This is a genomic window from Prosthecobacter algae, from assembly GCF_039542385.1.
GTDB lineage: Bacteria > Verrucomicrobiota > Verrucomicrobiia > Verrucomicrobiales > Verrucomicrobiaceae > Prosthecobacter > Prosthecobacter algae.
The window spans coordinates 1-115,343 of the sequence record NZ_BAABIA010000006.1 but is presented as its reverse complement, the minus strand read 5'-3'; the positions used below and the strand labels follow the sequence as shown (position 1 = coordinate 115,343).

Sequence of the window (115,343 nt, the reverse complement as noted above, 5' to 3'; positions counted from 1 at the left end):
AATTCGAAGCCGCTGAAGCCAGCTTTGAACTCCTCATCCGCAAGCAGCTCGGCCAGCAGACCCGCTGCTTTGATCTCATCGAGTATCACACCACCCATCGTTACCATTCCGGTTCCTCCACCGAGACCACCGAGGCCACGGTGAAGATCCACGTGAACGGCAACGACGAATACACCGTGGATGAAGGCGACGGCCCCGTGAACGCGCTGGACAAAGCCCTGCGCAAGGCCCTGCTGCCGCACTTCCCCGCCATCGCTCAGGTGCGTTTGGAGGACTACAAGGTCCGCATCATCGATAGCGGCAGCGGCACCGCCGCCAAGACCCGCGTCCTCGTCGTCAGCAGTGACGGCACCCGCACCTGGGGCACCGTCGGTGTCTCCACGAACGTCATTGACGCCTCCTGGCAGGCCCTGGTGGACAGCCTGGAACACTACCTCTTCAAGCAGCCCTAAAATCGGTTCGCTCGGAGAAAAGGCAGAGGTATCCCCTCTGCCTTTTTTGTGCCTGCGCGGACTCATTTTGACAGATCGGCTTCCACCCCAGGTCTCATTTGGATGCCCGCTGCCACGCCTCCGCTGCCTCATTCCACTTCTCGAAAAGACCTGCTTAAGGCCGTCGTTGTAGGCCTCGGTTTCCAGCTCTTCCTTCTTCTCCTCAGCTTAGTCATGCTGAATGGTGGCTACTTTACTCAGTGTGTCATCCTGTCCATGGCGGCCTGGTGGGCCATGCTCCTTATCATGGGGCTAGCCCGGCGCAAGGCCACTCTCGGAGACCTCATGGCCATCAGCTTCGGCTTTCTAGTTATCCTCACCCTAATCTTGGTTGGCCGCTTGCTTCTGGGAAAGCTCCTGTCATAGCCCCGCCAGCGTCGCCCGTCCGCGGCGCTTGGTTTCAGGATCATCCTTCTCCCGGTTCGGCATGGCCAGGCCTTTGTTGATGGCCGCCTTGGCCTCCTCCGTCTTGCCCATCTGGGCATACGTACGGCCTAACTCAATGTGGTGCAAAAGACGGTCCGGCTTCAGGGCGATGGCCTTTTTGAAATACGTCACCGCCTCCTCGTTCGTCGCCGCAGGCAGCTCCCCATACACCAGTTGGGCAATGCCCCGTGTCAGGCTGCCCATGCCCGCCAGGGCCTGATGCCAGCGCCCCAGCAGATGCCAGGCGTAGTCATCCTTCGGGTTCAGTTTCGCCGCTTTCTCCGCAGATTCTTTGATCTTCTTGGAGGCCTCTATCTTTCCCCGGTTCCCCAGCAGCGGCGTCATCTTGCCATGCACGATGGCGATGGAAAGGTGCGCATCACTACTCCTGGGGTCGGCCAGCACCGCCCGTTCTGCATAGGCCAGCGCCGTCTGGGCCTCCGCCAACTTTTCGGCATTCGTCTTCAGCCCGTCCATGCGGAAGACATGCTGCCGGGCGATTTTCACCAGCAGCGCCGCATCGTTTGGGTTTTGCTTTTCCGCAGGCAGGTAATATTTCAACGCCTCGTCCGGCTTGAACTCCTGGTCATAGAGGTCGCCTTGGCGGATGAGGTCGTTCGCCTGTCCGTGCACGGCCAGCATCAAAACAGCAAGACTCAGAATGAGGGGGCGTTTCATAAAGTGGGTTAGTTGGGTTTGATGAACCGATAATGGGAGACAATCCACTCCTCGCCGTCGCGGTATCCCCACAGCTCCGCGCAGGCCATGTAAAAGATGCGCCAGTAGGCCCACCATTTCACCGCTTGGTCCTTGCCGTAGGTGTCTGCAAAAAGCGGCATGATCTCCGCCTTGTTCGCGTCCATCTTGGATAGCCAAGCTTCTGAAGTCTTGCTGTAGTGCATGCCGCTCACACACCAGTGATCCTCGATTTTGAGATCATCCTGAAAGTACAGCAGCAGGTCGTCCGACGGCATCTGGCCACCCGTGAAAAAGTATTTCGCCATCCAGTCCTCATCGCTCGTCACCTCATAGTGATACGCGTATTCGCGATGGGTGAAGATGTGAACAAAAAGCTTGCCGCCCGGTTTCAGCCAGGTCGAAACCCGCCGCAGCAGTTCCTGGTAGTTCTTCATGTGCTCGAACATTTCCACCGAGACGCAGCGGTCAAAGACACCCTCGCCCACGCCTTCAAAATGGATCATGTTCGCCGTGATGATGGTCAGGTTGTCCAGCCCTCGCTTTCTCGCCTCAGCATCGATGAATTCCTTCTGCGTGCGTGAGTTGGACACGCTCGTGATCTGCGCCTTCGGGTAGTGTTCCGCCATCCACAGCGAGAGCGAACCCCACCCGCAGCCCAGTTCCAGGATGCGCTGTCCGTCCTTCAGTTCGGCCCGCTCGCAGGTCATCTTCAGCATGATCGCCTCGGACTCGTCAAAGGTCGTGCTAGGCTCCGGCCAGTAGCCGCTGCTGTACTTCAGGTGCTTGCCTAGGCAGAGCTGGTAAAACCGCGTCGGCACCTCGTAGTGCTGCTCATTGGCCTCATCCGTGGCGATGGCCACCGGGCTCTTCTTCAGGCCTTCGATGTGCTTCAGCAGTGCGGCCTTCTGCGCTTCAATCGTGGGCTGCTTCTGCTTGCGCAGCGTGTTGGCCAGCCGTTGGCGGATGCCAAATCGGATAGCCGCATCGGGCAGGATGTCTTTGGCCAGGAGGTCGTTGAGGTTCAGCATGACTTGGAGGGGGTATCGGAAATGCGTTTGTCAGGGGGCATCTGGATTCACTTCTTCGGAAACCAGGGCACAAAGGCGGAGGTGCGCCGCTGATAGTCACGGTACGCATCACCGCGCTTCTCCACCGACAGCTTCTCCGTCAGCGGGATGCCCGTGACGTTTAACAAAAAGTGTAGCATCGCCAGCGGGGCCACGATCGCCGTCCAGCCCCACGCGGCAGGCAGCGCCATGAGAAACAGCCCCCACCACAGCAGCGATTGAAAAAAATAGTTCGGATGCCGGCTGTAATGCCACAGACCCACCTCGCAGATGCCTTTCGAGTCTGTTTGGGTTCTCTTGAAATGCGCCAGTTGTGCATCGGAGATCCCTTCGCCGATCAGGGCCACAAACCAGATCCCCAGCCCCACATACTCCAGTATATGAAAGGGCTCCATGGCCTGCTGGCAGATCAGGTGCACGGGCAGCATCAGCAGCCAAACGAGCACCGCCTGCGCGAGGAAGAACCAAAAGAAAGCTTTCGGTGGATTTGCTTTCCACTTTTCCCTCAGCACCGCATAGCGTACATCCTCCTTCGGATGATGGCTGGCCACCCGTCGCCACAGGTGAATGCCCAGCCGCAGGCTCCACGCTCCCACCAGCACGGCAATGGCCGCCCGGCGCGGCATCCAGCCCTCACCGCTCACCGCATACCAGGCCGCCACAGGCGCAAAGGCCAGCGCCCAGGTGACATCCACAAAGGAGTAGTTGTTCAGTTTTACGCTCAGTGCCCAGGTCAGCACAAAGAGCATCAGGAGAATCAGGGCGGCGATCAACATGGCAGGTTCAGGTGGTGGCCGTCGCCGCTTGGCTGCGCGACTGCCTGAGTTTGTCCAGCCGCTCGATCAGCGGTTTCGTGGTTAAATAGATCGCCGCCAGGATCGCCGGGGCCACCAGGCACCACACCGCGATGCCATACAGCGCCGTCATCCCGTAATCGCGGAAAAACGGCCCGGGCTCCGCGAAGAAACGTTCCATCATCGTCGGGATGTGAATGCTCACATGCGGCGCATGGAACAGCCACTCCCCAGCCCGGTAAAATCCCAGCAGCATCGCCCACTGCAGGGGATAGGCCAGAGTTTTGAATACATGCAGCACCGGTTGGTTCAGCTTCAGCGGGATGCCCACCAGCAAGGCCAGCAGGGTGTTCGATCCAATGATGGGAAACACCCCCACGACCACTCCCCAGCCGATGGCCTGGGCGATCTTGCCGGGGCTCGTGCCTTGCGTCAGTTGCTGCACGATCGGGTTCACCACCCGTCGCCGCCAAAAGGAGGGCCGGGCTTCCGTCATGCCCGTTTCCTCCTCAGCAGCACCGTTTCGATGGACCCGTTTGCAGGCACCCGGAAAAGCTGGATCAGCGCATACACCGCCATCGCAATGTTCCCCAGAAGCAGGATCGCCACCAGCCACAATGCACGCGCTAGCACGGAGGTCTCCTTGTAAACGACCCAGCAGTAAAACGTCAGGAACCCCCAATACGCATCAAACAGGGTCGCGATCCACCACGGGTGGGTCCACGTCTCATACGGGATCTTCCACAGCGGCACCTGCTTGCTCGCCCAGGTCGTGACCGCCAGCATGGAGATCAGGACGACGATGAAAAAGACACGGAGAAAGACGATCATGGGTGGGAAGGGGGATCAGATTGGGACAGCACTCACCATGTCCGGTGCAGGCTGCCATTGTTAGGCCGGGTATACACCGCCTGCACCACACTGATGTTACGTGTGGCAAAGGCCGCCTCGCAGTATTGCAGGTAGAAATTCCACTTCCTCACAAAGGTCTCGTCAAAGCCCAGCGCCTTCACCTCATCCAGCCGCGCATTGAATCGTTCAAACCACAGCCGCAGCGTCTTGGCATACCCGGCCCCCAGATCCTCTAGCCCGTGCAAAAATAGGTCCCCCGTTTTATTGATGGCCCCATTCACCCGCGCCATGCTCAGCAGCAGAGAACCCGGGAAGATGTGTTTCTGGATCCAGTCCACCCCCTGCACCAGATTCTTGTAGCGGCAGTCCGGCACCGTGATCACCTGGAAAGCCAGCAGACCTTCCGGCTTCAGCACTTCATGGCACTTGGCAAAGTAGCCTTCCACATAAGCATCGCCCACTGCCTCCAGCATTTCAATTGAGGCGATCTTGTCAAACTGGCCCGTCACCAGCCGGTAATCCTGCAGGCGGATCTCGATGAGATGGTCCAGCCCCTCCCGCTTCACCCTTTCCGTCGCATACTTGTGTTGCTCCTGCGAGATCGTCACCGCCGTCACCCGGCAGCCATGTTCACGGGCTGCATGCGTACAAAAGCCGCCCCACCCGCAGCCGATCTCCAGCACATGATCCGTGGGCTTCAGCTCCAGCTTCTGGCACAGCGCCTCATACTTGCTGTACTGGGCCTCCTCCAGCGGCTGTCCTTCATGCTCAAACCGGGCCGCCGAATACGTCATCGTTCGGTCCAGCCACAGCGAGTAAAAGTCATTCCCCAGGTCATAATGTTCCGCGATGTTTCGGCGGCTTGTCTTCAGGCTGTTCGGGCGCAGTCGGTGCAGCAGCCGGTTGTAGGTCTTCAGCAGGTTCATCCCCTTTAGCTTGGTCGAGGATGCCCGGCTGCCCTGCGTCTGATGGATGTTTTGGATGAACCAGGCGATCACTCCCGCCACATCCTCCGCATCCCAGTCTCCATGCACATAGGATTCTCCAAAACCGATGTTCCCATACAGCGCACAGTGACGGAAGAACTCCAGATTGTGGATTTTCATCTCCAGCACCTGCGAGGCGTCCCGCTGGCCCAGGCGATGCTCACGCCCGTCAGGTAGCGTCATGGTCAGCGCTCCGGCCGGGAACTGCTTCAGCGTGCTCATCACTAGCCGTTCATAAAAGCCCGCTCCTTGCCAGGTGGTACGTGCGGGTGAGACGACTTCGTCTTCTTCGAGGCTCAGCGTGGTCGAGTTCATGGCTTGATGGGAGAAATGGAGCGGTGGGGGCGGTACACACCGCGTTGCAGTTCGGCTTGGTCCGCTTTCCGGTGAACACGTAGACCCTTAAGCCAAAGGCGGAAAGCATGCCAGTGAATCAGAAAAATCACTCTCAGGGTCAGCAGCGGGTATTTGAAGGCGCAGGCCAGCAGGGCCGCATCGCTCAGGTCCCGGCGTTTGCCGGTCAGGCTCGTCAGCATAACCCGTTCATCCCCGTCCCGGTCATCCACATGGATCTCCAGCCGCTCGGTGGGCAGCCGCAGCTTGAAGTCAAAATTCAGCTCCAGCCCAAAGAACGGCGAGACATAAAAATGCTTCGGCGTGATCAGCCGAAACCGATCCCCCTCCTGCTGCGTCATCACATACGGCTTCTGCTCGTGATACGTGTTGGTCACCTCCGCCACCGCGCAGACCGGCTGTTCATCCGCATCAAAGCAGTAGTAAAAGCACACCGGATTGAAGATGTATCCCAGCACCCTTGGGAAGGTCAGCAGCCGCACCTTGGCGATTGCCGAAGTATCCACCCCGGCTTCACGGGCCACCTGCAGCACATTTTCCCGTGCTCCGGCCTGCCCTTTCACAATGTGGTCCGCATCAAAGAACGAGAAGAGTGCCCAACGGTTCCGTTTGAACAAACGCAAGCCATCCGAAAGCGCATCCAGCTCGTCCAGGTCTAACCAAAGATAAAACAGATTGTAGCTGAAGCGGTGCTCCTTCGGGCTTAGCCGATGGTGCATCACCTCGCATTCATAGATGGCGGATTTTGCGGTCACCACGGCTCCTCCCCCAGAAGGTCACGGCACAGGTTCACCGCAGACATGAAGCCATCCTCGTGAAAACCATAGCGGAACCACGCCCCGCAGTAATACGTCGTCTGGTCTCGCGAGATCCGGTTCAGTTCCGGTAGCCGCTTTTGCGCAGCCGTCGCCTTCACGTCAAACAAAGGATGCTCATAGGCAATGCGGCGGATCACCTTCGCCGGATCAATCGCATCCTCTCCATTGATGCTGACAAAGTAATTCGTCTTTTCAGACACCCCTTGCAGCAGGTTCATCCAGTAGTGCGTGCTCGGCTGGATGGCTCCGCTCTTGTCGAATTCGATGTGGTAGTTCCAGGCCGCCCAGCATTTGCGCGTCGTCGGCAGAAAGCGATCATCTGTGTGCAGCGTCGCCATGTTGGCCTGGTACTTAAAATGCGGCAGCAGCTCCTGCTCCAGCGCCGTCGGCTCGGCCAGCATCCTCAGCGAGGTGGGCGCATGCGTCGCCAGGATCACCTTGTCATAAGTCTCGGGCGCGTGGCCCTTGGCATGGATGATCACCTTGCCCCCCTGCCGCTCGATCTTTTCCACCGGCGTGTTCAGGCGGATGCGGTCCCAGAATGGCGGCACCAGCTTCCGCACATACTGGCGGGATCCGTCCACCACCGTCCACCAGGGGTGCCGTGTCTCCATGCCCAGAAAGCCATGGTTGAACCAAAAGTGCATCAGCGTCCGCGCTGGAAACTCCATCATCAGCTCTGGTGGGGTGGACCACACCGCACTGCCCATGGGGATGACATACAGGTCCAGAAAATCCTGCCCATAGTTCCGCGCCTTCGCATACTCCCGCAGCGTCATGTGCTCGAACTGTGGATCATTCATCGCCGCCACCGTCTCTTCGTTGAAGCGTTTGATCTTCAGCAGAAATTTCCAAAACCTCGGGCTCAGCAGGTTGCTTCGCTGGCCAAAGATCGTGTCCAGGTTCTTGCCATTGTATTCATAGCCCGTCGGCACATGCCGCAGGCTGAAGGACATGTCCGTCCGTTTCGTCTCCACCCCCAGCTCTTTGAACAGACGGCAGAGCAGGGGATAAGTCTGGTGATTGAAGACCATGAACCCCGTATCAATCGGCAGCTCCTGGCCATCCTCGGTCACCGTCACCGTGTTTGTATGCCCTCCGATGTAGTCGGCCGCCTCGTACATCGTCAGGTCATAGAGCTTGTGCAAAAAGTGAGCACAGCCCAGTCCGGAAATACCGGTTCCGATGATGGCGAGGCGGGGAAGTGACATTTGTCGAAGATGGCTGTCTAAATTCCTCAGTTCTTCGACTGGCGAGGCGCGGCGGATTCATCTGGTTTTCATCACCCGCGATAAAAGTACCTGTTCCTGTGATGCGCCGAGCACAGACCATGCTCGCTGCACCGTTGGTTTCAGGGTATTTCCTCTCATGAAGCCGTTCCTCCTTCTCACCCTCGGATTCTCCGGATTCGCCTTGGCAGTCCCGCCGCCTGCCAATGGCATCAAGTCCAGGACCACCCATGCGGAGGCCTACGGTCCCACCCAAAATGCCGTCCAGGTGGATCCCGCTAAAGACCTGCCCCGCTATCCCGCCGTGGAGCCCAAGGACGCCCGCACCACCTGGCAGGTGAAAAAAGGCTTCGATCTGGAACTGGCCACCCATGAACCTCTCGTCCGCGACCCCATCGCCGTCTGCTTTGATGAACGCGGCCGCATGTTCGTCTGCGAAATGATTGATTACTCCGAGATGCGTGACGTCACCCCCCATCTGGGACGCGTCTCCATGCTGGAGGACAAGGACGGCGACGGTTTCTTTGAAACCAGCCATGTTTTTGCCGATAACCTTCCCTGGCCCACCGGACTCATCTGGGCCAATGGCGGCCTCTACGTGGGTGCCACGCCCGATATCTGGCGCTTCGAGGACAAGGATGGTGATGGCAAGGCCGAGGTCCGCGAAAAGGCCTTCAGCGGTTTTGGCACCGGCCTGAAGATCCTCAATGTCCAGGGCCTGATGAACAGCTTTCAGTGGGGCCAGGACAACCGCGTCCACATCCTCGCCGGTGGTGGGAACCGGGGCATCGTCACCTGCCTCAAACGTCCCGACCTGCCCGGCATCGAGATCGGTGGCAAGGACTTCTGGTTTGATCCGCTCACCCATGAGTTCGGTCTTGAGGGCGGCGGTGCCCAGTATGGCATGAGCTTTGACAACTACGGTCGCAAGTTCGGCTGCTCAAATTCAGACCACCTCCAGTACTGGGTCTATGACGGCCGTTATGCCTCCCGGAATCCGCTCTACTCCATGCCCGCCGCACGCAAAAGCATCGCGGTAGATGGCGGCGCGGCCGAGGTCTTCCGCCTCAGCCCGGATGAACCTTGGCGCATCATCCGCACCCGCTGGCGCATCGCCGGGGTCGTCAAAGGTTCGGTCGAGGGCGGGGGCCGCGTTAGCGGTTACTTCACCGGCGCCACCGGCACCACCATCTACCGTGGCGATGCATACGGCCCGGACTTCGTGAACAACAGCTTCAGCGGCGATGCCGGCGGCCAGCTCATCCATCGCAAACAGATCCGTTATGCCGACAACGGCATTGACCTCCTGGGCGAACGTCCCGCCGATGAACATGGTTACGAATTCGCCGCCAGCAAGGACACCTGGGTGCGCGTGGTCAATTTTGCCAATGCCCCCGATGGCCACCTCTACATCTGCGACATGTATCGCGAAGTCATCGAGCACCCCTGGAGCGTGCCCGATGAGATCAAGAAACACCTCGACCTCAACAGTGGCAATGATCGTGGCCGCATCTGGAGAATAACCAAAAGTGGCGAAACAAAGGCTGCCCCCTACCGCACCCGTCCTGCCTTGGACAAAGCCAGTCTGGAAGAGTTGGTGGCCGCCCTCGCCCATCCCAATGGCTGGCACCGCGATACTGCCGCCCGGCTCCTCTATGAGCGTCAGGACAAGGCCGCCGTGGCCCTTCTAGAAAAAGACCTCGCAGAGCTCAAGGAACCTCTCGCCGTCATCCATCGGCTCAATGCCCTTCAGGGTCTCAAGTCCCTCCGCCCGGATACCCTCATGATCGCTTTGAACAACGACGACGCTCATGTCCGCGAGCACGCCATCTTCCTGGCCGAGCCCCTTCTTCAGGCTGCATCATCCCCAGAGGCCCTTTGGCAGAAGCTGCTTACCTTGACGGCAGATCCGAGTGCTCGTGTCCGCTTCCAGCTCGCCCTCACCCTCGGCCAAGTTTCCCATTCAGGGCAAGCTCAGGCCCTCGCCTCCATCGCTCCTCGCGAGGACTGGCTCCGTCATGCCCTCCTTTCCGCCCCGCCGGAACAGGCCTTCGCGGTCTATCAGACCCGCTCCTCCGGCAAGACGGAAACTGACGAAGCCCTGTCCCTGGGCCTCATTGAAACCATCGCCGCCCGCAACAATACAAAGGAAGTGACGGCCCTCATCCAGTCTCTCGGGGCCTCGCCATCCCCCAAAGCCATTCGTGCCCTGGCCGAAGGTCTTCGCCGCTCCGGCACCACCCTTGAGGCCGTGGATAAAGAGAAAAAACTCACCCCCGCCTTTGCCGCCGCCACCGAGACCGTGGCCAATCTGAAAGCTTCCGACAAAGACCGCCTCGCCGCCATGGAACTGGTGGCCCTTTCCCGCCCCGCCTCCGCCATCCCCAGCTTGCAGGTCTGCTTGGCCGCAGGCCAGTCGGAAGCCCTGCAGGCTGCTGCCATCCGCTATCTCGCCACCTTCAGCCAGCCAGAGGTCACGCAGGCTCTCATCACCTCCTGGCCTCACCTCGCCTCCCAGGCCCGCACCGCTGCCCTGGCAGCCCTCGTTTCCCGCGATGATCGCGCCACGGCTCTGCTGACGGCCCTGGGTAAAACCGAAGGCGCTCCCACAGCGGCAGATCTCTCCGCCTCCCAGGTCCAGGATCTCGCCAAGCATAAAAATGGCAAAGTGGCCGCTCTCGCCCGCACCGCCCTGGCCACCGTCATTCCTCCATCGCGTGAGGAAGTGGTGAAGAAATTCCAGGCGGCCCTCTCCCTCAAAGGCGACGCCACCGCAGGCGGTGCCGTTTTCATGTCCCGCTGTCTCGCCTGCCACGTGGCCAACGGGCAGGGGATTGAGGTCGGTCCCAATGTCACCACCGTGAAAACCCGTGGCAAAGACGGCCTCCTCACCGCCATTGTCGAGCCGCATAAGGAAGTCGCCTCCCAATACATCGCCTACACCGTCAATACCAAAGACGGCCAGACCCTCAGCGGCATCATCGCCAAGGACGACGCCAGCAGCATGACGCTCAAAATGATGGGCGGGGCCGAAATCACCGTCCAGCGTTCCAACATCCTCGGCAGCAGTTCCTCCGGCCAAAGCCTCATGCCAGAAGGCCTGGAGCAGGGGATGACCGAGCAGGACATGGCCGATCTCATCAGCTTCATCGAGGCCGTTGAATAGCCATCCGCCTCCAGGAGGCTTCGTTCAGAACATCGCGCCTCAATTTGACCTCCCCGCTGCGCTGCCCATCTTGGAAGGATGAATCTTTCCATCCGCCCGCGCCGCAACCGCCAGTCTCCCGCCATCCGGGACATGGTGCGCGAAACCGTGCTCACCCCCGGAAACCTGATCTACCCGCTCTTCCTTCAGGAAGGCGATGAAAACACCCCCATCAGCGCCATGCCCGGCTGCCAGCGCTGGTGCCTGGCAGATCTCGTCCAGGAGGCGGGTGAAGCCCACGCCCTCGGCATTCCCGGTGTCGTTCTGTTTCCCCGCATCCCCGATGAGCTGAAAACTCCCGGTGCCGAGGAATGCTACAATGATGATGGCCTCGTCCCTCGCGCCATCCGTGCGCTCAAGGCCGCCCACCCCACGCTCATGGTCATCACCGATGTGGCCCTGGATCCCTACAACAGCGACGGCCACGATGGCCTCGTCGCTGCCGATGGCCGCATCCTCAATGACGAAACCGTCGCAGTCCTCTGCCAGCAGGCCCTCTGCCATGCCCGCGCCGGGGCAGACATCGTGGCTCCCAGCGACATGATGGATGGCCGTGTTGCTGCCCTCCGTGCAGCCCTGGACCATGCCGACTTCACCCAGGTCTCCATCATGAGCTACACCGCCAAGTACGCCAGCGCCTACTATGGCCCCTTCCGTGGTGCGCTTGATTCCGCCCCCAAGGCGGGCGACAAAAAGACCTATCAGATGGACCCCGCCAACACCATCGAGGCCCTTCGTGAAGCCGCCCTCGATGAATCCGAAGGGGCCGACATCCTCATGGTCAAGCCCGCAGGACCTTACCTCGACATCATCGCCCGTATCCGTGATGCCAGCACCCTTCCCATCGCCGCCTATCAGGTCAGTGGCGAGTATCTCATGATCAAGGCTGGAGCCGCCGCAGGCTGGCTTGATGAGGACAAAGTGGCCATGGAATCCCTCCTCGGCATCCGCCGTGCCGGGGCCAACATGATCCTAACCTACTTTGCCAAAAAGATCGCCGCCGTCCTGTAATCATGTCCACCTCTTCCCGACTCATCCAGGCTGCGCGTGATCTCAGCAGCAGCCTCGCCTCCCTCACCTTCGCCCCGCCCACGGCCTACGTTTACAATCCCCTCGAATACGCCCGCGTTCCTCATGAACTCTACCTCAGCCGTTACGGCGAAGGCAAAAAACGCGTCGTCCTCGTCGGCATGAACCCTGGCCCCTTCGGCATGACCCAGACTGGTGTTCCCTTTGGCGAAATCGCCGCCGTCCGCGACTGGATGAAGATCGAAACGGAAGTAGGACATCCCGAGCACGAGCACCCCAAACGCCGCGTCACCGGGTTTGCCTGCAAAAACTCCGAAGTCAGTGGTCGCCGCCTCTGGGGACTCTTCGCCCAGCGTTTTGGCGCGGCTGAAAACTTCTTCAAGGAGCATTTTGTGGCCAATTACTGCCCCCTCGTCTTCATGGAGGAAGGTGGCCGCAACCGCACCCCGGACAAGCTCCCCGCCAGTGAATCCGAGGCCATGGAAAAGCTCTGCGACGCCCACCTCTGCCAAGTCATCGCCACCCTCGATCCCGAATGGGTCATCGGCGTCGGTGCCTTTGCCGAGGCCCGCGCCCAGCGTGCCAAAGACAACCTCGGCACCCCCTTCAAAGTCGGTCGTGTCCTCCACCCCAGTCCCGCCAGCCCGCTCGCCAACCGCGACTGGCCCGGCGAAGCCACCAAGCAACTCATCAGGCAGGGTGTCTGGGAGGCCTAACCGAAAGTATCTAAACACCCGTCGCTACCGCCAGCGCATCACGCACCCGCAGGATGTCCTCGTCCTTCATCGCAGGGAACATCGGCAGCGTGATCGCTTCCTGGTAATACTGCTCCGCCTCTGGGAACATCCCCGCATGAAAGCCCAGCCTCACATAGTCAGGCTGCAAATGCACCGGGATGTAATGCACATTCACCCCGATGCCTTGCGCGCGCAGGCTTTCAAAGACCTGCCTGCGTGTCTGCGAGATCTCGGCCAGGTTCAGCCGGATCATGTAAAGGTGCCAGCCGCTGATGCCCTTCGGGTCCCTTGCCAGCGGTCGCAGCGGCAACCCGCCTAACGCCTGATCGTACAAGGCCGCAATCTCCCGCCGCCTCGCGGCAAAGGCATCCAGCTTCGTCATCTGGCTCGCCCCCAGCGCGGCCTGGATGTCCGTCATGCGGAAGTTGTAGCCCAGCTCCAGTTGCTGATAATACCACGGCCCTTCGGATTCGCCCACCATCCGGTCGGCATCGCGCGTGATGCCGTGCGTGCGCAGCATGCCGATCTTCCAGGCCAGTTCGTCGTCGTTGGTCGTGATCATCCCGCCCTCGCCGCTCGTCACGATCTTCACCGGGTGAAAGCTGTGCGATACCGCATCCGACCACCGGCAGTTGCCGATCCGTTCATCCTCATAGCTGCCGCCCAGCGCATGGGCACCATCTTCCAGGATCTTAAAGCCATACTTCTGCCCCAGCGCATGGATGCGGTCCATCGCACAGGGCTGCCCGGCGAAGTGCACCGGCACCACGATCTTCGGCAGCTTCCCGTCTTTTTCAGCCTGCTGCAGTTTCGCTTCCAGCCGCTCCGGGCACAGGTTCACCGTTCCCGGATCCACATCCACAAAGTCCACATTCGCCCCGCAGTACCGCCCCGCATTGGCCGAGGCCACAAACGTGATCGGGCTCGTCCACAGCCAGTCGCCATGTTTCAGCCCCATCGCCTTCGCCGCCAGATGCAGCGTCGCCGTGCCGTTGGACATCGCAATGCCATGCTTTGCCCCGCACCAGTCCGTCACTGCCTTTTCAAAACGGCCGATGGCAGGGCCCTGGGTCAGAAAGTCGGACTTCAGCACATCCATCACCGCCTGCAGGTCTTCTGCGTCCAAAGACTGGCGGCCATAGGGTAAAAAGGAACTCATGAATCAGTGGGAAAAGTCTCGGCCAATTTGCTCGCCACGATGCTCTGGCTGCTTCTCAGGCAGGGGATGCCGTTGAGAATTGGATAGGCCCGCATGGATTCCTTGCTGTACCAGCAGTCCCGCATCGGGGTCAGCTCGGTCTTGTACACCGGGCAGCAGCGGCGCGGCGTCACCGGGGTAGCGTTTTCATCCTTCGCCAAAATCAGCACCGCCGTCGGGTTCCGCGGATTGCGGTTGCCCGCAAAGATCTCATGTCGGTGCACTCGAAAGCCCAGCTCCTTGGCCGTTCCTGCCAGGTTGCGACAGTAGCCATGCTCATCCATGCGCTTCCTCGCCTCATCGCTGCCCAGTTCATAGGCAGGCTCCAGCATCACCACATAGCGGCGGCACACCCGGTGCAGCTCGGAAAGGATCGCCGCCTCGCGTCCGTGGTTCGGCTCGATGGAATGGTTCGTCCACACCACATCCACGCTGTTGTCCATGTACGGGATCTCCGTCAGGCTGCCCGTGCTGATCTGGATCTCAAAGCACGGCTCCTGCTTCTCCAGCCACTCGCGGGCCACCGCCATGCGCGACCAGCACAGGTCAAAGCCATGCACCTGCAGCGGCGGGTTCACCATTTGGGAAAGCGTCAGCCACAGCATGTTGCCCTCGCCCATCCCCGCATCCAGCAGGCTGCTCACTGGCCCCAGGCTTTCCAGCAGCGCCGCCACATGCCGGCAATATTCACGCTTGTGTGCCAGCAGCACCGGGTCCGCCAGCGCCCCCACGTACGATCCCGATTGCAGGTCGTACGACAGCTCGATCATCTTCTCGTCATTGCCGGTGGCACCTGCCTCCTGACGAAGAATCTTCATCAGATTTTGCCCCTCCTGATAAGCTCTTTTTAGATCCCAGGGAGTAATGGCGGAACTCATGTCAGCAAGTCGGATAAAAGGGAATTAGACAGTGAAGGTCGGGTCCACGTGGGACTGGATCAGTTTCCGGATTTCTTCCACGGTCATCCATTCCGTGTTGGTGCCGGAGTTGTAGGCCAGCCCGGAGGATACCGGCGTCGCGCCGTGGTGATCACAGAAAGCCTTGATCGTCACCTCCAGCGGCTGCCGGTGCTTGTTCGGCACGATGATGTAGTGCTTGTCCGTCGAAATCGTCTGCAGCGCATCCGTGGAGGTCACCATCTCTTCGTGGATCTTCTCGCCCGGGCGGATGCCCACCACCGGCTTCTCACATTCCGGCCCGATGGCTTCCGCCACATCCGTGATCCGGTAGCTCGGGATCTTCGGCACAAAGATCTCCCCGCCGATCGCATGCTTCAGCGCGTGCATCACCAGCTCCACACCCTCTTCGAGCGTGATGTTAAAGCGCGTCATCTCAGGGTCCGTGATCGGCAGCACCCCAGTCTTGCGCTTATCCAGGAAAAAGGGAATCACCGATCCGCGTGATCCCATCACATTGCCGTAACGCACCACGCTGAATTTGATCTTCCGGTCCCCGCGCACGTTGTTTGCCGCGATGAAAAGCTTGTCCGAGCACAGCTTCGTCGCGCCATAAAGATTGATCGGCGCCGCCGCCTTGTCGGTGGAAAGGGCCACCACGTTCTGCACATCGTTGTCCAGGCAGGCTTCGATGAGGTTTTCCGCCCCCAGGACGTTCGTTTTGATGAACTCCATCGGGTTGTACTCCGCCGCAGGCACCTGCTTCAGCGCCGCTGCGTGGATCACGGTGTCCACCCCTTCCAGCGCACGCTGCAGGCGGTCCTTGTCACGCACGTCGCCGATGAAATAACGCAGCCTTGGGTCCGTGAATTTCTGCCCCATTTCGAACTGCTTCAACTCATCGCGGGAGTAAATCACGATGCGTTTCACCTCCGGATCCGTAAGCAGGGTGGCGATGCATTTTTGACCGAACGAACCGGTGCCTCCGGTGACGAGAATCGAGCGAGCTGATGACACGATGATAGAAAATTCCTGGGTTGTAAAAGGGCGATGGCCCGACGGCTGACACTTGTACGCAGGCAACAGCCTCGCAAGGTCTAAATGTCAGTTGGGCGGGCTTACTGGCAGTTGCGTGGTTTTTTCACCGCCGTGACCTTCCAGATCCGCCAGGGTGAATCTTTTCACCTCCCCCGCCTGGTTCGCCTGGGTGAATTCACCGCTTTGAATGTCCAGGCACGTCAGCCAGCCTTCGCCATAGGCCCACGTGTCCAGGCACATCGCTTTCGTCCGCAGGGCAGGCATCCCGCTCTTCTGTGCCGTGTGGCCGCACACCATCGTCTTGCCGGAAACATGCGGGTAGCTATCGTCAAACCGCGTCCAGAAAAGCCAGTCATCGCTCTGATCCGCCAGGGGAAAGACCGCATTCGCATTCGCATGCACAAAGAGGTGATACTCCGTCTCCCAGTGGCGCAGGCAGCGCTCTTTTAAAAATTCCACATGCGCCTGCGGGATGTTGTTCCACGACAGGGTGCTGTGGTCTGGCGCGTAGGAAAGCAGCGTTTCCCTCCCGCCCACCCTCAGCCAGGCCTCCACATCCAGTTGCTCCGCCATCGCATCCATAAATAGGATCTCATGGTTGCCCATCAGCGGCTTCAACTGCGTCGTTTCTTCCAGTCCTAGCAGGATATCGATCACCCCCTTCGAGTCCGGTCCTCGGTCCACGTAATCACCCAGGGTGATCAAGACATCATCGCTCCCAGGCTTCACCGCATCCAGCAGTGCCCGCAGAGCGATGGAACAGCCGTGGATGTCTCCGATAGCCAGGATTCGCATCGGCCCACCTTTGCGCGTCCAGGCTCAGGCGTAAACATTATTTTGCAGGCAGTCGTGACTTGCTGCCCTGTGGCTTCGCCTCCTGCATCCGTGCAAATTCTTCCGGCATCAGCATTTCCACCTCGGCGCCCAGACTGTTTGGCCCCAGAAATTGCGCTTCCGTCAGCTCCGCAGATTCCGCCAGCCACGCATAGGACTGATGGTACAAGTTTAAAAAACGATCCACAAACGGCGCGATCACCTCACCCGCATCCGCCGCCATCTTGGCCGACAGCGCCTTGATGTCCACCGCCGACCCTGGATTCATCGAGATGTTGATCGGCTCCGGCAGCTTGCCTTGCAGCAGGTGCTCGTTCAGTCTCACCGCCCTTTTGTTTGGGGCAAAGGGGTACATTGCCCCGTCCATCGTCGAAAGGATCTGCTTTACCAGGTTTGTCATCTTCGGCACCACCGATTGCAGCGCGGTGAAAAAGCTGCCTCGGTCTTCCAGGTTCGCATGCCGCGCCCCCAGCGTCTGAAAGGCAAAAAACGTCGTCAGTAGTTCGCGAAAACACGGCAGCGCCCCTGCCATCGCTTCATAGATGGAAACCCACGCCGCAAGGTCTTTCCGCCGCTCTGCCAGCCGGTCGTCCATCATCTCCTTTGGGCTCCACCACAGCAGCCCCAGTGCCGCGGCAAAGCGGCTCTCCATCTTCATTTCATAGGCCACCAGCGCAGATTCCATGTGCTCCATCAGCATCCGCTGCCGCGCCGCCTCGCTTCGCAGGGACTGCGGCGTCGTGTCATCCGTTCCAAACTGGATGCGCGAGACCGTGAATCCCGCCTGGCTCAGCACCGCCGCCGCCTCCAGGTCGCGCCGCCGCTGCCACGCCAGGTTCCATTCTTGCAGCGCCAGCTTCAGCCGGCAGCCCCATTCACGGGTCTCCCGCCGCACCCGTAGGATCTCTTCCTTGAGCTGCTCCAGCCCTGGCGAAACCGGGTGCGTTGCCCCCAGCCCGCACATCGCCCGTTCCGGGTGGGCCAGCCCGCTGAAGTAGCGCCGGATGATCACCAGCGATTCATCTTCCCGCCGGTTTTGGTGGATCACCTCCTCATCCGCCACCAGCCGGTTCTCATGCAGGCCTATCCCCAGCTCATGCTGGTAGTAAAAGCACGTCACCTGCCGCGCCAGATCCACAAACCCCCGCACCAGCGAGGCCGCTGGCACATCATTGGGCAGCTCTTGAAAAAGTCTCTTCGCGTCCTCGGGCACCGGCGGCGCATCCTGCTCGGCAGACTCCTTTGTCCGCGCCGCGCCCGCCACATGTCGCGCCAGCAGCAGGGCCAGATTGTCGGGCAGCCTTTGCTGGCCCAGCCCCCGCTGGATCTCCTTGCGCGTCGCCTCCCAGGCTCCCTGCAGCAGTTCCATCTTCGCCTGCAGCCGCTTCCATGCTCCCTTGCCCAGCACCTTCGCTCCAGCCCGGTCCGCGCCCGCTCCCAGACTCAGCAGCGCCACCGCACTGATCATCCGCGCCGCCATCACGAACAGACCAAAGGGCAGCTTCGCCACCGTCATCCACAGCCACGCCGTCAGCCTCACTCCTCGTTGCAGGGGGCCTTCTTTCTCCCGCCGTGCCCGCAGTGCAGGCTCCCATGGGTCCCGCTCATGCAGCGCACGATAAAACCACGCGTTCAATTCTCTCACCAGATGCGAAAAAGTCGTTCCCATCCCCCCCGCGTTCATCGCCAGCTCCCTCACCAGCATCGCCGCAAACTCCCTCGCACTCATCACCGAGACGATCGGCAGCCCGATGTGCAAAATCAGCTCCCCACCGACCACTCCCCGCACCCCGCCGCGCACCGATGAGCGGATGCCGATGGACGTGTCCAGCCAGATTTCCTGCGGCGCATCCAGCTTCAGGTGCCAGCAGATCTCATCCACCAGTTCAAACACACGCGGCTGGTTGGAGGGCGTGATTTGCAGCGCCACCGTCACAGATCGGGGCCTGCCCCTCAGCGGCCTCAGCATGAAAATCCATGTCACCGCCCCCGCCAAAAGCCAGGCCAGCGGCAGCACATCCTGCCATCGCCAGCTTTCCGCCAGCGCCAGGGCCGTCACCCACTCAAAGCCCCGCCATCCCAGGTAAAGGCCACCCGCCATCACCAGCACCGCATAAGCCAGCGGCAGCAGCAGCGTCAGACTGCTCGTCACCAGCAACAGCACAAAATGAAACGGCCCGCGCCAGGGAGTCAGGCGCACGCGCTTCATCGGCTGGGGGGCTGGTGATTCGGGCATGGAGGTGTAAAACCAATGAAAATATCTTAAAATTATGGAAATTAAAGTAAACTCATCAAGAAAATGAAGTTTTGGCCAAATTCAGGCTCCAGGTTGCGAATCCCTGGATTCGTTCCTTCATTGCCTCCCCCTCGTCTCATGGCCCCCCTCTCAAAATCCGCCGTCCTCACTGCCATCCAGAAAACCCTGGATGACGAACTGGCCGCCCTCACCCGGGGAGCCCGGGCCTCCTTCGCTGCCGCCACCGATCCCGACAGCCGCGCCGAGAATAAATACGACACCCGCACCCTCGAGGCGTCCTACGTCGCCCGTGGCCAGGCCCAGCGCGTGCAGGAACTCCAGGCAGCCGTCCATCTGTTCCAGGCACTCGCCCAGGACCTCACCGCCAGCCCCACCGTCCGCCTTGGCTCGTTCATCCTCCTGGATGAGGATCAATATTACTTCATGGGCCCTGGTGCTGGCGGCACCGAGGTCATCTTGGAGGGAAAAGAAATTCTCGTCATCACCCCCGCTTCCCCCTTGGGCCAGCGCCTCATGGGCAAAGGGGCAGGGGAGACCCTCCAACTCCCCGCCGGCCCCACCTTCCGCATCACCTCAGTTCTCTGAGCACATTCGGGGGCTCAAAGTGCCCTTTCCGCACCTTGCATACCCTGTCGCAGGCCGGATATTCTAGAGTGTCCAGGTATTCCGTTGCTCTCTCCCCATCCCGGATTCACTCCCGGCAGGCTTCTTTTTCCACCCCGCTTTTTCGGGAGAGTGCTGTGGGGAAATTTTCCCCATGGGGAGCCTTTGGGGATCTTCTTCCCCATCAAATCCCCATCGCAAGCGCCTCATCCTCAAGGCATTGGAGCCAAAAATCCCCAAATGGGGAAAATTTGCAATCTCTCCCCATCCCCCAGCTCTGAAGTCCCTGGCCTCTTCCGCCGATAGAAGCCCCCATCCCCTCCCGTTAACTGCGCCCTCATTCACCATGCGTTTTTCGTTTCTCCTGGCCCTCGGTTTGACCAGCAGCCTTCACGCTGCCGATATCAAGAAAGAACAGCCCATGACCCCGGGGGGCGTCTATCGTGCGCATGACATGCAGCGGCCTCGCCCGCAGGTCATCACCCCGCCCGGTTTCAGCACCCAGGAAAAAGCGGGTGCCGCCCCCTCCGATGCCACCATCCTTTTCGATGGCAAGGACCTCTCCAAATGGAAGCGCGAGCCTCGCAAAGATTCCCCTCCCGGCGATGACAAACCCCTCTGGAAAGTCGAAAACGGCTACTTCGAAATTGTCGGCCGAAGCGGCAGCATCCGCACCCGTGAATCCTTCAAGGGCGATGGCCACCTCCACCTGGAATGGGCCACCCCGGCCACCGTCGTTGGCAATGGCCAGGGCCGTGGCAACAGCGGCGTCTTCATCGGCGGCTTTCCCGAAATCCAGGTCCTCGACTCCTACCAGAACGACACCTACCCCGATGGCCAGGCTTCCGGCCTCTACAGCAGCTACCCGCCCATGGTCAATGCCAGCCGCAAACCCGGCGAGTGGCAGACCTACGACATCCTCTTCGAGCGCGCCAAACCCGGCAGCAAGGCCAAGCTCACCGTCATCCACAACGGCATCGTCGTACACTTCCATCGCGAGTTCGACAGTGCCGCCCAGGAGGGCGACCTCATGCTTCAGGACCACCTGAACCCCGTCCGCTTTCGCAACATTTGGTTACGCCCGCTTCGCGTAGATTCCGACAAAGCTGGCACTCCGGCTCCTGCCAAAAACGCCGCTGCCAAACCGGCTGCCCAGGCCGCTCCGTCCCCAGCAGCTCTCAAGGCCATCCGCATCAAGACGATGACCGCGCAGATGAAGTACGACCAGGCCGAGTTCGTCGTCCGCCCCGGCCAGCCCGTGAAGGTCATCTTTGAAAACGGCGATGACCTCCCGCACAACATCGTCTTCTGCCAGCCCGGCACCGATACCGCCGCCATGGCCCTAAAGCAGATGGAAAACGTCGAGGCCGCCCTCAAGCGCAACTGGGTGCCGGATGACAAGCGCGTCTGGCTGCATTCCAAAATGCTCAATCCTCACGAGGAGGAGACCCTCACCTTCACCGCCCCTGAAAAGCCCGGCGACTATCCCTTCGTCTGCACCTTCCCAGGCCATGCCCTCACCATGAACGGCAAGATGAAAGTTCTGCCCCTTGGTGAAGGCCTCAAAGACCTCAAGTTCGCCCTTTATCAGGGAGCCTGGAAAAGCCTTCCCGACTTCTCTAAATTGAAACCTCACCGTGAAGGCGTAGTGGCAGACAACCTCATCCAGATCAAGCTCGACGACTATAAGAACGAGTTCGGCGTCGTTTTCACCGGCCAGCTTCACGCCCCCCGCAAAGGCAGCTACCGTTTTTACATCACCGGGGATGATGGCGTTCGCCTCTTGGTGGATGGCAAAACAGTCGTCGAGTATGACGGCATCCATCCCGCAGGCGACATCAAGGAAGGCTCCACTCAGTTGGAGCAGGGGCCCCATGAGTTCCGCCTGGAATACTTCCAGGACGGCGGCGACATCGCCGTCTTTGCCGCCTGGAAGGGCAGCAACTTCGACATCACCCCGCTCTCCACCTGGACCCCCAAAGGCTGGGAAAAAGGTGCCAAGCCCAAGCAGAAGAAGGACTTCGATCCCATCCCCCTCGTGGTCAAAAACGAGCCAGTCATCTACCGCAACTTCATCGCCGGTGCTGGCAATCGCGGCATCGCTGTCGGTTATCCTGGCGGCATCAGCCTCGCCTGGAGTGCCGAGCAGATGAACCTCGCCCTCATCTGGCGCGGAGCCTTCATGGATGCTTCCAAACACTGGAACAGCCGTGGCGGCGGTCATGAGCCCCCCTTGGGCTACGATGTCCTCAGCCCTGCCCAAGGCCAGCCCTTCGCCATCCTCGCCACACCGGAGACCGCCTGGCCTGAAAAGCAGGAACGCGCTCCAGGTTACGCCTGGAAAGGTTATCGGCTTGATGCCTCCCGCCATCCCACCTTTCTCTATGAATGGAATGGCTTGAAAGTGGCCGATCGCAGCACCGCCGCGCCTAACCAATTGAAGCGTACGCTGAAGCTCGATGGCAAGGTCCCCTCGAACACCTGGCTGCGCCTCGCTTCCGGCAAGATCGAGTCCAAAGATGGCGGCTTCCTCATTGACGCAGGCAAGCTCAATTTCGAAGGCCGCGCTTTTGAAAACAAACTCCGCATCACCGCCGCAGGCGCTCGCATCGTGGGTGAAAACCTCCTCCTCCCCGTCACCGGCCCAGAGGTCACCATCACCTATTCCTGGCCTCAGTGATCCGCCCTCGGTCCCACGTCTTCTCTTTCGTTCTCATGAACCGTTTTGTCTTGCTCTCCCTCCTGGCCTCTCTCGGCAGCACGCTTTCCGCCGCCGATCCCGTCGAAGCCGATTTTTACAAGATCACCACTTACACCACCCCGGCTGAAACCGCGCTGGAAGTGGGTTCCATCGAGCTTTTGCCTGAAGGCAAACTCGCCCTCGGCACCCGCCGAGGTGAGATCTGGATCGTCTCCAACGCCCAGCAGTCCGATCCCTCAAAAGTCAGCTACAAGCTGTTTGCCTCCGGTCTTCATGAAGTCCTCGGCCTCGGTTACAAGGACGGTGCTCTTTACGCCACCACCCGTTATGAAATCACCCGCCTCAGGGATGAAGATGGCGATGGCCGGGCCGATGTGTTTGAAAACGTCAATGACCAGTGGGGTGTCTCCGGCGACTACCATGAATATGCCTTAGGCAGCCGCTTTGACAAACAGGGCGACCTCTGGGTCACCCTCTGCCTCACCGGTTCATTCGACAGCAAGGTGCCCTTCCGTGGCTGGGCCCTTCGCATCAAGCCAGATGGCACCCTCGTCCCCACTTGCAGCGGCATCCGCAGCCCAGGTGGTGTCGGCTTCGATGCCGATGGCGAAGTCTATTACGTGGACAACCAGGGCCCCTGGCACGGTTCTTCCACCCTCCAGCACCTCGTCCCCGGCAGCTTCCAGGGCCACCCCGCTGGCAACATCTGGTACTCCCTCGCCCCCAACATGGGCCCCCGTCCGCTCGATCCCATCCCTGAAGCTTTCAAGGGCAATCGCAAGCGCGGCGAGGCCAATCCGAATGGCGATCCCGACCGCATCGTCGCCGAGCGCAAACGCATCAAGGAGCTGCTTCCTCCCGCCGTGTATCTCGTCCACGGCAAGATCGGCAACTCCCCCACTTTCATCCTCTGCGATGAATCCGGCGGCAAGTTTGGCCCCTTCCAGAAGCAGCTCTTCATTGCCGACCAGAGCCACAGCAACGTCAGCCGCGTCTTTCTCGAAACCGTCAACGGTATCAAACAGGGCGCCGTCATTCCCTTCCGCACCGGCTTCGCCAGCGGCCTCATCGGCGGGCGTATGGATGCCGAAGGTCACCTTTACACCGGCGGCAGTGACCGTGGCTGGGGTGCCCGTGGTGGCAAGCCCTTCTGCTTTGAGAAACTCGAATGGACCGGCAAGCTGCCTTTTGAAATCCATGAGATGCGCGCCACGCCCGATGGTTTTGAGCTGACCTTCACCGAGCCTGTGGATGCCAAATCCGCCAGCGACGTGGCCAGCTACTCGATGCGCGAGTTCACCTATGCCTACCGCGAAGACTACGGCGGTCCCGAGGTGGATGAGATCCTTCCCAAAATCACTTCCGCCAAAGTCAGTGCCGATGGCAAAAGCGTGCGCCTCACCCTCACTCCCCTCACCCAGGGGCACGTGCATGAACTCCACCTCGATGGGGTAAAGAACGCCAAAAGCCAGCCTTTGCTCCATTCCGTGGCCTACTACACGCTCAACGAAATTCCCAAACGATAGAGCGGCAGCAGGCCTGCGTTATCAGGCCCGCCTATGAAGCATTTCCTTCTCCTCTTTGTCTTCGCCGTCCACACCTGGGCTGCGGACACCCGGCCGAATGTCCTGCTCATGGTGTCGGACGATCTCGCCGCCACGCTTGGCAGCTACGGCCATCCTCAGGCGCAGACTCCGCATCTGGATGCCTTGGCCAGGGAAGGGGTGCTCTTCAGCCGGGCCTACTGCCAGTTCCCTCACTGCAATCCCTCCCGCTCCTCTTTCCTTAGCGGCCTGCGGCCTAACCAGACACGTGTCACGGACAATGCCGACAGCCTTTACGTCAACATCCCAGACGTCCTCACCCTGCCGCATCACTTCCGCCAGCAAGGCTACGCCACCGCCCGCTGTGGCAAGCTCTTCCACCTCGGCATTCCCACGGGCCTGGAAAGCATGGACGATCCTCAGGCCTGGGACTTCGGCACGCCCTTCAAGGATGAGCGCCCCTATCCGCCCAAACGTAGCTCTGCCGTCACCGTCCAGACCGGCAAGAAGCAGGGTCTCGTCTGGCAGGAAATCCCGGGGGATGACGACCAGCTCTGCGACGGTGCCTTTGCCACCACCGCCATCGGCTGGCTGAAGAAGCGCGATGCCGACAAGCCCTTCTTCCTCGCCGTCGGCTTTCACCGTCCGCATCTGCCCCTCGTTGCTCCGGCCAAGTACTTTGACCTCTATCCTCTGGATAAGATCACTCTGCCTGACGCTCCCGCCAATGATGTCGAGGACATCCCCGCCCCGGCTCGCAATGGTTCCGTGCCCGGTTATGCCATGACCTCCACGCCCGAACAGCGCCGCGCCTCCATCCGCGCTTACCTCGCCTGTGTCAGTTATGTGGATACGCAGGCTGGTCGTCTGCTGGCCTCGCTGAAGGAACAGGGCCTGTTGGAGAATACCATCGTCATCTTCACCAGTGACCACGGCTGGCATCTCGGTGAGCATGGCCTCTGGCACAAACGCAGCCTCTTTGAGGAAAGCGCCCGCGTTCCGCTCATCGTCTCCGCGCCCGGCATGAAGGGCAATGGCCGCACCGCCCTGGGCCTCGCGGAGCTTACCGATCTCTATCCCACGCTCTGCGACCTCTGCGGCATTCCGGCCCCTTCTCACTTGCAGGGCAAAAGCCTCCGCCCTGTGCTGAACGACCCTGCCTCATCTGTCCATGAGGCCGCCTTCACTCAGGCCCGCCGTGGCAAAGACGCGCAGCATTGGGGCCGCAGCGTGCGCACCGCCCGCTGGCGCTGTACGGAGTGGGACGAGGGCCGCAACGGCATCGAACTCTACGATCACGAGGCCGATCCGCATGAATACACCAATCTCGCCCAGGCCCCGGAGCATGCCTCCATTTTGAAAGAACTGCGTGCCTTGCTCGCCCAACAACTTCCGCCGATGGCGCTTCCTGAGCAACGCTGATCGGCGTCGCTCAGAAAGCTTCATCATTCGTTTAAGCTTCCAGCTTCCAGGGACCGCGATACTCGCGGGTCAGCAGCTTGCTGGCTTCCGGATCGTCCAGGATGATCTCCTTCACCGGATCCCACTTGATCGGACGATTCACCAGGAATGCGATCAGGGCCAAGTGACCCGGTGTGGCGCTGCGGTGGGCCGTCTCCACAGGGGTCACCGTTGGCTTGCGGTTCTTCACACAGTCCAGGAAGTTGCGATGATGGCCTGGGGTTTCATAGAGACGGGTCCTGATGACATCATCTCCCAGTTTCGGGGCCGTGGCCGCTTCCACCACCTTGTCTCCCTCACGCTTCTTGATGACCTTCTTCAGCTCAGGCTTGGAGGCATCGTAGGAGCCCCGGTTCACATGCACCCAGCCATCCGTGCCGATCCACTTGGTGCCCATCTTGATGTCCTCATGACCGCCAGCGATGGTCATCACGATGTCACCTGCATAGCTCGCTTCGGCGCGGTACTTGGTCGCCGTGTTCCAGATGTCCGTGCGCGGTGGCATGTCCACCTGCAAAGGCTTGATGAGGGAAGGGCCGCTGCTGTCCATGTCCATGCCCCAGTGGGCGATGTCGCAGTGGTGGCCGATCCAATCAAGAAGCTGGCCCCCGCCGATGTTGTAGTCCCAGCGCCAGTTCTTGTGCACGCGGCACTCGATGTAGTCCTGCATCGCCGCAGGCCCGATCCACATCTCATAGTCCAGCTCCGCCGGTGGCGGGGTGACGCTGCGCTTGTCGCCGGTTTTGGCAAAGTCGTTGTGCCCTGCGGGCAGGCCCACTTCCACATGGGTAAGCTTGCCGATGAGTCCGTTGCGCACGACCTCCGCGCCGATGCGGAAATTGTTCTCGCTGCGCTGCCAGGAGCCCGTCTGCCAGATGCGGCCATAACGTTTGACGGCATTCACGATAGCCTGCTGCTCGGCAATGGTACGGGCCAGGGGCTTTTCACCATAGATGTCCTTGCCGTTCTTGGCGGCTTCGATGGAGGTCAGCGCATGCCAGTTGTCCGGCAGGGCCAGCATGACGGTGTCAATGTCCTTGCGGGCCATCACCTCGCGGTAGTCGTGATAGCCTTTGCAGTCGGTGTTTTTGTAGGCGGCATTGACGGTGCCCACGGCCTTTTCCAGGTTGCGCTTGTCAATATCACAGGCGGCCACGATCTGGCAGTCGGCCTCAGCCAGGAACTTGTTGGTGTTGCTGGGGCCCATCATACCCCATCCCAGCACGGCCATGGTGATCTTATTGGAGGGGGCGTTTTGTCCCAGCACACTGGCCGGGATGATGGCCGGAAATCCGAGCACACCGGCCGACTTGGCCAGGAACTGACGGCGAGAAGAAAGGGGAACACGTTTCATTGGGGACTTGGTTTTAGCCAAAGTTGCCCCGGCCTGTCGAGAATCATTTCGGGTCATTCCACCGAGTTTTCTCGCCACGCCTGCGGTTTGCCACTAAGGCTGTTGATTCTCGGCGTAAAATCCGTTTGCAAATCCGGCGGAGGCAACCATAAAGCGCCCCGCGTGTTTTTGAACGCGGCAGAGTGTCTGTGTGTCACACAGCTCTCCCTGTTAAGACAACCCCAAACAACCATGATAGTGACAGTATGATCCAAGTGCAAAACCTCCGAAAAGTGTTCGGCAGCAAGGTGGCGGTGGACGACGTCTCCTTCTCTGTCGAAAAGGGTCAGGTCCTCGGCTTCCTCGGGCCCAACGGCGCTGGCAAATCCACCTCCATGCGCATGGTCACCGGCTACTTCCGCCCGACCTCCGGCAACATCAGCATTGGTGGCGTCAACATGCTGGAAGAGCCGGAACTGGCCAAGCGGTCCATCGGCTACCTGCCAGAAAACGCCCCCCTGTATTCCGACATGACCGTGGCGAGCTTCCTCGGCTTCTGTGCTGAGATTCGCGGCGTCACCGGCGCTGCCAAGAGCAAGGCCATCGACCGCGTCCTGGAACTCTGCTTCCTGGAAAGCGTGCGCAATCAGAGCGTGGACACCCTTTCCAAGGGCTACCGCCACCGCACCTGCTTTGCCCAAAGCATCATTCACGATCCGGAAGTGCTCATTCTCGACGAGCCGACCGACGGTCTGGACCCCAACCAGAAGCATGAAGTGCGCGGCCTCATCAAGCGCATGGGCGAAACCAAGGCTATCATCTTCTCCACCCACATTCTGGAAGAAGTGGAGGCCGCCTGCTCCCGCGCCATCATCATTGACCGTGGCAAAGTCGTCGCGGACGGCACACCGGACCAGCTCAAGAAGCTCGTCCCCGGCGTCAACTCGCTGGATGAAGTGTTCCGCGCTATCACCCGTCCCGATACGGTGAAGTAACAGCCTCGTTCCAACCCTCTTCCGACCCCTTCTAACAACCTCATGAAAAGCAGAGACCTGGAAAACACTCTGGCGATCTTTAAGCGGGAGTTCCTCTCCTACTTCAATTCGCCGGTGCTTTACGTCATTGTCGTGATCTACCTCCTGGCCACGATGGCTTTCACCTTCTTCTTCGGCCAGATGCTGCTGGAGACGAACAATGCCTCGCTGACCGAAACCTTCTTTGCCTGGCATCCCTGGATCTACATCGTGCTGGCCCCTGCCGTGGGCATGCGCCTGTGGTCTGAGGAGCACCGCCTGGGCACCTTCGAACTGTTGATGACCATGCCCCTGTCTCCCTGGCAGGCCATCATTGGCAAGTTCTTTGCCGCAGCGATGGTCTGGCTCATCGGTCTGGCCCTAACCTTCCCGGTGGTGATCACCGTCTGCTGGTTGGGCAATCCGGATCCGGGCCCGATGATCACTGGTTATGCCGCGAGCTACCTGTATGCCCTCGGTTGTCTCGCCGTCACCAGCGCCGCCAGTGCTTACACCCGCAGTCAGGTGGTCTGCTTCATCGTCTCCGTGGCCCTCTGCATCACGCTGACGCTGATCGGCCACCCCGGGATCTTGAACACCGTGCTCAGCACCGTTCCTGCCGCCCTCGAGCCTGTGGTCCGTTTCATCAGCTACCTCAGCTTCATGGATCACTTCTTTGAAATGACCCGCGGCATCTTCGTCCTGCGTGACGTGCTGTACTTCGTTTCCGTGATCGCCGTCGCCCTCATCATCACCCACATGGGCCTGCGCTCCAAGCGCGCCTGAGACCTGACGTTACCCTTATCCCTTTCAGAATCCTCTTATGAATTTGAACAGCAAAGAAGGCACCGCGGGCATCACGGCCCTGCTGGTTATCGCCATCGTTTTTGCCGTGAACTTCCTGGTTGGCGGCCTCGGCCTGGGCAATGCCCGCGTGGACCTCACCCAGAACAAGCTCTACACGCTGACCGAAGGCACGCGTAACATCCTGGACCGGCTGAACCCAGACAAGCCGGTGACCATCCGCTACTACGAAACGACGGATGACCGCATCATGCCGCCCCAGCTCAAGATGCGCGCCACGGTGGTGCGCGATCTCCTGCTGGAGTTCCAGACGGCGGCCAAGGGCAAGCTCATCCTGGAAAGGCTGAACCCCAATCCGAACACCGAAGATGAAGACCGCGCCCGCGAGGACGACATCCAAGGTCTGCCTGTGAACCAGGATGGCGACATGCTTTACTTTGGCATGGCCATTCAGTCGGCCGCCAACAAGGAAGTGCTGCCCTTCCTGAGCCCGGAACAGGAAACCTCGCTGGAATACAACATCACCCGCGCCATCCAGAAGGTCTCCCAGACCTCCAAGACCGTCATTGGTGTGATGACCTCCATGCCGATCATGGGCTCCCCGATGTTCCCCTTTCAACAGCAGCAGCGCAGCCAGCAGCCGTGGATCCTCATTCAGCGCCTGCGCATGGACTATGAAGTGCGTGACGTGCCGATGAGCTCCGACAAGATTGATTCGGACATCAACACGCTGGTGGTCATCCACCCGGCGGACATCACGGAGACTGCCGAGTACGCGATTGACCAATACCTGCTCAAGGGTGGCAAGGTGATCGCCCTGGTGGATCCGCAGAGCATTGTGGCCAAGCGTGTGTACAGCAACCAGCCGAACCCGATGACCGGCCAGCCCGGCGGTGTCATCAATCCGGCGTCTGACCTGGCCAACCTGTTCAAGGCCTGGGGCGTCTCCTTCACCAAGAACCAGGTCGTGGCCGATGTGAACTATCGCAGTCCACAGGGTGGCCAGAATCCCCTCGACCTGGAGCTTCCGGCTGAGGCGCTGGACCAGACCGACCGCATGACCTCCAACCTGCAGCCCTTGCGCATGCTGGTGAGCGGAGCCTTCACCATTGATCCCCGTGATGGCATCCAGTCCACCATCCTGGCCAGCAGCTCTAAGGCCAATGAACTGTTGGACGTTTCTGAAGCCGAGTCTCTGACCCCGGAACGCATGAACACCTTCAGCGCCACGGGCCGCCCACAGATCCTCGCGGTGCGTCTGAGCGGCAAGTTCAAGACCGCCTTCCCAGGTGGTCGCCCGAAAGGCCCTGCAGCCAGCCCTGAATCCGGCGGCGCACAGGAAGATGCCACGGCACCTAAACCTGCCGATGCGCCCACAGCCGCTCCAGCACCGGCCCCTGCGCCAGCACCAACTGCCGCCGCTGCTCCTGCGGCCCCCGCACCTACGGCTCCTGTCACGGCACCCGCAACGCCCGTTGTTTCGGCCCCGGCTGCGCCGAAGGCTGAAGCTCCTGCTGCCCCCAATGCTCCAGCGAAGAAGGAAGAGTTCAACATCAGCGACGGCACCATCAAGGAATCCGTCAGCAATGAAGGCGTGGTCGTCCTCTTCGGCGACGCTGACATGATGTATGACGAGCTCTGCGTGGGCCGTGACCGCGTCACGGGTGAGATGGTGGCTGCGAATGCCAACCTGCCTCTGATGCTCAACGCCATCGAAGTCCTCAGCGGCGGTGGTGACCTCCTGCAGGTGCGTGGCCGTGCTGCCACCCAGCGCCCCTTCCTGAAAATGGCTGAACTGCGTGAGAAGGTGGACCAGAAGTACCGCCCACAGCGCCAGGCCCTCCAGGCGAAACTGGACGAAACCGCCCAGAAGATGGGCCCCCTGCGCGTGAAGGACGGCCAGTTGGCCGACCCACGTCAGATCAAGGAACTGAACGAGCTGATGAAGACCCAGTCTGACATCAACCGCCAGATTCGCGAAGTGAAGCGGGAACAGAACAAGGAGATCGAGTTCACGAAGTCCATGATCGTCCTTCTCAACTTCTTGGCCGTGCCGTTGCTCGTCATCAGTCTTGGCCTGCTGCTGGCCATGCGTCGTCGTGCGGTTACCGCTGCCGTCTGATTTGTTCCTTCAAACTCTTCGATTCCATATTCATCCATGAAGAAGATTCTCATTCTCCTCATCATCCTCGGCGGGCTGGTCGGAGCCGGCATTGTCTACCAGAAACAGCAGAACTCCGTGCTCAACACCGCCGCCAATACGGGTGTGAAAGTGCGCGAGCAACTGCTGCCCGACCTCGACATCCTGGCGGTGAAAAAGATCCGTGTGAAAGACGCGAAATCGGAAGCCACCGTCAGCCTTGCTGAGGATGGCAAAAGCGCCAGCATCGAGCAGCGCGGCGGTTATCCAGCCAGCATGGACCGCATCAGCACGGTGATCCAGGAGCTGTATGAGCAGCGCATCGCCAACAAGCAGCAGGTCCGCAAGGGCGCCTGGGCCGAAATCCAGGTGCAGCCTCCCGGAGAAGGCAGTGAAGGCGTGGGCACGCAAGTGGAGCTGATCGGTGAAGGGGGCAAGATCATCAAGTCCCTGATCCTCGGCAAGACCATTGACACGGCAGGCGGCCGTGCCAGCAACCAGTTCGGTGGCAGCGGCCAGCGCTTCGTGCGCATCCCAGATGATGGAGACACCATCTGGGTCGTCAGCAATCCGTTCACGGACCTGGAGCCCAAGCCGGAAACCTGGCTGGACAAGGCCTTCATTGACATTCAGCGCATCAAGGAAATCACCCTGGTGCCGCCGCAGGCCGACGAAGGCTGGAAAGTGGACCGCCCGAATGATGCGGCCATGGAGTTCGCGCTCATGGATGCCAAGCCCGGCGAAGCCCTGGATGCTGCCAAGCTGCCCGTGGGCAACCTGCTTTCCACCCCGGTCTTCAACGACGTGGTGACAAAGGAAGAAAGTGCCAAGGTGCTGAAGGGTGCCTCGAAAGTGAACATCGTCACCTTTGACGGTTTTGTTTACGATCTTGAGGTGGTCAAGCAGCCTTCCGCTGATGGTGTGGGGCGCTTTTACCTGAGCGTGAATGTGAAGGGCAACTTCCCCAAATCACGCCCGCCTGTGAAGGACGAGAAGGAAGAGGACAAGAAGAAGGCCGATGAAGCCTTTGCCGCGAAGACCAAGGAACTGGAAGCCAAGCTGGCCAGAGAGCAGAAGTTCGCCGGATGGGCCTTTGAAGTCTCCGAATACACGGTGAACAACCTCTTCAAGAAGCGCAGTGAAATCGTGAAAGTGGCCGCCAAGGCAACTCCTGCCCCTGCGGCACCTGGAGCCCCGGCACCTGCTGGCGCATCGCTGCCTTTCCCGACCGCTCCGTCTGCCCCCGCACCAGCCCCGGCTGCTGCACCAGCACCGGCTTCGGCAGCGACACCGCCTGTCGCTGCTCCAGCGGCACCTCAGCCAGCGGCTGCCCCAGCCCCTGCGAAGGAATAAGAAGGCGGGTCTGCGGATCTGTTTTGGAACCTCTCAACGGCAACCTGCTTTCCGCAGGTTGCCGTTTTTGCTTGGAATCGGCGACAGGGTGTGGTGAGAACTGCCGTATCGTTTGCTTCCCATTCACGCCATGTCCTCCCGCCGTACCTTTTTCCGTCAAACTCTCGGGGCTGCCGCTCTCAGCCTCGTCCCGAATGTGTCCAACGCCGCTGCTGCCCCACGCAAGCTGCGCAAGGCCATCATGGGCGGGACCCTGGGCATCAAAGGCACGCTGATGGAGAAGTATGCGGCTGCGAAGGCGGTTGGTTATGAAGGGGTGGAACCGTCTGGCGGGATGAACCAGCAGGAAGTGCTGGACGCCCTCGGGGCCAGCGGTCTGGAGGCTGCCAGCGTCTGCTGCCACACACACTGGAAGCAGACCCTCACCCACAATGATGCGGCGGAACGTGAGGCGGGCTTGCAAGGCGTGCTGACGACGCTGCGCGATGCCAAGACCTATGGGGCGGGCTCCATCCTTGTCGTTCCCGGCGTCTGCAATGAAGAGGTGCCTTATGATGTGGCCTGGGAACGTTCCATCACGGAACTGAAAAAAGCCGTGCCCCTGGCCAAGGAACTGGACGTGAAGATCTCCATCGAGAACGTCTGGAACAATTTCATTCTCAGCCCGCTGGAGGCCGTGCGCTTTCTGGAAGAGATCGGCGATCCTATCGTGGGCTGGCATTTCGACATCGGCAATGTGCTGCGCTATGGCTGGCCGGAGCAGTGGATCAAGGTGCTGGGCAAGCGCATCAACCGCATCCACGTGAAGGAATACAGCACGAAGAAGATGAAGGAAGAAGGGGTGTGGAAGGGCTTTGACTGTGACCTGACGGAAGGGGACAACAACTGGCCCGCCATCATGAAGGCCCTCGACGATGTTGGCTACACAGGCTGGGCGATCAGCGAGCAGCGCGGCGGCCTGAACCCGAACGGCCTGAAGATGCTGACGGAGCGCATGGACCGCATCTTTGCGATGTGAATGTGATGTGGCGGTCGGGGAGAGCAGGTGCCCAGCGTGACGCGACGGCTCCACCACAGACCTCGTTGGAGAAACGTGTCCAGGCTCTCCAGTCTCCACCTCGAAAAGCATTCGACCGACCCTCACCCCAGCCCTTTCGCTTCGCGGCTTCGCAACCCTACAAGCGGGCGAGGGGGGACGCCGTTTGGTCTTCGAGTAATGAAGACCACACGTACCCTTTCCAAATTCTCGTTCGCTCACAATTCTAGATCTGCCAACGTGCGTTCCCTCTCCCCTGGGAGAGGCCAAGGTGAGGGGGGCGCAGCACGCCAGACCTCGTTTGGGAAACGTGTCCAGGCTCCACCTCGAAAAGCTTTCGACGGCCCCTCACCCCCAACCCGCTTCCGCAAGCGGGGCGAGGGAGGACGTTTTTTTGGCTTGGCCTAACCAATACCATTGCGCGATTTTTGAAGCATTCGTTGCTCTTAAATTCAGAGCTTCCCAAGGACGACTTGTGCAAAGCTAATCGCGGAGCGGGTTCATTCTTGTGGCGGGTAGAATTGGGCGATTCTGAGAAAAGGGGAAGTCTTTGAAATCGCCTAAAGGCTATACACCAACAGAACGGGCGAGGTGTACTGGAGGTGCGCAGGCGGACCTTTGTTTGATGATTTGTTATTGAGCCCGGCGTTTCAGGGTAGCGAGCATGTCTTCCAGCTTTTCGGTGACTTTGGTGGAGGCGGGGACTTCCAGGTAGCTGCTGCGGGCACGCCAGGTTTCATAACCGCCCATGGCATGGTCTTCCTCCGTGGGGAGGTAGCCGTTGTAGCCATTGGCGAGGGAGATGGTGAAGTGGCGGAGGAAGGGGGTGGTCTGCTTCAGCCGGAGGCCGATCTGCACAAAGACTTCGCAGGGGATGGAGGCGACGCTGAGGGTGCCGATGCGGTGGGCCTGGAGCTTCACGGGGACGGTGTCCGGGTAGTCGGCCAGCAGCAGGGTTTCGCGGGCGTAAATGGCTTTTTTGTCGGCCCACTGGCCGTCCTTGTCTTTGGGGATGGTGGCCAGCCATTCTTTGGCCTGGGCGAGGTCCTGCGCGTTGCCTTTGCGAACGCCTAACTGGAGATCGGTCTCTTCGGAATCGAGGGTGATTTTGGACTCCCACTTGATGGTGTCATAGGCCCCCTGAGTGGCATCGGCGACGCTGCGGGCGACGATGTTGATCTGCTCTCCGGGGTTGCGCTTGTAGCGGATGGAGGAGCCGAAGTTGATGTTGTTGATGTTGCCGCTGGTGCCGTTGGACAGGATGCCGACAAAGGCGGGCTTGCCAGTGTAGCGGGGATCTCCAGCGCCCAGGCGGCTGCCGATTTCACGGGCAAAAGCGCCGAAGTAGTCGGCACTGATGGCGGTGTTGCCGCCGACGTAGTGGAGGCTGTAGTTGGCCAACAGGCCGATGGGACGTTTGTCGGCAAGGGCGCGGACGGCGATGACGGCGACGTCCTGATCCACGGCGGAAGTGGGAACGGAGACGCTAGTGCTGACGTTACCGGGGTTCATCTTGGCGCGGTCGGTCGTGATGCCGAAAGGATTTTCGTAGTACTGGCCTTCCTTCATGTGCCAGCGGCGGTTGAAGACGTGGGCGGGATCGCTGCCAAAGGCCCAGCCGAACTCGGCGGGCTCCAGATTTTTCACGGCCTGGGCGATACCGGCGGCGATGCGCGGGGCCACGGTTTTGACATACTCGGGATCGGGGTCGCTCTGAAATACGCCGGCGAGGGTGGCGGCAGAGTGGGTGTGGGTGGCGGAGATGAGGATGTGCGCGGCGGGGATGCCGGTTTCCTTGGCGGCGAGGGCCTTGGCGTCTTCGCAGATCTCGCGCGGGATCATGCAGGCATCCACCACGACATAAACCAGGGCGCGCTGGCCATCATGCAGGGCCAAGCAGCGGGCGTGCATGGGATCGGTGATTCCCTGGGCAAAGTTGCCCTTCATGCTGCCATTGACGGGGGTGGGGAATTGGGTGGGCGAGATGTCCTGGGCAAAGGCTCCGGCCTTAAATTCAGCCTGGGCCGAAAACGCGGGCAGGAGCAGGGCAAGAAGACAACCGGAGAAGAGGCGGCGGCGCATAGTCAGAGACCTACGGTGGTAAAGCCTGGTTTCTGCGTTGGTAAATCAGAGGAGCGTTAAAAAGTGAGCGGGGAAGCGACTGACCTCGGGTGGACGAAGGGCTGTTTCGTGAGCTTTCAGCCGGAGAGAGGGCCTAACCAAACTGGCTATTCAAAAAGGCGTTTTGCATGAAATTATAGTGGATCGAAAAACGCCGATCCAAGTGAATCATTTTTGAGAATAAATGGTTAAGCCTCAACAGCTAAGGACGGGCTACGGGTCCTTTTGAGTATTTTGATATGGAATCGAAAAATGTCTTTACTCGCGACTCACTTTTCTCGGAAACTCAGGTGTTTTTATTAGGCCCTGCCTGAGCCCAACCCCCAACCCCGGTCTCTTCAGCAAAGCACTTCCAGGATGTCCTAGAGTTGCCATGTCTGGTTAGGCCACTCTCAGGCGGAGCCTTTTGGTACCAACCCCAACTTCTATGATCCATACCCTTCGTCGTCATCGCCGACACGTGAGTCTTGCCCTGGTAGCTTTGCTGAGCAGTTGGCAGATCAGTCAGCCTTTGCAGGCCGTCACACTGTATTGGGATGGCAGCACTTCGGGCGCCTGGAATGTCACGACGAATTGGAACTTGGCAGCGAACGGAACGGGTGCGGCGCCTGCAAACACCACGACGGCCACAGATGACTTGTTCTTTTTTGCTACCGGGGCGTTGAACACCACCACACAGACGCTGGGAGCCAGCCGTACGGCGCGCAGTCTAACTTTTGGTTCGGGAATCACTTCGGCATTGGCGATCAGTGGAAACACGCTGACGCTTACTCCGACGGGGACGGGGCAGACGGCGACGGGTGTGGCTATCGACATGACGGGTGCTGGGGCCGATGTGAGCATCACTTCAGCGGTCACCCTGGGGGCTGACCAAACCTGGCTGCTGGGGACGGGGCGGACATTGACGATTGGTTCCTTCACTGCGGATGGAACGGACGACCTTATCGTGGACGGTGCAGGGACCCTGAGCCTGGGCAACACGACGGACAACTCGTATGGGATCGGCATCATCACGCTGCAAAACGGGGCGACACTGCTGAACACTCAGGACAATGCTTTTGGTGATACGACGACGATCATCAACATGACCAGCGGCACGACCTGGGACAAAGGCGGCTTTGGCGATGCCTTTCGTGGCCTCACGGGAACAGGGTCGGTGATCAATGCAGGTAACCTGGATTTCCGCACGCTCACGGGTGAGACGCTGACCTTTTCTGGGTCTGTGACAGGCCCAACTACGGGAGATTTGGCGAAGCAGGGGCAGGCAAACCTGGGCACGCAGGTGATCGCCGGAGATGTGAATTTTCAAGACCAGTTGCTGGTGTATTCCGGCACGCTGTCGCTGGCGAATGCGAATGGTGCGGCGAACCAGATCGTGGGCATGATTTTGCTCGGTCGATCCGATACTTCCACGGTGAAAGATGTGGCGGTGCCCTATTCCACGCTTCGCCTGGACAGCTCCGTGGCTAACCATGTGGCGCAGAACCGTCTGCATGATGACGAAGAGCTGCAGTTCCGCTCCACGGCACATTTGCACATGATCGGCAATGCACTGGCGGCGACGACGGAGGTGACTGGGCCGCTGAACATCGCGGAAATGAACGGGGTAGATTCGAATGCCGTCATCACGCTGGAAGATGGCGGTGCCGGGCTTACCTTGACTGCGGACAGTCTCATTCGTTCGGCAGGTTCCACGCTTTTGCTTCGTGGCAGCAATCTGGGGACCGGACCTGCGGGAGCTGGGGTGGCCCGGCTGCTTTTTGATGTGACGGCACCGACCATCACGGGGACGCTGGGGACGCCGACGGCGGGCATTGTGCCGGGAATATTGGGGGATCATTCCCTGACGGGACAGGGGACAGGATTTGTGACCTACGATGTCAACGGGCTCCGCCTGCTGCAGGCTTCGGAAATGGTGTCCTCCTTTGCCGGGCTGGGGCAGAACGTGAAGCTGGAAGCCAACCAGACGCTGGCGGCTAATACGAATGATCTCACGGCGAATCTGGCGGGTGCGGGAGTGACGCTGGACCTGGGTGGAAATGTGCTGTCGCTGGCCGGGGCCAGCATCCTGAGCAGCGGCACGGCACCGGCAACGATCGCCAATGGAACCATCAACTTTGGCGCGGCGACGGAAGGCTTCATCTACACGGTGAATGATCTAACGTTGAATGCCACCATCACGGGTGATACGGGCTTGGCCAAGACGGGACCCGGCACGCTGACCATCAACCAGCCGCAGACCTACACGGGGCCCACCTCCATCAATGGCGGTACGGTGACGGTTGGTGGTTCCTTCATCCTGCCTGCCAGCCGGCTGAATGTGAATGGTGTGCTGAACTTCAGTGGCTCAGGCAACTACAACCGGGTGCAGCACCTGAGTGGCAGCAACCTGGCGACGGTGAACCTGAATGGCAACACGCTGGAAATGGCCGGTGGTGCGAGCGTGGATTATTATGGCCAGTTGACGGGCACGGCAGATTCGAAGCTGATCAAGTCGGGCACAAACACTTACGGACACCGCTCGCTGAACACGGCCTTTTTGGGGGAGGTGATTATCCGTGGCGGCACCTTCCGCATTTTGGGAGACACGAACAGTGCCACCAGCCTGCTGGCCGGGACGCTGACTGGAGCCAAGTCCTTCCTGGTGGAGACCGGGGGGACGCTGACGCTGGACAACCAAAATGGTGCGGACAGCCGCGCAATCAGCAACCGCATCGGCGACACGGCGCCGATCACTCTGAACCGGGGTAGCTTCCTCATTACTGGATCTAACAGCGCTCGCCCCGCTGAAGTGGTGGGTGACATCACGATGTCTGGTGGCTTCAACACCATCACGCTGGATGCGGACTTTGGCTCCAACACTGACGCGAACAACACCCATGGCGATGTGGTGCTGACGGCCTCGCGCCTGCTGCGCACGAACTTTGCTACGGGGTTGGTGCGCGGGGACAACCTGGGCTTTGCCATCAACGGTCTGGCAGATGATGCAACGGCTGCGAATACGACGGGTGGCAATGCGGGCGACCCGGGCGGTGCGGAAGCGAACTTCATCGTGACGAACGGCATCACGCTGAGCTCCGCAGGCACGGGCAGTGCGATTGGCATCGTGCCGTATCTGACGGGCGGCGTCTCCTCAAGCAGCACGGGCTCCAGCCTTGTGACGTATGCCGCAGGCAATGGCTTCCGCCTGCTGGATTTCAGCCCGACGACGACGGACTATTTCTTCCAGGCCTTTGCGGCGAATGCGGCCCTTAGCTCGGCGAGCATCACCGGGCAGAATGTTTATTTGGACATCACGGCGAACAATTCCGATCCACTCCTGGACGGGCCTGCCATCATTGGCGGTCTGGTGATTGACAATACCGGTGGCACGGGCGCGGACCTTTTCCTGCAAGGAAATCTGCTGACCGTCAGCGGCGGCATCATCCTTTCCACAGGCACCCAGACGAACACCATCTCTGCCGGGGGGGCTGGTGGGTCTATCACCTTTGGCAACAATGCCGTTACGGGATATGAGGGACGCATCCATGGCGCGCGCCGGATCGAGATCAATGCTCCGATTGTGGACAATGGTCCCAACGCTGTCTCCATCACCGCTGATGGCGAAGTTTACTACACGGTGCCGCAGCTTTACACGGGCAACACGGTCATCAACTCGGGCCGCATTGAAATCTCCGGCGGTGATAACTACATGCCCATCGGCGGGGTGTTGACGGCCAATGGCAACGGGGCCCTGCGCCTGTTTGGCGGTAGCCAGGAAGTGGGCGGCCTGCAGGGGACGGGTTTCATCGAAAGCTTCAGCGCGACCTTGGTGCGCACACTGACGATCAACACGGATGGAGCGGGAGATGAATTCACCTTCAACGGTATCCTCCGCGATGGTGCAGCGATGTCTCTCGCTCTTGTGAAAAAGGGACCTGGCACGCAGATTTTTTCCGGTGCGGCCGGAGTGAGCACGGCGACGGGGACCGTTGCGGTGCAACAGGGCCGGATGGTGCTGGATGGTGGCATCACGAATACCAGCGGGCAGACTTTCCAGGACAACCGCTTTGCCGCCAACGTGCCGGTGATCCTGGGGCAGGGGGCATTCTCCGGCCAGTTGCAGATTGGTGGTCCTTCCGGGGCGCTGAACCAGACGGTGGCGGAGCTTTCCTCCTCCGGTACCGGCACGGCGAATGCGATCCTAGGCGGCAATGGCACCCGGTCCACCTTCACGGTGAATCAGGCCACGACAACGACCTTCAATGGTGGTCTGGGCGGTGCGGGCACTTTCCAGAATAACCTGAATTTTGTCAAAAATGGTGCAGGCAGCCTCACGGTCGCAGGCAGCAATTCTCTGAACGGCACAGTGGCGGTGAATGCAGGTGAATTGATCGTCAGCGGCGCGGGCCTGCTGGGCAGCAATGTGCAGCGCGCCACGGTGGCCGATGGTGCCAAGCTGTTCTTCCAGCATGGCAACAGCACGCAGACCTTTGCCGGCACCGGCAATGTGCTGACGCTGGGCAACACGACCGGAGCCATCCTGGGTTTTGGCATCAATGGGGCGACCAATGACCAGATCAATCTCACGGCGGGGCAGACCCTGACGCGGAACGGGACGACGAGCGCGGACATCTATGTGGTGGGTACACCGACGTTGACTTCTTACACACTGATCAACAGCGCTGCCGATGGAAGCTTCCTGGGCTCCGGTAGCTTTGTCGCCGGGACAATCTTCAATCCCGGTAACTTCATTTATAACGTCACCCGTGAGAGCCCAGACCTGGGCAATAACGACCGCCTTATCCTGACGCTGACCGCGCAGGCGGCACCGCCGGATGTTTGGTGGAAGGGCGATCTGAGCGGTACTGGTACCGGGGTGTGGAGTGGCTCCGGAATCGGTGGCAACACCAACTGGGATTCCTCCCAAGCGGGTGGTGTGGATGCCTCCGTCCCGCCAGACAGCAATTCGCACGTGCACTTCAGTGCCAATGGCTCGGCTAATTTCACCACCAGCCTGGGGGCTGACCTGACGGTGAAGCAGGTGACGTTTGAAGCCGGTTCAGTAACCAACGGAGTCACCGTCGGCGGCACTGACAAACTGACGCTCACAGGTGCCTCGGGCATCGGTTTCACGCTTGCCAGCGGCAATGCAGGGACAGTCACCGTGAGTGCGCCCGTGGGCATTGGGGCTACGCAGGCCTGGAATGTGGAAGATGCGGCGGGGACACTGGCCGTGCTGGGCGGGGTGAGCGGCACGGGATCGCTGGATCTCAATGCCAGCCCGACGGCGACAGGGACAGTCATTTTGGGTGGTACCTCCACCTACACAGGCAGCACTAGCATCCGCGCAGGGCGGCTGGGGCTGACCGGCACGGATTCGCTGCCGAATGGTTCCGCATTGACCCTGGGGTCGGCCACTAGCGGTGCTATTTTGCAACTGGGCACGGCACAAGGTGCGGCGAATGTGACGCTTGGCAGTCTGGTGCTGGGCAGCTTTGGCAGCCATGGCATCGTGGGCGGGGCGGCGGCGCTTTCCACCCTGACTCTGAATCAGGCGACACCGCTGACGCTGGGCTTTGGCATCGGCGGTGCAGGCACGAATGAAAACAATGTGAGCCTGGTGAAGAAGGGGGCGGGCACGCTGATCCTCGACGGTGCCAACACTTATGTCGGCACGACGACCATCAACCAGGGCACAGTGCAACTGGGTGCGAGTGGCAGCAGCACGGGCAGCACGGGATTGTTTATCAATGCCGATGCTGGCCAGGCAGCCGTGATGGAAATCAATGGCCGCACGATGACCCTTACCGGGGCCATCACCCTCGGCGGTGCCAGCAGCACCTCCCAGGCCAATCTTCTGGATACGGCCACGGGCGGCAGCCTGACTCTGGGCGGCAACATCACTTATGACGCAGTGAATAATCCGCTGGGCTCCACGGTGAGCGTGAACCTGGTGGGCACGGGAACGAGCCGCACGATCATCGGCAATGATTCCACCTCGGCAACGACGGACCTGACGGTCTCGGGCGACTACCTCATTGCCTCCAACCATGCGCTGACCCTCGATGGCACCGGCAACAACGTGTTTTCTGGCGACGTCACCTCCGACGGAGTGGCAACCCTGGAAACGGGGCGCGACCTCAACAAAGCGGGCACGGGAACGTGGACGCTGACGGGCGCGATCAACATTGGGGATACCCTGGCGATCAACAATGGCACCCTCAACCTGGACGGTACCTCGGTGCAGAACGATGTCATTGTGACAGGAGCCACGAGCGTGCTGAACATCAGCGGCACCATTGATGGGTCCCTCATTGCAGACACAACCAGCAACGGCCTCTATGTGAGAACGGGCGGCACCATCAACCTCCTGGCCCACAACATCCTCGGCAGCGCGATGGAGTTTGTGCTGGTGAATGAAAACGCCGCCGGCACCTCCACGCTGAATTTGAATAGCTTCTCCTTCACCACACCGAGGCTGGATGTGGGCGGTGCGAGCAATACGGCAGACCGCATCGGCAATGTCATCGGGACAGGCACGGTGAACATTGGGACCGTCCTGAATGGTTACGCGGGCAGCGTCAGCGCGAATCTGGCGAGCACGGTGACTGGGGCCAACAGCATCAACAAAGACAGTGTGGGAACGGTGGTGCTCTCTGGCAACAACGCCTTTGGCACGGGCAACACGCTGGTGCGTGAAGGAGAGCTGGCGCTCGACTTTGGCACCCAGTCCGGCACCGACAATAAGATCGGCACTGGGATCCTTACACTGGGGGGCACCGTCGCGGAGGCCAACCCTCGGCTGTCGCTCAATGGTCATGGCACGGTGCCAGCCTCGCAGGCAGTCGCCAGTTTGGCGGTGGCTCGCGGGGCGGGGGAGATCGCCCTCGTCAACAATGGCGCGGCTGTGACGCTCGATATCATCGGCACCCTCACTCGCACGAACAACTCCACCCTGAACTTTGAGATCGGCTCCGGCACGGAGGTGAAGATCGGTACCACCACGCTCACGGATGGCATCATCGGCGGCTGGGCGACGGTGAACAGTTCGGCTTTTGCCACGGTCAGTGGTGGTAAGATCACCTCCCTAGTCAGCACTCCAGGAAATGATGTGGATGCCTGGACGGCAGGCCAGCATGTGATCAATACAGCGGTCTTAACCAATGTGGTGGACCAGTGTGTGCCTAACATTGCCTCACTGACCTTCAATGCCAATGCGGCGAGCACGCTGGCGATTAACAATTTCCGCTCCCTGGCCATCAGCAGCGGTGGCATTCTGCTGACCTCCAATGTAGGCGCGAACAATACCGCCATCACCGGTGGTCGCCTCATCGGTCCGCTGGTGGTTCACCAGAACAACACGGGCGGCACTTTTGAAATCAGCTCGGACCGCGACGGTACTTTGACCAAGAGCGGTGAAGGCACCCTGATCCTCTCTGGCCGCGCGCTTTCCAACACGGCGGCGGTGACGCTGAACGAAGGCCGTCTGGTGCTGACCGGAGGCAACGCCATCGGCGATCTCTCTCCCGTGAACATCATTGGTGCCCTGGGCTCCGGGGCAACCGTGCTGGAACTTCCCGCAGGCCAGACTGAAACCATCGGCCTGCTGCAAGGCGGGGAAAATGCGAATGGCACGGTGCTGCTGAATGCAGGCTCCCAGCTCACGCTGAATCAGAGCGATGGCGATGGCACGGCCAACGAAAACTTCATCTTTGGCGGTGCCTTCTCCGGCAGCGGCACCCTGGTGAAAACCAACATTGACTACCTGACCATCACCGGCCTGAGCGCCGACTTCACAGGTGCTGTGGTGGCGGATCTGGGACGCATCGATCTTCAGGGAGGGGCCGGTCGCCTGAGTTCGGCCACTTCCTACACGGTGAATGCCGGAGCTGAACTCATCTTCCGTCAGGATCAGACAAGCACCATCAACCGTCTCAGTGATTCTGCACCGATCACGCTGAACAATACGGCTGGAACCGTCACCGTGTCTCCGCGCAACGGTCTTTGGAGCTACAACCAGAACCAGAATGCTACTCGCACGGAAAACGTCGGCCCCATCAATTTAGGCTACGGGCATAACCTCATCCTCTCGCAGGGGAACAACGGGACAGGCACGGGGACCTCCACCATCGCCGACTTGGTGGCGGACACCCTGACACGCGGCACACAGCGTTCGACACTTTTGGTTCGCGGACCGGCGCTGGGCACCACCACGGCCACCCAGCGCGGCCTCATCCGCTTTGATACGGGGGCCACGGCGACACTGGAAGGTTATGAAGTGGGCGGCGGCGGCCTCATCACATCGTCCAACATTTCCATCATCCCCTGGATCATCGGCCATTCGGATGCCTCCGGCGCTGGCAATACTTTGGTGACTCATGAGTCTGCCGCGCTGGGCCTCCGCCCGCTGGCCTCGACGGAGTACATCAATGACTCCGCGGCCATCACGGGCACGCTGAATAACAACATCCGCTACACGGCCTCCTCCACCCTTGTGGCGACGCCGACGGCCATCAATGCGCTGGTGTTTGATTCTGCCACGGCCATTGCGCTCAGTGGCACATCCTCCTCGATGGAAGTCACCAGCGGCACCTTGTTGTTTGCAGGCAATGGCAACCACAGCATCAGCGGCATCTCCGGCCTCACCGCAGGTGGTGGCCGCGATTACTCCATCTTCACCACCGGGACTGGCACAGTGACGCTGGATCCGGCGCTGACTTCGGCTGTGCCGTTGGTGAAATCGGGTGCAGGCACTCTCCGCCTCACCAACGTGCTGAACGCTTTCACCAGCGTTTACCTGAACCAGGGGAACCTTGAGATTTCCAACATCGCCGCTCTCGGCACAGGAGCGATCAATTTTGCTGGTGGCCAGCTCAATCTGGGCGCGGGTTACACAGGGGATCTGGGCAGCCGTATGTGGAATGTGGGGACGGGTGGTGGCACCATCAACTTGAATGCCATCAACGCCACGGCCACCAATCTCATGCTCACAGGCAATGCGGAATTGCGCAAGCTCGGCACCGGAACGCTGACTCTGACAGGTACCACCGCCAGCACGCACACCGGGCTGTTCACCGTTACCGCAGGCGCTCTAGAACTGAATGTTACGGGCGGCAATGCCATCGGCACCGGCGGCCTGCTCATCAGCGGGGCCACTCCAATCGTCCGACTGTTGGCCAGCGACCAGATCGCCGACACGGCCAAGGTGGAAATCCGCCATGGAACGGGGACCTCCCAGCGCTTTGACCTGAATAACTTCAGCGAGACCATCGGCGGGCTGATTCTCCTAACCACCTCCTCCGGGGGCACCATTGTGGCCACTGGAGCGACTGGCGTGCTGACGGTGATGGGCGACATCATCCTGAACAACAACCGCGTGACTGATGGCGGCACGACGGAGTTCCAGCTCCTGATCACTGGGACAGGCACGGCGAGTGCCGGCACCCGCAGTGTCACCGGCACCCTTGATCTGGGGGGGGCGGATCGTCGTATCGTGGTGGAGACAAGCCAAACGGATCCAAACTTCCGCAACGACGCCGTGATCGAGACGGTTGTCCGCAACGGGGGCATTATCAAGGAAGGCTCGCGCACTCTTTATCTCCGCGCTGACAACACGTATGCCGGAGCGACCACGATCAACCAGGGCCGCATCAGCATCGCCAGTGCAACGAATCTGGGCGATGGCTCGGTGACGAACACCCTCGCGCTCAACAATGGCGGCGTGCTGCGCAGCACCGGGGCCACGGTGGACCTGGGTGTGAACCGCAGCATTTCCCTGGGAGGCTCGGGCGGCAGCCTGGAGGTGGTTTCTCCGAACCAGCTCACGGCCTCCGGCATCATCTCTGGAACCGATTGCGCGGTGCTGACCAAAACGGGCACAGGCACCTTGTTCCTCACCAACGCCAACACTTACGTAGGCGGCAGCATGGTCAGCGCAGGCACGCTGGTGGTGAACAACCTCACGGGTTCCGGCACTGGTACCGGCACGGTGACTGTCGGCATTGGCAGCACCCTGGCTGGCACGGGCCGCATCTCTGGCCTGGTGGCCAACAGTGGCATCATCGCCCCTGGCTCCGTGAACAGCAGCGGTGTCAGCACTCTCGGCCAGTTGAACATTGGCAGCCTCAGTTCCACTTCGGAATCCATCCTGCTGTTCCAGCTTGGCGGGGCGACGACACTCGATCTGGCCAATGTGCTGGCATATCAGGCTAATCCTTCCGGCTTCAGTGTCCCGGCCTCCTGGACGAACTATGAACCGGGAACGACCCAGCATGACCAGCTCAACATCAATGATCCGAGCGCCCCGAGCCTGCTGACGACGATTCAGGTATCCAACATCTTCCTGAACGGCTTTGTGCCGGACTACGGGCATGTCTTCCAGATCCTGGACTGGACCAGCCTGGGCACGGCTGCAGCCACGGGTACGCCAACTTTCAACCTGCCAACGCTCACTGGCAGTCTGAGCTGGGATACGGGGCTGTTTAACAGCCACGGCCTGATCGTGGTCGTGCCAGAACCCAGCCGCCTGCTGCTGCTCTTCATCGGACTTCTGGGACTGCACTTCCGCCGCCGTCGTTGATCCGGGCCGGGGGTTTGTGGATGCGAGTGGAGGGACCCGTGCAAACGGGTTCCCTTCGGGTTGAATTTCTGACCCGATGCAAAAATAGTTAGGCCATCACCGCCGCAGCCACTTGGGCGGCTGTGGCTTCATCGTAGAGGCGGGTGATCAGACTGAGGCCGAAAGGAAGGGCGGTGCCTGCGCCGCGTGAGGTGATGATCTGGCCATCCTCGATCACGGCCTGGGCAGGCTCCGCCCGTGTCAGCTCAGCATAGGTAGAGTCGTGGGCGGTGTAGCGGCGTCCTTCCAGGAGGCCAGCATCGTGCAAGACCAGCGGGGCGGCACAGATGGCGGCCACGGTTTTCCCGGCGGTGAGGAAATGCCGGGCTAGCGCTGCCGGACGACCGTCTGCGCGCAGGCTTTTCACGGCAGGACCACCGGGGATGAAAAGAAGATCAAAGGAGTCTGCCTCCAGGTTGGCCAGAAGGGCATCCGCATGGATCACGATGCCGCTGCGACCTGTGACGTGCATGCTCTCGCCCAGGGCCGCCATGACGACCTCCGCCCCGGCGCGGCGCAGGAGGTCCACAGGAGTGATGGTTTCGATTTCTTCAAAACCGTCGGCCAACAGGCAGAGGACGCGCTTGGACATGAGGCAGTGGTAAGGGAGGATTGAGAAAGCTACGACAGGGGGCAGGGGCCGGGCTTCACTTGCGGTATTTGGCGATGGCCTCGCGGATGCGTTCCACGCGGTTTTCCGGGGCCGGGTGGGTACTCATGAATTCAGGTTGGCTGCTGCCTTTGGACGACTTGGCCAGGATCTCCATCACGCCGATCATGGCCTCTGGATTGTACCCGGCTTCGATGAGAAAACGCACGCCAAGGGAGTCGGACTCCAGTTCATCATCACGGCCGTATTTCATGACACGCATGTTGGCGACCATGCCTGCGATCTGCGCCCCCGTGTTGCCTTGCCCATCGGAAAGCAGTACGCCAGCTCCCTGGGCCAGTCCCTGCCAGAGTTTGCTGGTGGCCATCTGCTCATTGGAATGGCGGCCCACAACATGGCCGATCTCATGGCCCAGGACTCCGGCGAGCTGGTCCTCATTTTTAAACAAGCGGAACAAGGCTTCCGTGATGAAGATTTGGCCACCGGGGAGGGCAAAGGCATTGACGGTTTCACGGTCCGCGAGGAGGTGAAATTCAAAGCGGTATGGGGTCTGTCTTGCGAGCGTGCTCTGCACCAGCTTGGCCCCCACGCGGTCCACCAGGGCCTGGGCCTGCATGTCGCGTGACTGGCCGCCCATCTGCCGGATCATCAGCGGGGCGGATTGCAGTCCCAGGGCGATTTCTTCTTCGGCTGTGGCAAAGGCTAGGCGCTGGGTACGGCCAGTGAATTCGTTTTCGTATTCGGTGGTGCCCAGGTAGTGATAAGCCAGGGTACCGCCCATGATGAGAAGGGCGAGGATGATGCGTGGATGGCAGCCGATGCCACGCCGCCCATCACCATCAAACGAAGGGGCCATGTTGCGAAAAAAGCGGGTAAAAAAACGTCCCATGAACCGGATCATAGACGTTTACTTAGCCACTGTCACGGGAGGAGTATCTGTCGACCGCAGGTCTTCACTGGCAGATGGCGCGAGTATGAAGTCACTGTGACATCTGGCTCTTTAGTAAGACTAAAGGTAACTCCCCGTTGCAAAAGGAGTTACTACGATATAGCAGACCTCAATTTGCATTGCCTATGAACCTAATCCGTGCATTTAGCACTATTTCTTGCCTCGGGTTTTCTCTTCTTACGACGGCCATGGCCGCGCCGGCAGATTTGGACCCTGTTTTCCTGAATGGAGTCGGTCTGGGCATCACAGGGCCTACCTATCCCGATCAAGGGCCGACAGGGGCAGTGCAGGCGTTGGGAATACAGCCCAGCGGTGCCATCCTGGTGGGAGGTGGGGGAGGCATGGGCAGGCACAACAATCTAGGAGAGCTGACGGCCCTGAAGCGGCTCCTGCCAGACGGTAGCCTGGATCCATCTTTTGCGCCGAATGGGGCCTTTACCCAGGGACCGCACACGACGGTGATGGGCCAGGTTTCGGAAGTGAATGCCATCCTGGTGAATGCGGACGGCTCCTTTTTCATCGGCGGTGTATTTGAAAATTATGGCCCGGCTAGCACCGTACGGGCCTTGGTGGCGAAGGTGAATGCCGATGGCACGCTGGACCCAACGTTTGTGCCGCCCACGCTGGCATCGAATGGGGCTGGCCGTTATGTGCAGAGCCTGGCTTTGGACAAGAATGGTGGCCTACTTATCGGAGGGGCTTTTGCCGCCGGAGGCCGGGCCAACCTCATTCGGGTGGATGCCCAGACGGGCGTGCAGGACCTGACCTTTGACTCCAGCGCCATGGCGGGGAGCTCCCGAGTGGTGGACTGCATCAGCCTCGCCCAGGATGGCCGGATTTATGTGTCCGGTAGCGCGGGCAATTTTGGCGGTTACCCATATGTTTTTCGGCTCCTACCAGGAGGGCAGGAGGATACCTCCTTTTATGTGCCTTTTGCAAACGAGTATGGCCGGGTAAACCGGGTGCTGGCACTGCCTAGTGGCCAGGTGATCATCGGTGGAAGCCACACTCTTGTGGGTCAGCCGGATGGGGACTTCCTCACGGGACTGACTGCCAGCGGTGCGCCGGATGCAGCCTTCAATGCCAACCTGGGCAAGGGCACCAATGGTTGGGTGGGCGGCCTGCTGCAATTGCTGCCGGATGGTCGCATCCTGGCCGGGGGCATCTTCAATGTCTTCAATGAGACATCGGTGGCCTCTCTGGTCATCCTGAATCCGGATGGCACCCGCGACACCACTTTCACTCCGGCTCCTTACTCGACTGATCGCAACAGCTACCTCACGCACATTTACAGCGCGGTGCCCTTGAATGATGGCCGCATCGTCGCGGGCGGGTGGTTTTCCCGCGTGACGGACCCTGAACTGGAAATCAACAATCTGGTGGCCTTCGAGGGCGATGGCACAACAGGAGCGGGCACACTGAAATTCAGCAGCCCTGTTTACTCCGCCTTGGAAGACGGCGGCAGTGTGACGGTACAGGTGGCCCGCACGGCAGGCATCGCCGGGGCTGTGAGTGTGAACTACGCCACGGGCGGTGGCAATGCGGTGGCCGGAACCCACTACACCAGCAGCAGCGGCAGCCTGAACTGGGCCGATGGTGAAGGCGGCGCCAAGAGCATCACCATTCCTTTGACGGACAATGTGCCGGCCAATGCGACGAGGACTTTTCAGGTCACCCTTACAGGGCCGACCGGAGGAGCCACCCTGGGCAGTGTGGCGGTGACGCAGGTCTCCATTTTGGATGATGATTCACCGCCTGAAATCGTCACACCCCCAGCCAGCGTGACCTTGAACCAGGGGGCGAATCTGAACCTGAGCGTCACGGTCAACAGCACCGTGCCTGTGACTTTCCAATGGCAATACAACAGCGGCAGCGGCTTTGCGAACATCCCGGGGGCGACGTTCCGAAACTTGCAGATCAGCCAAGTGAATCCGCAGAACCATGCCGGGCAGTATCGGGTGGTGGTCACCAGTGCAAACGGGTCCGTGCCTTCAGCAGCGGCGACGGTGAATGTGCTCACGCCTGCGGGTTCGGTCGTTACCACCTTCACCCCTAGCTTGGGCAACAATCGAGCGATTTCAGCGGCTGCCCCAGATCTCCAGGGCCGTTGGATCGTGGTTACCACCCAGAATGGGGCACCATCCGTGCGGACGCTCCAGCGTTTATTAGCCAATGGCACAGTGGATACCTCCTTTACCGAGTCCACCTTCGACAATGGGGTCTCTGCGCTGCATGTGCTGCAAGACGGCAGCATTTTGGCGGGCGGTTTCTTTGACACTGTCACCAGCCCTGCTGGAGGTTCGGCGGTGAGTCGTCCCGACTTGGCGCGATTCCAAGCCAATGGTGCTTTGGACACGACTTACACGCCCTCGCTGCCTGCGGGAAATAACCTGTATGTGGAGACAATTGCCCCGGGGGCCGATGGCACGTTTTATGTCGGTTTTGGTTCCGGCGGCGGGCTTCGCCGCTACTTGGCCAATGGCACGCTGGATAGCAGTTTCACCGCCCCAGTGACTCTGGGCAGCGACCTCCAGGGCAAGGTAGATGCCGTGGTGGAGCAGGGGATTTCCGGCAAGATCCTGGTGGCCCACATGATTGGGCGAAATGGCCAGGGCTTCACCTACAACCTCTCCCGCCTGAATGCCAATGGCACGGTAGATTCCAGCTTTTCGCCAGTCTCCGCCATCGGTGGAGAAATCGAGACCATCGGTCTGTATGCCTTCGGCCAGAAGATCGCGATTGGTGGGCGTTTCTCTGGACTCAATGGTGCCCACAATCCAGGCCCGCGCATGGCGGTGCTGGATGCAGCGGGTACTGCGGACAGCTCTTTCGTCAGTCCATTCAATAACACAGAAGGCAAGGTTTCAGGAATCCTTGACCAGGATGGCAAGCTGGTAATCGCCGGAGAGTTTTTGACCATCGGTGGCAGCAATCTTCGGGGCGTGGCCCGCTTGAAACTGGATGGCAGCATTGATTCCTCCTTTGTTGTGGGCGGGGGCACGAATGGCAGCGTGAACAGCCTGCATTTCACGCCTTCACGCGATGTGTTCATTGCGGGTAATTTTACTTTGGTGAACGGTGTGACGAAAAATTATGCCGCTGTGCTTTTGGGGAATTCTCAGGTGGGAACCGTGGGCTTTGAGCCCGCGCGTGTGACCTACACGGAGGCTGCACGAACGATTACGCTGTTGGTTAGGCGGTATGGCTCCGTCCTGAACCCGCTTTCTGTGCAATGGACCACGGCAGATGCGCTCACTGGCACGACAGCGACGGCGGGCACGGATTACACAGCAGCGACAGGTACCCTGAGCTGGGCACCTGGAGATTCCGAAAGCAAGTTCATCACGCTCACGCTGTTGGCGGATGGCACGCAGGAGTCCACCGAAAGCTTCCGTGTGCTCCTCAGCGATCCGCAGGGGCCGGTGACCACCGGTGCGGATGCTATCGTGACGCTGCTGGATTCTGACACTCCGGTGACCTTCACCGTCCAGCCTGCGGCCAATACAGCGCGGCTGGTCGGTGAAGCCCTGACCCTGACGGCTGCAGCGACGAGCCCGACGCCGATCAGCTATCAATGGTATCTTAATGGCGCGCCTGTGACAGGTGCGACGGGGACGAATCTGAACATCGCGGCCCTCACCCAGGCCCAGGCCGGGCTGTATGTGCTGGTGGCCACGAATGCAGCGGGCAGCTTCAGCAGCGCGGCCGCGCAAGTCATCGTGACAGCGCGGTCGGGCGGCATCTTCGCTGGGCAGGCCACTGCGGGGCGGCCTTCCTTCACCAGTGGCGCTCCCCAGGCCATCGTGGCCACGGACGATGGCGGCGTGCTCATCGGCGGCGGCTTCAGTGCGAATGTGGGGACCAATATCAACAAACCCTACCTCATCCGCATTCGTCCTGATGGCTCGACGGACACAGCATTTCCTCTGACTCTGAACAACAGTGTCCTTGCGCTGCTGAGGCAGCCGGACGGGAAGATCCTGGTGGGAGGCAGTTTTACCAGTCCAGCCACGCGCTTGATGCGGCTGAATGCCGACCTGACTCTGGACACGAATTTTAACACGAATGTGGGCAGCAACCTCAGTGCAGGCCAGGTGAATGACATCGCCCTGGACTCCGCCGGACGTGTGTATGTGGGGATGTTTACGAGTCCTACTGGGCAGATTTCCCGCTTCAGTTCAGCCGGGGTGCTGGATGCCGCTTTTGCACCGGCAGTGAACCAGCAGGTGACCAACATTGCCGTGCAGAATGATGATAAGCTTTTGGTTAGTGGGTTGTTTAGCCAGCTTGCGGGTTCTACGGTCAGCCGTTTTGGGCGGCTTAACACGAATGGAACACTGGACACCACCTTTACCCTTTCCGGGGCCTCCGGTAGCTCCACTTACAATGATCTGCTGGTGCTGAAAGATGGCCGAATCTTCGCGGCGGGTTCCTTGGGAAGCCTGGTGTTTGCTGAGATCAGTAACACGGGCGCTGTGGTGTCCAACCTCGGTTCTGGTAACCAGGTTTATGAACTCTCTCAGGCACCGAATGGCAAGGTGATGGTGATTCGAGCCAGCATCGGTGGCAGCGGCTCGGTTTACCGGATCAAGGCCAGCAATCCGCTGCCTTCGCCGGGGTCCAATGATGGCGATGCCTCCTTCACTGTAGGCACGGGGCCGAATGCAGATGTGAGGGTGGTGACACATGGCCCAGATGGCTCCATCTGGATCGCCGGAGAATTCACGGCTTTCAATGGCGTGACGACGGGCGGTGTGGTGCGACTGGAGGGAGATCCTACAGATCCTGCTATTGTCAATCAACCCGCCAAGGTGGGTGTCAACGGCGGCACCACGGCCCAGATGAGTGTGGGTGCGATAGGGACCAGTCTCACCTACCAGTGGTTGAAGAACGGAGTGCCGCTGGCGGATGGTGGACGCATCTCGGGCGTTACGACGGCCATCCTCACCATCACCAACGCCGGTGTGGCAGATGATGACTTTTACACCGTGGAGGTGACTGGCGGGACACCGACGAACACCGTCACTAGCACTCCCGCAAAGCTGAATGTGCTTTATGCTCCTGTGGTGGTCAGCAGCCCCGCCAATGCAACGCCAGAACGAGGGGCAACGCTGACGTTGTCCGCTGAGGTTTTGGCAGCGACTCCGGCTTCCTATGAATGGCGGCGCGATGGCGTCTTGATCCAGAATGGCGGACGTTATTCGGGAGCCAATACGGCCACCCTGGTGATCGCTGGGGTGAACAATGCCGACGATGGCCTTTACACACTTACCGTGACAAATAGCCAAGGCACGGCCAGCACCACCCCCACCTCTGTGGCGGTGAACCAGGTGGCAGCCGACCGCGATCCTGCACTGGTGGCACTGGGCACGACGAGTACAAACTCGAGCAATTATGTGAATGCCTTTCTGCATCTTCCCGATGGGCGCACGCTCATCGGTGCCCGAGGTAGCATCGCCGGGAATCCTCTCAATGGCGGCCCCACAAATGTTGGGAATCAATTGGTCGTGATTGATGCGGAGGGTCGTGCCACAGGACCTGCTGCAGGCAATTTCAGCGGCAGCAATTCCAGCGTGAACGGATTCTTCCGCCAGCCCGATGGCAAGATTCTGGTGTTTGGCAATTTCACCAGTGTCGCCACCGTCGAGGGCGCTGGGCGCACGCGCCTGTCCCGTCTAAATGCAGATCTCTCTCTGGATACCTCTTTCTTGCCGGTTGGACCTTCCAGCGCGCCTGTGGCGGTGATTGCCGATGGCCTGGGTCGTATCTATGTGGCGGGTAGTTTCGGGGGGTACGGCGGCAACTTCGGCTACAACTACCTCGTCCGCCTGAATCCGGACGGCAGTCTGGACACCACGTTCAAACTCGAATTGAGCGACGATGTGAATGCGATGCAGTTGCTGCCGAATGGGAAGATTCTGGTGGCGGGCAACTTCAACAGCTACGGTCCATCCGGTGCGACCACGACGATCCCGAGCCTCATTCGTCTGAATGCTGATGGCACGCTTGACAATACCTTTGCTCCGGCCTTGCCAGCTGGCCCGATCGCTACCACGGCGGTGGATGCTTTGGGCCGCATTCTTGTTGCTCGCAATGCATCTCCTTTCGGGCTGCTGCGTCTGCTGCCCGATGGTGCGGCTGATGCCTCGTTCAGCTTCACGGAAACGTTGACCAATGCGCCTTCGGTGATGACGGCCTTGCCAGACGGCAAGGTGCTAGTGGGTGGCGGCTTCACGAGCCCGAGGAACCGTTTGTTCCGTCTGAATCAAGACGGCAGCTTGGATGACGGCTTCAATGTTGGCACAGGTTTCAACAACGGCAGTATCACCGCCATTGAGGTGGACTTTCAGGGTCGCCTCTGGATCTCAGGTTTTAGCTTCACCACCTACAAGGGGGTGGCGGCGAACCGCATGGTCATTCTCCAGGGAGATGGGCCGGTGCTCCGTTTCATCACGCATCCAGCCAGCCAAGTGGTGGATGTGGGCACGGCTTCTCTCCAGTTCAGCGCCAGCGCGACAGGCAACAATGGCTTTGCCTACCGGTGGAAGAGAAACGGCATGCCGCTGAATGATGGTGGTCGTGTCTCGGGGGTGACAACGCCGACTCTGACAATCTCCAATATCATCATCGGTGATGCAGCCAATTATACTGTGACCGTCACCAGCCCGGATGATGAAGTGACGAGCAACAGCGCCTTGCTGACGGTGCTTTCTGCACCTGAAATTCTCAGCTCTCCGGTGAGCCGGATCGTGGATACAGGCACCACGGTGACCTTTAATGGCACAGCTCGTGGGGCTGGGACACTCAGCTACCAGTGGCTCTTGGGAGATGTCGCACTGAGCAATGGCAACGGAGTCAGCGGAGCCACCACGCCCACCCTCACGCTCACGGGCGTGGACTTTGCCGATGCAGGCAACTATCGCCTACGCGTCACAAATACCATTTCCACGGCGACCTCGGGAACGGCCAACCTGACAGTGCAGCGCAGGCCGGATGCGCTTGCGGGTGACCGCCCTCAGCCGACTTTCAACAACGAAGTCTTGGCCATTCATTTGTATGATGATGGTTCGTACTTGGTGGGAGGTGCTTTCACCAGCGTATCGGTGAACGGAGCCACCTCCGTCAACCGTGGGCGCTTGGCGAGGTTCCTCTCGGATGGCACGCTGGATCCCAACTTTTCCCCGAGCTTCAACAACACCATCCGTGCGATTGCCGTGGATTCGGAAGGGCGCATCTTTGTGGGCGGTGACTTTACCAGCGTGAATATTGGGGGCACCGTGACGAACGTCACCCGCGTGGCTCGTTTCACCTCAGCCCGCGCACTGGATACGGCCTTTGATACAGTGACGGCTGGCCCTAATCAGGGGGTGTATGCCCTAGCCGCAGTGGGAGATGGCTCGGTTTACATCGGTGGGAAATTCACGCAGATCGGCACGAATAATTCGGCCGCTGTGAACCGGATGGCACGCCTGGGCGCGAATGGGGCCGTTATGGCCAGTTTCACTTCCGGTGCGGTCAATGACGTCAACTGCATTCATCGGCTGGCGAATGGCACGCTGTATGTCGGAGGTATTAGCAACACCTGGGGAAGCAATGCCATGGCGCGGCTAGTCAAGCTTTCCGCCACCGGAGCGCGTGATGGCAACTTTGTCTCACCTGATATTTTCACGATTGTGCATGACGTTTTGCAACTGCCCAACGGCTCTTTGTTCGTCGGTGGCAATGTTGCTGGCCAGCCATATCTGAAAAGGCTGAACGCGGCGACCGGGGCTGATCTGGGATTCTCCATCACAAGCCACAGCAGCGTGGTGAACACGGTGGCGCGGCAGCCTGATGGCAAGCTGCTCTCGGGGGCTAATGCAACCTTCATTCGCATGGACGAAAGCTTCGTCCGTGACACAGGAATGTCAGTGTCCTTGGATAGCCGGGTGAACGACATCGCTGTGGACGCCCAGGGGCGTATTTATGTGGGAGGCAGTTTCACCTCTCTCAATCAGGTGACACAAAATCGTTTCGCCATTCTGAATGGCGGCGAGTTTGATTCCCGCAACGGCCTGCTGCCGCCTCAGACGATCACCTTTGTGCAGCCTGCGAATCGAACCTTCAATCCGGCGGCGAACAGCCTCCAGGTGAGCGCCACATCCAGCTCCAGCCTGCCAGTCTCCATCGAGGTGACCAGCGGTCCAGCCACGCTCAATGGCAGCACCCTGACCATCACTGGGGCAGGGGAGGTGACGCTGACGGCCACCCAGGCGGGCAATGAAAACTTCTCCGCCGCCACACCGGTGGTGCGCACCTTCACGGTGGCCAAGGCGACGCAGACGATCAACTTCGCAGCCCTGTCGGATCGTTCGATGTTTAGCGTTCCTTTCACCCTCAGCGCCACCGCCAGTTCCGGGCTTCCGGTGAGTTTTGAGCGGGTGTCTGGCCCGGCCACTGTGAGCGGTGCCACGGTGACCCTGGATGGAACCGAAGGTGTAGTGACTGTGCGCGCCACCCAGGCTGGAAATGCAAACTACGAAGCCGCCCAGGCGGTGGAGCACAGCTTTATCTCCCTGGACACGCCGCCCTCGCCTGAACCGCAGACGATCACCTTTGCCCCGTTGGCAGACCGTCTCGCCACAGCAGGTCCATTCACACTCAATGCCACGGCCTCATCGGGGCTTACGGTGGCTTTTGAGCTCGTCTCCGGCCCTGCCATGTTGGTCGGCAATACCGTCACTCCTACAGGGCCCAGTGGGACCGTCACCATCCGCGCCACCCAGCCGGGCAATGGGACTTGGCTGGAAGCTCCAGCAGTTTCGCGCAGCTTCTTCATCACTGGAAACACCCCGGTGGTGCCAGTGGCACAGACGATCACCTTCACTCTGCCGCCGACGCGTTATCTCAGCGAGGGCACCGTGGCCCTGAGTGCCTACTCAAGTTCCGGATTGGCAGTGAGCTTTGAGGTGGTCTCCGGCCCTGCGGATCTTTCCGCACCTGGGATGCTGACCTTGACCGGAGTGGGCACCGTCAGTGTCCGCGCGGTGCAGGCTGGCAGTGCCGCCGTCAAGGCCGCTGCGCCGGTGATCCGTAGCTTCAAGGTGCTGGCCGATCCCACAGGTCTGACGCTGACCAATTTGACGCAGACCTATACAGGATCGCCCATCGAAGTCGGCTATGTCGGGGTGGATGAATCGGTGGAGGTCACCATCACCTATGCGGGCAGCGAAACGCCGCCGACCCAAGCTGGTAAATATGCAGTGGTGGCCACTGCGGGGGCTGTGAAGAAAACTGGCAGCCTCGTCATCAACAAAGCGCCGCTGACGGTGACGGCAGACAACCAGCGCAAACTGGTGGGCCAGCCAAATCCACCCCTGACCTTAAGCTACTCGGGCTTCCTGGCAGGTGACAGTGAACTGACCATTTTTGATGATCCGACGGCCAAGCCGGCCGTGAAGCCACCGGTGCTGACCACCACAGCCAAAGAGACCAGCGCGGGTGGGCTCTACCCGATCAAGCCTGCCGGAGCGGTGGCGGTCAACTATCTCTTCATCTATGTGAATGGCACGCTCACGGTGGATACCTTTGCCGGCCAGTATGAGGCCCTGCTAGCCAGCACCGGAGGCAATGCACTCCCGGCGGCGAAGGCGGAGATCACGGTGGCAGCCACGGGCAAAACCTTCACAGGCAAGCTGACCACAGCGGGTGAACTGGCGGCACTGCCGTTTAAGGGCAACCTAACCACGGATGTGGAAGAAGAAACCGTCACGGGTCAGGCCACCTTCAGCAAAGGCACCAACAGTTATGTGCTGGATTTTGTCCTGCCCTTGCAGGGTGAGTTTGAAACCACACTGAAGCTCAATGATACCGTGGTTGCCGCCACCCTGGACGGGCAAAAGCTGCTGGTGCTGGCGAAAGGGCAGACGCTGACTCACGTGGGTGCCCACACGCTTCTGCTGGGCTCCGGGCTGGTGATCGACACTTCCGTTATGCCAGTGCCAGAGGGCGTGGGTTATGCCACGGCCACGGTGGATGCCAAGGGCACCCTGAAGCTGGCTGGCAAACTGGGCGATGGCACGCTTCTCACGGCTTCCTTGGCGGCAGACTCTGAGGCTGGTTATCGTCTCTTCCTCCTCCCTTACAAGAGGTTGAACAGCTACATCGCGGGCAACATCCCGCTGCAAAATCACCCGAACCTGGCTGGCCGCAAGTATGTGGGCTTCGACGCTGAAGCGGACCTCGTTTGGCAGAAAGCGCCCGAGACCAAGGACAAGTCCTACCGTGCAGGATTTGGCCCTCTGGCCTGCCGGATCATGCTGGATCCCTGGCTGCCGCCCACGAAGGCCACCAAGACCGTGGCCGCCATCACCTTGGCGAATCGCCTGGGGCTGAACCCGACCGGGCAGCTCACCGTGGCTCACGGGGCCTTCACCAGCGACTCGTATGACGATTTACCCGTATCGGTCACGGTGGATGCCGCAGGCAAGGTCGCCGTGGCGTCGCCTGTGACAGTGCCGGTCAATGCGACCAAGTGGAAAGTCACGTTCACGGCTACGACGGGCCTGTTCAGTGGCAGCTTTGTCCTGTCGGACATAGTGGCAGGCAGAGCTGTGCCACGCACGGTCCCATTTGTGGGCATTCTGCGCCAGCCTGTGAATGAAACGGAAGGCATCCTCGGTGGCGGGCATCTGCTCCTGCCAGCCTTGTCCACGGCCCCGACCAATGAGCAGGTATCGTGGCCGATTGAATTCCAGAAGCCTTGATCTGGGTACCAGCCTGGATGAATCACATTCTTGGCACCACGTCATCTACGGATGGCGCGGTGCTTTAGTCGGCACCTGATGCGGTTTAGCCTTTTTCGGAAAGTCAGTTCAAGGCACTTCTACCAGACTGCGGGCGCGGGTGATCTTCCCGATGCGGCGGATGGAGATGTGGGCAGTGGCCGCATGTTCGCTCTCGATGGAGTCACGAATGCGACCACAGTAGTCGTCCCACGATTCATCGGGTTCGATGTGAGATTCGACCTCCATGACAGTTCTCACGAGGGTTGCATAATCAACCCCTGGGAATTCATTGTGCAGATTTTGCAGCAAAAAGCGCAGCCTCGTCGGGTCAAGTGATGTGCTCATACGGCAGACTATCGCACATGAATGTTAATTTGTGTGTATTATTTTAAAAAATTAACTTTTCACAGCCGAATTGGTTTCAAATTTGAATTTAACGACCTCTGATTCGGCTTTGAATGTACAAAAAAGTGGCCTGTTGCTGTCTTGCTAAAAGATGAAAGCCACCTTTCACGGCCACGCAATTCCATGGCCAATCTGAAGGCCATTTGTGGAAGCCGTGACAAACCCGCTCAGGCGGATTTTTCTACCGGAGCAGCCTTCTTTGGCGTGCCCTTGAACAGCTCTTTAACAATGCCGATGCCCAGCAGCTTCATGGTGTCGAAGTAGCTGCGTGCGATGTCTGCCGTGAGGAAGGCGAGGTAAACATCGTTGGAGGGCAGGGTGCTGTTGGAGGCATAGTACACGGGCTTCTCAAAACCTCGGTACTTGGACTTGTGAAAGGCCAGCCCTTTGAAGTTGTAGATCTCGCCGCCGAACCGCTGGCTGACCTGGAAAAACCAGCGTGTCATCAGGTCGTCCGAATAGATGCCGCGCTCCAGGTTCGTGAACGGGCATAACAAAAGGTTTAGTACTTCCACGCCCTCAGTTTTAAAGGTTTCCATGGCCACCATGTGGACGGCGGTGGCCAGACGTCCATAGCGGGCTTCATCACAGCGGACGGTGTTTGCTGAGTAGCCAAAGACCTTGCCGTCGCGGTACATGGGATCGTAGAACACGTAGCCGATGGCGATGCCTTCCTTGTCATAGGCGACAAATTTGCGGACGTCGTGCTCCTGCTGGTAGACTGGGCGGCGGGCATAAATCCAGATCTCACGGTCATTGACCTTTTTGCCTTGAAGCCATTTGGAGGAAAGGGCGTTCAATTGCTCTAGCGGCACCTTGGCGATGTCAACTTCCTCAATCCGGATGCCTTCGCGCTTCGCTTCGTTGCGGGCGCGTTTGATCATGTCGAGTTCCTTCCAGTTGCCCTGGGTATTGTAGGTCTGCACGGGAAGTTCAGGCTCATACCCCACGCAGTTCACCTTGAAGCCCATCTGGCGGAGGACTGTGGCGCATCGTTCTGAAACGACGCCAAAGACGGCTGCAGGGAACTCTTTGAGAAAGGCAGCGATGAGGGGCTGCAGATCTTCAGGGGCGCAGACGGGATCTGTCAGGGCGATGCGTTTGGGCTTGCGGGCAAAGACAGGGTGAGTGGCCGTGATAAAGGCGATGTAGCCAAGCTCATGGACAAAGTATTCCATGCCATGCTGGAGCGTCGCATATGAAAGCGCCTCACAACCATGCTTTTTGATATGGCCTGATAGTAAAGACCATTTCTCCTCATGATTGAAATTTTCAGACTCTTTACCTAAGATTGAGCGCATGATGGGGGAAGGCTGATAGGTGTACACCTTTTCTGCGAAGACGCTAGGCCAGATGTTCGAGAAGCCAATCTCCTGTGAGATCAAAAACGCGCTGTCTGTTGCGGTCTAGGTGCCCAGCGTGACCATTGCCAGCGACGACTTCGACTTGCTTGACGCAAGTGAGGGCATCGTGAAGTCGGTAGGCGGTGCTGACGGGGTCTAGATTATCTTGCTCTCCCCAGATGACGAGTGTGGCAGCTTTGATTTTGGAAACCCGCTTGATGGTGTTCACAAAGAAGGCGTGACCCGCGCCAGGCAGGGGGAAATTGGCAAAGGCGCGCCGTTTGCCTGGGTCCACCTTCAGGCGTTCATTGATCTCGGGATCTGCGGCGAGTTGGACCTCTTCGAGAAGTTTCACGATGGAGATGCGCAGGTCTTTGCCCGTCAGCAGGCGTTTGAGGTAACCGACACCACAGAGGGTGCCCATTGTCAGCGTGATGGACCAGGGAAGGGTGTTCATCACGGTGGCATCCAAAGCCACCAGTGCGCGGAGGCGGGGATCAATGGCGGCGACTTCCAGGATGGCGGTACCGCCTGAGGAAAGGCCAAAGGCACCGATTTTTTTCGGGTCCACATCGGGCCGGGTCTCCAGATAATCCAGCGCTGCTAGCAGATCTGCCACCCATTCGCGGATGGAAACGTGGTAGGCATGCCCGCCGCTGGCACCATGGCCGTGCATGTCCAGGAGCAGGCAGGAAATGCCCTGGCGGGAGAGGCTGCGCGCCATCTCAAAGTAGTTTTCCTTAAACTCGCCTGCGCCGTGAGAGACGATCAGGGTGGGGCCGGAACGGGCAGTTTCACTGGGGACAAAGCAGCCGTGAATGTCCACCCCCAGAGATTTGAAGGTCACCAGTTCCCATCGCTCATCCACAGACTTGTCGGGTCTGTGGGTGTAAGATGGTGCAGGTTGGTTCATTATTTGTTAATCGCACTAATACCATCTTAATTATTTTTCATCAAAGCTAGAATTCTTCCGATTGTCCTACGGAATGCACGGTTTTGTGTGGGATTTCCTACAAAAAGTCTACAAAACCACTGAAAATAAGCCAAAATGTCCCAAATTTCTTCCATAGAGAGCCTCGATGGAGGTTAGTGACTTTGGAAGATTAGAGGAAAATCATGAATGCCATAAAAACTGCCACGGCACAGGCAATCAGCACGGCACCCGCGGCCATGTCTTTGACCTGACGGATCTGCTCATCCCGCTCCAGGGTGATCCGGTCGCACAGTTTCTCCAGGGCCGTATTCAGAAGCTCGGCCACCCAAACGAGGCCGATGCAGAGACCCAGGCAGCCCCATTTCCAGGTGGGCAAATTTTGAATTAGCCCGAGGGTCGTCACCGCCAGGGTGGCTGCGAGGTGGATCTGAAGATTCGGCTGGCTGCGCAGAGCGGTGCCGATGCCTGTCAAAGCTGGCCCAAAACTGCGCAGGACTCTGGCCAGCCAGGTGACCATGCCCTAAGAGCCTGCGGTGGGTTCCAGGTTGGCGCTCTTTTGCTCAGGGGCAGATTGGTTCACCATCTGCCGCATGGTTTTGACCCACATCGGGGCGTCGGGATGGCTTGGGTTTTCCTTGATCACCTTCAGCATGTCAGCCAGGGCATTGATGGTGGAGGGGCCTTTTTCATAGAGAAAGAGGGCGCGCTGCCAGCGAAGGGCGGGCAGTTCATTTTTGGTCCAGAGCTCAAATTCTGGGGCAAACATCTGCTCCTTGCGGAAGATGCCCTCGGCATTGATGCGGGCATCCCATAGGGCAGGGAGGCTGTCTTTGCTATCCACCGCTGCCAGTGGCAGCAGAGTCTGCATGTACATGCTGCCGACGTCTGCCGCGCGGGGGCTCCATTCTTTGCGGTTCAGGTAGCGGTTGAGATTGAATGCCTCGACGATCGGGTTGTTGTTATTCAGGGCATTGTTGAGCCTATTATAGGCCACCCCTTTGAGCTTGGGCGCGGCGGCGACGACGGAGTTGATGTATTCCTGCAGCTTGGGCACCATCTTTTTAAATTCATCGTCTTTGGCCTCATGAGCCTCAAGGGTGAGAATGAGGTACTGAATGCCCAGACGTATGGCGAAAGCGGCATCGCCGTTGTCATCGTTGTTACCGCCCTTGGCATTGCGCTGCATGCTGTCCATGCGCTTGCGGGCATCGGATTTGTCCACTTCCTTGCGCTCGCTGTTCACGATGTTGTCGCAGTCCAGGTAAAGGCTCATGGCGGCCTGGTCGCTGGCGGTGCCTTCACGAAGTTTGGCCAGGATGCCGGAGAGGTTGCTGCCGCGCATTTGCAGGATCTGGGTTTCCAGTTCCTTGAGCTGCGTCATCACGGAGTTCACCTGGGCCTCCGTCAGGGTCGTGCCTGGCTGGGGCACTGTCGGGGTGGCCGGTGCCTGGGCGTGGGCGGCAGGGGCGAGACCGACGGCCAAAAGTGCGGAGGTGAGGAGCAGGGACTTCATGGTGGGTGGCTGGGAGTGGGAGAAGAGCGCTAGATGCCGGGTGGTGGCATTTAACGGCCTGTGCTTGCAACAACGTGCACGATGAGAAGTTTCATTGAACGAATTTTACACTGGTCACATTTCTTTATCTGCAATGGGGTCTTGCGCCGGGAGGCAAGCCTGCGCATTAGCATCTTTCCATGAACTGGAATCAGCCATTGCGCTTTCTGCCCATTTACCAAACCCGCGTTTGGGGAGGCCGAAATCTGGAGTCTCAGTTTGGCCGCTCTTTGCCGGATCCCCGGCTGCCGTATGGGGAGTCCTGGGAGATCTGTGACCGGGCCGAAGCGGTGAATGAGGTGCGCGGGGAGGAGGCTGCGGGAATGACGCTGCATGAGCTGTGGACTCAGCATCGAGTGGCGGTTTTCGGCGAGGCTTTGGCCAGTCATCCTTCGGCGCGGTATCCGCTGCTGATGAAGATCCTGGATGCGTGCGACGATCTTTCCATCCAGGTGCATCCGCCTGCGGCCGTGGCGGAGGAACTGGGGGGGGAGCCGAAGACGGAGATGTGGTATGTGGCCCAGGCCCAGCCGGGTGCGTGTTTTTATGCCGGGCTGCGGGCCGGGGTCACTCGGACTCAGTTTGAAGCAGCGCTTCAGGATGGCAGTGTGGCCGATCTGATGCACGCCATCCGGCCTGCGGCGGGCGACAGCTTGTTTCTGCCGAGTGGCCGCCTGCATGCCATCGGTGCGGGGCTGGTGATTTTTGAGGTTCAGCAAAACAGCGATACCACCTACCGGGTATTTGACTGGAACCGCGTCGGCCTGGATGGCCAGCCGCGGGAGCTGCACATCGGCCCCTCGCTGCGCAGCATGAATTTCGACGACCACGAGCCGGCCATGCAACTGGCGCAAGCAGATGGCACCTTGGCCACCTGTCCGTTTTTTGAGGTTCGCCAGGGCGACCCTGCTTCCAGTCTGCTGGGCCGGGAAGGGGAGCACCTGACGGTGGCCGTGGTGGATGGGGGGCTGAGTGTCAATGGCTGCCCCCTGGGGAAGGGGGATTTTGCCCTCATTCCGGCACAGATGACGGCGGCAGAGCGGCAAATCACGGGCCTGAGTGCCGATGCTTGCTGGCTGGAAGTGCGAATTCCAGTTTCCACCAGCGGCGGAGTGTGAGAATGAAACCCGCCGTTCCGGCAGCTTGACGTTCCCTTTACACGCCTTTAGTATCTTGTTCCGATGAGAGAACCTGTTCTTCCCAGACTGTCCGCTTGCGCCCTTGCGGCAGCATCATTGTTTCTTCTGCCCACCAGTTCCCCAGCTTTCCTGGGACTGTTCGAAAAGAAGGGCAAACAAGCCCCCGGTGCCGATGAGCGCCAGGCCCAGGAAGCCCAGGCGACTGCCCTGCTGATGTCTGCCCGCGAAGCGCAGAATGCAGGCAAGACCGGCCGCGCCCAGAGCCAGTATAACGCCATCGTGAAGCAGTATCCGTTCACGATTGCCGCCTCGGAAGCTGCTTACGCCAGCGCCCTGATCACCCGCGCCAATAGCGACGTGACGAACTCTTTCGATGCCTTTCAGAAGTTCATTGACGATCACCGCTCCAGCGCCCGTTTCAATGATGCCCTCCAGCAGCAGTATGAACTGGCGGAAGAAGCCCGTGGGGGCCGCCGCCAGCGCGCCATGCTCATCCTTCCGGTGAAGATGGGCGGCGAAGAAGTGATCAAGCTTTATCAGCAGATCATCAAGAACGCGCCCTTCGGCAAACTGGCACCTTTGGCCCAGTTCAGCATCGCAGAAATCTATCAGGATCTGGGTGAGAAAGATAAGTCCGTGCTTGCCTACCAGAACGTGGTGGAAAATTACCCGAACACCAAGCAGGCCAGCGAAGCCCAGTTCCGAATCGGCTCCATCAGCAGCGTGGCCGCCAGCCGCAGTGAGGACAAGTCGAACCTCGTGGCCACCCGCGATGCGCTGACCACCTACATGTCCACCAACCCTAAGGGGGACCGCGCCAATGAAGCTGAGATGATCCTCCAGCAGGTGAATGCCGCTGAAGCCACGCAGTCCCTGGCCGTCGGTAAATTCTACCAACGCATGGGCAAGACCAAGGCTGCTGCCATCTACTTCAACGAAGCCCTGAAATACGGTTCTCCTGAAGCCTCGAATGAAGCCCGTGAACTTTTGGCCGAACTGGCCGCTGCGGACCCTGAAGCGGTGGCAGATGCCAAAAAAGGCCAGCCCGACCAGGACTACACCATCCCAGGTGCTCGCAACCTGAAGACGCGTGATGACTACATCGGCCCGCTTTCCCCGGAACTGACCCGCCTGGGCCAGAAGCCGAAGATGCGTGCTGGCGACGACAACTTCCTCCCAATCCCGATTCAGGAGCCCACCCTGCCATTGACCCCCGGCATGGCTCCTGTCGGTGGCAGCCTGCTGCCTCCTGTGACGGAAGAGAAACCCGCCCTGTTGCCAGTGCCTGCCGCGCCTGTGGCCCCCGGCATCCCGCCACAGCCGCCTACGAGCCTGCCTGTGCCGCCGAAGCCTGCTGCCCCGGCCAACTGATCTGCCGTTTCTCTTTCCAGCCTGATCTTCTTTCTCTCCCGGATGAAAATTTCTCTCCTCGCCTGTGCCTTTGGTTTGGTGGTGTCTCTCACGGGCTGCGCGGGCTACCAGCTCGGCGGTCAGAAGCCTGCCCACCTCACGAACGTGACGAAGCTGGCCATCCCGACGTTTGAAAACCAGACGCTGGAACCCCGCCTGGGCTCGCTGGTGACCAATGCCATCATCAAACAGATCCAGAACAGCGGCGGTTATGAAATCGTCTCCATGGAAGATGCGGAAGCGGTGCTGGATGGTAAGGTCATCAATGTGGACCGCTCTCAGTTCCGTTCAGACCGTCGCAACGTGCTCCGCACTTCGCAGCTCCTCATGACGCTGCGCACGGAATACGTCATCAAGGATGCCGGCAGTGGCAGCACCATCCATCGCGGCCGCAGCTCGGCCGATTCCTACACGATCCTGGATTCCAACGTTCAGAACTCCGAAGCGCAGGCGCTTGAAGACGCGGCCCAGCGTCTTGCCGCCAACGTCGCGGCTGACATCACCGAAGGCTGGTGATGAACGAAAACGACCAGTCCCCGAGTCCGGCGCCGGAAAGTCCCATTGAGGATCCCTGGCGCACGGATGAAGACTCCACGCGGGTGGCGGAAGACCACCTGCCTGCCGAAGGGACGGCGGAGGAAGATGAGGCCTTGGCTGATTTTCTGCCCAGCAGTCTGCAGCCTGCCCTTTATTTGGTGGGCACGCCCATTGGCAATTTGGCAGACATCACGCTGCGCGGATTGCATATTCTCAAGTCCGTCAGCGCCATTGCGTGTGAAGACACGCGCCATTCGGGCCGCCTGCTTTCGCATCATGGCATTCGTTCACGACTCATCAGCCTGAATGAGCACAATGAAGCGCGGCGCATTCCGGAAATTGTCGCCCAGCTTCAGCAGGGCAGCAGCGTGGCGCTCATTTCAGATGCAGGTATGCCCACGGTTTCAGATCCGGGGCAGCGGCTTGTGCAGAGTGTCGTGGCTGCGGGGTTGAGAGTGGAGGGAATTCCTGGCCCGAGTGCCGTGCTGACAGCCCTTGCCGCCTCTGGCCTGCCGACCACTCCGTTTTATTTTGGCGGCTTTTTGCCACACAAAAAAGGCCAGCGAAACACTGAGCTGACAGCCGCCGTGGGCCGAGACTGCACCAGTGTGTATTTCGAGAGCCCCTACCGCATTGTGGATACCTTGGCGATGATTGCGGAGCAGGCTCCGGAGCATCGGGTGGTGGTCGCACGGGAGTTGACGAAGAAGTTTGAGGAATTCCAGCGCGGTCCGGCCCGGAACGTGCTTTCTCATTACCAATCCAAGACACCCAAAGGCGAAATCACCCTGGTCATTGCCCCGCGTGAACTTCCGAAATGGGTGACCTGGTGACCTCCAACCTGGTTCCCATGACGAATGACGAAATCCGAACGCCCCGGCCTAGCCGAATGATGTGCGGTGCTTTGCCTGCCATCTTTTTTGCTCAGCCTCTTGGCGTTTTGACATCGGCCCTTTCGTGATGATCAGAACTGCTTTTCTACGCCACCCCTTCCTCTTATGATACCCGCCCCCTGCGACCTCGGCAATTCCAAGGACAGTCTCAAAAACTCCATCATCAATCATCTGCGCTTTACCCTGGGCGCCTATGTGGAATCCGCCAGCAAGAACGATTGGTGGGTGGCCACCTGCCTGGCCATCCGGGACCGGGTGATGGATCACGCGACGAAGTCCCGCACCCTGCATCGCCAGTCCGGCGTGCGTCGTGTGCACTATCTTTCCCTGGAGTATCTCATGGGGCGGCTGCTGGAAAACAATCTGCGCAACTCAGGTCTCTATGAGTCCACCAAGGCCGCTCTCGGCGAGATGGGCAAGGACCTGGATGCCCTGCTGGATTGTGAGCCTGACATGGGCCTGGGCAACGGTGGTCTGGGCCGCCTCGCCGCCTGTTTCATGGACAGCCTCAGCACCGTGAATCTGCCGGCCATCGGTTACGGCATTCATTATGAGTTCGGCCTGTTCCGCCAGGAGTTTGTGAATGGTAAGCAGGTGGAACATCCGGATGCCTGGATGCGCGATGGCAGCCCCTGGAAAATCGCCCGCCCCAGCTACCGTCAGACGGTGCAGCTTTATGGCCGCGTGGTGCAGAAGTTTGATGACTGCGGGCACCCGCGCTCGGAGTGGGTGGAGACTAAAGCCCTGCTGGGCCTGCCATGGGACATCCCTATCGTCGGTTATGACAGCCACACGGTGAACGTGCTGCGCCTCTGGCAGGCCCAGGCGGATGAAGACTTTAACTTCCAGGTCTTCAATGAAGGCAGCTATGTCGAGGCCCTGCGCGACAAGGCCATCGCCGAGACGGTCTCCAAAGTACTTTACCCGAATGACTCGACCGAAAGCGGCAAGGAGCTCCGCCTGGTGCAGCAGTACTTCTTTGTCGCCTGCTCCCTGGCAGACATTGTTCGTCGTTTTAAAGTTGGTTATACCCTGCCATGGAGCGAGTTCCCCTCCAAGGCCGCCATCCAGCTCAATGACACTCATCCTGCCGTTGCCATCCCCGAGCTGATGCGCATCCTGGTGGACCTGGAAGGGCTGCCATGGAACGATGCGTGGAAGATCTGCCAAGAAACCTTCGCCTACACAAACCATACCCTTCTGCCTGAGGCCCTGGAAATGTGGTCCGTCGGTCTGTTTGAGCGTGTGCTTCCACGTCATCTCCAGATCATCTACCAGATCAACCAGCTCTTCCTGGAAGGTGATGTCGAGACGAAGTGGCCCGGCGACAGCGAGAAAAAGCGCAGCCTTTCCCTCATCGAGGAGCGCGGTGGCAAGTACGTTCGCATGGCCAATCTTTCCGTGCTGGGCAGTCACGCCACCAATGGTGTGGCCGCGCTGCACACACGCCTGCTTTGCGAGCGCCTGTTTGCGGATTTCTACGCGCTGTATCCTGACCGTTTCCTGAACCTGACCAACGGCATCACCTTCCGCCGCTGGCTGGATGTCTGCAATCCGCAGCTCTCCGCGCTCATCACCGAGACCATCGGCGAAAGCTGGAAGAAAAACGCCGACCTCCTGCGCAATCTGGATCCGTATGCAGATGATCCGATCTTCCGGGCGCGCTATGCCAAAATCAAACGCGACCACAAGGTGGTGCTGGCCAAGATCATCCTGGATGAATGCGGCGTGACCGTCAGTCCGGATGCGCTTTTTGATGTGCAAATCAAGCGTCTCCACGAATACAAACGCCAGCACCTGAACCTGCTGAACATCGTCACGCTGTATCGCGAGATACTGGACAATCCGAACGCGGATTTCCATCCCCGTGTCTTCATCTTTGGTGCCAAGGCGGCCCCAGGTTACTTCCTGGCCAAGAACATCATCCATGCCATCAACGCCGTAGCTGCGAAGGTGAACAATGACCCTCGTGTGGGTGACAAGCTGAAGGTCGTCTTCATGCCGAACTACCGGGTTTCCCTGGCAGAGAAGATCATCCCTGCTTCGGACCTTTCGGAGCAGATTTCCACTGCAGGCAAAGAAGCCTCCGGCACGGGCAATATGAAGCTGGCCCTGAATGGCTCCCTCACCATCGGCACCCTGGACGGAGCCAATGTGGAGATCGAGGAAGAAGTCGGTTCGGAAAACATCTTCATCTTTGGTCTCACCGTGGAAGAGGTGACGGAGCTGCGCGCCAAGGGCTACAATCCCTGGGACTACTACTGGGCTAACGAGAAGTTGCGCAACACGATCGACTGGATCAGCAGCGACTACTTCACGGGCAATGCCGAGGAATTCCAGCCGCTGCGCCGCAGTCTCCTGGACCATGGTGATCCCTACCTTTGCCTGGCGGACTACCAGTCCTATGTGGATGCGCAGGCCCAAGTGGACGCCACCTACAAGGATCAGGACAAGTGGGTGAAGATGGCCATTCTGAACACTGCCCGCGTGGGCAAATTCAGCAGTGACCGCACCATCCTGCAATACGCGGAGAAAGTCTGGAACCTGCCCCAGGTGCCCATCGGCGAGTAATCCGCGTTAACAGCCAAGCTCTACCAGCCGCCTGTGTTCACTCACAGGCGGCTTCTTTGTCTGAGGGTGGGGAGGTCAAACGAGCATGGCCTCATGCTCCTCTTCTTCCTCCGAGTAGTGCCAGTCCACCTCGCCATTGAGGTGGACGCAGGGAGGCAGCTCGCTGGGGAAGTAAATGTGACGGAGGCCGCAGGCGACCCCCAGGCTGAGATGGTGCTCAGCGATGGCCTCGGGCGACAGCAGGCAGCGGAGGCACATGTCTTTCCCGTTCCACTTGCAGTGCAGGTGGCAGGGGTCATTGGCTATGGGTTCGGGCATACGTGGGACCTTTCCATGAACAGTTCGCAGTGAGACTTTTCGATGGAAGTGACCGGCTGGCTCGGGAGAGCAGATGCCCAGATCCTCCGCTGCGGATGAGGTGAATCATCGGGACGGATTTTCCGGATTTTTTGTTTTACCACGGATGCCGATTTGCAGGCAATGACCAAACAGATATTTTTTACAATGTTTGTTAGACTGAATATTTGGTGCTCTTGATGATCCGTTAGATCATAGGAATTATTCAGCCTTGCCTAGTTGGCTGCGGCCTGCTGAAATCATGCATGGATCAGGCGGATAAACCGACAAAAAAGTGGGGATGGCTTCAATGGGGAAGCGTGCTGGGCGTGACCGGTCTGGTAGGCCTCATTTCGATGGCCTCCTGGCAGTTGGTTAAAACGGCGGGTGAACAAGCTGCGAGCATCAAGAACGTGAGATCCATTGGAGGCCAGTTTCATGCTTGGGCGTCAGATAATGGCGGTATTTTTCCGGATGCCATTCACTATGATGAGCGCAAGACTGCCAACTTGGTCTTTCGTCAGCTATTTAAGGATGAGCTCTTGGATGACGAGAAACTCTTCGGGGCTGTTCGTTCGCCCTACAAACCGGATGGGGAGGTGGGTTTAGCTCCCCACTACGCACAGGCCGTTGGGCCGAATGAGAATCACTGGATGATGTTTGGCGGGCTGTCTAATACCTCATCGCCCAATGAAATACTGTTATTTGAAAACAGTGTGAATGCTGCTTGGCCTCTCTGGTGGCGAAAAGGAGAGGATGAGCCAAGACGTGGACGCGCTTGGCCCGATGGCAAGATAGGGGTCTGCTTGACCGACCTTTCTGTCCAATTGGTGACCCTTGAAGAAAGGGGGGGCAAGCTCACGTTGCCTGCGGCGGTCATCGTTTCTTATCCAGAGGGATACCAGAACGACCGTTCGGTCCTGGATATCGAGACCAAGTGAAGGAAAGTGATGCTTACGCAAAAACTCCCACTGCATTCCGCAGCAGGGTCAGGCCCGTGTCCTGGCTCTTCTCGGGGTGGAACTGCACGGCCATGAGGTTGTCCTTGCAGATGCCGGCGGTGAATTCGTTGCCGTAGGTGGTGGTGCAGAGGGCCAGGGATTTATCCGCCACGTCAGGGTAGTAGCTGTGCACGTAGTAGAGGTAGGAGGGATTGGGCAGCCCTTTCCACCACTTGGCACCACGTTCTTCCCAGTGGACCTGGTTCCAGCCCATGTGCGGGATTTTGAGCCCATGATCCGGCAGGAACTTGCGGACAATGCCGGGGGCCACGCCCAGGCCTTCGACGCCGGGGGATTCTTCGCTGGCTTCAAAGAGGAGCTGGTAACCCAGGCAGAAGCCCAGGTAGGGCCGCTCATCCTTGAGCCACTGCTTCAGGGGATCCCAAAGCAGCCGCTCCTTGATGATGCGGACGCTGTCGCCAAAGGCCCCCTGGCCTGGGAAAACGAGCACGTCCAGCCCTTCGAAACCTTTCGGCTCCGTGACAAGTTGGGCCTCATGGCCGATGGCCTTGAAAGCATTCAATACACTGCGCAGATTGCCAGCGCCGTAGTCGAGCACACCGAGATTCATGGATTACAATACGTCCTTGGTGCTGGGAATGCCGACGACTCTTGGGTCATGCAGGGTGGCGGCGTCGAGCGCGCGGGCGAGGCCCTTGAAGATGGCCTCGGCCATGTGGTGGGAATCGCGGCCACGTTTGATTTCGACATGCAGGGTACACAGAAGGGCGCTCGAAAAGGCGCGCAGGAACTCCTCCACGAGCTGATAGCTAAAGACCCCGGCGCGACCGCCGATGGCCTCCATCTTTTCCGGAGCGTGGTAGCTGAGAAAGGGCCGACCGCTGAGGTCCATGGCCACTTCGGCAAGGGTCTCATCCATGGGCAGGAGGAAAAAGCCATAACGCACGATGCCTGCCTTGTTGCCCAGGGCTTCGCGGAAGCACTGGCCCAGGACGATGCCGGTATCCTCGACGGTGTGGTGATAGTCCACATCCACATCGCCGACGACCTTGACGTTCAGGTCAAAGAGACCGTGCTTGGTGAACAGCGTGAGCATGTGGTCGAAAAACGGCACTCCGGTGTCAATGGTGGACTGGCCGGAGCCGTCCACATTGAGTTCGATCTGGATGTCCGTTTCGGCGGTCTTGCGGTGCTGTTTGGCGGTGCGAGGCATGGAGGGGAGGATTCAGTCTGCGGTATTCAGTCTTCAGTTTTCAAGAGAAGACCGGGCCTGTAATGAACACTGGAAACTTGACACTGGAAACTGAAACTTCACTCCGCCTTCTGCGCGGGCGTTTTCACCTGATCCAGGACTTTGGTGATGATGTCGTCCACTTTGATCTGCTGGGCTTCGCCTTCGAAATTCAGGATGATACGGTGGCGGAGGGAGACGTGGGCGATGGCGCGGATGTCGTCGGTAGAGACGGCGGTGCTGCCATGCAGGGCGGCCCAGACACGGGCGCCTTTGATGAGGCTCTGCAGGCCACGGGGGCTGGCTCCGTAGGAGACAAAACGCTGGATCTCCGGCAGCACGCCGGGAGTCTCCGGGTGGGTGCCGAGGATGAGCTGGGAGGCGTAGCGGGCCACGGGCTCGGCCACGGGCATCTCGGCCAGCTCGCGCTGCATTTTCATGAGGTCGGTGCCGGTGAGGATGGATTTCAGCGTGGGCTCGGTGAAGCCGGTGGTGCGGCGGGAGATTTCCACCAGGGAATCGAGATCGGGGAAGGGGACCTTGATCTTAAACATGAAACGGTCGAGCTGCGCCTCAGGCAGGGGGTAGGTGCCTTCCATCTCCATGGGGTTCTGGGTGGCGAGGACAAAGAAAGGCTCCGGCAGCATGTGGCGCTCGCCACCAGTGGTGACGCAGCGTTCCTGCATGACTTCCAGGAGGGCGGCCTGGGTTTTGGGGGTGGCGCGGTTGATTTCATCCACCAGCAGCAGGTTCTTGAAGACGGGGCCTTTTTCAAAAAACATCATGCGGCGGCCCTGGTCGTTTTCATTGACGATGTGGGTGCCCAGGATATCCGCTGGCATGAGGTCGGGCGTGCATTGCACACGTCCGGGCTCCAGGCCGATGACCTGGGATAGGGTGCGGACGAGGAAGGTCTTGCCCAGGCCAGGCACGCCCTCGAGCAGGACGTGGCCGCCGGAGAAGATGGCCACGAGGACATCGGTCAGCAGGGCATCGTAACCGACGATGGACTTTTGCAGCTCGGTCTTGAGGTTTTGGAAGAGTTTGGGAAAGGCGGGCATGGGGAGGGAAATCGGTAAACAAGATTCAGTGGGCAGTCTTCGCGGTTAGGGCTGTTTTTCGAAACGGCGGCGGAGTTCGTTGAAGTAACGGCGCACCTGCTCGCGTCGGCTGGGAGGCAGGGCGGAGTCGTCCAAGGCCTCTTCTTCAGCCTGGAGAAATTCGACGGCGGTCTGGATGGCGTTGCGAGTGGTGGATTCCTGGCGCGTGCCACCTTCCACAGCGCGGGTGCTAGACTGGCCCTCGCTGTTTTGCTGGGCATTGACGACGGTGCTGTTGGTCGTGTCCTGCTTGGCGGTGGGGTCGGCTTTCAGATCGGCCTTGCCCACGCCGGGATCGCGCCCACCGGGAATGGAGAGGGTGATGTTGGGGGTGCCATCGCTGGGATCGCCTGGAGGGCCGCCGAGAATGAGCATGTCGGGCGGTTTGTCGCCCGGCTTTTGTCCTGGGACCGGTGCCATGAGCATGGGCGTTCCTTGTTCGCCCTGCTGGCCGGGTTGACCTTGTTGTCCAGGCTGCCCCATCTGGCCCACCTGCATTTGCTGGGGCTGGCCTTGGCCCTGCTGGCCAGGGTTTTGCTGCGGCTGCATGGACTGGCCCTGATTGGGCTGGCCCAAGCCGGGAGGCTGCAGGGCCTGTTGCTGGCCTTGCTGTCCGGCGGGAGTTTGGCCGACCTGCGGTGTCTGTCCAGACTTTGACTGTGGGGTGTCGCCCGCAGCGGCATTCATCTGCTGCATGCCGCCAGCTTCATTCTGCCCGGCGATGTTGCTGCCGGCATCGCGGAGCTGCTGGGCCAGCTTTTCCAGTTCCTCGCGGGATTTCTCACGCAGGGCCATGTCACGCATTTGGTTAGCCAGTTTTTCAAACTCGCCGCCGGCCGCAGCGGGCTTGCCCTGGTTCATCTCGTCGCCTGCCTGCAGGACATGCTGGCCCACGGTGCGCGTGCGGTCTTCCTTGTCAGAGGTCTTTTCGATGTCATCCAGCGTCTCCTTCAGGCGTTCACGGGCGGCTTCGGGCAATTGTGGGGACTTGAGCTGATCCGCCAAGGCATCGGCGGACTTGGCGGCTTGGGAGGCGTTTTTGGCGGCGACGGCATCGCCCAGATCGGCGGTATCGGCATGGGTGCGCAGGGCTTCGACGAGCTTGTCGGAGGCCCAGGCCTCTTTGTCGTTGGCCAGCCGTTCCGCCAGTTTCTCCGCCTCGCGGGCACGGCGCTCCAGGTCGGACATCACCTGGCGGGCATCCTGGCCCTTGGCATTCTCCAGGCTGGCCGCGGTGGCTTTCAGGTTTTCCTTCAGCTTCTCCAGGTCGGCCTTTTCACTCTCTTCCAGTCCGGCGAGGTTTTTCTTGTCCCAATCTGTTTTTGCCAGCTTGTCAGCCTCGGCTTTCGCAGCGGCCTGCATGGAGGGGTCGAGGGGGATTTCGTCGCTGCGGCTTTGCACCAGGGGGATGCTGTGGAGGAGGAGAAGCAGGACCAGGGGAAGCTCCAGCCAGCGTTTGAAAAGCGGCAGCGGCAGGTCCTTGGCGAGGCTCTTTCGGGCCTGGGGCAAAACCTCACGCTGCTGCTGCAAATGCCCCTCTTCGGTGGCGGTGCGGGTCTGCTGCTGCTCAAACCACCACGCGCTGGCAAAAGCTTCGCGGCGGCCCGTCTGGGAATCCCAAAAAGCGAGGGCGCTGTATGGCCCCGGCATTCTCCAGGTGGCCAGGGCGGCACTGCCGAAAATCCAGAGGCCAAAAAAGAGGCTGCCCCAGATGGCGGCACTTGAGCCACCCAGCGTGAGCAGGGTGGCAATCACGATGATCAGCAGACCGCTGACCGTCCACACCGTGCGCCCCAGCCAGCCCAGCCAGCGCCGCAACCACACCCGACGCCGCACCTGCTGCGCAACAGGCGCGAAGGTGGTGGGGGATTGAGGGGTGGAGGTCATGGGTTCTCTGTCCTAGATAACGACTCAGTGCCCTCAACCTCCAGCAAGAATTGAGGCAAGTGCAAAGAAAGTGCTGAATCAACCTCTCATAGATTTTGATCCATGTAAGATTATCTTCTTCACTTAGCGATATGACGCCTCCGATCTCTGGACTTCAACATCACCGTACCCTGTCTTTTTTAGATAGGCTTTAACAAATGCTGGCTCGCTCGGATTCCGAGGTCCAAGCAAAACGTGACTGATCGATGTTTTGGTGCTGGTCCTGAATGTATAATCGTAGAACGGGATTAAACCATACTTGGAGTTACGATACCCGGCAGTCATTGGGTCTATAACTGTTGGTGTGGATAACTGAGAGCCAAGTGACCTGGGCCAATAAACAGCTCTCCATTCGCGTTCCTCTTTGAAGGCAGCATTTTTATGTTGAAATGCCCACTGAGTTAGGATGGATGAAACTAAAATGGAGCTGAAAATTAATTCTTCATTTGGAACCGATTTGTGTTCTTCAAAAAGATTGAAAATTTGTTTGGAAATTTTTCCCTGGTTGTAGTCAATCTTAAAGAGACATTTCTCAATAAGGGAGCCAAGGTTGGGTTGTAGAATTCCTTGAATAGGGAGGCATTCGATATTGAATCCTATGTTGTATCCAGAACCGTCGTCAGCATATCCTCGCCACTGGCTAAGGGAATCTGGTTCTTCTGAGAAAGAAACCATATAAAGATCCCTTCCGTGACCTTGGAATATTTCCAAGACGTTTTTTATATACTCACTAGCTATCCATTCAGGTTTTTCCTTCAGAAGGTGTTCAATAATTAGTTCGACATGCCGTAGTTCATGCGAATCGTTCATACCAGATGAATGACTCATTCTTAGCACACCGCTTTCAGCTATTGCCATAAAGCTTTGTGCAGGGCAGTAGTGATACAGCGTTTTCGGGGCTTTCGAGTTCGACATAATGAAGTAATTTTAAGAACCTTTTCTGTCAATTTTCTGAAGGATGAAGGTGATTGTAGGGTATTCAAGTTGAGTAAGCACTATTCCTTCAAAGCATCCCCCGAAAATCTTCCTCACTCAGGATCTTCACGCCTAGCTTGGTGGCTTTGTCGAGCTTGCTGCCAGCATCGGCACCTGCCAGGAGGTAGGTGGTCTTGCCACTGACGCTGCCACTGACCTTGCCGCCGTTGGCGCGGATGGTGTCTGCGATGGTTTCGCGATCCTGGCTAAGGGTGCCGGTGATGACCCAGGTGCTGCCGTTGAGCTTGTCGCTGGCAGCCTCGACGGTGCGCTGGGCGAAGGTGAGACCGGCGGTACGGAGGCGTTCCAGCAGAGCTTTGTTATCCTCATGGTTAAACCAGCCATGCACACTTGGGGCGACAATGGCCCCGATGTCCGGGCACTGGGTCAATTCCTCGATGCTGGCCTTAGCGATGGCATCAATGCTGCCAAAGTGCTCGAGCAATTTGCGGGCACCGCCTGCCCCCACGTGGAGGATGCCGAGACCGAATACGAGCCGCCAAGCGTCCTGCTGTTTGCTGGCTTCGATGGCCTTGAGGAGGTTATCAATGCTCTTGGTGCCCATGCGCTCCAGGCGGGCGAGTTTCAACTCGTTCAGGTCATAAAGATCGGCGACGTCTGACACGGTGGGCACGCCGTTCAAGGGTGTGTCCACCAACTGGGCGACGACGGATTCACCCATGCCGCTGATGTCCATGGCTCCCCGGCTAACAAAATGTTCTAAACGACGTTTCACCACCTCTGGGCATTTGGGATTGGGGCAACGGATGACGACCTGTTCTTCATCCTTGTGCACTCCGGTGCCGCAGATGGGGCAGTGGGTGGGCACTGGGATGGGGGTCTCGTCGCCGGTGCGCAGATCCTTCTTCACGATGACCACCGCAGGGATGATCTCGCCCGCTTTTTCGATGACCACGGTGTCACCAACCCGGATGTCTTTGCGCTCGATCTCCTCGAAGTTATGCAGGGTGGCATTGCTGACGGTGGAGCCGCTGAGGAAGACGGGGGTGAGGCGTGCCACGGGCGTGAGGGCCCCGGTGCGGCCCACCTGGATGTCCACGGCCAGGAGCTTCGTCTCTGCCTGTTCAGGCTGGTACTTGTAGGCAATGGCCCAGCGCGGGGCCTTGCTGGTGAAGCCGAGTTCGCGCTGATCCGCAAAGGCGTTGACCTTGATCACGGCACCATCGGTTTCATAGGGCAGTGACTTGCGCATGGCATCCAGTTCATGGATGGCCTCCAGCAGGCCCTCGGCGCTGTCCTTTTCCCAGACTTTATCGGCCTTGCGCAGCCCGGCATTTTTTAGCAGGTCATAAACCTCTGTCTGCGCCTCGATGGGCATGCCCCAGGAGTCGGCGAGGCCATAAAAAACGATGTCGAGCGGGCGCTTGGCGACGATTTTTGGGTCCAGCAATTTGAGGGTGCCGGCCGTGGAGTTGCGGGGATTGGCAAAGCGGGGTTCGCCCGCACCTTCACGCTCGTCATTGAGCTTGGCGAAGTTCGCCTTGGTCATGAAGACCTCACCGCGCACCTCGAAGGTCTGCGGGCCGTCTTTCGGCAGGCGCAGGGGCAGGGCTTTGATGGTCTTCAGGTTGGTGGTCACATCGTCCCCAGTCTGGCCGTCGCCACGGGTGATGCCATGTTTCAGCACGCCATTTTCGTATCGGATGCTGATGGCCACGCCGTCCACCTTCGGCTCGATGACACAGGCGATCTTTTCGCGACCGAGGCCCTTTTGCAGGCGGGCAAAGAAGGCGGTCAGCTCGGCTTCGGAGTAGGTGTTGTCCAGGCTCATCATCGGGATGGTGTGCCGGATCTGGGTGAAGCCTTCGATGGGCGCACCGCCGACACGCTGGGTGGGTGAGTCCGCCGTCAACAGATCGGGAAACTGGGTCTCGATGGCCTGAAGTTCGCGCAGGAGCGCATCGAATTCCTGATCGGTGATCTCCTGCCGGGCCTCGACGTAATAGAGGTGGTTGTGGCGGTGGAGATCGGTGCGGAGGGATTCGGCTCGGGCGGAGGCTTCAGCGTGAGTCATGCGACCTCTTTTTTAGCGAGAAAGCGCCACCTGGGAAAGGGAGATTCGGTATTACTTCCTCGTTTTCAGAAAGCTTAACTCTCAGGCATGCCCAGACGTCTGAGGAGAATCGCCAAAAAAAGATTCACTCTGCCCCAAGAAACCTCGCACACTGCCGTGATGCCTGGCGAACACGACCCCATGAACGACACCCACCGCCTGTTTCTGGATACGTTGAGCCGCTATGAGAGGCCGCTGCTGCGGTATGCCCACAGCTTTACCAACGACGCTGAAGAGGCACGCGATGTCGTGCAGGACGTGTTTATCAAACTGAGCCAAAACCTCGCCACGCTGGATCCGGACCGGCTGGCGCCCTGGCTCTTCACCGTCTGCAAAAACCGCGCCCTGGATCACCAGCGCAAACACCAACGCCTCATCGTCATGGAAACGCAAACTTTAGACCTGGAAGCCTCCGAGGTCCCCCAGCCCGGAGCGGAAATGGAAAGCCGGGAGACCGCCGCCGCTCTGCGTGGCTTCATCGAAGAACTCCCCCTTCGCCAGCGCGAGGCCATCCGCCTCAAATTCATCGCCGGTCTCGACTACAAACAGATCAGCGACGCCATGCAAACCAGCATCGGCAATGTCGGCTACCTCATTCATCATGGCGTGCTGGCCCTGCGCCTGAAATGGCAGGCCCAGGAAGACGCCACACCGGGCAAACCGAAATCCGCCCTGGCCTAACTAAACCTTTGTTTAAACTTTTTAATTCACTTTTCCCATGAAACCGGAACAAATCACCGCCTGGGCCCTGAACGAACTCAGCGCCGAAGAGCGCGCCCAGATCGAGGCACTGATCCAGGAAGATGCCGAGGCCAGCACACAGGCCACCCAGACCAAGGGCTTCTGCGACTTCCTCACGGCTGAACTCGGCGACGACTCACTCGCCTTCACCCCAGAACAACGCGAGCGGCTGAGCCGTGCCGATGCTCCTGCTGCTTCGTTTCCCAGTGAAGCGACCCAGCCCGCATCACCGAAACAGCCGACGTTTTGGAGACGCCATGTCTTCATGAATCTGGCTGCCGCTGCCGCCGTGGTGATGGGCACGACCCTGCTCATCCGCAAGCAGATGGAGAGCGAAGGCCAGATGGCCGAGATCACGCCGACCATTCGTGGGAACCTAGGCGATCATCAAACCCCCATCACAAAGGCGAGTCCTGTGCCCGAGGAACCAGCCCCGGTGGTGGCTGCGGCCCCAGCGGCGGTCGGCAAAGACGCGCAGGTTGGACGCTTGCTTAACGAAGGCCGAGGCAAGCATGAAATGGGCGATTATGATGGTGCTTCCCAGGCTTACATGGATGCCTTGAAGGCGGACCCTGTGAACAGTGCCGCCCGTCAGGGCCTGGAAAAGGTGGAGCAGAATCGGGCGGAGTACTTTGACACGGCGCGGGACCACCAGCGTGCCCGCATGCTGAACCAAGTGAATGAGGCCTGGGAATCCACCGCACCGACAACCGCCAGTGTGGCACCTGGGCAGGCCGCAGCCACCCCCGCCGATGCTGCAGCCCCTAAACCTGCGGCTCCCGTGGTAACAGGTAACATGACGGTCAATGGTGGTAGCTTGGCCATCACCGGTGCAGGGGCCCTTACCCTTCAAGGCAGCACCACCTACACAGGGGGCGTTGTGTTGTCCGCTCCAAGTTCGGTGACATTCATCGCAGGATCTGAGATGGCTGGAAACGCCGACGTTTTAGACGGCGAAACTCAAACCCGTCGCAGCCAAGAGTCCTACACGCAGATCATCGAAAATGCGCTCAAGAGTGTGATGAACGAGCCTCTTTCCACCTTCTCTATTGATGTGGATACGGCCTCGTATGCGAACGTGAGGCGCTTTCTCAATCAGAACAGTGCCCCACCACGCGATGCGGTCCGCATTGAGGAGTTGATCAATTACTTCCCCACGGATGAAACGGGTCCGGTGGCAGGAGCGAAGGAACCCTTTGCCGTGAAGGTGGAGATGGCCGCCTGCCCGTGGCAGCCCCAGCATCGGCTGGCCCGCATCGCCATCAAGGGTAAGCAGATCGGCCAGGATCGCCAGCCCAGTAATTTGGTCTTTCTGGTGGATGTGTCCGGCTCCATGGCGGAGCCTAACAAACTGCCGCTGGTGCAGCAAAGCCTGCGCATGCTGGCCGGGCAACTGGGTGAAAATGACCGCGTCTCGATGGTGACCTATGCCAATGGCTCGCAAGTGGTCCTGTCTTCGACAACAGGCCAGAGCAAGGGCGAGATTGTATCTGCGATTGACCGGCTCCAGGCTGGCGGTGGCACCCATGGCAGTGGCGGCTTACGCCTCGCGTATGAGCAGGCCGTGGCAGGCTTCATCAAAGGCGGCGTGAATCGAGTGTTGCTGTGCACCGATGGCGACTTCAACGTGGGCATCAGCAGCCCGACAGAGTTGGAATCCTTCATCACGGAGAAAGCTCGCAGCGGTGTCTTTCTCAGCGTGCTGGGCTATGGCTCCGGCAACCTGAAGGATCGCACCATGGAAACCCTGGCTGACAAGGGCAATGGCAACTACGCCTATATCGACAGCCTGGGCGAGGCCCGCAAGGTGCTGTTGGAGCAGATGAACGGCACGCTGGTCACCATCGCCAAGGATGTGAAGATCCAGGTGGAGTTCAATCCGGCGGTCATCCGCAGCTACCGCCTCATTGGTTATGAGAATCGTTTGTTAGCCAAGGAAGACTTCAATGACGACACCAAGGATGCCGGGGAGATCGGCGCTGGGCACAGTGTCACCGCGCTGTATGAACTGGTGCCTGCGAACCTGCCTCCAGGTGCGGAGCCTCTTCCTCGGGTGGATGCGCTGAAGTATCAGCAGCCGCCTGCTACTGCTGCTGCCGCACCTGCGGCAGAACCCATCGCCGCTGCTGGAACGACAGACGAAGCCCTCACGGTGAAGCTGCGCTACAAGGAACCCGAAGGCAGCACCAGCAGCCTCATCGAAGTACCAGTGAAGGATGATTCACGGGCGATGGAAACGGCCAGCGGCGAGTTCAAGTTCACCACGGCCGTGGCCGGGTTTGGCCTGCTGCTGCGCCAGTCTTCCTATGCGGGCCAGCTCACCTGGGACCAGGTGCGCCAGCTTGCCCTGGAGGGGAAAGGGACGGATGCTTTGGGTTACCGTGGCGAGTTCCTCCAGCTCATCGAGAAGGCGAGGGGAGTGAGCCGCTAGCCATTGTGGGAGGCTGATTCGACAAGCTTGGTAAACTTTTTCGAACTTTTTTATTCACACTGTTTGACAATACTAAACCTTCATCTAGTATCTCAATCCGCAGCCAACACTGCGGGGCGTCAAAGCCAATGCACCCCTAGCTCAACGGATTAGAGCATCTGACTACGGATCAGAAGGTTAGTGGTTCGAATCCACTGGGGTGCACCAAAGCTAAACAAGCTTGGTGCACCTGTTTCATTCCGTGAGCGGGCATTTTTCAAAAGACCTCCAGAAGGTTATTTTTCGTTGGATCCAATGTTGCGAATGGAGATTCATTCTTGTTCGGCAAGGTCCTGGCCGATTCGTTTCTCTGGGGTTGAGATCCCAGCTTAACTCCTCCAGTGACTCCTGTTTGACTTACCGCATTCTCCCCGTCATTCTGAGTGCCTATGGGACTTTTTGATTCTTTGGCCAAGCAGGCATTGGGCGGTATTTTCGGAGGCAGCAGCAAGCAGGGCGACATGCTCACCGGGTTGCTTAACCAGGCCGGTGGTCTGGGCGGGCTGATGCAGCAATTTCAGCAGGCTGGCCTGGGGGATACCTTTGCTTCCTGGGTCTCCAAAGACGAGAACCAACCCGTGCAGCCTGCCCAACTGGAGGCGGCCCTGGGCAGCGATGCGATCAAGGATCTCGCTGGCAAGCTGGGCTTTGATGCGAAGATGGTGCTGCCGCTGCTCTCGCAGTTCCTCCCGCAGATCATTGATCGGCTGACCCCGAATGGCAGCATTGAGGACACGCATCCCTCCGCTGAAAAGCTGCAGGATGTCCTGACCGGCGTGATGAAAAGCGGTCTGGGCGGCCTGTTCGGCGGTCGTTCCTGATCCACCGCACGCGCAGCCGCAGGTTTCTCTGTTCTTCCGTTGCCGTAGAGACGTAAGTGATGGGACTTTCCTCTGGGCGCTCCCGTCCGTCTTGAAGTCCATTCCGTTCACGTCATCCCCCGATGCTGCGTCTCGCCCTCAAAATGCTGTTTGGTGACACTGGCAAGTACCTCATGCTGGTGGCTGGCCTGGTGTTTGCCACCTTTCTGATGGCGCAGCAGACGGCGGTTTTTTGCGGCCTGATGAGCTGGACCACAGCGACCCTGAAAAACGTGCCCGCACCCATCTGGGTGGTGGAGGGCAGGGTGGAGCAGGTGAATGAAACCAACCCCCTGCTGGATACCGATGTGGCCCGGGTGCGCAGTGTGGATAGCGTGGCGTGGGCTTCACCGCTCTATTCCGGCATCCAGCGCGTGCGCCTGGAGAACGGCAATTTTAAGATCATCCAACTCATTGGCATCGATGCCACCACACTGGCGGGGGCACCGGTGAAGTTGCTGGAAGGTCGGCTAGAAGACCTTCGCCTGCCTCATGCTGTGATTATTGATGACCTCGGGGTGAACCGGCTCTCGAAAGAGAAGGGGGGCAAGGTGAAGCTGGGCGACATTTTTGAGATCAATGACCAGGAGGCCCGCGTGGTGGGCATTGCGGATACCATGCAAAACTTCTCCGGCGGCCCGTATGTGTGGACGACCTACGAGCGCGCGCTGCAATACACGCCACCTCAGCGCAAGATGCTCTCTGCCGTGATTGCCGCCCCGCGTGAAGGCATCAGCGAAGCTCAGTGCGTGGCTGACATTGAGCGTGAAACAGGGCTGAAGGGGTACCTGAACAAAGGTTTTAACTGGAACGACTTCACCGCTGAAAAGCCGCCTGCCATTCAGGATTTCAATACGACAACGGTGGCCTGGTACATTCGCAATACCGGTATCCCCATTAGCTTTGGCATTACGGTGGTGGTGGGATTCATCGTGGGAACCGCCATTTCCTGCCAGACCTTTTACTCCTTCGTTCTGGAGAACATGAAGCATTTGGGCGCGCTGAAAGCCATGGGGGCCTCCACCTGGACTTTGTGCATGATGCTGCTCACGCAGGCAATCACGGTGGGCCTCATCGGTTACGGCATTGGGATGTTCTTCACGGCCGGGTTTGCCAAAGGAGCCCTGGCCAATGAACAGCCACCTTTCTACATGCCTGAGGCCGTGCCACCTGTCGTGCTGGGAGTCATTGTCGTCATCTGCATGCTGTCCGCGCTCCTCGGCATTTGGCGTGTCGCGAGGCTGGAACCGGCAATGGTTTTCCGTGGCTGATCATGTCTGAAGTTGTTGCCCCATATGCCGCCCGGGTGCGCGGATTGAACAAGTCCTTTGGCGACGGGGCCTCGCGCCTGCACGTGCTGAAGGATGTAGACATGGACGTGAGGCAAGGGGACATCACCATGCTCATAGGTCCCTCAGGCTGTGGCAAAACGACCCTCATCAGCATCCTTGCCGGCACATTGAAGCCCGATGCCACGACTCAGGAACTGAACGTGCTAGGGCAGGATCTGCAAAAGATGACCAGCGGTTCCATCACCCGCTTCCGCGCCCAAAACATCGGCTTCATTTTCCAGGCCTTCAATCTCATCCCCACGCTCAGCCTGGCAGAAAACGTCAGCGTGCCTTTGCTCATCCGGGGCGTGCGATCCGGCGTGGCGGAAAAAAGGGCGCGTGAGGTGCTGGCGCTGGTCGGCCTGGGAGATCGGGCCAAGAGCCGGCCTAACCAACTTTCAGGTGGTCAGCAGCAGCGTGTGGCCATCGCCCGCGCCCTGGTGCATGAGCCGCGCCTGATCATCTGCGATGAGCCGACGGCCGCGCTGGATGCGAAGAACGGGCAGCTCGTGATGGAGCTGTTCGAAAACGTGGCGCGCAGCCCGGAGCGTGCGGTCCTGATCGTCACGCACGACAACCGCATTTTTCCTCACGCTAACCGCATCGCCTCCATGGACGATGGGCGGATCGTGGAAGTTCACGACATTGATGCCAGTCATCCGCTGCCGGAAAATCTCCGGCATGGGTTTCACCAGTAAAGCTGTGCGTTAGGCAGCAACTGTGGCCCAGCGAAGGGTCGGGGCCGAGCGCACCTTGGCCTCGGCATTGAAGGCGATCAGGAGCAGGGCGCTGAAGCCCAGATCACTCAGCAGGGAATTGCGCAGAAAGACCCAGGTGGGCGGGAAACCAGGAAGGCCGGTCGTCAGTGCCTGGACAAGGCCCTCAAGGCTCTTGCTGTACTCATGCATCGTCCACCAGGACAGGACATTGGTGACGACGTAAAAGACCAGGCTGCAGGCGGTGGCACCCAGCAAGGTCTGGAGGATACCGGCCTGACCCCGCATCTGGTTGGCAGCCCAGGCCGCCACTCCGTAAAGGACATACATGAGGTAAACTTCAGGATGGCCTGCACCCATGGCCAGGAACTGTCCGCCCATGGCGGCGAAGTCGATGCCCACCAGCATCAGCGGCCAAGCCCACCAGGGGATGGTGCCGCGCGGGAAGACCAGCGTGCCGGTGAAGGCGAGGGCCATCCAGGGGGAGAAATTTGGCAGCAGGCTCATGCCGTCCGAATTCAGCTTCATCCATTTCAGGCCGAGGGCGAGCAGGACAAGCAGCAGGGGCACCCAAAGAAGGGGGGCAGGAGCACGGGAATCAGACTTCATGAAGGGCAGAATAGGATGGCTTGCGGCGGATGCAACTCACAGCTTCTCAGGTTCCTGGAGGAGCTGGGCCACGCGTGCCAGCAGGCGGCCTGCACCGCCACCATCGAGGATGCGGTGGTCAAAGCTGAGGGTCAGCTCCGCCTCAGTGACGGGGATGAACTGCTTCACCTCCTCGCTCCAGCGTGGCACCTTGCTGCCAGCACCGAGGCCGAGTACGAGATTCTGTTCGGGCAGGGGAATGGGGGTGGCCCAGACGATGCCGAAGGTGCCGAAGTTCGTCACGGTGGCGATGCCAGGACGGTTGACATCCATGGGCAGGCGGCGGGCGCGGGCCTGCTCCACCAGCTTATTATATGTGGGCACCAATTGCACCAGCGGGGTCTTTTCCACCTCGCGCAGAACGGGGACAAGCACCCCATCATCCACCTCCACAGCAAAGCCGATGTCAATGGCACGCGGGTGCACGATGCGGCTGCCGATGAGACGGCCGGCGACGGCCGTGTTTTCCGCCAGGGCGAGCGCCAGGGCACGGATGATGTACAGCGCGGGACCCGGCTTTGGGTTGGTGCGTTTGCGGTGAGAGAGGATGGCGTCGAGAATCACTGGGCTGCCCACCGTGGCTAGGGGGCGGCTCCAACTGCGGCGCATGGAATCCGCCACTGCGATGCGCATGGGCGAAGCCGGAGTGAGGCGGTGCTGCTCCAGGCCGCGCAGGAAGTTTTCAAAGTCTTCGACGGTGACGCGGCCACCAGCACCCGTACCGGCGATGCCTGCGAGGTCGGAGGCATTCAGGCCCAGTTCATTCATGCGGGCGCGCATCCGTGGCGAGATGTAGCTGGCCCCTGTGGCCCCGGCGGGCACGGGCAGGGCACCCCCGACGACGGGCTCGACCTTTGGCTGATAACCGGTGATGTTGTCCTCTTCGTTGAACTGGAAGTGCAGCGAATCTGCGCTCGGCATGCTGTTGGGCGGGGCCGATTGTGCAGGGGCTGGGGATTCGGTGAACCCCATGGAAAGGGCGTCTTCATCCGAAACATCGAAGGAGGCAAGATTGGAGCCCACGGCGTAGCTTTTCTGCACCTGGGCAGTGATGGCCGAAACATGGCCTGCACAGGGGCTGCTGACAGCCATGGTGGCCTTGTTCGTTTCCACCTCAAAGATGTCCGTGCCGGCATCGATCTGCTGGCCTGGTTCGATCAAAATGCGAACGATGGTGGCCTCGGCAATGGACTCGCCCAACTGGGGCATCAGGATTGGAATGGTCGGCATGAGGGAAGAAAAGCAGGCTGCAAGATGGAAGCTGGATCAAGTACGTCAAGGCACTGTCCAATACCTGATGACGATCTTTTCCTGAATGGCCGACGGCTGGCCACGCTTTTAGACCGGTTTCCAAAAATCTTGTCCGAAAAGCGGCGGCGGGGTGGGACGATTGGCGGCGTTATTCGCTTGGCTGTTATCATGAAGATAGCAGCCTGCGCTCCTGCCTTGCCACTCATCCCACCGCGCCCGCCTTTTCAATCGGACAATCTTTTTGGAAACCAGTCTAATAAGCGGGCATGGGGCAGGCAAAAGCAAGACGGAATGGCAGGGCAAAGGGACTCATTTTTCATGAGGCAGATCCCGCCAAAATAAAAACCGCCGCCAGATCACTCTGGCGGCGGCTTTCATTAAAGCTGTCGGACTGGCTTACTTCCCAGGAACGCCATACACGGCGACTTCGCAGTAGTGGTTCATCTCGTTGGAGGTGTTGCCATTGCTGTAAAGGCGGACGTACTGGGCCTTGGTGTTTTTGCCATCGATCACGCGACCATGGTTGGTTTCGATGTAAGCAGGATCTGCACCGGCGCCCATCTTCAGGGTGTCGTCATGGTCAGAGTTGAAGAGGGTGGTGACACCGGTCTTGAACTCTTTGTCGTCGGAAACCTGAATGACCACGTCCACATAGGCCTGAGCCTGCTTATGGTAGTGCCAGGTGGCGATCTTGTTGATCGAGGTCGGAGCACCGAGGTCGATCTGCACCCACTGAGGACCAGGGGCGAGTTCGACGAAGCAGCCGTCGGAACCGTCGGCATCGCCATCGGTCACGAGGGTGAGCTCACCGATGATCGGGGCCGGATCGCTGGAAGTCACTTCCTTGTCCTTGGCCAGATTGACCGTGCCTTTAGGGGCCTGGAAGGACTTGATGATCTTGGATGGATCAGGCTGCTCGAGGTTCGGCAGTTTGGCCGGGACCGGAGTGCCGATGAACATCGGTTTTGGGAATTCGATTTTGATCTCTTCCATTTCCTGAGCGGAGACAGAAGTGCTGAGGGCTGCGATGGCAGCGAGGGCGAGGGTCGTGTGTTTCATGTGGGGGAATCGTTGGTTGGATCGGCCTCGGTTTGGCCTGTCGTCTTAGACGGTAAGAACGGCGGAATATTAAAAAGAGGGAACAGAAAAGTGCAAATGGAAGCAAGCGGGTGATGGCTTGAGTCTTTTAGGCACTGGATTCCGTTCCCTCGTTCAATTCGATGATCAGACTTCGAAGTCGGCGGGGGTGAAGGTGTACTTCTGGCCGGTCTGCAAGCAGTCGTAGGCTTTCAGCACTGTCACGCAGGACTTGAAGGCATCCATGACATTGCAGGTGAGATGCTCTGGCTTCTTCATCTGCACCGCTTCGATGAAGTTGGCGACGTGAGGAGTGTGCGGGTAAACGCTGAGGGTGACCGGAATTTCCCAGGGGTCGAGAGCCTTGGATTCACGGGCATCGGCCACGGCCTTGGCTACGCCGGAGACGGCGTAGGACTTCGGTGCAGGCTTAGTCCAGGAGCGGTTGTGCTCCCAGAACTTGTTTTTGATGTTGTCCGGGGCTTTGACCAGGATGGGGTTGTCACCGGTGGTCCACTTCGTCCAGTCCTGGCCGGGTTCGGCATAGACCTGGTTGGAGGTGGGGCTTTCGGAGATGATGGCGGAGCCTGCCACGCCCATGTGCTTCTCATAGTAGCCCTGGCTGCCAGTGGTGGTGAGCACCTGATAGTAGGCGCGCATCGTGCCGGAAGGCAGCTTGTACTCATAAAGACACATGACGTTATCCGGCAGCTCGAACTTCGCCTTTGCGGCACCGTCCGGGCCGGGGGTGCCATCATAATAATCAACACCACCAGCGGCGTAGAGGGAGACCGGGGTGGTCTCATACATCCAGTTGAACATGTCAATCTGGTGGGCACCGAGATCGGAGATGGGACCGCCGCCGTATTTGGCAAACCAGCGCCAGTTCAGGAACTCCTCCATGCTGCCGTAGCCGTAGCGGGCCAGCAGTTCTGGAGAGACAGGATTCTTTTTGGGTGCGCCCAGCGGGGTGCTGGCGGACACGCCACGGTTCCACTGGCCATAGCAATGGGTCACGCGACCGAGCAGGTCATTCTTGATGATCTTTTCGCGAAGGTGGACGTAGCGGGGATTGGAATGGCGCTGGTGACCGATCTGGAAGATGCCGTTGAATTCACGGCCAGCCTTCACCATGTCGCGAGCACCTTCGATGGTGTTGGACATCATCTTTTCGCAATACACCGACTTGCCTTTGGACAGTGCCAGGCGGGAAAACGGTGCGTGCAGGAAGTCGGGGGTCGCGATGAAGACCGCTTCGATATCGGCCTGCTTGTCGAGCATCTCCTCGATGGTTTCAAACTGGGCGACTGGGCCGTCCACCTGGTGCTTGTTTTGAAGCTCCATGTAGCGGGCCATGACGCGGCGCTTGTCCTCACGAATGTCGGAGACGGCCACCCACTGGATGCCGGTGGGGAGCTGGGAAGCGGCCGCGCGAAGGCGGTCGCCCTGGGCACCGCAACCGACGAGGGCACACTTGATTTTGCGCCCGGTTTCAGTGCCCTGGGCGATGGCACCTTTGCTGGTGGCGAGGTACAACCCAGCGCCGCTGACGGCGCTGGTGCGCAGGAAGGAGCGGCGGTCAATGAACTTGGACAGCCCGCTGGGCTTGGGGGTAGGGGAAGGAGTCGTGCTCATAGCTTCACGTAATTTACGTTGCGCAGCGGCAATCAGCCTTCGGTGCTGGCAGCCTTTTTAGCACGGCCACGGCCGAAGATGCCATCAAGGGACAGGTAGCCACTCTTATTGGTGTAGAGGGCGAAAGCGGTGAGCAGGATGCCGACGCCGATGTTGGCGGTCAGTTCCATGTCGTCCGGCAGGGCAGCAAGGCCGAAGCCAAGGGACAGGAAGGCAAAACCAGCAGCAACGAGGGCGAATTCGCTGAACAGGCCGATGGCCACCCAGACGCCGACGGCGAGGAGCATGTAACCGACGCTGTGAGCGTAGGCTTCAATGGCGGAGGCAGGAAGGAAAGAAGGCAGCATGCTGTTGTCCGTCATCAGCTTGGCGATCTGGTCCGTCTTGGTCTGATAGTTGCCTGCATTGAAGGTTGCCGCAGCACCATCACCGGAACGGAACTTGTCCACACCGGCCATGAACAGGCGAAGCGCCACCCAGAGACGTGTGATCAGGTTGGCGAAAGCGAGGTCGAGGCGGCGGCAGCAGGAGGAGTTTTGATCGGACATGTTGGTTGTACTGAGTTGGCGTATGGGTAAGGAGGGGCGATTCTGAACGAGTCACCTGGGAAATCCAGCAAAATTTAGATGCGAGGGGCCAGAGAATCGAAGTAAGCGCGCCAGTGGTAATTCTACGCCTGCCATTTGCAGTCCTATCGTCACTTTCTGTCGTCGAATTCATGCTTTCTGATTCCGCAGGCTTGCCATTCGGGATTTCACCCCCTAAAAAATCAAATTCTCCTGAAAAATGAGCGCTGATTTCTCTTCCCCCCAACTTCCTCCTGTCGGAATTCTTGAACCTCTTGGTGACGATGATCGTGACATCCTCAGCGGCTACGGCGTTTTTCGCCCGGTCCAGCCAGGCCAGCATCTGATCGAGGAAGGCATGGCCCAGACGGGTCTTTACTACATCATTTCAGGCAAGCTTCACGCCACCGCCATGCGCGGCGGGCACAAGGTGCTGCTGGGCAGCGTGCAATCCGGTGAAACCGTGGGCGAGATCAACCTGCTCGATCCCTCTGCGGCCAGCGCCACGGTGACGGCGGTGGATTTCAGCCAAGTGTGGCACATTGATTCCAAAAGCCTGGAGGCCTACATCAATGAGTATCCTCGCCCGGCGGCCTGGCTGCTCATCGGCGTGGGCAAGACCATCGCCCGTCGACTTCGCTCCGTGAATGAGAAGATCGCCAGCTTCTACGGTGGTTGATCAGCGGCCAAACCCTGGCTCTCCTGTTTTCAAAAAAATCCGCTCCCTTCATCGTGAGCGGATTTTTTATGCTTAGGCGTCGGTGTCGAGGATTAAGCTTTCGCCTTCAGGCTGCGGACAATGAGATTCAGCCTCCGGCAAAAGGTGAAGGCGGCCCCGGTGAAAATGATCACCAGTGCCCAATGAATGGCCACAGGCTCGCGCCCGCAGAAGCTTTCCACCAGGGCCGTCAGGGCACCCAGTGTCAGCACGGCCATGCGGTGTTGTTTGGCCATGGGGCCCATGAAGCTCTGCTGTCCCGTGAGGGTGCCCTGCAGCAGACGTACATAGGCCGTGCCCATGGCCAGCACGGCGCAGGCCCAGCCCAGCGGCAGCAGGTCAAACAGCTTGATCACCCCGGGATCCACCCGCGTGCTGTAGCCCGCACCCACCAGGATGAGCACATCGGCCACCCGATCTGGCACTTCGTTAAAAATGGGCCCGGTGGCGGTGGCCCGCCCGCCTTCCACGGCGACCATACCATCCATAAGATTGCATAGAAGCCGGAACTGGATGCCCGCCGCTGCGCCGAACCACATCAGGGCCGAGGCCAGCGGTGTTGTCTGTTCCGGCACCAGCAGGAAGCAGGTCATCGAGCCCGCAGCAAAGACAATGCTCAGCACTGAAATGGCATTGGGGGAAAGATTGGAGGCACAGGCCCAACGAGCCAACAGACGGGCCCAGCCTGTGTTTCGTGACTTCAGTTCGCGGCGCGGGCCGTGGTCTTGGGAGGCGGACATGGCGACGATCTATCACACCCCGGCGTAAACTTCTAGACCTTCTGTGCTCTGCCCCATTACACTGACTTTGCATGGTGACCCAGTCACGAACCCGATCCCAGTTTGAGCGCATTGAAATGCCTGGAGATTCCTCCTTTGCGTGGAAGGAAATCACCGGTCGTCATTTCACGGCCCCCTTTCATCATCATCCCGAGGTGGAACTAACGCTCATCACGGCGGGCCATGGGCAGCGGTTCGTGGGGGATACGGTGGAGCCCTTTCAGCCTGGGGATGTGGCGTTGCTCGGCCCGCAGCTTCCGCACGCCTGGTTCAGTGAGGCGAGCTGCCGTAAATCGGCCGCCATTGTCGTACAGTTCCACCCGGAAACATTTGGCGGCGGCCTCCTAAAAGCGCAGGAGTTGGCTAATGTGCGGACCCTGCTGCAGCAGGCGGCGGCAGGTCTGATCATCCAGGGAGATCTCGCCCGTGAGATGCAGCAGCGCCTGGCGACACTCGGCCAGCTCTCTCCGTTGCTGCGGCTCACGCTGCTGGTGGAGCTGCTGGAAAAGGTGGCCACCAGCGGAAGCTGCCGCAGCCTGAATGCCCGGGCCCCCGAAGAGACTGTCTCGCTGATGGACCGAAAGCGGCTGGACGAGGTGCTGCGCTACATCCATGCGAATCATCAGCGTGCCCTCACCCTGCCAGAAGTCGCCAAGGTGGCAGGGCTGGGGCCGGAATCCTTCAGCCGATTTTTTCGCCGTGTCACGGGGCACACTTTCATCGAGACCCTGATCCAGATCCGCCTGGCAAGCGCCCTGGCCCTGCTGGCGGAAAGTCCGGAAACGATTGCCGCCGTGGCCTTTGCCTGCGGGTTTGAGGACCTTTCCAATTTCAACCGCCAGTTCCGCCGGACCTATGGCATCACGCCCAGCGAGGCACGCAGGCGGGCCACAGGTTAGAACATAGACCGTCCTGCTATTTTGCTGTCGCCTTTTCCTTCCGCACTCTATCATCCACTCCATTCTTTCATCCCATGACCATCTCTCCTGATCAATACGAGAAGCTCGGTGCCTTTTATCTTGGACGCGGTTATGACCTCGAGACCAAGCAGCTTCAGGATGACCTTATCATGTATGATTCGAAGGACCTCGTCACTCACGGCGTGGTTCTCGGCATGACAGGTTCCGGCAAAACGGGCCTTTGTCTGGCCCTGCTCGAGGAGGCTGCCATGGATGGGGTGCCCCTCATCGCCATTGATCCCAAAGGCGACATCGGCAATGCGCTCCTGACGTTTCCAAATCTGAGCGCCGAGGAGTTCAAACCCTGGGTCAATGCAGACGATGCCCGCCGTAAGGGCATTAGTGTGGATGAATTTGCCACCCAGCAATCCCAGCTCTGGACCAAGGGCCTGGCCGACTGGGGACAGAGTGGCGAGCGCATCCGCAAGCTGCGCGAGACGGTGGACATGGCCATCTACACCCCCGGCAGCAATTCCGGCCTGCCAGTCTCCATCCTCAGCTCGCTCGATTGCCCACCTGCCGCCGTGATGGAGGATGCCGAGACGCTGGGGGACCGCATCGAGAGCACCGTTTCATCCTTGCTCGGCCTCATGGGCATCGAGGCGGATCCCGTGCAGTCTCCGGAGCACATCCTGCTTTCGAACATCATCGCCTACGCCTGGAAAAAGGGGCAGAATGTCTCGCTGGAAAACCTCGTGCGTCACATCCAGCAGCCGCCGCTGCGCAAGATCGGCGTGGTGGATATCGACACCTTCTGCCCCGAGGCCAAACGCACCGCACTGGCCATGAAGCTGAACAACCTCATCGCCTCGCCCGGCTTTGCCACCTGGCTGGAGGGGGAGCCGCTGGACATTCAGCGCATGTATTACACGCCTGAAGGGAAGCCGCGCATCACCATCTTTAACATTGCCCATCTGGGAGACAGTGAGCGCATGTTCTTTGTCTCCTTGCTGTTGAATCAATTGTTAGGCTGGATGCGCAGCCAGCAGGGCACCACATCCCTCCGCGCCCTGTTTTACATGGATGAGATCTACGGTTATCTGCCGCCCACGGCGATGCCGCCTTCAAAGAAGCCGATGATGATCCTGCTGAAGCAGGCCCGCGCCTTCGGTCTCGGCATCCTGCTCGCCACACAGAACCCGGTGGACCTCGACTACAAGGCCCTGGCGAACATCGGCACCTGGTGGATCGGTCGCCTGCAGACGGAGCGTGACAAAGCCCGCCTGCTCGACGGCCTGGAAGGGGCCATCAGCAGCAGCGGCGGCCAGTTCGACCGCAAGACTCTGGAGACCTCCATTTCCGGCCTGGGCAACCGCGTCTTCCTCATGAACAACGTCCATGAAGACGGCCCGGCCATCTTCCACGTGCGCTGGATCATGAGCTACCTCAGCGGCCCGCTGGCGCGCGACCAGGTGAAGCGCCTCATGGACCCGCTGCGCCCGGCCAAGGGCAGCGCCGCAACGGCAGGCGAGGACGACGGCTTCCTGCCCCCAGGAGCCACCGCCGCCCCTGCGGCAGACCGCAACACGATCAAGCCCAAGCTGCCCGAAGGCACGGCGGAGTACTTTCTTCGCTCGGAAGTTTCTTCCGACACTCTTTGTTATGTCCCGGCCATCCTCCGCAGCGCTGAGGTGAATTTTGACGATCCACGCCGCAAGATCAGCGGGCGCAGCACCGTGACCCTGGTCAATCCCATTGATGTGGAAAACCAGCGGGTGCTCTGGGACAAGTTTGTCGAAATTCCACGGGCCGTGGATCTCGGCACCTGGGAGTCTGAGGCCACCGAGGGTGCCGAGTACACTGACCTTCCCGGAGCAGCCATGAAGTCCAGCACCTACAGCAGCATCAAGAAAGACTATGTGGACTGGGTGTATGCCAACCACAACCTGGAGGTGAGCTTCAGCCCATTGCTGGAGGCATTTTCCAATCCCGGTGAAAAGGTGGATGAATTCAAAGCCCGCATCACCCAGACGGCACGTGAGATGCGCGATGCCGCCATTGAAGAACTTTGTGAGAAGACCGCCAAGGCGCTCAAGGCGATGGAAGAAAAAGCCATCCGCGCGCAGACGAAAGTGGATACGCAAAAGTCCCAGGCCACCAGCGCCAAGCTTTCCACCGCCGTCTCCATCGGCACCAGTTTGCTGGGAGCCTTCTTTGGCCGCAAAAAGGGCATCGCCTCGGTGGCCAAAGCGAGCACCGTCACCAGCGCCGCCCGCGTCATGCGCGAGCATCAGGAAGCCGCAGCAGCAGAAGCTGAACTGGAACGCCTCCAGGCCGACATCGCTGAATTGGAAAAGCAGCTCGCCGATGACACCCAAAAAATCCGCGACCAATACGATCCCACCGCGCTGGTTCTGGAAACGACCAAACTCACCCCCACGAAGACCAAGATCCAGCCCACTGCCATTGGCATCCTTTGGCTGCCGCATGAGCGTGCAGGCGGGGAATTGCGCAAAGCCTGGTCTTGAGATGATGAAGGACTGCCCCACCTGTTTTCCTGTTGGATAAGGAAGCCGAGTGGGCGGTTTTTTTGCCCCCCTGTAGGGCTGTGTGACTTTCCCAGTTCTGGGGAGTATAAAGGCACGCATCCCTGTCGCTTTCTTGCTAGAAAGGATCTTCCCGATCCGCTATGTTCAGTTCCCCCCATGAATTTCTCTTCTGTTGATGTTGTGGCTCTTTCCCGGGCTGTCCTTGCTGCTGCGGCTGCTTCCGTCGTGGTTGCCTGCACGGCACCGCAGGCTTCTTCCGGGCCTGACGCGGAAGTTTTCCAGCTCAGTGAAGCGCAGATGCGCGCCCGTTTCCCGAAGGTCCAAAACATCGGTGTGGTGGAAATCTCCGGGGCCAAGATCAAATCTCGTCCCGCCAGTTCAGGGGCTGCGGATCTGGAGTACCTCGCCACTGGCGGGGCCATGTTGGTCAAAAAAGTGGAGTCTCCCATTCTCGCCCAGGCTCCGGAGATTCTGGTGACGCCTGAGGCAGCCATTCTCCAGGGCAGCCAGGCCATGGTGAAACACAACGGACGACTCATCACCTCCGAAGGAGACTCTACAAAAATCACCATTGATGGCACCCAGGTGAAAGTGGATGGCCCGCACATCATCCGCGATCTGGCCTCTGGCAAAACGACCCTGATGGGCGGTGCCACCGCACCTACTGCTGAGGCACCGCAGGAACCTGTCGCCGCTACTTTGGCAGATGTGGCAAAAGCCGCACCCAAGACCGCTGAAAAACCTGTGGTTAGACCAGTCCCTCCGGCCGCAGTCAAGCCATCGGCTCCAGCCGCTGCCGCCGTATCTAAGCCTGTTGCGGCCAAGCCCAAACCACGGCCAGCGCCGGCTCCTAAAGTGGTTGCCAAGCCGGCTGCCAAACCTGCCCCTCAGGTGGACCGCAAGGAACTGCTGAACCTGATGCGTGCCCCCACTGAGTAAAGGTGCATTTCACCAGGGCAGGGGAGCTATTGGGCGATCCATTCCTTGATCAGCCGCCCGGCTACATCCGTGAGGCGGAGGTGATCAAACCCAAAATTGGTTGAAAAAGGGAGGGAGTCATGCCGGTCCACCGAGTCGCGTAAGATGCTCCGGCCAATGTCGCCTGTCTCGCCCTAGATCTGACCGCCTTTGGTGCCGCCAGTTACGGCAGCAGATCGCTGAAATTCATGCCGCATTGCCCATGTTTGGCAAACTTGCGCGGGCTGCCCATCGGGCGTGCCTTCTCCTTTTTGATGAAGGCGAACCGGACGTTTTCGTCATGCTATCCGGGAGCGGCTGTCCATGAAGCTCATTCAGCTTCGGCTTCGGGTCGAAGAGATCCATCTGGGACGGCGCTCCCTCCATGAAAATGAAGATGCAGTTTTTGCCCGGGCCGGGACATTCGGTGCCCAAGGAGCTAGCGGATTCGCCAAGGCCCCGGAAGTGGCTGCGGTTGCGGGTGAAATGAAACCTTCCTGAGTCAGCAGGGCCCCCAGAGCTAGCGCTCCGATGCCATTGGCCGATGTGGCGATGTGGCGAGAAATTCACGGCGAGTTTGTAGAATCTGGTGCTCGACGGGGTGCATAGGAAGATCTTTGGAAAAAAACGTTCCCACTGGCATGGCTTTTGCACAGTTCGTTGGATCCTGCACCACACGCAGCGCAGTTTCCCATTTTTTGAAATTCGTCAGGTCAATAAAAAAACACAGCGCGACATTGACACTCAAGTCGCAGGCCCCTTATACTTATCAGCCATGCTCAGGCAAATCATCGGACAACCCACAGAAGGGCAAAAGGAAACAGGCCGCGCTGAGGCCCCCGCACCGGCCTCATCGGCTGATCGTGGAACCAGCTACTCCGCACCCGCTCCTGCTGCACAACCCCAACGCGCATCCAATTCTTATAACATGAATTCCAGTAAAAACGTTCTCTCTAACGACGTCGAAATCAAAGGCTCCATCAAATTTTCCCACGACCTCATCATTGATGGGAAAATCGAAGGTGAAGTCCAGTCCGACGGCAGCCTGACCGTGGGTGAGAACGCTCTGATCAAGGGTGAAATCAAAACCCGCTCCGTCATCATTTTTGGCAAAGTCGAAGGCAACATCACGGTTGTCGAGCGTTGCGAACTGAAGAGCAACGCCATCCTCGTCGGCGATATCGACGCTGGCACGCTCTCAATCGAAGAAGGTGCAACCTTCATGGGTGCCTCCAAAGTGGGCCGTAAGCCTGAGGCCTCCAAGCCTGCACCGCTGGGTGGCAATCGCCCCGCCTCCGCATAAACCCTCAAATTATAGAATCACCTTCGAGTGTTTCGGAGTCTTTTCGGCTCTAAAAGCGACCGTCCGGGTCCACCCAAGAATCAAATCGAGGTGGTGTGCCCGGTATGTGGCGCGGCTCAGTATGAGCCGCGCCTTGTTGTCTCCACTTTTTGCAAAAAATGCGGGGTGCATCTGAGCATCCATCGCAAAAAAGTCGCGGCTTCCAGCGTCACGCGCTCTGGCATGGGCATGCCAGATCCCTGGGCAGATGCTGCCCCAAAGCCCGCCCCGGCTCCTGCAGCCCCGCCTGCACCAGAAGCTGAAGCGCTCGAACCAGCGGCCGATTCTGTCGCCGCAGAGATGGCCCAGCCTGTGTCTGAAGAAGAGGCGGCTGAAGGCGGTTTTGGCGTCTTTTTAAAGCAGCAGGCCAGCCCGGCACCCGCGCACATTCCCTCTGTCCCGCCTGTTTCCACCCCTGTGGCGGCTGAATCTGCGATACCTCCTTTTCGCCCCGAACCCGAAGTTCGGGAAGAACCATCCGTCGCCAAAAGGCCCCAGTCCTTTTCTCCGCCCCCCACTCCCGCTCCGGCGCTCATGAGCGCCAGCACCCTTCAGAAAATGAAGAACGAGGGGATGTATCGCAACCAGTACTTCAAGGATGCAGACTGCTTTGACTGCGGTCATAAATTTAAGGTCAGCCGCTCCACACGCTCCACCCAGTGCCCAAACTGTGGTGGTACCATTTCGCTCGAGGACGTGGAAGTGAACATGCATTCTGGCCAGTCCATCAAAACGCGCGGTGATGTGCTCATTCGCAAGCGCGGTCAGGTTTCTGCCGAAACCATTCAGTGCAAAGATCTTCGCTGCCAGGGCATTTTGGAGGCCAATGTCATGGCCACTGGGGATGTCATCATTCGTGCCTCCGGCACCATGATTGGTGAAGTGCGCTGCCGTCGGTTTATTGTGGAAAAAGGGTCCGATGTGGTCTTTCTCAACGAAATTCACGCCGAAGAGATCGATATCCAGTCCAGGATCACTGCCACGCTCTTTTCCAGTGGCCCCTTTGTCATCGGGACACAGGGTTCAGTTAACGGTGATTTGACCGCGAGGTCAGTCTCCATTGAACCAGGCGGCGAACTCAATGGTGCCATGAACATTGTTCGGACCAAGGCAGCAACTCCTCCACCACCTCCAATAACGGAAGAGTGAGAGGTGATGCCCACTCTCTGGCTAAAAAGCCACTGGGTTTAGAGGCGTAGCTTGCGGTAAAGGTTATTCTCATTTAGCCTTTTTCACAATGGATCAAATTCTGCTCTCCCTGGCACAAAAAATTGGACTGACAGCACTGGATGTAGGCGCACGTGGTGGCGTAAACACGGACCTTGGCCCTTTGGCTGCAGCAACAAACTACGTGGGTTTTGAGCCTGATCCTGAAGAATGCGCCCGGCTCAGTCGCACGGGGATTGGTGGGGGCTGGAAGAACGTGAAGTTTGTTCCAGTTGCCCTTGCTGCCGAGGCCGGAGAATTTGCCTTGAATCTTTACTCCAAACGCGGCTGTTCTTCAAAGTACACGGCCCGTCAGGACCTGGGAAAACTTTTTGCCCGCGGCGACTTTTACAATCTCGATAAAGTCGTGAAGGTCCCCTGCCAGCGCCTCGACGATGTGCTGCAGAGCGAAAGCATTGAGGAGCCTGCCTTCATGAAAATTGATGTGCAGAGCATGGAGGTCGAAGTCTTCGACGGAGCCGTGAAGACCCTGCAAGAGGACCTCGTCGGTATCCGCACCGAGGTTTCATTTTTCCCCATGTATGAGGAGCAGCCTCTGTTTGCTGAGATTGATCAGCGGGTGCGCCGGGATGGTTTTGTCCCCATGCGCTGGCTGGAAAATCATGAGTGGCGAAGGGCCACGAAAAAGAAGCCCTACTCCATGGCCGATGGCGCGCTGCCCTTCTCACGTGGCCAACTCATGCATGCGGATGTACTCTATCTGCAGCATCCCGAAGGGCTGAAGACGGACTCTCCCAAAGCCCTGCGCCGCCTGGTGCGGCTGGGGTTGGTCGCTGCCTGCTATCAGCATTACGACCACGCTTTGGCCGCTTTTTCCATTCCTGCGGTCCGTAGTTTTTGCCAGGGGGAACTGAAGCTGGATGCCGAACAGGCCGTCGAGCGCATGTCCCAGGCAGAGGTCACTCTGGGCCGCCGATTGGGCTGGAGGCTGATGCGTGCCTTGCAGAACCGCTTTGCGTGAGCCAAAGAGGGGCTGTCCATGCTTCCCCAAGTCGTCTTTGTCCAAAACTCCGTGCACCTCGCTGGAGCCCAGAAGTCCCTGTCCCGGCTTCTCACGGCCCCCGCCATGCAGCAGCATGATCCCATCTTGCTGACTGGGCAAAAAGGCTGGCTCACAGGCCACTGCGAGGAGCATCAGGTCAAATGGGCGCGGCTGCCTTTTCCTGCCTCTCGTAGCCTGCCCGCAAGGCTTTGGGGAAACCGCCTGTTTGCCCGCCGGGCCGCCAGCCATCTGAAGGAATTTTTGCAGCCGGGGCGTCCCGTGATCATTCATACCAATGACCACCCGGATAGCCTTCTCGGTCTGGCCTTGGCACAGGCATTGAAAGCCGTGCCGGTGCTGACGCTTCGCACCCCCGGCATGAGCCAGCGCGACTTTGAAAAATACCGCTGTGGGGACCACGCCCACCTCATCGCCGTGGGGGATGACCTGTTTAACAAAGTGCGTCCTTGGATCTCCGGGCAGCGCCCTTTGACGCTGGTGCACAATGGCGTGAAGGAAGAAGAAATCCTCCCGCCCATCCCCTGGGCTGCGGACCCGCCTGCACGCATTTTGGTGCTCGGCTCCATCATCCCTCGCAAAGGCTGGCAGGACCTCGTGGAAGCACTGCTGCTGCTGGAGTCCAGGCTACCGGCGGGCCCCCTGCCGAAGATCGATTTTTTGGGCGATCTGCTGGATTCAGAACCTGCGGCAGTCCTGGAAACCAGCCGTCTCAAACGCTTCGAAGTCACCTTTCTTGGAGTCCGCGAAGACTATCGTACCTGCCTGCGGCAATACGCGCTGGCCATCCATCCTTCCCGCAGCGAGAGCTTTGGCATGGCGGCCCTGGAATGCGTGGCAGCGGGCGTGCCCTTGCTGGCAGCGGCCACAGGCCTCATCCCGGAATTCATCCACGAGGGTTCATTCCTCTTTCCACCACAGCAGCCGGAAACACTGGCCTTGTGCCTGGAAGCCCTCCTCCAACAGACGATGCCCGCCATCGCGGCAGACTTTCGTTTTGAAGATGCCCATGCCATCGTTCGCGAACGCTTCTCCACGCCCGGCACCGTGCGCAAGATCAGAAACATCTACGCAGGGCTTTTGCCCGCCCGTGCATGAGTGAGGCCGCCGCCATCGTCAGTGACAAGCAGCTCGGGGACGTACTCCTCCTGCAACCCAGCGCCCATCATCTCGCACAGGTGGCTGGAAATTCGACTGCACTTTTTGTTAGGGATGCTTTTCGTCCTTTGGTCGAGCTGATGCCTGGCTGCGTCTGGGGACCTGAAAATCGTCAGCGATTTAGCGAGGTGTGGACCACGAGCTGGAGTTCCCGCGCTGTCTGGCAGGCCTTTCGTTTGCGCACTCGGAAGCGGCGGCTCATCGTGAACAAACCGCGCCACATCCGCTGGTGGTACCGGTTTGTTTTTCATGACATTCGTCTGGAACCGCCGTCTGCCGAATATTGGGCCCGCTACTTTTGGCGGGTGGTCAGCGGCAAGGAAGAGACGGAATTTATTGCTCCACAGCTCAAGCAGCCGCCTGCTGACTGGAAGCATCCCGCGCTTCCTGTGGGTCCCTTCATTTTGATCAACCCAACCGCCGCCTGGAAACGAAAATTTTGGGGAGAAGATCAATGGGCCGAAATCATTCAACGGCTGGTAAAACAGCATCCTTCCATGCCCGTGGTCATTGCCGGAGGCGGCTCCGAAAGGGAAGTCGCCCATTGCCAGTCCATCGCTGACCTCTGCAGCCTTCCTGTGCTCAACCTAGCTGGCAAGACCTCCCTGAAAGAGTACCTGCATCTTGTGTCCGCAGCCCAAAGCGTGCTTTGCATTGATGGTGCCGCCTCCCACCTTGCGCAGGCTTTTGGCATCCCCACGGTCACCGTTTTCGGACCCACCCATGAGGGCAAATGGCATTGGCCCACCCCGCATAACGTTGCCCTGGCGGCACGTCAGTTTAACGAAGCCGGAGCCTACGGATCCGCCTCTGCAGTTCCTGTGGAGGCGATGTGGGCGGCCGTTTGCTCCCTCAAGATGGCTTGAATACCTTCGGTTAGACTCTGGCGACCAGACGACCAGTAAAATTCATCCACATACCGGCGCTGGTTGCGGATCTGGGCCGCCGCATGGGCGGGATCGTTTTCCAATCTGGCCACCTCAGCCGCGAGTGAGTCCGAAGTCGTCGCCACCAGGCAGGCCCCATGCTCATGAATCAGCGGAAAGCCCAGCTCCGTATTTGGCTCATAAAGAAAGATCACCGGCACCCCCAGCACAAAGGCCTCCAGCCCGGCCGTGGAGTTTGAATTCAGCAGCACGCCAGCCTTCTGAAGATGCACCAGCATGTCTTCCTCTGGCGGAATCATCTTCACATTGGGCGGCGGATTCAGCGACTCGATGTAACGCATGCGCACATACAGTTCGTCCTCATCCATGCCGATAAAGCACTGCTCCACCTTCTTACGATCCCTCAAGGGATGAAACTTTAAATGGAACTGATGCCCTGGCATTTGGCGGGCCGTTTCCACCAGCAGCCGATAATGCAGATAGCTGCGCTGCGGCTCCACCGTCGCCGAAGTCCCTGAATAGTAGCTGTCCGCATACAGAAGGATTTTGCTGCTCTCACCATCGCGCTCCTTGAGCGCCGCCGCTGGCCGCCGATGGGAGGCCACCGGCACGATGCGATCCGCCTGATGTCCTCGCAATTGGGCAATGTGGGCATTGCGTCCGCTGTCACACAGCAGCCAGTCCGGACTAAAGCTGAAACGCGGCTGAGGAATGTGGTCATAGGTGTAGGCCGCCACGGGGATGCCCAGCTCACTGGCCGCCAGACTCCAGGCCCGTTCATCACTGCCTTCCTGGGTATCGCACAGCAGCAGCTTTGGCCGCGCCTGGGCAAGGTGATCGCGGGCCCTCAAATACTTCCAGGCGAAACGCGGATACGTTTCGCGCGACTGCCCCTCGCCCAGGTCTAACAAAATGGATCGCGGATCGCCCGGGTTATCCTTCAGCAAAGCTCGCAGTTCGTCCGCACATTTCCGCCACCATTCAGCATAGCCAGATTTAAGCCGCTCAAACTCCGCCCCTTCCGGCTTGCCCAGAAGCTCATCCGAAACATAGGCCCAGTCCAGGTCCAACGACTCCGGCTGCCCCTGCAGCATCCGCGAAAGCCGAATGCTGCAGCACAGCACCGAAGCTCGCTGTCCCCCAAGCTTCCCCTGCAAGGCTGTCGCCACCGGGGCAGGCTTCTTTTTCCATCGATTGACCAGCCGTTGCCAGCGACGCTTCAAAGACCAAGGTCGCGGCTCTTGAGGTAAAAACACAACAGGTAGCCCATGTTGCTCCGCCACCTGTCGCCAAGCCCGAAAACTGATTCCCGCTCCCGGAGCCACCACCAGGCGATCGTACCTTGCCCCCTCAAAAACTCGCCGGGCCATCTCCAGATTAACCAAATATGGATTGATCCACTTCCGGCAAGTCATCCCCAAACAAGCCGCCCTGAAAGCCCGATGCAAAGGCACACCCTCCACCACAGGCAAATCCCGCAGGTAAGTTTCCAAAACATCATCGGTCAGCCTGTCCGCCTTCACCTGATCCTCCGGTGAAAAAATATCCAGTGCATTGATCCATACCCCCGCGTCAAACCTCTCCTCTACAGGCAGCCAAGTCTCCGCCTCAAGCACAAAAAGCTCCCCAAGCCCCCTGCTCAAACCCACTTCCGCCCGACAAGCCCGCGGAGCAAGAGAGCCATAGATGAAAAGCGTCCGTGTCATGATCAAGGCGCTAATTCGGGTCACTGGAAGGTGACAGGCCAGCGCAAAGTTTTTCGGTAATCGGGCGGTTTACCGCCAGGAACAAAGTGAGGATGGTCTGGAAATCCTGTGATGACGCCGATGGACTGCCAGGGAGCGGACAACCAATGGGAGGTATCTGGGACAAACGTTTCTTCAGGATTGAAGACGCGGACTTGGAAGTCAATTTCGGTGACTTCTTTTCTTTCAGACGAAGACAACTCTAGAAAAGCTGCATAGCCGAGATCAACGATGGATTCCGCACGGTCAGCCGCACGATCAAGGACATTTTCATTTACAGCGATGCAATAATCCGTCACTCGATAAGTGGTGCCTGCGATCGTGCGTGGGTGCCAAGCCTGTAGCCCGCATGGGATGCCATTGATGTCCCAGTTCTCAAGAACAGCTTTTTCTCGCCCCGGTAATTTGGCCACTTGGCGGAAAATATAGATACCGTAGATGTGGGTTTCCACGAAAATCATGATGGGACGAAGGGCAATTGTCCAGGCGCTCAAAGTGGTGATCAAACCACCGCGCAGTTTAACGAGACCTGAGCAACTTATGACCGCCAGCAGAAGGAAAAAGCAGGCGACCCACAACAAAGGTGCCTGCGTCCCGATGGGGCCTGAGGGCAATGCGAAATCAGGACCACCATTGAAATACGGGCTGAACTCGATGACGAAAAGAAAGGCGGAACTGAGCAGCGTCTGTGTGCTGAGGAAAGCGAGATAAACCATCAAACAAAGCGAGATGGCAAAGCCGAGCGACATCGGGAATGACACCCAGCGGATAGAGGGGACTAACAGAGCCAAGACCAGGAAAAACTGGGTAGCAATGGTGGCCCAACTCATGACAACCGAAGCCGCACGACTTTTATTGGCCCAATGAAAACTGGGTTTTACCCAATGCCGTAGAGACATAAAATAAAAGAATCCCAAACCGCGTCGCCACATGGGGGAACAAAGCTTTTCCCAGCCAGCGGAAAGCATGAGGATGCCAAACGTCCAACAATAGAAGTTCAACCCAATTAGAGAAGGGGTGCTCAAGCCAAAATCGAGCCCGAGCCATTTATCCACGGAAAAGCTCAAATGTGAGTTCAGGAAAAGGAGACAAAAACCTGCTGAACGAATGAGGACATCTTCAAGGGAGTAAACCTTCGAACGCCGCCAAATGATGGAACCAAACAAGATGTGAGCCAATATGGCCACAGGGGTAAGGAAGCCCACCATCATCATGACCGCAGGAATCATCCAAAGGTAAATACAGCGGAGCACGTGGGATGTCTGGCGCCATCCCAGGACCATAGGTGCGGCTGGGCGAACGAGAAGTAAGCGCAGCACGATCATGAACCCATAAGTCACACGGAATAACCCGATGATGTCCAAACGAGTCTGATCAATGTAATCGAAGGGCCTCTGATGAAACATTCCCCAGATGGCCGCACACGCGACTAACGCCGTGATGGTCGCTCTTCCTAGGACTTCAGTTCTCGAAATGTTCGCCATAATTTTAAAGCCGCTCAGAGAAGGTGATTTTAGTCCTGATTTACCAAGTTCCAGGAGAGGGCGGTGCCACGTTTGACATCGCTGGCTGTCTTTTTGCCGAGCAGGGATTCATAGTGTTTTGGCGATAATCCAAATCCAGGGCGAATGCTGCGCATATTTTGCGCTGTGAGCACTTCACCAGCTTTTATATCCTGTGTGATGTAGAGGCTGCGGCGGCCACGTAAATAGCCACGCTCCGTTTCGGCTGGACCGTAGCTGATGGAGCCCACAGATTCCCAACCGGCGCGGCATTCTGTGACTAAGGCCTTCATCTCAGACGGCTCCAGACTGAAGTGGGAATCTGGCCCACCGTCCGCACGAGCTAAAGTCAGGTGCTTTTCAATGAGAGAAGCGCCCAGGGCTGCGGCTGCCACGGAAGCTCCAATACCCAAGGTATGATCCGAAGCGCCAGTGAGGCAGCCAAAGAGCTGGCCCAGGTGTGCCATGGTGCGGAGGTTCGATGTCTTTGGGCAGGCTGGGTAGTCCGTGGTGCATTTAAGCAGCACGATTTGGGGAGCCCCATTCTCACGAGCCGTTTTTACAGCGGCTTCAATTTCGGCCACCGTGGCCATGCCGCTGGAAATGATCAGAGGTCTGCCTGTTTGTGCACACTTTTTAATCAAAGGCAGGTCCACGATCTCAGGCGAAGCAATTTTATAGCAAGGGGGATTCAACGTTTCTAGAAAATCCACCGCGCTGAAATCAAAGGGACTGCTGAACCAAGCAAGGCCTCTTTCCGTGGCTCGTTCCACCATCGCAGCATGCCATTCCCAGGGAGTGTGGGCTTCAGCATATAGACTGTGCAGGCTACGACCATCCCACACGGAGCCTGGTTTGCGAACAAAGAACTCTTCGCTATCCGCATCCAGGGTGATGGTGTCTGCCGTGTAAGTTTGAAGTTTGATCGCATCCACACCACAATCAGCGGCTGCATCTATGAGTTGCAGAGCCCGGTCCAAAGACTGATTATGATTGCCTGAAAGCTCTGCGACGATGAGTGGCGGGCGTGTGCCCGGTGGCTGGTTCAGGGTGTCTAAAAATTCAGCGTTTGTCATGAGTTATGATTCAAAGTTTACAGGCCCCATTGGTCCACGATCCATTGTTGCGCTGCCAGCGTGCGTGAGCGTGTGGCTTCTGACAATGGCCGGATGCCGCCTTGGCCATCGGCTTCCCCTAAGATGAAGCGTGGAGACTTGAGATGATCTACCACGAGGTCTCCTGCCTGCCCGACTGTTCCGCCGGCGACGATGTGTGTATGGGCATCCAAGTTAACCTGCCCGGCAGCGAGGTGGAAACGATCATAAGTATGAATGAGACGCTCAGCCTCAGCAACGAGGGCTGGGCCACAGTCCAGCCGCCACAATTGAATACCTCGACTACGAGCTTCCGCAAATGCCTCTTCTGTCAGCGCCCGGGCTCGCACCATGAGGACAGCTCCTCCGTCGCGCACCTGCTGCAAATCATCTCTGGTAGCTGGAGATTTGGAATCACTGGTGACCAGCGCATCCACCGGAATATGATTTCCCACCACTTGAGTGATCTGGCCGATGGCTGCTCGCTGCCCAGCATCATCGCCGATCACGGAGACCTGAGTGGCTTGGAGCATTTGAAGTGCATCTGCGACCGCCTGGGCAATGACTGCATCATCATCATACAGGAACTGAGGCTGAGAGAGACGATGGCTGCTCAACTTTTCCAGGCGCTTATCCAGGAGCCAGAAATCACAAGAATCGGCGAGGGCGTTTTGGACTTCTGTGAGGGATTCAGCGGTGCTCACTTCAACATGAGCTACAATGCTGATCCGGCTGCTGCGTACGGGACCGATGCGGGCACCAATGAGGTCCGGGGTGTGGGCGATGGTTACCACGCGTGCTTGGGGGCTCTTACCCTTTTGCACACGAAGACGGTCCGCAAGCGCCGTAAGTGATGTCGGCTGCAAACGTTCCAGTGAATCGCCATTGCTCGGTAGATCTGAGATCTGACTGCTATGGCGTGGTTCTGAAGCAGCCTGCTGGGCGGCAGCCATAGCGACCTCTTGGGAGACCTTTTTTCGCGAGTCTTTGGGGAGACGTAAGATCGTGCGGTAGAGGGGAGCTTTGGCGTCAGCGTTGGCCTTTTCCACCACGGGGCTGAAGCTGGAATGGAAGTAGTTTAATCCGGTCGCAATTTCCGAGGCACGCGGACGGGCGTGGTCGGGCACGCAGAACTGCATGACCGAATCGGCAAATTCAACCAAGCGTTCCCAGTCGACTGGCCAAGCTAGGCTGTTCCGCTGGGAGAGAACGGCGGCGAGGAGTTCTGTTGCGGCATTGCCGCCACTACGCCCTAGACCCGCCAGACTGCCATCCACATAAACACCCCCACATTCGACAAAACGGAGGCAATTGGCCACCGCGAGAGTCAGGTTATTGTGGCCATGGAAGGCCAAAGGCACCCGTGAACTGCGGGCCAGCGTGGCTTGGGTATAAGCGGCAACGTCATTGGGAGTCATGCCGCCGGCAGAGTCCACAATGGCCACGACATCCACCCCAAATTCACCCACTTGCTGACTGACTTCGGCAAATGAATCTGGAGGAAGCAGATAGGACTTCATCATATTCCCCCAGACTTCCAGTTTGAGAGACTTGGCCAGTTTGACGAAAGGTTCCAGCTTCGTGTGGTCATCCACATCTATGCCGAGACGGATGAAACCAAGTCCAGCATCTGCCGCGGCGCGCAGGCTATCTTCTGTGCCAATTCCAGGAATGAAAAAGCTGCCAATGAGGGCTTTGTCCGATACGGCAGCTTTGGCCGCGGTGATGTATTCAATATCACTGATGGCTGCATTGCCTTTGCCACAATTTTGAGCGTTCAGCCCAAGCCCGTGACCCACTTCAATATGGCGGATGCCAGCCGCAGCAATTCCATGCGCGACAATGAAGGTGTCCTCCACGGTGAACTGGTAGTCCACCACATAACTGCCATCACGGATGGTACAGTCGAGGATTTGTGCGGGTGTTTCCATGGAGCAAAGATACTTTATAAAATGATGAGGGTGAGATACTGGTCAATGATTGGGGAGCAGTTCACCAGAAGCTCCATCCACAAGAATGAAACGAGGGAGACCGAACTGACGGATCTGACTCGCGATGGCCTGGGTCCAGCCGCGAGAGCAAATCACACAAACATGCAGGACGGAAGGGTGAAATTCGGATGGGTCCGGTTTTTTGACACTGAGCTCAAAGCCTTCTAAATGAGTGCCGGTTTTCGCATCGGAGTTATCATAGGGCAGGATCTTGATGGCCTTTTGTTTAAGCTCCACACCAATGTGGGTTGCGATCTCGGTGGCGGTTTGATTGGCCCCAAAAAAGCAAACGCGAACGGGCGTGTCTGCTGCCTCTACCGCTTGGGTGATCAAGTCCGCGCTAGTGGCGAGGTTATCTTGAGCATGATTCAAAAGTGCACGCCCTCGCTGGTAGGCGGCTTGCAACTCAGCCGCTTGATCCTGCAATGGCTCAATGGCGATGAGTGGAGATGTCTCGACTCGCCGAGCGACAAGATAAAAACCGAAAACACGACTGGCACCAGTGTCCCGGATTTCCACCACTTCATACCCCGCTTCCTGCACCAGGGCAGAGAGAGACTCAGGCGTCAGGTAAAGGAAGTGTTCGTGCATCAAGGCATCTTTGGGATGCCTAACCAAATGTGGGACTTCAATCACGAGCACGCCGTCTTGGGCCAAAAGCCCGCGCATGGAGCGTAACCAATCCCGAGGATTGGCCAGGTGTTCGACGACGAAATAAGCCAGGACTGCATCGAAGGCCTGCTTCATAGCGACGGGGGGAACTGCCACGCAACCCCGCCGAAAGAGCCCATCCAGCCACTCACCACGCTCACTGCTTTCGGCCATGACGTCATCACCTGCGACATCGTAGCCAGCTTTGAGGAGGGCGGTGTGGAACTCACCTAACTTATCACCGATCTCATAAACGCGCGCTTTAGGTTTGAGCCAGCGATGGAGGAGCTCTAAGCGTACGGCCACGTCGAAGTCTGGGACAATGTCAATGGAGGTGGATGCGATGGGCCAGCAGTCCGTGTAGTAGTCGTGAAGGAACTCGGCCGTTGGCCTCAGGCGATTAAAGACGAATCCGCACTGCGTGCATTGCACGTCTTCATGACGCCAGGTGTAGTCATGATGCTTCTGAATGATGCGTCCGATGCGAGTGCCTAGTGTGCTTAGGGCCGTCTCTTCAGCGCCACACACATCGCAGGCCACCGGGGTCCAAAGAGTCTCAATGAGCTTTCTCATGCGTGCAGGGCTTTGACAGCTTCAGGCTTGTGGAGATAAACGGTAAACTCATAGAGCGGATAATCCGCCCGCAAAGTCACGAAGCGTGAGAGACTTTTAGCGAAGTGAAACATTTCCTGCTCGGCGTGATAGAACAGATGCTCTTCTTTAAAATCCACGTAACTACCGAGAAGGTTAAACGCAACGGCCTTGCGGCAAATGCGAAAACTTTCGCGCACAGTGTCGTGCATGAAGCCTTCATTGTCTTCAATTTTGAAATTGAACAAGCCGCTGAGAAATACGTAATCTTGGGATGCGTCAGGGAATTGACTGAGATCTGTCGTCGCAAGAAAACTCGCTCCGGGGTGACGTTTTTGGGCCACTTCAATGAGCGCGGGATTTAAGTCTGTGCCTGTGTAATTCACGTTTTGGGCGCCAGCTTCAGTCATGTAGTCAAGCAAGTCTCCGAAACCACAGCCGATATCCAGGGCTGAACAGCCACTGAGATCTGCCACTTCAGCGAGGATGCGAAAACGAAGTCGCTGTTGCGAACTATCCCGCCAGCCCAGGGCCTGGGCGGTTTCACCCAGGTTGCTGAGGCGTTCGTTGTAACGCTGAATGATACGTTGCTTTTCGTCAGGTGTCATTGGGCGGAGGCTTTGGAAAGAAGACGCTGAGCATTGCCAGCAAAGATGAGACTGCGGTCACCGTCGTTGAAGCCACATTGATCGCAAAGTGCGAGGGTGTCTTCTACGGAGCGCCCGACTGGTACCTCAGGACTGTCGGATCCATGAAGGATACGGTTTGCCCCTAGCTTACGCAGGACAAAAATGAGATCGGAATAAACGGTGGAACCTGCAAACCAAAAAGGGGTGAACGACACATCCACCACCACATTGCGATTACCCTTCACCACCATCAGAGCATCCATCACATGAATGCCACCTGTGTGAGCCATGATGATGTTTGCCTGGGGCACGGCTTGCGCGACTTCATGGATCATCCGCACTTCTTGGATTTTATAATAAGTGTCTCCGTAGGGGAAGGCATCGAAGAGGATGGGCACACGCAGTTCGGCCGCCTGTTCTACAAGTTGGATCACTTCCCGGGTATGCTCAATGGTGAAGCCTTGGCGACGCGGATGCAGTTTGACCCCATGCATCTTGCCGCTGCGAACATAATTGGTTAGCCCTTCAGTGACGGATTCGGGTTCGAGGGGATTGAGAGAGACGAACCCGATCAATTCGGGATGCTCTGCACACTTTTGTGCGACGTAGGCATTGCCCATGTCTGGCTCGATGGCCAAAACAACGGCTTTGGAGATTCCAGCGGCTTTAAGATTCGCCACCAAAGTTTCGGCACTGGCGTCTTTATGGGTACCGAAACCTTTTGGGTCTGGATGGATATGAGTATGGGCGTCAATAATCATCAGCGGATGATGAGTCGGATGTGATTCAATGCGGCCTGGGCTGCGGCACGACAGGTTGTCGGGTCGGTAGAGTAGGTGAGGATATGCCCCGCGCGGTCAGACCCAGAGCGCAACTCGTGGAGAGCTTGCCCTGGCTTTGGATAAATGACTACCTCAGAAACACCGGGCACAGCACGAGCTGCATCTAAACCTTCCGCTTGGACAAATTCACCAGGAGTCGGGTCAATGAAAACCAGTGAAGCACTCTGGCCTTGGTGTTGCTCTGGCAGCTCAGGCACTTCCCCCAAAGCTGCCTGGATGCTGGCCCTGGCGGTGGAAAGGCCGGTCACACGTGGCAGCATCTCCGTGAAAACCTTGAAGCCCGCCCCGCGTGCGGCGAGTTCCACAATCATAGGGCCCTCTGGGGAATAAATGCACTCCAAATGCACCGGGCAATCACGGAAGCCACAAGCCTGAATGGCACGAATTGCATGGGCGATCATGGTCTCTCTATGTTCGGGAGACAAATCGTCTGGGAAATGTACCTGACGGTCCAAAAGGTAAGGGGGCTGGGTGCGCACCTTCATGGAGGTGGCTAGGACATGTACCTCGGTGCCGATCACCCATGCTTCTACACTGTATTCAATGCCTGGCATGAAGGATTCCACCATCACCTGACCTGAGCGAGAATTCTGCTTTGCCAATTCGAAGGCGGAGCTGACTTGATCCCGGTTATTGACATAGCTGACGCCCCGGCTGCCGGAAGCATCCACGGGTTTGATGACGCCGGCTGCCGTTTTAAAAGTGTCCCAGGTGGCCAATGCGGCTTCGACGGTCTGAACGGCAGCAAATTGCGGCACCAAAAGTCCTTCGCGGCGCATAGCCTCTCTCTGCAAAAGCTTGCTCCTCGAAACACGCACCACCTCCAAAGGAATACCCGGGAGTTTTAACTCTTGGCAGGCGATCGCCACGGCCTCCATCGCGACGTCGCAGCAGACACTGACAATCGCTTGGGCGCCAAACTCGCGTGCCACACGAATAATTTCCTGGGCATCAAGAATATTGGCCACGTAGGTGGTCGGTGCATCAGCCAGCCCTGGTGCGGTTGCATCTCCATCCATGGCCGCCACTTCGTAGTCCATCAACTGGGCCTCCCTGATGGCAGGGGCCTGGGCCAAGCCAGCGGCTACAAAGAGAATCTTTTCTTTCATTAAAGCAGTCAGTTTTAGAGGTTGGCGAGACTACTAATCACACCAGTGAGGCGGGCCAGTCCATTGCCAGCCACGATACTGGCAGCACGGCGGGCGAACTCAAGCCGCTCTTGCTCGGTGGTTTCAATGATTTGACCGATTTCGCGAGCCCATACGCAAGCTTGCTGCTCACAAAACGGAGCGCTAAAAGCAGTTTCTGCATCGGTCTGTGGGAGCACGGCAACTAGGCGTCCTAGGAACAGAGCCTCCAGAACTGTCCCCCCTCCGTTGCATAAAACGAGGTCCGTGTGGCTGAGTAATTCGTCAAAGTTGGCGGGGGCTTTGACGGTTTTAAAATTGAGTTGAGCCGCTTGGTGTCGGACTTGTGTTTCCAATTCGTTACCGACTCCAGGCCCGAGCACGATCATGACTTGATCCAGTCTATTTCGCCAAGGGCGCAGCAGGTCTATGGCTTCTAGCGTTAACCCCTTTGGATCTGCTCCACCCAGGGTCACCAGGACGTCTAATAATCCGTTTTGTCCTGGAAGCGGGGCAAGGGCCTGCTGCTGTAGGATGCTAGGACGCATCATTGCGTAACCCACGCCTTCATGATAAGCCTGTGGGCGTTTAGCCCGCGCAAAGGCCTCTTGCATCTGGCCGTTGAGATCACGTAGAGTAACGACTTCATCCGGTAGCAGATCTGGCTGTAAATAGTCGAGGGCCAAGCAGGGGAGCTTTTGGTCTCGACACCATGCCACAGCCTCTTTTTGAAGTGCCGGGGTGAGATCTATAATGACCGCCTTAACTGGACGTGAAACGGGTGAGTTACAAGCATGCCATGGCAGGTCCCCCAAGATGTCGGTGAGCGCTGCTTGCGGTAATAATTCAGAGGGATGGCCTAATATTTGAAATTCAGTCTGCCAGCCTAAAGTTTCGAGATGTCTTGCCAGTGTGGCGCACCGACGTAGGTGCCCAGTGCCGACCTTGATGGAGGCTTCCACTAAAAAGAGCAGCAAGCTTGGCTGGGTGCTCATGAGGCGGAAGTTGATTGCAGGGCATAGAAGAGATGGCGTGCCTGTTCCCAGTCCTCGGGCGTATCAATGTCCTGACAACGGTAGCGAGGAAGGACAAAAGGCAGGCAGTGGCCACTGAGCGCGGATTCCTGTTGCAAAAAGGAAGCCGCTCTGCCGATGACAAACTGCCCTGCATCATGGAAACACTCTTGCAAGGCCTGGGAAGGCGTCAGTCGCAGTTCGGGCCACATGAAACGGATTTCTCCTGCCTCATTGGTAGTCATGGCTCTCTGCACGGGCGAGGGAAACGTACACACGGAAAGCACATACTCAGCTTCTGGTTTTTCGTTCAAGCGCTCAAAGGCCGTACGTAGATCTGAGGCCCTCAAAAATGGAGCTGTGGCATAGATGCAACCTAATAAACTTGGACATCCGCCGCCATCCATTTCCAACCAGTTTAGAGCATGCTTTAAGACGGGATTCAGACCGACCTGATCGCCCGAAATTTCAGGGGGACGCAAAAAAGGAACCTGGGCTCCATGTTCGCGGGCAACTTGGGCAATCTCAGGATCATCTGTGGAAACGATGACCTCATCAAATATGCCACTTTCCAAGGCGGCTTGGATGGACCAGGCGATCATGGGTTTGCCGCCGAAGTCGCGGATGTTTTTGCGGGGGATGCGTTTGCTGCCGCCGCGGGCGGGGATGATGGCGACGGTGCGGCTTTTCATGATCAGGCTTTGCGGCGTAGGAGCAGGAGTTCGGAATGGTAGCCGTCTACGGTGCGGTATCCGAAGGGATGGACGTTGCGTTCGACCAGTTCGTAGCCGGGCAACATCGCGAGGTAGTCGTCGCTGAGGATGGGGGTGTCCACCCCGGCCCAGCCTCCGGCTTTGCGCAGTTGCTTGCCTTCGCGCATGTTGCGGAGAAGAATCCAACGGGTGTTCAGCCGGGCGACGTGGTTGAGGTAATTTTGGACGATGGGGGGCTCCATTTCCTGGAAGGAGATGAAGTTCACAAAGAGATCCACGTTGCCGCGCAATTTTTCGATCTGCCAGGCGCAGAGGACGGAGATGGGAGTGAGGGATTCGATCTCGATCTCGGCCTGGTCGCGTGTCTGGGCGTAGGTGGTGACTTGGTCTGCACCGACGGCTCCGCTGAGGTAATGCTGGGCCACGTAGCTGGTCGGCGGGATGTCGATGTCCACATAACGCAGGCCTTCGATGCCTGCGCTGGCCATGACTTCGCCCAGGGTGCCGAAGCCGCCGCCGATTTCCAGAACGGTGCGGGGTACATCGTTGGGGCCCAGGTGCTTTTTCAGCAAGGCGAGGCCGAGCAGGTAGTTGAGGGCGGAGCGGGAGAACCAGCGGCCGTCGAATTCAAAGTGCTCGACAGGCTCGCCCACCTTGCTCTCGGAGAAAGTATGCAGGTGGGGCAGTTTACTGGGGGTGTCGGCGGCCAGGAGGACGCGGTAATCGGCCAGAGCGGCGGCTTCGCCAGTGAGGAATTGGTCCAGGCCAAGGTGGGCTTTTTTGGCGTCGGGGTGCGCACGTTGAAGCGTGGCTGTGAGGCCCTCGATTTGCGCAGGGGTAAAGCTATTGCCTGGAGTGCCGAAAGTGGGGACGAAAAAGCCGAGGGTGTTGGGCAGGCGGCGGAAGTTTTCGATGCCGTTCTCGCAAAGTTCGTTGACGATACGGGAGGAGGCTTCGTCCCAGAAGACGCTTGGGCGGTAAAGTTCGTCCTGGGTCCGCATATCGTCGCGGGCGGCGGTCAGTTCCGGGTAGGAGTACGGCTGGGTCATGAGGGAAAGGTGCACTGCTAGCTAGGACCCGTTGCGAAAGGGTGCAAGCTGGAATTGCGGGCTTCAGTTTTCAGGGCAGATCTGGCCTTTTTCTAGCCGCAGTCTCATTTGGCCCAGCAATTCGGCTTCCCGACGGGAGTGGGTGACGTGGAGAACGGTGAGACGGTGGCGTGTCTGGAGGTTTTTCAGCAACTCGGCGGCCTCGGCATGGGTGGCTTCATCCAGGGCGGAAAGAGGTTCATCCAGAAGGAGGACACTGGGGCGGGCAGCCAGGGCTCGGGCGAGGGCAACTCGTTGCTTTTCGCCGCCTGAAAGGTAATCGGGCTGTCGATCCAGCAGATGGTGAATGCCAAGCTCTGTGGCCAGTGAGGTGACAAGGGAGGCAGCCTCGGGGTCTGCCTGCAAGAAGGGGGCAAAACCGATCTGCTCGCGCACGTTTTTGCTGAGGAAGAGGGCAAGGTCCTGGGGCAGGTAGCCAATGCGGCGATGCCGGGGCTCTAGGTGAGTGACATCCCGGTCATTCAGCAAGATGCGGCCTGCTGTCGGAGGGCGCAGGCCACACAGAATTTCCAGCAGGGAGGTCTTCCCGCAGCCAGTGCTGCCCATGAGGACGGCGTAGGTGCCTGTGGGGATGACCAAGGAGATGTTTTTTAGCGAGAATCCGCCAGGGGCCTGCCAGGCGATGTGTTCAAGCTGAATCATAGGGAGGAAAGGGTCAGAACAGAGCCAGTTGCTGCATCGGTTGGGCGACTGCGGGGGGGCTGAGGCTGATGACCACCCGGCGGCGGGCCACTTCGATGGTGGGAGTCAGGCAGCGGCGCTGGGCGCACTGCACACGGGTATCCCGAATGCCGATGCGATGCAGAGATTCCTGAATGCGCTGGGTGGCGCGGTCGGGGTCATTGCAGTCGTCGCTCAGATGCCCCAGCACCACATGATGCAGACCGGGGTGTGCCACGCTTTCGATGAGTTCTGCCGCCTGGTCATTGGAAAGGTGGCCGTGACGGGAGCTGATGCGCTGCTTTGTTGCCCAGGGGCGTTTGGTGTCGGCCTCCAGCAACTGGGTGTCGTAGTTGGCTTCCACAAAAAGGCTGTCGGCAGCCTTGAGGCGGTCCTTGATCAGGTTGGTGACAAAACCGACGTCGCTGAGCACCCCCAGGCGGGATTCTTCATCGGCAATGACAAAGCCGATGGGATCCACGGCATCGTGAGGAACCGGGAAACATTCGATGCGCAGATCTTGGAAATCAAAGGCGCTGCCGGTGGTCATCATCCGCCATGCAGGGGGGGTGCGGAATTTGAGGCTACCCTGGAGGGTTTCGCGGGTGAGCGCTGTGGCATAGAGGGGCAGGGGACGCTTGCCGCTTAGCACCTCCAAGCCGTTGGTATGGTCCTGATGTTCGTGGGTGAGCAGGATGCCATCGAGCTGATCCAGGCTGTAACCAGCAGCCTCCAACCGCACACAGATCTGTTTGGCGCTGAGTCCCGCGTCAATGAGCAGCGTGGTGCGGTCTGTCGAGACGACAGCGCAATTGCCTGAGCTGCCGCTGCCGAGAACTGTGAGTCGAACCATGCTCCCTGTTTTTAACCGACTGCGCGCTTGCTGCAAGGTGCAAAGTCTCGCCAGACGGAAAGATGCAGGTGACCAGCAAACAAAAAAGCCGGAGCGCTTTCACGCTCCGGCTTCTCTCAGGCAGGCATTGCCTGCGGATTCTTAGTGCTCGTAGCCAGACTCGCCATGTTCGGCAAGATCCAGACCGATCTGCTCGACCTCTTCGGTTGGGCGAAGGCCCACCAGCAGCTTCACAATCAGCGTGATGACCACCGTGGCAGTCACGCTCCACACGATCGTGAGGGCCACAGCCTTCAGTTGGTTCATCAGCAGGCCTTCTTTCAAACCTGCCACGATGGCATTGGCTTTCTCATCGGCAAACACACCCGTGAGGATGGCACCCAGCGTTCCGCCCACACCGTGCACACCAAAGGTGTCCAGCGCGTCGTCATAGCCCAGGATCTTCTTCAGGTAGGCCACTGCGATGAATGGCACCACACCGGCTGCCACGCCCATGATGACTGCGCCATTGGCTGTCACAAAACCTGCACCGGGGGTGATCACCACCAGACCGGCCACAATGCCCGAGCAGAAGCCCAGCACGGAAGGCTTGCCACGGGTGATCCACTCCAGCACCGCCCAGACAAAACCGGCGATGGCCGCAGCCAGCGTGGTGGTCATGAAAGCGTTGGAGGCGATGC

Annotated in this window: 86 protein-coding genes and 1 tRNA gene (1 of these 87 running past the window's edge); 37 read left to right on the top strand and 50 right to left on the bottom strand. The window is 59.1% G+C overall.

The annotated features are described in order from the left end of the window. Nucleotides 1–452: the 3' end of a citramalate synthase gene (gene cimA, locus ABEB25_RS15125; protein ID WP_345737256.1), read on the top strand. It extends 1,111 nt beyond the left edge of the window; the window shows 452 of its 1,563 coding nt (coding positions 1,112–1,563); the start codon falls outside the window, past its left edge; its stop codon occupies nucleotides 450–452. A gap of 102 nt (nucleotides 453–554) precedes the next feature. Next, nucleotides 555–857 (top strand): hypothetical protein, encoded by a 303-nt coding sequence (locus ABEB25_RS15120; RefSeq protein ID WP_345737255.1) that lies wholly within the window; start codon nucleotides 555–557, stop codon nucleotides 855–857. On the opposite strand, the gene ABEB25_RS15115 is transcribed toward ABEB25_RS15120, so the two are convergent. The 8 genes from ABEB25_RS15115 to ABEB25_RS15080 are packed head-to-tail and all read right to left on the bottom strand — an operon-like array spanning nucleotide 852 to nucleotide 7,698. Next, nucleotides 852–1,595 (bottom strand): tetratricopeptide repeat protein, encoded by a 744-nt coding sequence (locus ABEB25_RS15115; protein ID WP_345737254.1) that lies wholly within the window; start codon nucleotides 1,593–1,595, stop codon nucleotides 852–854. The genes ABEB25_RS15120 and ABEB25_RS15115 overlap by 6 nt on opposite strands. 8 nt (nucleotides 1,596–1,603) lie before the next feature. Continuing rightward, nucleotides 1,604–2,644, bottom strand: a complete 1,041-nt coding sequence (locus tag ABEB25_RS15110) for an SAM-dependent methyltransferase (protein ID WP_345737253.1) — start codon at nucleotides 2,642–2,644, stop codon at nucleotides 1,604–1,606. A 47-nt stretch (nucleotides 2,645–2,691) separates the two neighbouring features. Beyond that, a complete protein-coding gene (locus tag ABEB25_RS15105) occupies nucleotides 2,692–3,459 on the bottom strand; it encodes a DUF1295 domain-containing protein (protein ID WP_345737252.1) in 768 nt (255 codons plus the stop codon). A 7-nt stretch (nucleotides 3,460–3,466) separates the two neighbouring features. Next, a complete protein-coding gene (locus tag ABEB25_RS15100; protein ID WP_345737251.1) occupies nucleotides 3,467–3,973 on the bottom strand; it encodes a DUF2062 domain-containing protein in 507 nt (168 codons plus the stop codon). Beyond that, nucleotides 3,970–4,308: a DUF1475 family protein gene (locus ABEB25_RS15095; RefSeq protein WP_345737250.1), complete on the bottom strand. Its 339-nt coding sequence runs from the start codon at nucleotides 4,306–4,308 to the stop codon at nucleotides 3,970–3,972. The genes ABEB25_RS15100 and ABEB25_RS15095 overlap by 4 nt, the downstream gene beginning before the upstream one ends. A 32-nt stretch (nucleotides 4,309–4,340) precedes the next feature. Continuing rightward, nucleotides 4,341–5,630, bottom strand: coding sequence for a class I SAM-dependent methyltransferase (locus ABEB25_RS15090; protein WP_345737249.1), 1,290 nt, complete (start codon nucleotides 5,628–5,630; stop codon nucleotides 4,341–4,343). Further along, on the bottom strand, nucleotides 5,627–6,424 hold the full coding sequence (locus ABEB25_RS15085; protein ID WP_345737248.1) for a DUF1365 domain-containing protein: 798 nt from the start codon (nucleotides 6,422–6,424) through the stop codon (nucleotides 5,627–5,629). The genes ABEB25_RS15090 and ABEB25_RS15085 overlap by 4 nt, the downstream gene beginning before the upstream one ends. After that, nucleotides 6,421–7,698: an NAD(P)/FAD-dependent oxidoreductase gene (locus ABEB25_RS15080; RefSeq protein WP_345737247.1), complete on the bottom strand. Its 1,278-nt coding sequence runs from the start codon at nucleotides 7,696–7,698 to the stop codon at nucleotides 6,421–6,423. Before ABEB25_RS15080 ends, ABEB25_RS15085 begins: the two co-directional genes overlap by 4 nt. Nucleotides 7,699–7,855: 157 nt before the next feature. Between ABEB25_RS15080 and ABEB25_RS15075 the strand changes: the two genes are divergently transcribed. The 3 genes from ABEB25_RS15075 to ABEB25_RS15065 all read left to right on the top strand — a co-directional run bounded on the left by ABEB25_RS15075 (nucleotide 7,856) and on the right by ABEB25_RS15065 (nucleotide 12,666). Then, the gene (locus tag ABEB25_RS15075) at nucleotides 7,856–10,882 is read left to right on the top strand and encodes a PVC-type heme-binding CxxCH protein (RefSeq protein WP_345737246.1); all 3,027 of its coding nucleotides are present in this window, start codon (nucleotides 7,856–7,858) and stop codon (nucleotides 10,880–10,882) included. 78 nt (nucleotides 10,883–10,960) lie between these two features. Further along, nucleotides 10,961–11,932, top strand: a complete 972-nt coding sequence (hemB, locus tag ABEB25_RS15070; protein WP_345737245.1) for a porphobilinogen synthase — start codon at nucleotides 10,961–10,963, stop codon at nucleotides 11,930–11,932. Nucleotides 11,933–11,934: 2 nt separating this feature from the next. Then, entirely contained in the window at nucleotides 11,935–12,666 is a 732-nt protein-coding gene (locus tag ABEB25_RS15065) for a uracil-DNA glycosylase family protein (protein WP_345737244.1), read from the top strand. Nucleotides 12,667–12,676: 10 nt separating this feature from the next. Here ABEB25_RS15065 and pseC read toward each other — a convergent pair whose 3' ends face one another. From pseC to ABEB25_RS15040, 5 genes are all read right to left on the bottom strand, one after another. Continuing rightward, nucleotides 12,677–13,846 (bottom strand): UDP-4-amino-4,6-dideoxy-N-acetyl-beta-L-altrosamine transaminase, encoded by a 1,170-nt coding sequence (gene pseC / locus ABEB25_RS15060; protein ID WP_345737243.1) that lies wholly within the window; start codon nucleotides 13,844–13,846, stop codon nucleotides 12,677–12,679. Next, nucleotides 13,843–14,763, bottom strand: coding sequence for a methyltransferase domain-containing protein (locus tag ABEB25_RS15055; protein ID WP_345737242.1), 921 nt, complete (start codon nucleotides 14,761–14,763; stop codon nucleotides 13,843–13,845). Before ABEB25_RS15055 ends, pseC begins: the two co-directional genes overlap by 4 nt. Nucleotides 14,764–14,787: 24 nt before the next feature. Further along, nucleotides 14,788–15,804, bottom strand: coding sequence for a UDP-N-acetylglucosamine 4,6-dehydratase (inverting) (pseB, locus tag ABEB25_RS15050; protein ID WP_345737518.1), 1,017 nt, complete (start codon nucleotides 15,802–15,804; stop codon nucleotides 14,788–14,790). Nucleotides 15,805–15,885: 81 nt separating this feature from the next. After that, nucleotides 15,886–16,614 carry a metallophosphoesterase family protein gene (locus ABEB25_RS15045; RefSeq protein WP_345737241.1) on the bottom strand — a complete coding sequence of 243 codons (729 nt, stop codon included), beginning with the start codon at nucleotides 16,612–16,614 and terminating at the stop codon, nucleotides 15,886–15,888. 37 nt (nucleotides 16,615–16,651) lie between these two features. Continuing rightward, the gene (locus ABEB25_RS15040) at nucleotides 16,652–18,889 is read right to left on the bottom strand and encodes a M48 family metalloprotease (protein WP_345737240.1); all 2,238 of its coding nucleotides are present in this window, start codon (nucleotides 18,887–18,889) and stop codon (nucleotides 16,652–16,654) included. Nucleotides 18,890–19,027: 138 nt separating this feature from the next. Between ABEB25_RS15040 and ABEB25_RS15035 the strand changes: the two genes are divergently transcribed. The 4 genes from ABEB25_RS15035 to ABEB25_RS15020 all read left to right on the top strand — a co-directional run bounded on the left by ABEB25_RS15035 (nucleotide 19,028) and on the right by ABEB25_RS15020 (nucleotide 25,180). Beyond that, nucleotides 19,028–19,495 (top strand): transcription elongation factor GreAB, encoded by a 468-nt coding sequence (locus ABEB25_RS15035; protein WP_345737239.1) that lies wholly within the window; start codon nucleotides 19,028–19,030, stop codon nucleotides 19,493–19,495. A 364-nt stretch (nucleotides 19,496–19,859) separates the two neighbouring features. Then, the gene (locus ABEB25_RS15030) at nucleotides 19,860–22,193 is read left to right on the top strand and encodes a 3-keto-alpha-glucoside-1,2-lyase-like domain-containing protein (protein WP_345737238.1); all 2,334 of its coding nucleotides are present in this window, start codon (nucleotides 19,860–19,862) and stop codon (nucleotides 22,191–22,193) included. Nucleotides 22,194–22,228: 35 nt separating this feature from the next. Then, on the top strand, nucleotides 22,229–23,740 hold the full coding sequence (locus ABEB25_RS15025; RefSeq protein WP_345737237.1) for a DUF7133 domain-containing protein: 1,512 nt from the start codon (nucleotides 22,229–22,231) through the stop codon (nucleotides 23,738–23,740). A gap of 33 nt (nucleotides 23,741–23,773) precedes the next feature. Then, the gene (locus ABEB25_RS15020; protein ID WP_345737236.1) at nucleotides 23,774–25,180 is read left to right on the top strand and encodes a sulfatase; all 1,407 of its coding nucleotides are present in this window, start codon (nucleotides 23,774–23,776) and stop codon (nucleotides 25,178–25,180) included. Between the two features lie 31 nt (nucleotides 25,181–25,211). Here the strand turns inward: ABEB25_RS15020 and ABEB25_RS15015 are convergent, their stop codons facing one another. Next, a complete protein-coding gene (locus ABEB25_RS15015) occupies nucleotides 25,212–26,573 on the bottom strand; it encodes a Gfo/Idh/MocA family protein (protein WP_345737235.1) in 1,362 nt (453 codons plus the stop codon). Nucleotides 26,574–26,818: 245 nt separating this feature from the next. Here ABEB25_RS15015 and ABEB25_RS15010 point away from each other — a divergent pair, with 245 nt between their 5' ends. The 5 genes from ABEB25_RS15010 to ABEB25_RS14990 all read left to right on the top strand — a co-directional run bounded on the left by ABEB25_RS15010 (nucleotide 26,819) and on the right by ABEB25_RS14990 (nucleotide 32,880). After that, a complete protein-coding gene (locus tag ABEB25_RS15010) occupies nucleotides 26,819–27,547 on the top strand; it encodes an ABC transporter ATP-binding protein (RefSeq protein WP_345737234.1) in 729 nt (242 codons plus the stop codon). Between the two features lie 42 nt (nucleotides 27,548–27,589). Then, on the top strand, nucleotides 27,590–28,351 hold the full coding sequence (locus tag ABEB25_RS15005) for an ABC transporter permease (protein ID WP_345737233.1): 762 nt from the start codon (nucleotides 27,590–27,592) through the stop codon (nucleotides 28,349–28,351). A 37-nt stretch (nucleotides 28,352–28,388) separates the two neighbouring features. Next, nucleotides 28,389–30,491 (top strand): Gldg family protein, encoded by a 2,103-nt coding sequence (locus ABEB25_RS15000; RefSeq protein ID WP_345737232.1) that lies wholly within the window; start codon nucleotides 28,389–28,391, stop codon nucleotides 30,489–30,491. 36 nt (nucleotides 30,492–30,527) lie between these two features. Further along, nucleotides 30,528–31,862 (top strand): DUF4340 domain-containing protein, encoded by a 1,335-nt coding sequence (locus ABEB25_RS14995; RefSeq protein ID WP_345737231.1) that lies wholly within the window; start codon nucleotides 30,528–30,530, stop codon nucleotides 31,860–31,862. Nucleotides 31,863–31,992: 130 nt separating this feature from the next. After that, complete coding sequence (locus tag ABEB25_RS14990) at nucleotides 31,993–32,880, top strand: sugar phosphate isomerase/epimerase family protein (protein ID WP_345737230.1); 888 nt, start codon at nucleotides 31,993–31,995, stop codon at nucleotides 32,878–32,880. Nucleotides 32,881–33,531: 651 nt separating this feature from the next. Here the strand turns inward: ABEB25_RS14990 and ABEB25_RS14985 are convergent. Next, nucleotides 33,532–34,980, bottom strand: coding sequence for a neutral/alkaline non-lysosomal ceramidase N-terminal domain-containing protein (locus tag ABEB25_RS14985; protein ID WP_345737229.1), 1,449 nt, complete (start codon nucleotides 34,978–34,980; stop codon nucleotides 33,532–33,534). A gap of 466 nt (nucleotides 34,981–35,446) precedes the next feature. Between ABEB25_RS14985 and ABEB25_RS14980 the strand changes: the two genes are divergently transcribed. Next, a complete protein-coding gene (locus tag ABEB25_RS14980) occupies nucleotides 35,447–45,580 on the top strand; it encodes an autotransporter-associated beta strand repeat-containing protein (RefSeq protein WP_345737228.1) in 10,134 nt (3,377 codons plus the stop codon). 88 nt (nucleotides 45,581–45,668) lie between these two features. Here ABEB25_RS14980 and ABEB25_RS14975 read toward each other — a convergent pair whose 3' ends face one another. Together ABEB25_RS14975 and ABEB25_RS14970 are read right to left on the bottom strand one after the other, a co-directional pair. Beyond that, nucleotides 45,669–46,211, bottom strand: a complete 543-nt coding sequence (locus ABEB25_RS14975) for a DJ-1 family glyoxalase III (protein ID WP_345737227.1) — start codon at nucleotides 46,209–46,211, stop codon at nucleotides 45,669–45,671. Between the two features lie 55 nt (nucleotides 46,212–46,266). Beyond that, complete coding sequence (locus ABEB25_RS14970) at nucleotides 46,267–47,085, bottom strand: M48 family metalloprotease (RefSeq protein WP_345737226.1); 819 nt, start codon at nucleotides 47,083–47,085, stop codon at nucleotides 46,267–46,269. A 281-nt stretch (nucleotides 47,086–47,366) separates the two neighbouring features. Between ABEB25_RS14970 and ABEB25_RS14965 the strand changes: the two genes are divergently transcribed. Continuing rightward, nucleotides 47,367–57,923: an immunoglobulin domain-containing protein gene (locus ABEB25_RS14965; RefSeq protein ID WP_345737225.1), complete on the top strand. Its 10,557-nt coding sequence runs from the start codon at nucleotides 47,367–47,369 to the stop codon at nucleotides 57,921–57,923. A gap of 108 nt (nucleotides 57,924–58,031) precedes the next feature. Here the strand turns inward: ABEB25_RS14965 and ABEB25_RS14960 are convergent, their stop codons facing one another. The 5 genes from ABEB25_RS14960 to ABEB25_RS14940 all read right to left on the bottom strand — a co-directional run bounded on the left by ABEB25_RS14960 (nucleotide 58,032) and on the right by ABEB25_RS14940 (nucleotide 62,139). Continuing rightward, a complete protein-coding gene (locus ABEB25_RS14960; protein WP_345737224.1) occupies nucleotides 58,032–58,289 on the bottom strand; it encodes a hypothetical protein in 258 nt (85 codons plus the stop codon). Nucleotides 58,290–58,516: 227 nt separating this feature from the next. Beyond that, nucleotides 58,517–59,650, bottom strand: a complete 1,134-nt coding sequence (locus ABEB25_RS14955; RefSeq protein WP_345737223.1) for a phosphatidylglycerol lysyltransferase domain-containing protein — start codon at nucleotides 59,648–59,650, stop codon at nucleotides 58,517–58,519. Between the two features lie 43 nt (nucleotides 59,651–59,693). Next, complete coding sequence (locus tag ABEB25_RS14950; RefSeq protein ID WP_345737222.1) at nucleotides 59,694–60,605, bottom strand: alpha/beta hydrolase; 912 nt, start codon at nucleotides 60,603–60,605, stop codon at nucleotides 59,694–59,696. A gap of 190 nt (nucleotides 60,606–60,795) precedes the next feature. Next, nucleotides 60,796–61,143, bottom strand: coding sequence for a diacylglycerol kinase family protein (locus ABEB25_RS14945; protein ID WP_345737221.1), 348 nt, complete (start codon nucleotides 61,141–61,143; stop codon nucleotides 60,796–60,798). 3 nt (nucleotides 61,144–61,146) lie between these two features. Next, complete coding sequence (locus tag ABEB25_RS14940) at nucleotides 61,147–62,139, bottom strand: hypothetical protein (RefSeq protein ID WP_345737220.1); 993 nt, start codon at nucleotides 62,137–62,139, stop codon at nucleotides 61,147–61,149. Nucleotides 62,140–62,318: 179 nt separating this feature from the next. Between ABEB25_RS14940 and ABEB25_RS14935 the strand changes: the two genes are divergently transcribed. The 5 genes from ABEB25_RS14935 (at nucleotide 62,319) to ABEB25_RS14915 (ending at nucleotide 68,728) form a co-directional block, all read left to right on the top strand. Further along, complete coding sequence (locus tag ABEB25_RS14935) at nucleotides 62,319–63,296, top strand: type I phosphomannose isomerase catalytic subunit (protein WP_345737219.1); 978 nt, start codon at nucleotides 62,319–62,321, stop codon at nucleotides 63,294–63,296. Nucleotides 63,297–63,413: 117 nt separating this feature from the next. Next, entirely contained in the window at nucleotides 63,414–64,688 is a 1,275-nt protein-coding gene (locus ABEB25_RS14930; protein WP_345737218.1) for a tetratricopeptide repeat protein, read from the top strand. Between the two features lie 42 nt (nucleotides 64,689–64,730). Continuing rightward, nucleotides 64,731–65,243 carry an LPS assembly lipoprotein LptE gene (gene lptE / locus ABEB25_RS14925; protein ID WP_345737217.1) on the top strand — a complete coding sequence of 171 codons (513 nt, stop codon included), beginning with the start codon at nucleotides 64,731–64,733 and terminating at the stop codon, nucleotides 65,241–65,243. Next, nucleotides 65,243–66,097 carry a 16S rRNA (cytidine(1402)-2'-O)-methyltransferase gene (rsmI, locus tag ABEB25_RS14920; RefSeq protein WP_345737216.1) on the top strand — a complete coding sequence of 285 codons (855 nt, stop codon included), beginning with the start codon at nucleotides 65,243–65,245 and terminating at the stop codon, nucleotides 66,095–66,097. The genes lptE and rsmI overlap by 1 nt, the downstream gene beginning before the upstream one ends. A gap of 165 nt (nucleotides 66,098–66,262) precedes the next feature. Then, nucleotides 66,263–68,728 carry a glycogen/starch/alpha-glucan phosphorylase gene (locus ABEB25_RS14915; protein WP_345737215.1) on the top strand — a complete coding sequence of 822 codons (2,466 nt, stop codon included), beginning with the start codon at nucleotides 66,263–66,265 and terminating at the stop codon, nucleotides 68,726–68,728. A 75-nt stretch (nucleotides 68,729–68,803) separates the two neighbouring features. Here the strand turns inward: ABEB25_RS14915 and ABEB25_RS14910 are convergent, their stop codons facing one another. Then, entirely contained in the window at nucleotides 68,804–69,046 is a 243-nt protein-coding gene (locus ABEB25_RS14910; RefSeq protein WP_345737214.1) for a hypothetical protein, read from the bottom strand. Between the two features lie 284 nt (nucleotides 69,047–69,330). Between ABEB25_RS14910 and ABEB25_RS14905 the strand changes: the two genes are divergently transcribed. Next, nucleotides 69,331–70,005, top strand: a complete 675-nt coding sequence (locus tag ABEB25_RS14905; protein ID WP_345737213.1) for a hypothetical protein — start codon at nucleotides 69,331–69,333, stop codon at nucleotides 70,003–70,005. A 13-nt stretch (nucleotides 70,006–70,018) separates the two neighbouring features. Here ABEB25_RS14905 and hisH read toward each other — a convergent pair whose 3' ends face one another. The 6 genes from hisH to ligA form a co-directional block, all read right to left on the bottom strand. Beyond that, nucleotides 70,019–70,636: an imidazole glycerol phosphate synthase subunit HisH gene (gene hisH, locus ABEB25_RS14900; protein WP_345737212.1), complete on the bottom strand. Its 618-nt coding sequence runs from the start codon at nucleotides 70,634–70,636 to the stop codon at nucleotides 70,019–70,021. A gap of 3 nt (nucleotides 70,637–70,639) precedes the next feature. Further along, nucleotides 70,640–71,239, bottom strand: a complete 600-nt coding sequence (gene hisB, locus ABEB25_RS14895; RefSeq protein ID WP_345737211.1) for an imidazoleglycerol-phosphate dehydratase HisB — start codon at nucleotides 71,237–71,239, stop codon at nucleotides 70,640–70,642. Nucleotides 71,240–71,337: 98 nt separating this feature from the next. Beyond that, nucleotides 71,338–72,318: an AAA family ATPase gene (locus ABEB25_RS14890; RefSeq protein ID WP_345737210.1), complete on the bottom strand. Its 981-nt coding sequence runs from the start codon at nucleotides 72,316–72,318 to the stop codon at nucleotides 71,338–71,340. A 45-nt stretch (nucleotides 72,319–72,363) separates the two neighbouring features. Beyond that, the gene (locus tag ABEB25_RS14885; RefSeq protein ID WP_345737209.1) at nucleotides 72,364–74,244 is read right to left on the bottom strand and encodes a DUF998 domain-containing protein; all 1,881 of its coding nucleotides are present in this window, start codon (nucleotides 74,242–74,244) and stop codon (nucleotides 72,364–72,366) included. Between the two features lie 123 nt (nucleotides 74,245–74,367). After that, nucleotides 74,368–75,198: a DUF2971 domain-containing protein gene (locus tag ABEB25_RS14880; RefSeq protein WP_345737208.1), complete on the bottom strand. Its 831-nt coding sequence runs from the start codon at nucleotides 75,196–75,198 to the stop codon at nucleotides 74,368–74,370. 88 nt (nucleotides 75,199–75,286) lie between these two features. Then, nucleotides 75,287–77,293 carry an NAD-dependent DNA ligase LigA gene (gene ligA / locus ABEB25_RS14875; protein WP_345737207.1) on the bottom strand — a complete coding sequence of 669 codons (2,007 nt, stop codon included), beginning with the start codon at nucleotides 77,291–77,293 and terminating at the stop codon, nucleotides 75,287–75,289. A gap of 180 nt (nucleotides 77,294–77,473) precedes the next feature. Here ligA and ABEB25_RS14870 point away from each other — a divergent pair, with 180 nt between their 5' ends. From ABEB25_RS14870 to ABEB25_RS14845, 6 genes are all read left to right on the top strand, one after another. Then, nucleotides 77,474–78,013, top strand: coding sequence for an RNA polymerase sigma factor (locus ABEB25_RS14870; RefSeq protein WP_345737206.1), 540 nt, complete (start codon nucleotides 77,474–77,476; stop codon nucleotides 78,011–78,013). 37 nt (nucleotides 78,014–78,050) lie between these two features. Continuing rightward, complete coding sequence (locus ABEB25_RS14865; protein ID WP_345737205.1) at nucleotides 78,051–80,504, top strand: YfbK domain-containing protein; 2,454 nt, start codon at nucleotides 78,051–78,053, stop codon at nucleotides 80,502–80,504. A gap of 130 nt (nucleotides 80,505–80,634) precedes the next feature. Continuing rightward, a tRNA-Arg gene (locus ABEB25_RS14860) sits at nucleotides 80,635–80,711 on the top strand. Between the two features lie 221 nt (nucleotides 80,712–80,932). Continuing rightward, nucleotides 80,933–81,364 carry a YidB family protein gene (locus ABEB25_RS14855; RefSeq protein WP_345737204.1) on the top strand — a complete coding sequence of 144 codons (432 nt, stop codon included), beginning with the start codon at nucleotides 80,933–80,935 and terminating at the stop codon, nucleotides 81,362–81,364. Between the two features lie 122 nt (nucleotides 81,365–81,486). After that, nucleotides 81,487–82,674: an ABC transporter permease gene (locus tag ABEB25_RS14850; protein ID WP_345737203.1), complete on the top strand. Its 1,188-nt coding sequence runs from the start codon at nucleotides 81,487–81,489 to the stop codon at nucleotides 82,672–82,674. Between the two features lie 2 nt (nucleotides 82,675–82,676). Continuing rightward, nucleotides 82,677–83,432 carry an ABC transporter ATP-binding protein gene (locus ABEB25_RS14845; protein ID WP_345737202.1) on the top strand — a complete coding sequence of 252 codons (756 nt, stop codon included), beginning with the start codon at nucleotides 82,677–82,679 and terminating at the stop codon, nucleotides 83,430–83,432. A 9-nt stretch (nucleotides 83,433–83,441) separates the two neighbouring features. Here the strand turns inward: ABEB25_RS14845 and ABEB25_RS14840 are convergent, their stop codons facing one another. From ABEB25_RS14840 to ABEB25_RS14820, 5 genes are all read right to left on the bottom strand, one after another. Next, nucleotides 83,442–84,059 carry a DUF6580 family putative transport protein gene (locus ABEB25_RS14840; RefSeq protein ID WP_345737201.1) on the bottom strand — a complete coding sequence of 206 codons (618 nt, stop codon included), beginning with the start codon at nucleotides 84,057–84,059 and terminating at the stop codon, nucleotides 83,442–83,444. 36 nt (nucleotides 84,060–84,095) lie between these two features. Next, on the bottom strand, nucleotides 84,096–85,328 hold the full coding sequence (locus ABEB25_RS14835; RefSeq protein WP_345737200.1) for a 2-oxo acid dehydrogenase subunit E2: 1,233 nt from the start codon (nucleotides 85,326–85,328) through the stop codon (nucleotides 84,096–84,098). 417 nt (nucleotides 85,329–85,745) lie between these two features. After that, nucleotides 85,746–86,408, bottom strand: a complete 663-nt coding sequence (locus tag ABEB25_RS14830; RefSeq protein WP_345737199.1) for a discoidin domain-containing protein — start codon at nucleotides 86,406–86,408, stop codon at nucleotides 85,746–85,748. 165 nt (nucleotides 86,409–86,573) lie between these two features. Continuing rightward, the gene (locus ABEB25_RS14825) at nucleotides 86,574–88,061 is read right to left on the bottom strand and encodes a Gfo/Idh/MocA family protein (RefSeq protein WP_345737198.1); all 1,488 of its coding nucleotides are present in this window, start codon (nucleotides 88,059–88,061) and stop codon (nucleotides 86,574–86,576) included. A 32-nt stretch (nucleotides 88,062–88,093) separates the two neighbouring features. After that, the gene (locus ABEB25_RS14820) at nucleotides 88,094–88,609 is read right to left on the bottom strand and encodes a hypothetical protein (protein ID WP_345737197.1); all 516 of its coding nucleotides are present in this window, start codon (nucleotides 88,607–88,609) and stop codon (nucleotides 88,094–88,096) included. 238 nt (nucleotides 88,610–88,847) lie between these two features. On the opposite strand from ABEB25_RS14820, the gene ABEB25_RS14815 reads away from it, so the two are divergent. Then, the gene (locus tag ABEB25_RS14815; RefSeq protein WP_345737196.1) at nucleotides 88,848–89,306 is read left to right on the top strand and encodes a Crp/Fnr family transcriptional regulator; all 459 of its coding nucleotides are present in this window, start codon (nucleotides 88,848–88,850) and stop codon (nucleotides 89,304–89,306) included. 92 nt (nucleotides 89,307–89,398) lie between these two features. Here ABEB25_RS14815 and ABEB25_RS14810 read toward each other — a convergent pair whose 3' ends face one another. Then, a complete protein-coding gene (locus tag ABEB25_RS14810; RefSeq protein WP_345737195.1) occupies nucleotides 89,399–90,085 on the bottom strand; it encodes a CDP-alcohol phosphatidyltransferase family protein in 687 nt (228 codons plus the stop codon). 116 nt (nucleotides 90,086–90,201) lie between these two features. On the opposite strand from ABEB25_RS14810, the gene ABEB25_RS14805 reads away from it, so the two are divergent. The 3 genes from ABEB25_RS14805 (at nucleotide 90,202) to ABEB25_RS14795 (ending at nucleotide 94,511) form a co-directional block, all read left to right on the top strand. Next, entirely contained in the window at nucleotides 90,202–91,023 is an 822-nt protein-coding gene (locus tag ABEB25_RS14805; protein WP_345737194.1) for a helix-turn-helix domain-containing protein, read from the top strand. A 74-nt stretch (nucleotides 91,024–91,097) separates the two neighbouring features. Then, a complete protein-coding gene (locus ABEB25_RS14800; RefSeq protein WP_345737193.1) occupies nucleotides 91,098–93,551 on the top strand; it encodes an ATP-binding protein in 2,454 nt (817 codons plus the stop codon). Nucleotides 93,552–93,728: 177 nt separating this feature from the next. Next, nucleotides 93,729–94,511: a hypothetical protein gene (locus ABEB25_RS14795; protein WP_345737192.1), complete on the top strand. Its 783-nt coding sequence runs from the start codon at nucleotides 93,729–93,731 to the stop codon at nucleotides 94,509–94,511. Nucleotides 94,512–94,736: 225 nt separating this feature from the next. Here ABEB25_RS14795 and ABEB25_RS14790 read toward each other — a convergent pair whose 3' ends face one another. Continuing rightward, entirely contained in the window at nucleotides 94,737–94,895 is a 159-nt protein-coding gene (locus ABEB25_RS14790; protein ID WP_345737191.1) for a hypothetical protein, read from the bottom strand. A 562-nt stretch (nucleotides 94,896–95,457) separates the two neighbouring features. On the opposite strand from ABEB25_RS14790, the gene ABEB25_RS14785 reads away from it, so the two are divergent. The 5 genes from ABEB25_RS14785 to ABEB25_RS14765 all read left to right on the top strand — a co-directional run bounded on the left by ABEB25_RS14785 (nucleotide 95,458) and on the right by ABEB25_RS14765 (nucleotide 100,122). Further along, nucleotides 95,458–95,832 (top strand): bactofilin family protein, encoded by a 375-nt coding sequence (locus ABEB25_RS14785; protein ID WP_345737190.1) that lies wholly within the window; start codon nucleotides 95,458–95,460, stop codon nucleotides 95,830–95,832. A gap of 573 nt (nucleotides 95,833–96,405) precedes the next feature. Next, nucleotides 96,406–97,020, top strand: coding sequence for a polymer-forming cytoskeletal protein (locus ABEB25_RS14780; RefSeq protein ID WP_345737189.1), 615 nt, complete (start codon nucleotides 96,406–96,408; stop codon nucleotides 97,018–97,020). A gap of 88 nt (nucleotides 97,021–97,108) precedes the next feature. Further along, on the top strand, nucleotides 97,109–98,059 hold the full coding sequence (locus tag ABEB25_RS14775) for an FkbM family methyltransferase (protein ID WP_345737188.1): 951 nt from the start codon (nucleotides 97,109–97,111) through the stop codon (nucleotides 98,057–98,059). 18 nt (nucleotides 98,060–98,077) lie between these two features. Then, a complete protein-coding gene (locus ABEB25_RS14770; protein WP_345737187.1) occupies nucleotides 98,078–99,196 on the top strand; it encodes a glycosyltransferase family 4 protein in 1,119 nt (372 codons plus the stop codon). Next, entirely contained in the window at nucleotides 99,193–100,122 is a 930-nt protein-coding gene (locus tag ABEB25_RS14765; protein ID WP_345737186.1) for a glycosyltransferase family 9 protein, read from the top strand. Before ABEB25_RS14770 ends, ABEB25_RS14765 begins: the two co-directional genes overlap by 4 nt. On the opposite strand, the gene ABEB25_RS14760 is transcribed toward ABEB25_RS14765, so the two are convergent. From ABEB25_RS14760 to ABEB25_RS14695, 14 genes are all read right to left on the bottom strand, one after another. Next, the gene (locus ABEB25_RS14760; protein WP_345737185.1) at nucleotides 100,053–101,366 is read right to left on the bottom strand and encodes a glycosyltransferase family protein; all 1,314 of its coding nucleotides are present in this window, start codon (nucleotides 101,364–101,366) and stop codon (nucleotides 100,053–100,055) included. The genes ABEB25_RS14765 and ABEB25_RS14760 overlap by 70 nt on opposite strands. Before the next feature lie 503 nt (nucleotides 101,367–101,869). Further along, entirely contained in the window at nucleotides 101,870–103,213 is a 1,344-nt protein-coding gene (locus ABEB25_RS14755) for a hypothetical protein (protein WP_345737184.1), read from the bottom strand. A 188-nt stretch (nucleotides 103,214–103,401) separates the two neighbouring features. Then, nucleotides 103,402–104,466, bottom strand: coding sequence for a pseudaminic acid synthase (gene pseI / locus ABEB25_RS14750; protein ID WP_345737183.1), 1,065 nt, complete (start codon nucleotides 104,464–104,466; stop codon nucleotides 103,402–103,404). A gap of 17 nt (nucleotides 104,467–104,483) precedes the next feature. Further along, the gene (locus tag ABEB25_RS14745) at nucleotides 104,484–106,415 is read right to left on the bottom strand and encodes a beta/alpha barrel domain-containing protein (protein WP_345737182.1); all 1,932 of its coding nucleotides are present in this window, start codon (nucleotides 106,413–106,415) and stop codon (nucleotides 104,484–104,486) included. A 42-nt stretch (nucleotides 106,416–106,457) separates the two neighbouring features. Beyond that, entirely contained in the window at nucleotides 106,458–107,699 is a 1,242-nt protein-coding gene (locus ABEB25_RS14740) for a class I SAM-dependent methyltransferase (protein WP_345737181.1), read from the bottom strand. Beyond that, on the bottom strand, nucleotides 107,696–108,325 hold the full coding sequence (locus ABEB25_RS14735) for a class I SAM-dependent methyltransferase (protein ID WP_345737180.1): 630 nt from the start codon (nucleotides 108,323–108,325) through the stop codon (nucleotides 107,696–107,698). Before ABEB25_RS14735 ends, ABEB25_RS14740 begins: the two co-directional genes overlap by 4 nt. Then, the gene (locus ABEB25_RS14730; protein ID WP_345737179.1) at nucleotides 108,322–109,107 is read right to left on the bottom strand and encodes an amidohydrolase family protein; all 786 of its coding nucleotides are present in this window, start codon (nucleotides 109,105–109,107) and stop codon (nucleotides 108,322–108,324) included. Before ABEB25_RS14730 ends, ABEB25_RS14735 begins: the two co-directional genes overlap by 4 nt. Then, entirely contained in the window at nucleotides 109,107–110,297 is a 1,191-nt protein-coding gene (locus ABEB25_RS14725) for an ATP-grasp domain-containing protein (protein ID WP_345737178.1), read from the bottom strand. Before ABEB25_RS14725 ends, ABEB25_RS14730 begins: the two co-directional genes overlap by 1 nt. A gap of 14 nt (nucleotides 110,298–110,311) precedes the next feature. Further along, nucleotides 110,312–111,310 (bottom strand): hypothetical protein, encoded by a 999-nt coding sequence (locus ABEB25_RS14720; protein ID WP_345737177.1) that lies wholly within the window; start codon nucleotides 111,308–111,310, stop codon nucleotides 110,312–110,314. Then, nucleotides 111,307–112,020: a pseudaminic acid cytidylyltransferase gene (gene pseF / locus ABEB25_RS14715; RefSeq protein WP_345737176.1), complete on the bottom strand. Its 714-nt coding sequence runs from the start codon at nucleotides 112,018–112,020 to the stop codon at nucleotides 111,307–111,309. The genes ABEB25_RS14720 and pseF overlap by 4 nt, the downstream gene beginning before the upstream one ends. A gap of 2 nt (nucleotides 112,021–112,022) precedes the next feature. Beyond that, the gene (locus ABEB25_RS14710) at nucleotides 112,023–113,090 is read right to left on the bottom strand and encodes a putative sugar O-methyltransferase (RefSeq protein WP_345737175.1); all 1,068 of its coding nucleotides are present in this window, start codon (nucleotides 113,088–113,090) and stop codon (nucleotides 112,023–112,025) included. Nucleotides 113,091–113,153: 63 nt separating this feature from the next. Further along, the gene (locus tag ABEB25_RS14705; RefSeq protein WP_345737174.1) at nucleotides 113,154–113,792 is read right to left on the bottom strand and encodes an ATP-binding cassette domain-containing protein; all 639 of its coding nucleotides are present in this window, start codon (nucleotides 113,790–113,792) and stop codon (nucleotides 113,154–113,156) included. A gap of 13 nt (nucleotides 113,793–113,805) precedes the next feature. Next, nucleotides 113,806–114,663, bottom strand: a complete 858-nt coding sequence (locus tag ABEB25_RS14700; RefSeq protein WP_345737173.1) for an MBL fold metallo-hydrolase — start codon at nucleotides 114,661–114,663, stop codon at nucleotides 113,806–113,808. A 141-nt stretch (nucleotides 114,664–114,804) separates the two neighbouring features. Continuing rightward, on the bottom strand, nucleotides 114,805–115,343 hold a 539-nt coding region (locus ABEB25_RS14695), incomplete at its 5' end, for an ammonium transporter (RefSeq protein WP_425572063.1).

What these genes read in the sequence shown, in the direction of transcription:
- ABEB25_RS14940 (WP_345737220.1), bottom strand. Translation starts at nt 62,139, where the DNA reads ATGAAGTCCCTGCTCCTCACCTCCGCACTTTTGGCCGTCGGTCTCGCC.
- ABEB25_RS14735 (WP_345737180.1), bottom strand. Translation starts at nt 108,325, where the DNA reads ATGACACCTGACGAAAAGCAACGTATCATTCAGCGTTACAACGAACGC.
- ABEB25_RS15005 (WP_345737233.1), top strand. Translation starts at nt 27,590, where the DNA reads ATGAAAAGCAGAGACCTGGAAAACACTCTGGCGATCTTTAAGCGGGAG.
- ABEB25_RS15040 (WP_345737240.1), bottom strand. Translation starts at nt 18,889, where the DNA reads ATGCCCGAATCACCAGCCCCCCAGCCGATGAAGCGCGTGCGCCTGACT.
- ABEB25_RS14780 (WP_345737189.1), top strand. Translation starts at nt 96,406, where the DNA reads ATGAGCGCCAGCACCCTTCAGAAAATGAAGAACGAGGGGATGTATCGC.
- ABEB25_RS14945 (WP_345737221.1), bottom strand. Translation starts at nt 61,143, where the DNA reads ATGGTCACCTGGCTGGCCAGAGTCCTGCGCAGTTTTGGGCCAGCTTTG.
- ABEB25_RS14910 (WP_345737214.1), bottom strand. Translation starts at nt 69,046, where the DNA reads ATGCCCGAACCCATAGCCAATGACCCCTGCCACCTGCACTGCAAGTGG.
- ABEB25_RS14815 (WP_345737196.1), top strand. Translation starts at nt 88,848, where the DNA reads ATGAGCGCTGATTTCTCTTCCCCCCAACTTCCTCCTGTCGGAATTCTT.
- ABEB25_RS15105 (WP_345737252.1), bottom strand. Translation starts at nt 3,459, where the DNA reads ATGTTGATCGCCGCCCTGATTCTCCTGATGCTCTTTGTGCTGACCTGG.
- ABEB25_RS15090 (WP_345737249.1), bottom strand. Translation starts at nt 5,630, where the DNA reads ATGAACTCGACCACGCTGAGCCTCGAAGAAGACGAAGTCGTCTCACCC.
- ABEB25_RS15100 (WP_345737251.1), bottom strand. Translation starts at nt 3,973, where the DNA reads ATGACGGAAGCCCGGCCCTCCTTTTGGCGGCGACGGGTGGTGAACCCG.
- ABEB25_RS14720 (WP_345737177.1), bottom strand. Translation starts at nt 111,310, where the DNA reads ATGAGCACCCAGCCAAGCTTGCTGCTCTTTTTAGTGGAAGCCTCCATC.
- ABEB25_RS15030 (WP_345737238.1), top strand. Translation starts at nt 19,860, where the DNA reads ATGCGTTTTTCGTTTCTCCTGGCCCTCGGTTTGACCAGCAGCCTTCAC.
- ABEB25_RS14710 (WP_345737175.1), bottom strand. Translation starts at nt 113,090, where the DNA reads ATGACCCAGCCGTACTCCTACCCGGAACTGACCGCCGCCCGCGACGAT.
- ABEB25_RS14975 (WP_345737227.1), bottom strand. Translation starts at nt 46,211, where the DNA reads ATGTCCAAGCGCGTCCTCTGCCTGTTGGCCGACGGTTTTGAAGAAATC.
- ABEB25_RS14770 (WP_345737187.1), top strand. Translation starts at nt 98,078, where the DNA reads ATGCTTCCCCAAGTCGTCTTTGTCCAAAACTCCGTGCACCTCGCTGGA.
- ABEB25_RS14705 (WP_345737174.1), bottom strand. Translation starts at nt 113,792, where the DNA reads ATGATTCAGCTTGAACACATCGCCTGGCAGGCCCCTGGCGGATTCTCG.
- ABEB25_RS14870 (WP_345737206.1), top strand. Translation starts at nt 77,474, where the DNA reads ATGAACGACACCCACCGCCTGTTTCTGGATACGTTGAGCCGCTATGAG.
- ABEB25_RS14725 (WP_345737178.1), bottom strand. Translation starts at nt 110,297, where the DNA reads ATGAAAGAAAAGATTCTCTTTGTAGCCGCTGGCTTGGCCCAGGCCCCT.
- ABEB25_RS14835 (WP_345737200.1), bottom strand. Translation starts at nt 85,328, where the DNA reads ATGCCGACCATTCCAATCCTGATGCCCCAGTTGGGCGAGTCCATTGCC.
- lptE (WP_345737217.1), top strand. Translation starts at nt 64,731, where the DNA reads ATGAAAATTTCTCTCCTCGCCTGTGCCTTTGGTTTGGTGGTGTCTCTC.
- ABEB25_RS15015 (WP_345737235.1), bottom strand. Translation starts at nt 26,573, where the DNA reads ATGAAACGTGTTCCCCTTTCTTCTCGCCGTCAGTTCCTGGCCAAGTCG.
- ABEB25_RS14820 (WP_345737197.1), bottom strand. Translation starts at nt 88,609, where the DNA reads ATGTCCGATCAAAACTCCTCCTGCTGCCGCCGCCTCGACCTCGCTTTC.
- ABEB25_RS14965 (WP_345737225.1), top strand. Translation starts at nt 47,367, where the DNA reads ATGGCCGCGCCGGCAGATTTGGACCCTGTTTTCCTGAATGGAGTCGGT.
- ABEB25_RS14855 (WP_345737204.1), top strand. Translation starts at nt 80,933, where the DNA reads ATGGGACTTTTTGATTCTTTGGCCAAGCAGGCATTGGGCGGTATTTTC.
- ABEB25_RS14955 (WP_345737223.1), bottom strand. Translation starts at nt 59,650, where the DNA reads ATGCGCTCAATCTTAGGTAAAGAGTCTGAAAATTTCAATCATGAGGAG.
- ABEB25_RS14830 (WP_345737199.1), bottom strand. Translation starts at nt 86,408, where the DNA reads ATGAAACACACGACCCTCGCCCTCGCTGCCATCGCAGCCCTCAGCACT.
- ABEB25_RS14765 (WP_345737186.1), top strand. Translation starts at nt 99,193, where the DNA reads ATGAGTGAGGCCGCCGCCATCGTCAGTGACAAGCAGCTCGGGGACGTA.
- ABEB25_RS14825 (WP_345737198.1), bottom strand. Translation starts at nt 88,061, where the DNA reads ATGAGCACGACTCCTTCCCCTACCCCCAAGCCCAGCGGGCTGTCCAAG.
- ABEB25_RS15045 (WP_345737241.1), bottom strand. Translation starts at nt 16,614, where the DNA reads ATGCGAATCCTGGCTATCGGAGACATCCACGGCTGTTCCATCGCTCTG.
- ABEB25_RS14805 (WP_345737194.1), top strand. Translation starts at nt 90,202, where the DNA reads ATGCCTGGAGATTCCTCCTTTGCGTGGAAGGAAATCACCGGTCGTCAT.
- ABEB25_RS14775 (WP_345737188.1), top strand. Translation starts at nt 97,109, where the DNA reads ATGGATCAAATTCTGCTCTCCCTGGCACAAAAAATTGGACTGACAGCA.
- ABEB25_RS14950 (WP_345737222.1), bottom strand. Translation starts at nt 60,605, where the DNA reads ATGAACCAACCTGCACCATCTTACACCCACAGACCCGACAAGTCTGTG.
- ABEB25_RS14915 (WP_345737215.1), top strand. Translation starts at nt 66,263, where the DNA reads ATGATACCCGCCCCCTGCGACCTCGGCAATTCCAAGGACAGTCTCAAA.
- ABEB25_RS15080 (WP_345737247.1), bottom strand. Translation starts at nt 7,698, where the DNA reads ATGTCACTTCCCCGCCTCGCCATCATCGGAACCGGTATTTCCGGACTG.
- rsmI (WP_345737216.1), top strand. Translation starts at nt 65,243, where the DNA reads ATGAACGAAAACGACCAGTCCCCGAGTCCGGCGCCGGAAAGTCCCATT.
- ABEB25_RS15020 (WP_345737236.1), top strand. Translation starts at nt 23,774, where the DNA reads ATGAAGCATTTCCTTCTCCTCTTTGTCTTCGCCGTCCACACCTGGGCT.
- ABEB25_RS14890 (WP_345737210.1), bottom strand. Translation starts at nt 72,318, where the DNA reads ATGCCCGCCTTTCCCAAACTCTTCCAAAACCTCAAGACCGAGCTGCAA.
- ABEB25_RS15000 (WP_345737232.1), top strand. Translation starts at nt 28,389, where the DNA reads ATGAATTTGAACAGCAAAGAAGGCACCGCGGGCATCACGGCCCTGCTG.
- ABEB25_RS15075 (WP_345737246.1), top strand. Translation starts at nt 7,856, where the DNA reads ATGAAGCCGTTCCTCCTTCTCACCCTCGGATTCTCCGGATTCGCCTTG.
- ABEB25_RS14905 (WP_345737213.1), top strand. Translation starts at nt 69,331, where the DNA reads ATGGATCAGGCGGATAAACCGACAAAAAAGTGGGGATGGCTTCAATGG.
- ABEB25_RS15110 (WP_345737253.1), bottom strand. Translation starts at nt 2,644, where the DNA reads ATGCTGAACCTCAACGACCTCCTGGCCAAAGACATCCTGCCCGATGCG.
- pseF (WP_345737176.1), bottom strand. Translation starts at nt 112,020, where the DNA reads ATGAAAAGCCGCACCGTCGCCATCATCCCCGCCCGCGGCGGCAGCAAA.
- ABEB25_RS14795 (WP_345737192.1), top strand. Translation starts at nt 93,729, where the DNA reads ATGAATTTCTCTTCTGTTGATGTTGTGGCTCTTTCCCGGGCTGTCCTT.
- hisH (WP_345737212.1), bottom strand. Translation starts at nt 70,636, where the DNA reads ATGAATCTCGGTGTGCTCGACTACGGCGCTGGCAATCTGCGCAGTGTA.
- ABEB25_RS15055 (WP_345737242.1), bottom strand. Translation starts at nt 14,763, where the DNA reads ATGAGTTCCGCCATTACTCCCTGGGATCTAAAAAGAGCTTATCAGGAG.
- ABEB25_RS14810 (WP_345737195.1), bottom strand. Translation starts at nt 90,085, where the DNA reads ATGTCCGCCTCCCAAGACCACGGCCCGCGCCGCGAACTGAAGTCACGA.
- hisB (WP_345737211.1), bottom strand. Translation starts at nt 71,239, where the DNA reads ATGCCTCGCACCGCCAAACAGCACCGCAAGACCGCCGAAACGGACATC.
- ABEB25_RS14980 (WP_345737228.1), top strand. Translation starts at nt 35,447, where the DNA reads ATGATCCATACCCTTCGTCGTCATCGCCGACACGTGAGTCTTGCCCTG.
- ABEB25_RS14885 (WP_345737209.1), bottom strand. Translation starts at nt 74,244, where the DNA reads ATGACCTCCACCCCTCAATCCCCCACCACCTTCGCGCCTGTTGCGCAG.
- ABEB25_RS15095 (WP_345737250.1), bottom strand. Translation starts at nt 4,308, where the DNA reads ATGATCGTCTTTCTCCGTGTCTTTTTCATCGTCGTCCTGATCTCCATG.
- ABEB25_RS14785 (WP_345737190.1), top strand. Translation starts at nt 95,458, where the DNA reads ATGAATTCCAGTAAAAACGTTCTCTCTAACGACGTCGAAATCAAAGGC.
- ABEB25_RS15010 (WP_345737234.1), top strand. Translation starts at nt 26,819, where the DNA reads ATGATCCAAGTGCAAAACCTCCGAAAAGTGTTCGGCAGCAAGGTGGCG.
- ABEB25_RS14845 (WP_345737202.1), top strand. Translation starts at nt 82,677, where the DNA reads ATGTCTGAAGTTGTTGCCCCATATGCCGCCCGGGTGCGCGGATTGAAC.
- ABEB25_RS14970 (WP_345737226.1), bottom strand. Translation starts at nt 47,085, where the DNA reads ATGGCCCCTTCGTTTGATGGTGATGGGCGGCGTGGCATCGGCTGCCAT.
- pseI (WP_345737183.1), bottom strand. Translation starts at nt 104,466, where the DNA reads ATGACAAACGCTGAATTTTTAGACACCCTGAACCAGCCACCGGGCACA.
- ABEB25_RS15065 (WP_345737244.1), top strand. Translation starts at nt 11,935, where the DNA reads ATGTCCACCTCTTCCCGACTCATCCAGGCTGCGCGTGATCTCAGCAGC.
- ABEB25_RS14985 (WP_345737229.1), bottom strand. Translation starts at nt 34,980, where the DNA reads ATGCGCCGCCGCCTCTTCTCCGGTTGTCTTCTTGCCCTGCTCCTGCCC.
- ABEB25_RS14730 (WP_345737179.1), bottom strand. Translation starts at nt 109,107, where the DNA reads ATGATTATTGACGCCCATACTCATATCCATCCAGACCCAAAAGGTTTC.
- ABEB25_RS14840 (WP_345737201.1), bottom strand. Translation starts at nt 84,059, where the DNA reads ATGAAGTCTGATTCCCGTGCTCCTGCCCCCCTTCTTTGGGTGCCCCTG.
- ABEB25_RS14960 (WP_345737224.1), bottom strand. Translation starts at nt 58,289, where the DNA reads ATGAGCACATCACTTGACCCGACGAGGCTGCGCTTTTTGCTGCAAAAT.
- ABEB25_RS14880 (WP_345737208.1), bottom strand. Translation starts at nt 75,198, where the DNA reads ATGTCGAACTCGAAAGCCCCGAAAACGCTGTATCACTACTGCCCTGCA.
- ABEB25_RS14790 (WP_345737191.1), bottom strand. Translation starts at nt 94,895, where the DNA reads ATGGATCTCTTCGACCCGAAGCCGAAGCTGAATGAGCTTCATGGACAG.
- ABEB25_RS14755 (WP_345737184.1), bottom strand. Translation starts at nt 103,213, where the DNA reads ATGATCGTGCTGCGCTTACTTCTCGTTCGCCCAGCCGCACCTATGGTC.
- ABEB25_RS14800 (WP_345737193.1), top strand. Translation starts at nt 91,098, where the DNA reads ATGACCATCTCTCCTGATCAATACGAGAAGCTCGGTGCCTTTTATCTT.
- ABEB25_RS14700 (WP_345737173.1), bottom strand. Translation starts at nt 114,663, where the DNA reads ATGGTTCGACTCACAGTTCTCGGCAGCGGCAGCTCAGGCAATTGCGCT.
- ABEB25_RS14995 (WP_345737231.1), top strand. Translation starts at nt 30,528, where the DNA reads ATGAAGAAGATTCTCATTCTCCTCATCATCCTCGGCGGGCTGGTCGGA.
- ABEB25_RS14935 (WP_345737219.1), top strand. Translation starts at nt 62,319, where the DNA reads ATGAACTGGAATCAGCCATTGCGCTTTCTGCCCATTTACCAAACCCGC.
- pseC (WP_345737243.1), bottom strand. Translation starts at nt 13,846, where the DNA reads ATGAGTTCCTTTTTACCCTATGGCCGCCAGTCTTTGGACGCAGAAGAC.
- ABEB25_RS15035 (WP_345737239.1), top strand. Translation starts at nt 19,028, where the DNA reads ATGGCCCCCCTCTCAAAATCCGCCGTCCTCACTGCCATCCAGAAAACC.
- ABEB25_RS14740 (WP_345737181.1), bottom strand. Translation starts at nt 107,699, where the DNA reads ATGAGAAAGCTCATTGAGACTCTTTGGACCCCGGTGGCCTGCGATGTG.
- ABEB25_RS14865 (WP_345737205.1), top strand. Translation starts at nt 78,051, where the DNA reads ATGAAACCGGAACAAATCACCGCCTGGGCCCTGAACGAACTCAGCGCC.
- ABEB25_RS15025 (WP_345737237.1), top strand. Translation starts at nt 22,229, where the DNA reads ATGAACCGTTTTGTCTTGCTCTCCCTCCTGGCCTCTCTCGGCAGCACG.
- ligA (WP_345737207.1), bottom strand. Translation starts at nt 77,293, where the DNA reads ATGACTCACGCTGAAGCCTCCGCCCGAGCCGAATCCCTCCGCACCGAT.
- ABEB25_RS15115 (WP_345737254.1), bottom strand. Translation starts at nt 1,595, where the DNA reads ATGAAACGCCCCCTCATTCTGAGTCTTGCTGTTTTGATGCTGGCCGTG.
- ABEB25_RS15120 (WP_345737255.1), top strand. Translation starts at nt 555, where the DNA reads ATGCCCGCTGCCACGCCTCCGCTGCCTCATTCCACTTCTCGAAAAGAC.
- ABEB25_RS14850 (WP_345737203.1), top strand. Translation starts at nt 81,487, where the DNA reads ATGCTGCGTCTCGCCCTCAAAATGCTGTTTGGTGACACTGGCAAGTAC.
- hemB (WP_345737245.1), top strand. Translation starts at nt 10,961, where the DNA reads ATGAATCTTTCCATCCGCCCGCGCCGCAACCGCCAGTCTCCCGCCATC.
- ABEB25_RS14745 (WP_345737182.1), bottom strand. Translation starts at nt 106,415, where the DNA reads ATGGAAACACCCGCACAAATCCTCGACTGTACCATCCGTGATGGCAGT.
- ABEB25_RS14990 (WP_345737230.1), top strand. Translation starts at nt 31,993, where the DNA reads ATGTCCTCCCGCCGTACCTTTTTCCGTCAAACTCTCGGGGCTGCCGCT.